We start from the raw sequence: 108,821 nt of genomic DNA, 5'->3' as shown, positions 1-108,821 counted from the left end.
GCAAAACCGGGCAATCGGAACAAAACACTTGTCGATGCGTTACAACTATTGTTAAAGTGTAACGACGAACTGCAAGTGAACAGCAACTTCAAGGTCTCGCTACCGGAAGCCGATGGGCGCCGGGGGAGATTCGTCTGCTGTCGATGGACGCGACGCCGTTGGGCGGCACGGATAAAGGCTCTGTGAATTGCGCCGGGTCGCACCCCTGATCAACCTGACAGACCAACGTAACGGAGAACATACTGTGACAATCAAGAACTCGATCGGGCCTGGTGTCGAAGCCGATCATGGAAACAGGCTGTTTGGCAACACTATTCGATCGCCTGAAGGTGAGGAACTGGTCCAGCGGCTGAATGCCATGTTCGAGCGAGCGAACAGCGCAGGTCAGGTGGTGAATCAACGAGAACTCTCGACCGTGCTTTCTGTGCGGAGATCCGAGGGTTCGCCGGTCGACCGGTCGATTCCGGCGCCTGACAGGCTGATGCATGCGATCGAGGGACTCTCGTACGAATCCCTTTCCCTGTTGATTTGTGCGGCCGAGCATTTACTGCGTTCGGAAGGGGTACATGTCGACTCGACGCCCTTCACGTGAGGGGCGACGAGACCCGTCGAGGAAATCGAAGTGATCGGTCCGTCGCCGACGAACGAGTATTTTGTCACGAACGGAATGACGTAGTTACGTCGTCGTTTGTAATTCTGTTGTGCGACCGGCGAATCAGGCCTCCGGCGTTGCTCGGTCGCACGATCCCGATTTCGCTGCTTCGAAGGCTTCTTGGGTGCGCTCACGCGCCTCAGCGTCGAATCCTCTTCAGTCGTCGTGCGGTCCGCTCGTGTCATCGCGGACTCGATCGATCGGTGACGCGGAATCAGTCGGAGTAGGTCCCAGTTCTTCGGCCGATCCGAGTATCGACCGGCAAATCTTGTCGACGGAGTCAGATGCCGATACCGGCACAGAAATACGGATCAACATTCACCTCGGGAAGCCGCATGAAGTGAATTGACTATCGCAGTCTGCTGTTGTGGTGTGAACGTTGCCCAGGCGCTGGCGGAACCCACGAGTTCAGGGACATCGTTCCATCCAGGGCTCTGTAGCCGGGCCAACGCCGCCTCGACCGTCCCGAAAACTTCGAGGTACGCATGTGCGTCGTCGCACGTGAAGGCGAGTTCGTGGGGTTCCGCGTCGCCCACGTCCCCGCCACACGAAGTAAGCATCAGCACGAATGGAGTCGCAATAGCGATCATGATTCGCTTCATCGGCCAATCGAAGCAGACTGACCCCGCCCTGGCGGACTATTCTCGATCCATGCCGATCACCCCGGATACAAAGAACTGGACCTGGGTCCTCGAACGCCCATGCGCCGAGTGCGGGTTTGATTCGTCCGCTGTGGCGTTCGCGGATGTTCCAGATCTTGTGCGTAGCAATGCCGTCTCGTGGGCCGAGGTACTGGAGCGAGAGAATGTGACGGAGCGACCGGACAGCGAAACATGGTCAGCGCTGGAGTATTCCGCCCACGTACGCGACGTGTTCCGGATCTTCAAGGTGCGGTTGGAACAGATGCTCGAATTCGACGATCCGCGATTCGAGAACTGGGATCAGGACGCAACAGCCGAGGCCGAGCGGTACAACGACCAAGATCCGGCAAAGGTGGCATCGGAATTGTCCGACGCCGCGGCGGAGGTCGCGAATGCCTTCGAAACCGTGCCAGAGGGTAGCCGCCAACGACGGGGTCTCCGCAGTGACGGATCGGCGTTCACCGTCGAATCGTTGGCGGCCTACTTCATTCACGATCCGATCCATCACCTGCACGACGTCTCGGTGTAGTCAGAGCCCGCGCACCTCCTCGAGGGTTCTTCTGGCTCCGACGGAGTGCAATGAGTCGAGGGTCTTTCGGAAGCTAGCGACAAATCGGCGATCGTCCACGAGATCGCCGAACACTTGGCGGTACCCGATGAAGGCCAACGGGTCGCTCGACTGTTTCTGGGCGAGCGGCACCAGAGTGTCCGACAGCTGATCGACGACGGTGATGGGATCTCCGTTCTCGTCTGTGCCCTCGGCGTAGCGGGCCCAGCTAGCGACAATTGCGGTGGACAGGTTGATCGACCCACCGGTGTCGAGTTGGTTCCGGATGACGGGCAACAGCCACTTGGGAATTCGATCGGACGACTCGGCACACAGACGTGCAATCGTGTCGCGGATCTGGGGGTTCGAGAATCTTTCGATGAGGGTCTTCTTGTACTGATCGAGGTCGACGCCGGGTACCGGGTCAAGGGTCGGCGTCGCTTCGAGATTCATGTAGTCGAGCAGGAACCCCGACAAGAGTTCGTCCTGGCATGCCTCGTGGACCAGGCGGTATCCGGCAAGGTAGCCGAAGTACGCGATGCCTTGATGGCCGGCATTGAGAAGGCGCAGTTTCATCAGTTCGTACGGGCGAACATCCGGCACGAGATTGACGCCGGCATTCTCCAGAGGTGGCCTGCCTGAGGTGAACTCGTCCTCGAGGAACCACGCGGTGAACGGCTCAGCCGCGACCGGCCACTGATCTTCCACGCCAAACGTCTCGGCGATCTCGGTGGTCACCTCGGCTGTCGTGACGGGTGTGATCCGGTCGACCATGGAGTTGGGGAAGGCGCCGTTCTCGTCGATCCACTCCGCAAGTTCGGGATCCTTCAGGGCGGCGAACGCTCCGACTGCCGTCCTGGCGACCGATCCGTTGCCTTCGATGTTGTCGCAACTCATGATCGTGAACGGGGCGAGGCCCCGGTCGCGACGGAGTGCGAGTGCCGCACAAATCAGACCGAAGGTGGTGTGGGGGAGTGTTCCCGGCTCGAGATCGTGCATTACATCGGGATCGGACGCGTCGAACTCACCCGTAGTGTGCGAGATGTTGTATCCGCCCTCGGTGATGGTGAGAGATACGATTTTCGTCGATTCGGATGCCATCTTTTCGATCACCGCCTCCGGATCCTCCGGAGCGAACAGGTACTCGACGATCGACCCGATGACCCGGGCCTCGAGGGTTCCGTCAGAATGCTTGAGCGCCAGCGTGTAGAGGCAGTCCTGCGCGCGGAGAGCGTCTTTCATCCGCTTGTCCGACGGCATCACTCCCACTCCGCAGATTCCCCAGTCGAAGCCCTCACCGCGTCGCAGGAGATCATCGATGTACATGGCCTGGTGTGCACGGTGAAAGCCTCCGACACCGAAATGCACTATGCCAGTAGTGACTTTGCTCCGGTCGTAGTTCGGCACTTCGAGTGCAGCATCGAAGTCGAACAGGGTCTTCGTATTGAGTTCCATGAAAGTACTAGTCTCCTTCGGCGACGATGACTACGGCTTTGATGCTGCCGAGAATGCGATCGGCCACCAGGGCCTCTTGCGACTGTTCGAGTGAAAAGCGTGCTGTGACCATCGAGTCCAGATCGACGCGCCCGGTAGCGACCAATGCGGCGGCGATCGGCCACGTGTTGGCGTACCGGAACACTCCGGTCAACATCAGTTCGCGATTCTGAATGATCGGGACCGGCAACGGTATCTCGTCGGCACCCATTCCGACCAGAACGACGGTTCCAGCGGGCCGAACTGCGTGAATCCCGTCGATCACTGCGGCCGTGGCACCCGACGCGTCGATGAATGCGTCGACGGCCAGCGAGCGTACGTCGCTCTCACGTGGATCAACGACGGTTGTTGCGCCGAATTTCAGTGCCACATCACGCCGGGCCGCGTCGATGTCCGAGACGATGACTTCCGTCGCGCCGAATGCCTTGGCCACCTGCGTCGTCACGATTCCTACCGGGCCGGCGCCGGCGATCAACACCCGAGAGCCGGCAGTGATCCCCGCCTTCTGGGCTGAGGCGATCCCTACGGAAAGTGGCTCGAACAGCGCAGCTGCCTCGTAGGACACGGAATCTGCGATGGGATGGGCGAAGTCGGCACCGATCGTGACGTAGTCGGTCAGCGCACCGTCGATCGGCGGCGTCGCGAAGAACTCCATATGAGGGCAGAGGTTGTATCTGCCTGCCTTGGATTCGGGACTTGTCGGATCGGGCTTCTGAGGCTCGATGGAGACACGCTGCCCGATGCGTCTTGGGTCGACGCCGTCACCGACCGCAGCGATGCGTCCCGATGCTTCGTGTCCGAGAACGAGCGGTGAGTTGACTACGTAAGGGCCGATGCGACCTTCGTGAAAGTAGTGCGCGTCCGACCCGCACACGCCCACGGCATGGATGCGAACGAGGACTTCACCCGCCTTCGGGGACGGTCGTGGTCTCTCGACCATCTGCATCTTTCCGGTCTCGACGAGGACATTTGCCCGAATTGTCGCAGGTAGATCGACGGATTCTCCGGAAACTGTTGTGTGGGTCACAACGTAGATGTTAGCTTAATGAGCATAAGAACATCTAGTGAGCATTTGCTCACGATCAAGAAACTTTGAACCTGATGCACAAGGAGACCGCGTGAACCAGTCGGCTCAGCCCACAGGACTCAAGACGTCGAAGTTGCCCGCTTCCGAAGATGTGCGGCTCGCCTTGCGGGCAGCGACCATGTATCACCTCGAAGGTGCCACTCAGGCGGAGATTGCAGCGAAGTTGGGCGTCTCGCGGCCGACAGCCGGGCGACTGTTGGCCAGGGCGCGGACGCAAGGTTTGGTCAGGGTCGAGATTTTGGTACCGCCGGAGCTCGAAGGTTCGGTGAACACGGAGTTGGAATCGAAGCTGGAGAAGCACTTCGGGTTGGCCGAAGTGTTGATCGTCCCCGAAGCGATTTCGGATGCGGACGACCCGGACTTCGACGCACTCGGTCGAAGAGCAGCGGAAGTTCTGGTTCGTCGTCTGCAGCCGTCGAGCGTTCTCGGGTTTACCTGGGGTCCGGAAACCGTTGCGGTAGCAGGATCTTTGCCAGACAAGGCCGCGAAGTGCTCGGCTGTGGTACAACTTGACGGCTCCATGACGGTGACCGACTACCAAACCGGTGTCGACTTCACCATCGGCCGATGTGCACAACAGTTGCAGGCCAATCCTATTCGTCTCAACGCTCCGCTGTATGCCGACCCGGCGACTGTGGAGTCGATGCGAAACGACTCGGTGATCTCGAAGGCGCTGCATGCCGGAACTGATTCCGACATCATGGTTTTCGGAGTTGGTGCCGTCTCGACTGCCACGACCTTGTTTGCCGGTAGCTTCGTCGACTCGACCATGCTGGACGAGTTGGAAAGTCGAGGCGCTGTCGGTGAAATCGGCGGCCGTTTCTACACGATCGACGGCAATCCAGTGGAGGGGCCACTGCCTGAGCGAACGGTCTCCGTATCGCTCGACGCAGTGAAATCCTGCGATCAGACGATTCTGATTTCGGGGGGAACACACAAACGCCAGGCCGTTCTGGGCGCATTGCGCGGAGGTTTGGCAAACGTACTCGTCACCGACGTCGAGTGCGCCCAGTGGCTGCTCGAAGGCTAGCGATCTCACGAGTTTCGCGGTCCGAGCGCGCGACTGACACGCAAGTGTGAAGGAAGGTAATCCGTGAAAACAGGAAGACGAGTGTGGGGCGCTGCCGCGGCGGCGCTCTGCCTCCTGGTGTCGGGATGTGCGGGCGCTGGTGCGCTCGGTGGTTCCGGCGAACGAACAGTCACCATCGCGATGGTGTCGAACTCGCAGATGCAGGACGCCATCAAACTGGCGCCGGCTTTCGAAGCCGAGAACCCTGGCATCGACCTCAAATTCGTCAGCCTTTCCGAGAACCAGGCGCGCGCCAAGATCACGGCCTCGACGGCAACCGGCGGCGGTGAGTTCGACGTCGTGATGATCAGCAACTACGAGACACCTCAGTGGGCCGCCAACGGTTGGCTCACGAACCTGTCCGAGTATGCAGACAAGACGCCCGGTTTTGACGAGGACGACTTCGTACCGTCGATCAAGACTTCTCTGTCATACGAGGACAGTATGTACGCGGTTCCGTTCTACGGGGAGTCGTCGTTCCTGATGTACCGCAAGGATCTGTTCGATCAGGCGGGGATAACAGTTCCCGAAGACCCGACGTGGCAAGAAGTCGCAGGTTGGGCAGCGCAGTTCGACAACCCGGATGCCAAGATGGCGGGAATCTGCTTGCGCGGAAAGCCTGGCTGGGGTGAGGTACTCGCACCGCTGAACACAGTGATCAACACCTTCGGTGGACGCTGGTACGACGAGAATTGGAATGCGCAGCTGACCAGTCCGCAGGTCGAGGATGCGGTTCAGTTCTACGTGGACACGGTCAAGGAGCACGGTCAGCCGGGTCCCGCCACAAGCGGATTCGGTGAATGTGCAACACAATTCGCGCAAGGCAACACGGCGATGTGGTACGACGCGACGTCGGCTGTGTCGGTTCTCGAGGACCCTGCGTCGTCGAAGGTAGTCGGCAACATCGGATATGCGAAGGCCCCGAAGGTCGAGAAGTCCGATCCTGGTTGGCTCTACACGTGGGCGCTCGGAATCCCGGAGTCGGCAAAGAACAAAGATGATGCCTGGAAGTTCATTTCCTGGATGACGAACAAGGACTACATCCAGAAGGTCGGAACCGAACTCGGCTGGTCGAGAGTTCCTCCGGGAAGTCGCCTATCGACCTACGAGATTCCGGAATATCAAGAGGCCGCACAGGCATTCGGTCCGATCACCCTCGAATCGATCAACAATGCAGATCCGAAAAACCCTACAGTGCAACCGGTTCCGTACACCGGCGTCCAGTTCCTAACCATCCCTGAGTTTCAGGACCTGGGCACTCGCGTCAGCCAGCAGATCAGTGCGGCCATCGCGGGTCAGAAGAGCGTGAAAGAAGCACTCGAACAATCCCAGCAGTATGCCGAGGTGGTCGGCAAGACCTATCAGGAGAACCGATGACTACGGTTGCCGAGCCCAGAACTACGGTGGACGACGCGCCACCGGTCCGTGTCGAAAAGAAGATCTCCCGCGCCGAGGGTTGGCGTCGTAGAGGTCCCCTGTTGCCGGCGTTGATCTTTTCGATCGTCGTCACCCAGATTCCGTTTCTGTTCACCCTCTACTACTCGACGCAGTCGTGGAACCTTGTCCGGCCGGGATCGCGGCACTTCAACGGGTTCGACAACTACATCGAGGTTTTCAAGGACAGTCAGTTTCGGGAAGTCGCGGTCAACACGGTCATCATGATCGTGGGGACGGTCATCGTTTCGGTGATCCTCGGACTCGCGTTGGCACTGCTACTCGACAGAGCCTTCCTCGGTCGCGGGATCGTGCGGACACTGCTGATCACGCCGTTTCTCATCACCCCCGTCGCTGGCGTATTGCTCTGGAAGACAACAATGTTCGACCCGGTGTTCGGTATCGTGAACTTCGTCCTCCAGCCTTTCGGTGTCGGCCAGGTCGACTGGGTCAGCAAGTTTCCGCTCGCCGCCGTCATGATCAATCTGATCTGGCAGTGGACGCCTTTCATGATGCTGCTCATTCTGGCCGGCTTGCAGTCCATGCCCCGAGACATCCTCGAAGCCGCACGGGTGGACGGAGCCAAGCCGTTTGCGATGTTCCGCGAACTGACACTGCCGCACCTGCGCCGTTTCATCGAACTCGGTGCAGTTCTGGGTGCGATCTACCTCGTGAACACCTTTGACGCGGTGTACATGATGACGTCGGGCGGGCCAGGCGTGGCCAGTTCGAACCTGCCGTTCTACATCTACCAGCGCGCGTTCCTCGGCTTCGACGTAGGTCAAGCTGCGGCGATGGGTGTCGTGACAGTGATCGCGACCATCATCGTGTCGACACTTGCGCTCCGATTGATCTTCAAGAGCTTCACCGGCAGCGAGGAGGCGGCGTGATGACTGCCGTAGAGACGACAAGCGTGACGACCGACAAACCCGTCGTCAAGAAAAAGAAGAGCAGTAAGTTCAGTCCGTGGTCGGTCGTGGCGTGGATCGCCGCTCTGGGATTCTTCTTCCCGGTCTTCTGGATGGTCCTGACCGCATTCAAGACCGAGGCAGACGCCTACACGGATCCGCCGAAGTTGTTCTTCACCCCGACGCTCGAGCAGTTTCGTGCCGTTCTCGATTCCGGTCTCGGCACGACGCTGGCGAACTCGGCATTTGCCACAGGAATGTCGACGATTCTTGTTCTGCTACTGGGTGTTCCGGCGGCTTTTGCGCTCTCGCTTCGCCCGGTGAAGAAGACTCAGGATGTGCTGTTCTTCTTCATCAGTACCAAGATGCTCCCAGTCGTCGCTGCAATCGTGCCGCTGTACGTGATCGTCAACGACATCGGATTGCTCGACAATATCTGGGCGCTGGTCATCTTGTACACATCGATGAATCTGCCGATCGCAGTGTGGATGATGCGTTCGTTCTTTCTCGAAGTCCCCGGCGAACTTCTCGAAGCTGCCAGCATGGACGGCGCGAGTTTGTGGACCTCGGTTCGCGAGGTGATCCTCCCGCTGATCTCGCCCGGAATTGCTGCGACTGCGCTGATCTGCGTGATCTTCTCGTGGAACGAATTCTTCTTCGCAGTCAACCTGACAGCTGTTCAAGCGCAGACGATTCCGGTCTTCCTGGTCGGGTTCATCACCGGCGAGGGACTGTACTGGGCTCGTCTCTCCGCGGCAGCGACCATGGCGGCATTGCCCGTCATCCTGGCCGGTTGGTTCGCCCAGAACAAACTGGTGCGCGGCCTGTCCTTCGGTGCAATCAAATAATTCTCCTCACCCTCTCAGGAGTTCGTCATGGCTGAAATCTCTTACCAGAAAGCGTCTTGCATCTACGAAGGTGCTGGGACTCTCGCTGTAGATTCACTCGATCTTGACATCAAGGACGGGGAGTTCATCGTGCTCGTCGGTCCGTCAGGTTCCGGAAAGTCCACGGCCCTGCGCATGTTGGCAGGGCTCGAGGACATCGATTCCGGTGCGATCACCATCAACGGCAAGGACATGACCGATGTCCCGTCGAAGGATCGCGACATCGCAATGGTCTTCCAGAATTACGCGCTGTACCCCAATAAAACCGTCGGCGAAAATATGGGGTTCGCGTTGAAGATGCGCGGTGTGCCCGTCGAGGAGCGTAAGAAGAAAGTTGCCGAAGCGGCCAAACTGCTTGACCTGACGGAATACCTCGACCGCAAACCGGCCAAGCTTTCCGGTGGTCAACGGCAGCGAGTTGCCATGGGCCGAGCTATCGTTCGTGAACCGCAAGTGTTCTGCATGGACGAGCCGCTCTCCAACCTCGACGCAAAGCTACGCGTCCAGACCCGCACGCAGATCGCGGCGTTGCAGCGTCGTCTCGGAACCACCACCGTCTACGTCACGCACGATCAGGTGGAAGCGATGACGATGGGTGATCGCGTGGCAGTGCTCAAGGGCGGCAAGTTGCAACAATTCGCTTCTCCGACCGAACTTTACGATCGGCCGGCCAATGCGTTTGTTGCCGGCTTCATCGGATCTCCAGGTATGAACTTGGTAACGGCGCCGGTCAGTTCGGGTGGGGTGCGTTTCGGTGACGTCGAGGTTCCGCTGGACCGCGAGCAGATGGCGGCAATCGCCGCGGCCGGTCTGGCTTCGGTCACAGTGGGAATTCGGCCCGAGCAATTCCAGGTGGTTGCTGCCGGAGACGGAATCGCAGCTCAGATCGACCTGGTAGAGGAACTGGGCAACGAGTCGTACATCTACGCACACGTGCCTGGTACCGAAGCCGACCCGATCTCGCTCGTTGCACGCACCGGCGGTCGATCGAAGCTGCAGTACGGCCAGACGCTGGGCTTCGAGCGGGTGGACGGCCTCGTTCACCTCTTCGACCCGACTACGGGTGAGCGCGTGGGTAGCTGAATCCCACCATAATCGTGACCTGCTCGGCACCCGAACTCGTTCGTGCCGAGCAGGTCACATCCATCTTCGACCGGTGAGAAGGTTAGGGTCTACCGATGAGTGATACACGCGAACGATCCGTCGTGGTGTGTGGTGAGGGACTGGTTGATCTGGTTCCGGTGGGGGAGAACTTCTCACCCAAGTTGGGCGGTGGACCGTTCAACGTTGCGGTTGCACTGGGTCGACTCGGATCCGACGTGGGATTCGTCTCTCGCTTGTCCACCGACGCCTTCGGAGATCGGATGATCGACTCGCTGGCCGCGTCCAATGTCGACACAACCGGAGTCGAACGTGGGCCCGAGCCGACAACTCTGGCCGTCGTGAACCTTGCAGCGGACGGAGGTGCGCGGTATTCCTTCTACCTCGAGGGAACGGCAGATCGACAGTTCGCGCTGCCGAAACTTCCCTCTGCCCGGGCATTCTCGTTCGGAACGCTGTCGCTGGTGCTCGAGCCCGGGGCCTCGGCCTACGAAGCTTTGCTGCACGAAGCACACGCCCGCGGTCGACTCACCATGGTCGACCCCAACATTCGTCCGGCGGTGATCTCCGACCCGGACGCGTATCGACGACGGTTTCGTTCGTGGTTGCCCGCCATCGATATTCTCAAAGTGAGCGACGACGACGCGAAGTGGTTGGGTTCGGTCGACGGCGCCGAGTGGCTCCACGAAGGCGTCGGCGCCGTCCTGCTCACCCGTGGTGGTGACGGGTTGCGGTTGATCACCGAGGAACTCGATGTTTCGGTGCCGGCGCCCGCGGTCGACGTCGCGGACACGATCGGTGCGGGCGACACCGTTCACGGAGCCCTGTTGGCCTACCTTGATCGTCACGACGCACTCGACGTCGCTGTTGTGCGTGCGTTCACCGAGGCAGATTGGTCGGCCGCGTTGACCTTTGCCGCACGCGCGGCAGCCGTCACCGTGTCACGTCCCGGGGCGGATCCGCCGTGGTCAAGGGAGTTGGGCCTGCCCGTCTAGCACTGGGGACCACCGCCCTACTGCGAGCGCAGTACGTCGAACTGCCTACCTGTGCACGATGTGCGACGGGGTCGTGTATCGGCACAGTGACACGCATGTCGATATTCCTGTACAAACTCTCGCGACTCGCGTTTCGGCGCCGTTGGGCAATGGTGGGCTTCTGGGTCGTCCTGCTGGTGGCGGGCGGAGTAGGCGCAGCAACGCTGTCCGGTCCGACCGTCAATACGTTGTCGATTCCGGGCACCGAATCACAAGCGGCGCAAGATCTTCTGGCTGAAAGATTTCCGCAATCGTCCACCGACGGAGCCAGTGCTCGCATCGTCTTCGAATCTCCGGCGGGCACGACGCTCACCGATCCGGCGATTCGACAATCCGTCAGTGACTTGGTCTCTGCGCTCGGGAAGGACCCCGAGGTTGCAGCGGTATCGGATCCGTATGCCTCCGGCGGAGTGTCGCCGACTGGGACGATCGGATACATGCAGGTCTCCTATACCGCCGACTCGATGGACTTACCGGACAGTTCGAAAGAACTGCTCGAGTCCGCCGTCCACGACGCCGCGGATTCAGGGCTGGCAGTCGATGTTGCCGGCAACGTGCTGATGGAAAGCAGCGCCGAATCGATGGGAGAGGTGATCGGAGTCGCGATCGCCGCGGTGGTGCTGACCGTCACCTTCGGTTCCTTGGTTGCGGCGGGGCTTCCCTTGATCAGCGCGTTGATCGGCATCGGCATCGCGATCTGCACGATCACAATCGCAACTGGTTTCATCGAATTAGGTTCGAGCACAACCGTCCTGGCAATGATGCTGGGGCTCGCCGTGGCGATCGACTATTCGCTCTTCATCGTCTCGCGCTACCGCTCCGAACTACGTGACGGACATGATCCAGAAATTGCTGCGGGCCGCGCAGCGGGGACTGCGGGTTCGGCCGTAGTGTTCGCGGGGTTGACGGTGCTCATCGCATTGGCAGGACTGTTCGTCGTGAACATCCCGTTCCTGACGAGCATGGGTCTGGCTGCAGCATTCGCAGTTGCTGTTGCAGTGGTGATTTCACTGACGCTGCTGCCCGCCACACTCGGATTTGCAGGGTCGCGCGTCATGAGTCGGTCTGATCGTCGACTGCTGGCGTCCGGCGGTGAACTGACACACCGGAAACAGTCGGAGGGGGCGGGCTCGCGATGGGCCAAGTTCGTGATCCGGCGTCGAGTTCCGGTTTTGCTCGCGTCAGTCCTCGGGCTGGGATTGCTGGCGATCCCCACATTCGGAATCAACCTGAGTTTGGCGAGCCCACCAGTGCCCGACACAACTGCCGCCAGGGCTACCGACCGACTATCCGAGGGGTTCGGTGCCGGGTTCAGCGGTCCGCTCATGGTGGTCGTCGACGTTGCCGACGCCGCAGATCCGGCAGCGGCATTGAGCGGCGCCCAGGAAAAGCTCGGCGCTCTGCCCGACGTAGCGGCAGTGACGCCGCCAGCACTCAATCAGGCCGGCGATACAGCAGTCATCACGGTGGTTCCCTCGAGTGGCCCGGAAACCGAGGCAACAAAGGCGCTCGTCGCAGATATACGTGAGGTCGCCGGATCACTGACCGACGAGACCGGAGCCACGATGTCGGTCACCGGTCAGACAGCGTTGACGATCGACGTTTCGGATCGCCTGGCCGACGCCCTGGTTCCCTACCTCGCATTGGTCGTCGGCCTCGCCTTCATCCTCCTGATGTTGGTGTTCCGCTCGATCTTGGTACCACTCAAGGCAACTCTCGGATTTCTGCTCTCGATCGGTGCGACGTTCGGTGTGCTGGTCGCGATCTTCCAGTGGGGTTGGTTCGCCGGCATTCTCGGAATCGAAGGTCAAACCGGATCAGTTGTGGCGATGTTGCCCATCTTCATGATTGGCATCGTCTTCGGGTTGGCGATGGACTACCAGGTGTTCCTGGTGACCAGAATGCGTGAAGCGTTCGTCCACGGTGACGGACCGGATGAAGCAGTCGTGAAGGGCTTCGACCAGGGCGCGCGAGTGGTCACGGCCGCGGCGCTGATCATGATCGCCGTTTTCGCGGGCTTCATCTTCGGCGGCGACGCCTTCATCATGCAGATCGGACTCGGACTCTCGTTCGCGGTTCTGTTCGACGCCTTCGTGATTCGTATGACCGTCGTACCGGCCGTCATGTCCCTGTTGGGCTCGAGGGCATGGTGGTTCCCCTCATGGCTGGACCGGTTGGTCCCGAACGTCGATGTCGAGGGGGAGCAGTTGACTGCGCTGCTCGCAGATTCGAAGGAATCCAGTGAACCCACGAGCGACAAGTTGTCGGTGTGACCCGGATACGGTAGATCGATGACTTCGACATCGACGTGGGGTCGATGGTGTGCGGAACACCCGCGCACCATCGACCTGGCACTGGCGATTCTCGTGCTCCTTGCCACGTGGACGGCGCACCGCATCGCGCTCGACGGCAATGACACCCGCGAGGTCACGGTTGTGGGAGTGCTTGTAACAGCGATCGCAGCGGCAACCATCGTGTTCCGAAGGCGCTATCCGTTCTCGGCACTGGCGGTGGCAGTACTCCTCGGCGTATTGATGATTGCACTGTCAGCGCCGCCGAATGCCGGCACAGGTTCCGCAGCGATGGTGTGCCTCTACTACGTTGCCAGCACGAGTGACCGCCGGAGGACCTTCTTCGCAGCGGCGAGCACAGTCAGCTCGCTGATGCTCGTCACGATCTTCCTGGGAGTGGGGAACAATCTCCTGCAGGAGGCACTGGGGTTGTTGGCTTGGTTGCTGATGGCAAGTTTTGCCGGCGCCGAGGTCCGTTCTCGCCGAGCCTATCTGGAGTCCGTCGAGGCGCGCGCGGTGCAAGCGGAAAGAATGCGCGAGGACGAGGCCCGACACCGCGTCGTCGAAGAAAGGATGCGGATTGCGCGAGACCTGCACGACGTTGTCGCGCACCACATTGCCTTGGTCAACCTGCAAGTCGGGGTCGCGTCGCACTTGATCGGGAAAGACCCGGAGAAGGCGACGACTGCACTACGCGGAGTGGAGGAAACGTCCAAGGCGGCACTCGATGAAGTTCGGGCCACGGTCGGAGTTCTCCGTGATGCTCAGGACGGTGATCGCTCGATGAAGCCGGCTCCGGGGCTTTCGGATCTACCGGCACTGGTGGATCAATTCGTCAGTGCGGGAATGGAAATCGAAGTGCGCGCTGTGGGTTCGCTGCGCCCTCTCGGGCCAGCAGTAGACCTCACGGCGTACCGAATTATCCAGGAAGCACTCGTGAATGCGAGCAAGCATGCGTTGCCAGGGGCCGTCACCGTGTCGTTGTCGTACGAAGCCGAGGTTCTGGTGCTGTCGGTCGAAAACTCCGGAACGGCAGTGCCTTCGACGTCACCGCCCGGGTACGGACTGCTGGGAATGAAGGAGAGGGCACAGGCAATGGGAGGCGAGGTCTCAGCAGGATTCCGCGCGGACGGGGGATTTCGTGTGGACGCCCAACTGCCGCTTGTCTCGGTGTCCAGGGGTTCGGAGAGTGGGGAGTCGTGAGTATTCGGGTGGTAGTGGCAGACGATCAGGCGCTCTTCCGTCAAACGCTTGCGCTGCTGATCGGTTCGGAAGAGGACATGGAGGTGGTCGCCGAGGCGGCAGACGGAGAGCAGGCATTCCAGGCGGCGATCGAGCACCGACCCGACGTTGTATTGATGGACATTCGAATGCCAGGCACCAGCGGAGTCGAAGCGACCGCCATGATTGCCGATCATCCGGATTTGACCGACGTGCGCGTGTTGATCCTTACCACCTTCGAAGTGGATGAGCATGTGGCACAGGCGATCCGGGCTGGAGCCAGCGGCTTCATCGGCAAAGGAATCCGAGCGGAGGATCTACTCGATGCTGTTCGGACGGTCGCAGGTGGGAACTCTTTGCTGTCGCCGATTGCGACCAGCGCGTTGATTTCTCGGTTCCTTTCCACTCCGTCGCGGGCCGACTCGACTTCTGGGATTTTCGGTCAATTGACACCACGCGAACTCGAAGTGGTAACCCTCGTTGCCCTCGGGATGTCCAACGACGAAATCGCCGCGGAATTGGTGATCAGCGCGGTCACGGCAAAAACCCATGTGAATCGGGCGATGACGAAACTGGATGTCCGCGACCGCGCGCAACTGGTGGTTCTCGCATATCAATGCGGTGTGGTGATTCCGGGACGCTCGGTGGATTGACTCGAAAAACTCTTGACTCGAACGGGTGTTCGAGTATGATATGGGGAGGGGATCGGGGGATTCAATGAGTGTCTTGTTGTCGGATGTGGTGTCTGGTTCTGCGGTGGGGTTACGTGGACGTCTGTGGCGGTTGACTGCTGCGGAGTTGCGCGCTGCTGCTGTCGAGGCGAGTGCGGAGATTCTGCGCCTGGAAGCCGTTCGTGTTGCGGTGGTCGACGAACTCTCGTTGCGCCCGGATGATCAGGTGATTGCGAGCCGCGGTGTGGGGTCCTGGTTGGCGGCGAACACGATGTTGCAGGTTCGGGACGGGAAGAAGATCGCCGCGTTGGGCGCGGCTTTGCGGCCGCTTCCGGGTGTGGCGGCTCGGTTCGGTTGTGGGGATTGCTCCTTCGATCATGCCGTGTTGATCGTGGCGTTCTGTGAATCACCACCGAAGGGGATGCCGGAGGAGGCGCTCCCGAAGTGCATCGATTTGTTGCTCGCTGCTGCGTCGGGTGTGGAGGCGACGACGACGAAGGTGCGGAACGTGATCGCGACGTTGGAGCGGTTGTTCGAGTCGGATGAGATTCCGCCCGCCGAGGATGTCGATCTCAACGAGTTGCGGATCGCGTCGACGCTCAATGGTCGGGTGGTGGTGCGTGGGGATTTCGACGCCCTGACCGGTGAAATGTTGTTGTCGGCGTTGTCGAATCTGACGATGCCGACCCCCGCTCCGGATGGAACCCCGGATTCTCGGTCGGCGGCGAAACGCACTGCGGACGGGTTCACCGAACTGATCCGCCGTTACCTGGACTGCGCCAAAACAGGCACAGACGGTGGTCAACGCCCGCACGTGAACGTGCACATCAACGCTCGGGATCTCGCTGAGCATCGGGACTGCGCCGCGACACCCTCCACTGCTGATGACGGAATGGCTGTGTCGGATCTCGATGTCGGGCACATGCCCTGGCTCGGACCGCTGTCGGTGTCGCAGACCAGGCTTCTCGGGTGTGATTGTTTCCTGTCCACGGTTCTGCTCGACGATCACGGCGCACCGCTCGATGCGAAACCCGGAAAACGATTGGTCACCCCCGAACAGCGAGTGGCGTTGATCGCCCGAGACAGGGGCTGCGCGTTCCCGGGGTGTTCATGTGTGCCTGCCTGGACGGATGCGCACCATATCCGGCACTGGGCCAACGGTGGCCCGACGGTGATGAACAACCTTGTCCTGCTGTGCCGTTCGCACCACCGGTTGATGCACCGGAAATCAGGGTTCGTCGGGAAGTGGGCGATTCGGATCGGTGTCGACAACAAACCCTGGTTCATCCCACCACCCTCGATCGACCCCGGCCAGCAACCGCGGCCGGCGAACACCACCTTCAAAACCTGAGGACGAACCTCAGATGCACCAGAACATGCCCAGGTCTGTTTCAGACCCGCTGCTCTGTGTCCGACCGATTGGTGGGGGGTGGAGTCGAATGGTTGCGTGCTTTCGGGGCGGCTCTACTTTCGGGTGCCCGTGTGGCCTGTCCCACTCAGTGGGTCATTATTCCGTTGTTGCCGCGCCGGTTGTGCCAGGTCATTTGGACGTCTGACCTGCAGTGCAAAATCTTTCGTTAGAACACGTTCCAATTTCGCAGATTTGTGGCTATGGTCACAGAGATAGATGCGGGTGTGCGAATGAAAGGGTGAAGTGACGTGAAGACCAAGGGTGCAATCCTGTGGGGCCTCAATGAAAAGTGGTCCGTCGAGGAGATCGAGATCGGTGAGCCGGTAGCCGGCGAAGTTCAGATTCGCATGGAAGCGGCCGGAATGTGCCACTCCGATCACCACATCGTCACCGGCGCGACCCCGATGCCGTCGTTCCCCGTCATGGGTGGGCACGAGGGTTCGGGCGTCATCACCAAGCTCGGCCCGGAGGTCAAGGGTCTGGAGGTCGGCGACCACGTCGTTCTGTCCTTCATTCCGGCTTGTGGAACCTGTCCGGCGTGTTCGGCCGGTCATCAGAACCTGTGTGACCTCGGGATGGGCCTCCTCAGCGGCCAGGCCATCAGTGACGGCACTTACCGGATCCAGGCTCGCGGCGAAAACGTGATCCCGATGTGCCTGCTAGGGACGTTCTCGCCCTACATGGTCGTGAACCAGTCGTCAGTGGTGAAGATCGACAAGGACATTCCGTTCGAGGTTGCCGCACTCGTCGGTTGCGGCGTTCCGACCGGTTGGGGATCGGCAACCCACATCGCCGATGTGAAGCCCGGCGAAGACGTTGTGATCATGGGTGTCGGCGGCGTCGGTATCAGTGCGCTACAGGGTGCAGTTGCATCGGGCGCCCGGTACATCTTTGCCATCGACCCCGTGCCGTGGAAGCGTGAGCAGGCTCTGAAGTTCGGCGCAACGCACGCTTTCGAAAGCGCTGCCGCTGCCATTCAGCCGATCATCGACGCTACGTATGGCCGCATGGCACAGAAGACGATCATCACCGTCGGCGAAATGAGGGGTGAGTACGTCGAAGAAGCGATGATTCTGACGGCAAAGGCCGGCCGTTGTGTCGTCACCGCAATGGGGCACCTGACGGACATGGATGTGAAGCTGAACCTGTTCCTGATGGCGATGCTTCAGAAGGACCTTCAGGGCAACATTTTCGGCGGTGGCAACGCTCGCCAGGACGTGCCGAACCTCCTCGCGATGTACAAGGCAGGCAAGCTGAACCTCGACGACATGGTGACTCGGACCTACACGCTCGAAGGCGTGAACGACGGCTACCAGGACATGTTGGATGGCAAGAACATCCGCGGCGTCATCCGCTACACCGAAGCTGACTGGTGATCGGAAGCGCAACTCTTGTGCCAGTAGTCTGATCGGGTGCCCAGTACTCACAGTCTCGACGTAATCCAGCAGTGGCCGGTCGACAATGCGGCAGCGGTCGTCCTCTCCGGGAAGAATCCCGGTGAGGGCGACCGCATTCGTGGTTTCAGTGGCGACCAGGCGCATGTTTTCCCCCTGGCTTCGGTGACAAAACTGTTGTGCGCCTACGCGATTCTCGTGGCAGTGGAGGAGGGGGCGGTCGAGTTGGATGGGCCGGCCGGGCCTGAGGGGTCGACCGTTCGTCATCTCCTCGCACATGCTTCGGGATTGGCATTCGCCGAACGTGTTGTTCAGGCGCCGGTGGCGTCGAAGCGGATCTACTCGAGTGCGGGGTTCGAGGTGCTTGCCGAGTTGGTTTCCCGGGAGACCGAGATCGAATTTGCCGACTATCTGGCCGAGGCGGTGTTCGCGCCGTTGGCGATGACCAGCGCGGCTCTTGTCGGTCCGGCCGGTCACGGTGCGCAGGCATCGGCAGACGACTTGGCCAAGTTCGCGGCTGAACTGCTCTCGCCGACTCTGGTCTCGGCGCAGACGTTCGCAGAGGCGACAACTGTGCAGTTCCCGGGGCTCAACGGAATTCTTCCGGGCTACGGCTCTCAGCGCCCCAACGACTGGGGGCTCGGATTCGAAATTCGGGGCGACAAGCGTCCGCATTGGACCGGTCTCGAGAACTCGGCCGCTACCTTCGGTCATTTCGGCCAGTCCGGGACGTTTCTGTGGGTCGATCCCACGATCGATACTGCGTGCGTCGTGCTTACCGATCGCGATTTCGGTGATTGGGCCAAGCCTTTGTGGACCGAATTGTCGGATGGCGTGGTCGGTGAAGTTTCGCGGTAGAGCACAATTTTCTCTCCTTCCACTGGCGCAACACGGGTAACACAAGGCACACTGTTCAATCGAGCGTGCTGCACGAACTCGACAGAGGTCGTTGGGGAAGACGTCCCTCGTCGAAGCAGGAGGCTCGAGTGCGCGAAATGAATCAATTCGCGGACGTGACGACTGGTGTGGTTTACATCCACTCGTCGCCCGCGGCGCTGTGCCCGCACGTGGATTGGGCTTTGTCCGCCACGTTGGACAGCCCTGCCAAGCTCAGATGGACCTCACAGCCTGCCTACGACGGGCTTCTGCGTGCGACGACGGACTGGACGGGTCCCGTCGGAACCTGTGCCCGCCTGGTCGACTCGCTACGCGCGTGGCCGATGTTGCGGTTCGAGGTCACCGAGGACCCGAGCCACGGCGTCGACGGCGAACGGTACAGCCATGTGCCCGGTCTGGGCCTGTGGCGCGGATCCACCAGTGCGAACGGTGATGTCGTCGTAGGGGAGATGAAACTGCGGTCCATCATGAATTCCGGTGGAGACATCGCCGCGGAGATCGATCGGGCGATAGGCGCACCGTGGGACGAGGAACTCGAACCCTTCCGGAGTTCAGGCGAAGGTGCCGAAGTGACATGGCTGCGAAGGCGTGTCAGCTGACCGAGGTCCATCCTGAACCCTGAGCGCTCTCGCGGCTTGAACGACAAAGACTCGAATGACAAACGTGGGCCCGCCGTATCGGCGAGGCCCACCTTGCTGTCCAGGGTTGTCAGAGCGGAATGTTCTTGTGCCGCGCGCGGACAGATGGTGCAGACGCGAGGGCAGCGGTCACGATGCTGCGAGTCTTCGCCGGGTCGATTTCCTCGTCGACGACGCCGATTTCGACAGCGCGGTCGACGCCGCCTGCGATCGCCTCGTGTTCGGCGGCGAGACGGTCGTGCAATGCTTCACGCTCGTCGTCCGGTGCAGCTGCGAGGGCCCGCTTGTGCAGGATGCCGACAGCAGCCTTCGCACCCATCACGGCTACTTCGGAGTTGGGCCAAGCGAATACGGCAGTGGCTCCCAGTGCTCGCGAGTTCATCGCGATGTAGGCGCCGCCGTAGATCTTTCGAGTGACGACGGTGACGCGGGGGACCGTTGCCTCGGCGAAGGCGTGAAGTAACTTCGCTCCGCGTCGGACAACGCCTTCCCACTCCATCGAGACGCCCGGCAAATACCCGGGAACATCGACGACGACCACGAGCGGCACGCCGAATGCGTTGCACAGTCGCACGAATCGAGCGGCCTTCTCTGCACTTTCGGAGTTCAGGCACCCCCCGAGTCGCAGTGGGTTGTTCGCAATGACGCCAACGGTGCGTCCGGCCATCCGGCCGAAACCGGTGACGATGCTCCGTGCGTAATTGCCTTGCAGTTCTTCGAAACTCGACTCGCCTTCGACGTTGTCGAGCATTTCGTGAACGATGGGACGAACGTCGTATGCACGTTTTGCGGACGCAGGCATCATGGCGCGCAGATCGCTGTCGCCGAGTTCCGCTGCCCGCTGATCGAATTCGCCCTGCTCGCACATCATCGAGACCAGGCGTCGTGCGCGGTGCAATGCGTCGGCCTCGTCGTGTGCGGCGATGTGCGCGACACCCGACTTCTTGGTGTGTGTGTCCGGACCGCCGAGTGACACCATGTCGACCTGTTCGCCGGTGACACTACGAACTACGTCTGGGCCGGTGACGAACACTCGGCCTTCCGGCGCCATGATCACGACATCGGTGAGGGCTGGACCGTATGCGGCTCCACCAGCCGCGAAGCCGAGCACGACGGAAATTTGAGGTATGAGACCCGACGCGCGGACCATGGCCTCGAAGACCAGTCCGACGGCGTGGAGCGCCTCGACGCCTTCAGCCAGACGCGCGCCACCGGAGTGCCAGAGGCCCACGACGGGGGACTCTTCCTCGATGGCGGTATCGATGGCTTTGACGAGGTGTTTGCAACCGTCGACGCCCATGGCGCCACCCATGACAGTGGCGTCGGAGCAGTATGCGATGGTGCGGACGCCGTCGATGTTTCCGGACGCAGCGAGCACACCGGACTTGTCACGGGCGTGGAGCGGCACTGTTGTGCCGGGGTCGAACAGATTTTCCAGGCGCGCAAGAGGATCGCGCGGGTCTGTCGATGATTCGGACTTTGTCACGGGGGCCAGGATGGTCATCGCGTCCTCCTTCAGTACGAGCCTTGGGTGGAACGAAAGGTCGGTGTTGTGCGCGGGTGACGTTGTGTTGCAACGACACCCGCGGACAGGTGCAAACCGCGGTTCGGGCTAGGCCCGACCGAAGGCGAGCGCGACATTGTGCCCACCGAAACCGAACGAGTTGTTCAGTGCGAAATCGAAAGAGCCGGTTCGGGGTTCACCCTTGACGACATCGAGATCGATTTCTGGATCCTGGCTGTCAACATTGAGCGTGGGCGGGATGATCCCGTCACGCACTGCCAGAACCGTGAGGACTGATTCGAGGGCGCCGACAGCGCCGATCGAGTGTCCCAGCGCGGATTTCGGGCCGTACACCGCAGCGTGATTGCCGACCGCTGCGTTGATTGCCTTTGCCTCTGCGATGTCACCGATCGGCGTCGCAGTGGCGTGGGCGTTGATGTGCTTGATGTCGGACTTCGTCAGTCCGGCCATCTCGATTGCTCGGGTCATGGCTCGCGCCGCGCCCAGGCCTTCCGGATGCGGTGCCACGATGTGGTACCCGTCCGAAGTGATTCCGGAACCAAGCAGGCGGGCGTGAATCGTTGCCCCGCGTGCCTTTGCGTGCTCCTCGGTTTCGAGGATCATCAAGGCGCCGGCTTCGCCGAAGACAAATCCGTCGCGGTCCTTGTCGAAAGGACGTGAAGCTGCGGCCGGATTGTCGTTGTTGGTGCTCATCGCACGCATCATGGCGAAGCTCGCGATCGGAACGGCGTCGATGAAGCTCTCGACTCCACCAGCCACAACCATGTCCGCGTCACCCATGACAAGCATGCGGTGAGCGTGAGCAATTGCCTCGGAACCTGATGAACATGCCGACACCGGAGTGATGACGCCACCGCGGGCCCCGAGTTCGAGTCCGACCGTTGCGGCCGGTCCGTTGGGCATGACCATCTGCACCGAGAACGGGGACACCTTGCGGTATCCGCCGCCACGGAGCTTGTCGACGGCGTCGATGAGCGTGTCGCCGCCGCCGAGTCCGGTGCCGATGACAACGGCCAGGCGGTCCTGATCGACTTCAGGGCTGCCGGCGTTGCTCCAGACCGTGCGACTCAACGTGAGGGCAAGGCGTTCCACCCAGCTCATCCGTCGAATTTCGACGCGGGACAAGCCCTCGTCCGGTGAAACCTTCAGGTGCCCGCCGATGCGAATGGGAAGGTCGAACTCGTCGATGAACGGGTCATCGAGGATTCCGATGCCGCTTTCGCCGGCGAGTAGCGCCTTCCACGTGCCATCCACATCACCAGCCACCGAGGTCGACGTCGCGAGGCTCGTGACGACGATGTCGGGGAATTTCCCTTTGCGGGTAGAAGCGGAAGTCACGGTCGGCTCACTCTGCGTTCTTGGCTTCGGCGCCTTCGGCTTCGAGCTTCTGGATGTACGCGACGATGTCGCCGACGGTGCGCAGACCTGCAAGATCCTCGTCGGGGACCTTCACGCCGTACTTGTCTTCGGTCTGAACGGCGATCTCGACCATGGACAGGGAGTCGATATCGAGGTCGTCCACGAAGGACTTGTCAACGGTGACCTCGGAAGGCTCGATACCGGTGACCTCCTCCACGATCTGGCCGAGTTCCGCGATGATTTCTTCCTGAGTGTGGGCCACTGGTGTGGCTCCCTTCTTGATCGATTGAGGTGGGGTGAAACGTCCGGCCGCCGTTCGGGCTGATCGGCCGGGTGGGCGTCCGAGCTAGGTCAGCTCGGACAGTGCGGAGATATCCTCCGGGTTCTTGAGGGCCACCGTCGGTGTGCCACGCATTTCACGCTTGGCAATTCCGACGAGGGTTCCGGCCGGCGGGAGTTCCACGATCGCGCTGACTTCTGCTGTCCGCAACGACGCGGAGCAGAGGTCCCAACGAACGGGGCGGGTTACCTGCGCGGCAAGCTTGGTGAGGGCGTCGGCGCCCGAGGAGACGGGTGCGCCATCCGAGTTGGAAAGCAGCGTGCGCGTCGGATCGGAAGGGGTGATCTTGGCGGCAGCAGCTGCGACGGCGTCCTGCGCCGGCGCCATGAAGCGGGTGTGGAAAGCTCCGGCGACGGGTAGTGCGCGGACTCGGGCCTTTTCGGGTGCGTTTGCTGCGAGTTCTTCGAGCGCGGTGAGCAGTCCGGCCGCCACGATCTGGCCGGCCGCATTGCGGTTGGCTGCTTCCAGCCCGAGTTCTTCGATTCGTGCGAGCACTTCGGCTTCGTCTCCACCGAGAACGGCTGACATGCCCGTGGGCTCGAGCGAACAAGCCTTGGCCATCTCGGCGCCACGGAGGGCGGCAAGCGCGACCGCGTCGTCAGCGGAAATAACACCGGCGACCGCAGCAGCGGCAAGCTCACCCACCGAATGGCCGGCAGCGATGACGTCGGCGCCGAGGAGCCCACGTGATTCGATTTCCTCGTATGCCAGCAGAGCAGCGGCAACGACGAGGGGCTGGGTTACCGAGGTGTCGGTGATTTCTTCGGCGGTCGCGGTCGTGCCGAGTCGGACGAGGTCCAGGCCGGCTGCCTTCGACCACACTTCGAGGCGGTCTTGTGCTCCGGGCAGTGCCAGCCAGGGGCTGAGCATGCCGGGTGTCTGAGAGCCCTGTCCCGGGGCGAGCAACGAAATCACTTATTAAGAGAACACCGCCGCGAGCGACCTGCGAGATGTCGGTCGCGATGAACTCTGGCGAAGTGTTTTGTAGGGTTCCCACAAAATCCCACGTCGCGCTCGGCCATCGAAATTGGACGCTCAGGGGTTACAGGTTTGTTTGTCCGGATGTTAAAGATGTGACTGAAGTAACCGAATTGTTCGATTTGAGATCGATTTGTGTCAATCGGCCCACGGTAGCGGCGATCCGTAGTACATACGCGTCGCGTGGATTCGTTGGATCCCGGCCGGTAACTTCGGCGATTCGCTTCAAGCGGTACCGAACGGTATTTGGATGAACAAACAGAAGACGTGCACAAGTCTCAACCGCACCTCCACAGTCGAGATAACTGTCTAAAGTATCGGTCAAGACTGTGCCGGATTCAGCTAAAGGTGCGACGAGGAAATCGCGAAGAGCCTTCACGGCAGCGGCGTCTCCCAGTAGTGCCCGTTCCGGGAGCAGTTCAGTCGCGAAAACGGGACGAGGTGCGCCGCGCCACCCGGCAACAGCCTTGATTCCCGCCAGAGCTTCGGACGCACTGAAGTGCGCTGCGCTCAACGAGGGTGTCGTCGGGCCGATCACCACCGGCTCGTCGGCGAAACTCATGAGCAGGTCTTGAAGGAATTGGCTGCCTTCCGTCTTACTGCTCAGCTCGCCGCTGACGATCATCACCAGTCGCGGACCCTGCACCACGGCGAGAACAGCGCGCCCGTGCGCGGCGGCAGTCGCGTGGACGGTGCCGGCAACCGAGACCCGCTCGTCCGGCGGGGGAGACCCGACGATGACGGTGGCCGGAGCCGTGGCGTCCCAGTTCAACGTGGCTGCGCGGGAGAGCATGTCCGATCCGGTGTCTCCCTGCACGACGGCGTCGACGACGAGCGCTTCCAGCCGCGTGTCCAGGGCGCCTCGCGACTCGGCGGCGCTTGCGTACACCGTCGCTGCTGCGAAACCGAGTTCACGCCCGTAGCGCAGGACGGCTTCTGTCAGCGCGATCAGCTGCTGATCGTTGCGGGCGAGAGCCGGCAGCCATTTCTCGAAGAACTCCATCGCCACCCGGACCATGTCGACGGTCTGGCGCAGCGTGAGCTGTCGAGCAAGATCCTGAGGGATGACCGGAAACGACTCGTATCCGAAGCTGATCTCCGAGTCGAGTTGCCGCAGCCATTCCAGGAAGTTCACCACCGAGGTCTGCACCAAGAGTTGAACGTCGGCACGTTGCGACGCGTCGAGACTGTCGAAGAACGGAAGCTGCTCCTCCATCACGGTCACGGCCTCGGTGGAGAGCCGACCGGAGAACTGTTTGACGCGGCGGAGCAAGGCTTCTGGAAGTGGATCGCGAACCTGACGACGGCGGGCGAGTACAGCCTGCAACCCGGACGACTGTGGTCGAGTGCGGCGTACGCCCTCTTCGGGTTTCTCGGGATCAGGTTCGGGCATGAGAAAAACCTACGCCCATCGCCGCAGCGGATGTCGAGATGACACCCGCGGCGATGGGCGTAGGTCTGTTTTCGATCGCTGGGACTGTTGCCCTACGACTTAGGCGCTACCGGTGTCCCCGGTCTGCTCGGGAGCAGCATTCACGTCGTCGATGCGGTATCGGCTCGCTGCTTCGACGGCCTTCGACCGCTCGATCGATCCTTCCTTCGCCAAACCGATCAGCACGGCAACGACGATGGACTCGGCATCGACGTTGAAGTAGCGACGCGCTGCAGTGCGGGTGTCGGAGAACCCGAACCCGTCCGTGCCGAGCGTGGTGTAGTCGCCGGGAACCCACTGACGGATTTGATCCGAGACCGCCCGCATCCAGTCCGAAGCCGCGACGACGGGGCCTTGGGCCGAGGACAACGCCGTGGTGACGAAGGGAACCGGAGCATCCTCGGACGGATTGAGCAGCGCCTGACGTTCGCATTCGACGCCTTCGCGGCGCAGCTCACCCCAGGACGTGACCGACCAGACGTCGGCCGAGACGCCCCATTCGTCGGCGAGCAGCTTCTGCGCACGCAGACCCTCGGGCATCGCGACACCGGAGACGAGGATCTGTGCCTTCGGGCCGGCTGCTTCGGACGTCTTGTAGAGGTAGATGCCCTTGAGCAAGCCCTCGACGTCGAGACCTTCGGGCTCGGCCGGCTGAACGTACGGCTCGTTGTAGATGGTCAGGTAGTAGAAGATGTTCTCGCCACCGAAACCGTCGACGCCCTCGGTGCCGCCGTACATGCGCCGCAAGCCGTCCTTGACGATGTGCGCCAACTCGTACGAGAACGCGGCGTCGTACGTGACAGCGGCCGGGTTGGTCGATGCCAGGAGCAGCGAGTGTCCGTCGGCGTGCTGGAGACCTTCACCGGTCAGAGTGGTACGACCGGCGGTCGCGCCGAGAACGAATCCGCGAGCCATCTGGTCGGCGGCCGCCCACAGGCCGTCGCCGGTGCGCTGGAAACCGAACATCGAGTAGAAGATGTACAGCGGAATCATCGGTTCACCGTGGGTGGCGTAGGACGTGCCGACTGCGGTGAACGATGCCGTCGAACCGGCCTCGTTGATGCCCTCGTGCAGGATCTGGCCGATCGGGCTCTCCTTGTAGGCGAGCATGAGTTCGGCGTCGACGGAGGTGTAGAGCTGTCCGTTGCGGTTGTAGATCTTCAGCGACGGGAACCACGAGTCCATACCGAACGTACGGGCCTCGTCCGGAATGATCGGCACGATCCGCTTGCCGATCTCCTTGTCGCGCAACAGTTCCTTGAGGATGCGCACGATCGCCATGGTGGTGGCGACTTCCTGCTTGCCCGAGCCCTTGCGGATGACGTCGTACGTCTTGTCCTCGGGGAGCTTGAGCGGAGCAGCGTCGGTGTTGCGGGAAGGCAGGAACCCGCCGAGTGCTTTGCGACGGTCGAGCATGTACTTGATCTCGGGAGCGTCCGCGCCCGGGTGGTAGTACGGAGGCAGGTACGGATCCTTCTCGAGCTCGGCATCCGAGATCGGGATGTGCTGCATGTCGCGGAACGCCTTGAGATCGTCCAGCGTCAGCTTCTTCATCTGGTGTGTGGCGTTGCGGCCCTCGAAGTGCTTACCGAGGGTGTAGCCCTTGATGGTGTGCGCCAGGATGACTGTCGGCTGGCCCTTGTGTGCCATGGCCGCTGCGTAGGCGGCGTGGACCTTGCGGTAGTCGTGGCCACCGCGCTTGAGGTTCCAGATTTCCTGGTCGGTGAGGTCCTTGACCAGTTCCTTGGTGCGGGGGTCACGTCCGAAGAAGTGATCGCGTACGAACGCGCCGTCGTTGGCCTTGTACGTCTGGTAGTCACCGTCCGGCGTCACGTTCATCAGGTTGACCAGCGCGCCGTCGCGATCGGCGTGCAGCAGCGCATCCCACTCGCGGCCCCAGACGACCTTGATGACGTTCCAGCCGGCACCGCGGAAGAACGATTCCAGTTCCTGGATGATCTTTCCGTTGCCGCGGACCGGGCCGTCGAGGCGTTGGAGGTTGCAGTTCACGACGAACGTGAGGTTGTCGAGGCCTTCGGTTGCCGCGACGTGAGCGAGGCCGCGTGATTCGGGCTCGTCCATTTCGCCGTCGCCGAGGAACGCCCACACGTGCTGATCGGTGGTGTCCTTGATGCCGCGGTCGTTGAGGTAGTGGTTGAACCGGGCCTGGTAGATGGCGTTCATCGGGCCGAGGCCCATCGAGACCGTCGGGAACTCCCAGAAGTCGGGAAGCAGCCGCGGGTGCGGGTAGGACGGCAGTGCGCCGCCGAAGTCCGCGTGCGACTTCTCCTGGCGGAATCCGTCGAGCTGTTCCGCGGGGATGCGGCCCTCGAGGAAGGCGCGGGCGTAGATGCCGGGGGAGGCGTGACCCTGGATGAAGATGTGGTCGCCTCCGCCCGGGTGGTCCTTGCCGCGGAAGAAGTGATTGAAGCCGACCTCGTACAACGCTGCCGAGGATGCGTAGGTGGAGATGTGACCGCCGACGCCGACGCCCGGTCGCTGGGCGCGGTGGACCATGATCGCGGCGTTCCAACGGATCCAGGCGCGATAGCGGCGCTCGACCTCTTCGTCGCCGGGGAACCACGGCTCGTTTTCGGTCGGAATCGTGTTGACGTAGTCGGTCGAGGTGAGCGCGGGGAGTGCGACGTGCTTCTCACCGGCGCGTTCGAGCATGCGGAGCATGAGGTAGCGGGCACGCGTGGGTCCGGATCGATCCAGAAGTCCGTCGAATGATTCGAGCCATTCGGTGGTCTCGTCCGGATCGATGTCCGGCAGGTACGACGCAACACCTTCGCGAATGACGCGAACGCGACCGTCGGTTCCCCCCGGCGTGTTCGACGCGGGCGAACCCGACTCGCCGGCGGCGCCGGAATCGGCGTTCTGCCCGGACGCGGGACCCTGGATCAGGTCAGACAACGTGTGCTCCTCATTGGTTTGGGGACGCGTGGTGGGGCGTCCTTACATAGGTGATCGAGGCCTTGTTAGGTCCGACGCACTTCCATCGTGAATATGGCGCGTACCTCATCTTTCACCATCCCGGTCGGTCCGGCACACCTCGCCTCTGGTTACTCTCGGGTAGCGTTTTTCGGCGTGACGCAGGGGTGTGATGGTTCCCCGTAGTCACAGGCTTGGGGGATCGATCGGAACGTATGAAGGGGTGGGAAAAAATAAACAAAGAAATCAATTACGGCAGGGTCGGGGCGTGGGTCTCGGTCGGATCGATCGCAGTGGGACTGTCGGTGATCGTGGGATGTTCGGCGGCGGTGACCGGATCGGCAGAACCCAATGAAGCGCACGTGGCTGCATACCAATCCGAGGTGAGTATTTCGATGGCCGCCGCGTCCTCGTCGAAAGCGGCGGCAGATGCGGCAGAGGCAGCTTTCGCGATCTGTGAGGAAGCGGTCTCTCGATCGAAAAACGACGTGGTCGCGTTCAATGCCTACGTCGACGCCGGAAATCATGGTGAGACCGACCTGAGAGCCGAAGCAAGCGCTGCTGCTTCCTCGGCAAGGGAGACGGCCTCGTGGTTCGACTCGGTCTCGAGTGAACTTCCGACGCAACTTTCCGGACTGTTCGCCGAATTGGCCGCGAACCTACTTTCATCTGCTGTCGTGATCGAGAGTGATCATTCGGCCGATGAAATCAATTCGATCAGCGATACGAGCAATTCGATTCGCAAGTCGATCTTCGATGAATGTGGATCCCTGTGACCTGCGGTAATCCGCAGGCGTAAGGTTCGCCGTGTGTCAGAAGACGATCTTTGGTGAAAGTTTTCGGCGTGGTCGGCTTGCGCTAACGCCTCAGACCATGTTCGCTTTCCCTAATTGATCGTCAAACGGTAGGTGTGCGGGGTCGCCACACACCATCAACAAAAGGAGGACCCCACCGTGGTCGCCGCGGCGGATGCCCAGAACTACGCTCAGAAACTCGGGATTACCACTGACATGGTGGTGCAGGAACTGGGCTGGGATGAGGATACCGACGACGGCATTCGTGCCGCGGTTGAGGAAACCATCGGCGGGGAAATGCTCGACGAGGATTCCGACGAGGTCATCGACGTCGTGCTGCTGTGGTGGCGCGACGAGGACGGTGACCTGGTGGACGCCCTCATGGATGCCATCGGGCCCCTCGCCGACGAAGGCTTCGTGTGGGTTCTCACTCCCAAGACCGGTCTCGACGGACACGTCGAGCCCAGCGAGATCGCCGAATCGGCGCCGACTGCCGGCCTGACGCAGACATCGGCAGCCAACCTCGGTGACTGGTCGGGAAGTCGACTGGTTCAGCCGAAGGCTCGTCCGGCCAACAAGCGCTGACCCGGTCCTTTCCGCACTTTCCCAAGGAATCGCACATGCCTCTCGAAGTTGGTGCCCAGGCACCGGATTTCACCTTGAAGGACCAGAACAACCAGGAAGTTTCGCTAGCAGATTTCCGCGGTAAGAAGAACGTTCTGCTGGTCTTCTATCCGTTGGCCTTCACCGGGACTTGTCAGGGGGAACTCTGCAAGGTCCGTGACGAGCTTCCGAAGTTCGAGAACGACGACACCGCCATTCTCGCGATTTCTGTCGGTGCTTCGCCGACTCACAAGATCTGGTCAGCTGAGCAGGGATACACATTTCCCTTGCTGTCGGACTTCTGGCCGCACGGTGAGGTCGCTCAGAAGTACGAGGTGTTCAACGACAAGTTGGGCTTCGCGAATCGTGGCACCTTTGTCATCGACAAAGACGGAGTCATTCGTTTTGCCGAGATGAACGGCCCCGGAGAAGCCCGTGACCACGGACTTTGGGCAAACGCGCTTGCCGCGCTAGAGTCTTAGAGCACTCCCGGTGAGGGTCTCACCGGGAGTTCGGGCGTGTAGCTCAGTGGTAGAGCTCTGGTTTTACACACCAGCGGTCGGGGGTTCGAAACCCTCCGCGCCCACAAAAGCCCCTCATCTGCGAGTGCAGGTGAGGGGCTTTTTTGTGCCACAAATCGGCGTGGACTCGGCGGGAGCGGACAGTTTTCGGACAGCCTACGAATTGATGACGGCCAGTCGAGCCCGGTCCAGCGCGCTCGCGACGGTATCCAGATCGTCGTCAAACAGTTCTGCGTACACGTCCAAAGTGAGCGCCGCGGACTCGTGACCGAGCATCCTTTGCACAGCCTTCACGTTTGCGCCCGCTGAGATCGCCAGTGACGCCGCGGTGTGCCGAAGGTCGTGCGGAGTGATCGTCGGGAGCTCTGCAGCCTCTACGGCTCGGATGAACCACCCGCGTGGCGTCTTCGGCCTGCGCATGAAATCGCCGTCCGGTCCCGAGAAGACCAGCGCCTCGCGACCCTTCCCGACGCACTGCTTCGAGAGCTCGTCGACGAGGAATGCGGGGATGGGGATCGAGCGGGGCTTGTTCGACTTCGGCGTCCCCACGACGATCTCCGATCCAACCTCTACGGCGTTCCGGTTGACGCTCACGCGCCGGCGCAGAAGGTCGAGGTCGCCAACTTGCAGTCCGATAGCCTCACCCCATCGGAGGCCGCAGTACGCCAGGAACAGGACGAGGGTCGACCATTCCCCGGCACTATCGGCCAGTGAGGCGACTTGAGCGTGTGTCAGATAGATCTTCCGCTTCGCAACTTTCCGCGGGAGGTTGTCTACATCGCGAGCCTTGTTCGCGAGGATCTTCCGGTCTCGGACCGCCCGGTCGAGCAAACCGGACAGAACAGCGTGCGCACGGATCACCGTCGTCGCGCTCGCGGCCTTCTTGATGATCACTTCCGGATTGGCTGGGTCTCTCTGATCGGTGACTAGGTCCGTGATCCAGTCCTCAACCATCGTGACTTCGATGTCCGCAATTCGCACGGTTCCCCACTCGGGCTTTACGTGAACCCTCCACGCCGATTCGAGCGGCTTGTAGGCCGAGGCCTTCAGCTTCGCCTTCTTGGTGTCGAGCCACGGTTGCGCCAAAGATTCGATTGTCAGCTTCCCGTGCTTCGGGTCCACGAACTCGCCGTCGAGCTTCCTGACCTCGATGCGATTGGCGAAACTCTCGGCCGCAGGCTTGCTAGGAAAGCCTGCTTTGGATCCTTGGGAGCCGTCTGGCTTCATGTACCGAACCTTGTACCGCAGGCCCGACTTCGTGTCGTACGACTTGATGGTTGCCATCGACGACTCCTTTCAAGAAACGGACCAATAGCGGACCGATGTCGCCGTTGTGTGCGAACATATGTTCGAACTGTTCGAGGTTCGAATGGTAGGGAAGATCCAAAGGCGGGGTAAATGACAATTGAGGCGGAGCTGCACCGAGCAGTAGTTGTTGATCGATCCATCAGTCTCGAGCGCGTAGCGGGACTGACAAAGCGATCGGCACAACAGGTGCGGCAGCAGATCCTTGGAGAGCGCGAGTTCTCGGTGTCCGAGATCGTGGTGATCGCTCACGCTCTCCAGTTGGACTGGAAGCTACTGATCCAGTCTTGCAATAGCGCGACCTAGCAACTCAGGTATCTGCTCGCCGAAGACTTCACAGATCGCCCCCATTTGAGCCATGTCCGCGGGACGCTCACCATTCTCAAGGCGCTGGATAGTCTTTGAACTCAGGCCCGTCTTCGTGGCCAATGCTTCCCTGCTGAGGTTCATTCGCGCGCGAGCTGCTCTAATCTCGTCGCCGATCATCCTGTTCAGCTGTTCTATATCCATAGGTCATATTAGACCACATTTAGGACCGAAAAGAAACTTCTTTGTCCCGTATGGACCAAGGCGCGTAATCCCATGCTTGACATTTGGTCCGTATGGGCCTTAATCTGGTCCACATGGTCCCAATCAACGAACTCACCGCAGCGGCCGTGCGAGACGCCAAAAAGGCAGCCGGCGCGACCATTGAATCTCTGTCAGACGCCACCGGAATCCCGACATCGACCCTGAAGCGTCGCCTGAACGGGCAGGTCTCGTTTGGCCTCGATCAGATCGTACTGATCGCGATCGCACTCAATGTTCCTTTCGAACAACTCATCCCGACTTCAGACGCCCTCACTCGGAGCGCGGCATGAGCGCCGAGATTCCGCAGACCCCGAAGCAGATTGCGCACCTGCTCGGCTGGCAGGGGCCGGGCACGTACACAAGTCCGTCATACGACGCAGTCGTGATTGCTTGCCAGCGAGGCGAACTCAAGGCCAGGCAGACCGGCAGTCGCAAGAGTCGGTGGCTGATTCTTCCGTCCGACGCGATCGCTTGGCGATCTGGCGTCAAACCTCAAAGGCTCCGGCGCACCGCATGAAAAAGCCGCCATCTGCGCGAACAGATGACGGCCCGTCGATCACCTCTGGAAAAGGAATCTAATGACTGAGATTACCGCACAATCCCTCGCTTACGATGGCACGCATGTCGTCATGAGCAGGGAACTGGCGAAGTCTGGCGACCTACTCGGTATCGGAAGCTTGAGCTTCCAAAGCAAGGATACGACGCTCGAGCTTCGCAATCGTGTCAACCAATCGCGGAATGACATAGGCGGGCAAGACCTCAGCCCTCGGCTCGCCGCCCTCTCGGATCGACGCAAGCAGGTCGGACTTGATGAAGTGCGTGACGGGAGTGGACTCATCGACGGGCCATGCCTCGATGATCGAAAGCAGCTGGTCAGTCTCTATGTCGCTCACAATTCTTCTCCTTCTGTTGTTGATGCTGGCGCTCACAGCGTAGGAGATGGGCCCGTCGCCGGGGATGCTTCGGCTACCCCGGCGTCCGAGGTCACTGACCCGCACATCTCGGCTCGCTACGACGCACCGCTCAATGCGATTGCCATGAGTGTCGGCGGCACCGATGACCTCTACTTCGACCGAGACGCAACTTTCCTTCTCATCGACGAGCTGCGCGCAGCACTCCACGATCAGGCCAAGAATGGCGGCCTCGCATGAGCATCGAACGCTTCAGCTACGAGTCCACCGAGATCCGGACCGCCGACATCGACGGCAAGCGTTGGGCGGTTGCCCTCGACATCTGTCAGGCGCTCGACATCAAGGATGTGCGAACCGCGGTCGAACGACTCGACGAAGCTGATCGGGTTTTAACCCCAATCAGGTCGGGCGGACAGAACCGCAACATGTGGGTCGTGTCCGAGGATGGCGCAACAGATCTCGTCCTCGACTCCCGCAAGCCCGAAGCTCGCCGCTTCCGTCGCTTCTTGACTCACGAGGTGTGGCCCGCAATTCGGGACACCGGCACCTACTCCGCGGCGCCGGCGCTTACCGATGACGAGCTGATCCATCAGGCGCTCTCGATCTCAGCCACCCGCGTGGCTGCACTCACTGAGCGCGTGGCAGAGCTTGAGCCGAAGGCGGAGTACGTCGACATCTTCGTGGCAGGCAGTGACGTCATGTCGTTCCGCACGGTGGCTTCGACGCTCGATATCAGCGAAGGCTGGCTTCGCCGAGAACTGATCGACCGTAAATGGATCTACGTCGAGGAAACGTCTCGCTGGTCCAACTCGAAGGGCTGCAAGATTCCGGTCCGCCGTTACTCGGAGCGCTCGGACAAGAAGGCGTACTTCCAGCGATGCGAAACTCACGAAGCCCCGCGGTTCCGAGGCGAGGTCATGCACACACTCAAGATCACTGCCGAAGGTGCGCAGGCGATCTCACGGATGGTGCCGCGGTGGATGAAGGAGAGCGCAGCATGATCGCCACCACCGCAATGCAGCGTCAGCTCGCCGAGTCCGCGGTGCGGTCGCTGTTCGACGCCGAGGACGCCCGACTTGCGGCGCAACACAATCTCGATTGCCCGACCGGTCCGCGTACCGACGAGGAGGAGACGGCCGCGATGCTCGCACTGATCGAAGCTGGCAACGATTACATCTCCGCGCTCGGCGCCCTCCGAGCCGCTATCCCGATGTAACCCAATGACTCCGGTGGCGTCACCACTGTAGGACCGTGCCGGTCCAGATGGCCGGCAACCCGACGCCACCGGTCCAAACTTCCCAAACTCCCATTTCTCCTGCGAAGGACATTTTGCGATGACGCATACCCAAAACACCCCACCAGACAACGCAACTGACTCGAAGATCGCCGACTTCTGGGTCGACCACCAGGCAGCGCAGACCGCTGACGATGACCTGATTCTGCAGACTGCCGACGACGCACGCGAGGAACTCGTGAAGGACGTGCGCAGCGGACTCGTCGTCCTCGTCGTCGCATTCCTCCTCGGTGCCGCGTTCGGCATCATCGGCTGGCTGGCACTGGTGACGGCATGAGCAAAACGATCACGATTCACTACCAGAGCCCGGCAAACGATCACCTGAAAGTTCCTCGACCGCACCATATTCAGATCATTGACGGACGGTTCGTCGTCAAGGGTGGCGAGCTTGGGGTTGTGGACGTCCTCGGCATCGGCCGCATCGTCGGATACGACGAGGAATCGTTCGTTGACCCGGACGAACTGTTTGACGACGCTTTCAATCCCTCGGACTTTCGCGGTTGGTTCGCATCGTTCGTGAGTGAAGTCGACGGAATGTTCACCTACGACCTGCCGATCGATCAGATCGAGGTCCGGCCGTGAGCGACCACATCCACACCACCGAATGCACGAAATCCGGGCAGCCCTGCAACGGACGCGGCGCTCCATGCCGCCAGCCGCACGGCACACGAACAGATCTCACCTGCGCCAAGCTCGCCGGCCATGTCGGCAACCACGAGGGCTGGGGCAACGCAATGAAGCGAATCGAATGGACCACGGAGGCAACAGCATGAGCACTACATTTGGAATCGGCCGCGGCGACTTCGCCCGAGCTCTCAACACCGCGCTGAAGTTCGCGGGCAAAGACGACACGATCCCCATGATCTGCGGTCTTGATCTGTCGATCCATGACGGCAAGTTGGCGGTCGTCGGAACGGACAGGTATCGCGTCGGCGCAATCCGAATGGACGTGAAGGAGCTCACCGGAGGAAGCGGTCGACTTGGCTTCCTGGGTCGCGATGCTGTTGCCAAACTGCTCAAAGTAGTTCAGGGCGGCACCGCAGGGCAGAAGCGCGAACCGTTGATGGTTCGAGTCGAACTCGGAATCTTCGAAGTTGTGGACGTCGACAACACTCGAATCGCACTGCATCTACAGGGCAGCGAGTTTCCTCGAATGGACAAGATCCTGTCCACCACATTGGGCGACGAGGCGACCTGTGGAACATTCCACATCAACCCTGATTTCCTGGCGGACTTCAGGTTCGCGAAATGGAATTCCGGCGACTCGATGCGCGTTCATGCGGTCTCGCCTCACAAGCCGCTTCTTGTGACCATCGGCGATTATTTCCTCGGCATCCAGATGCTCATTCGCGGCAATCCGATCGAGTTCGACGAGTTCATCGCACCATGGCTTGACCTGTTGTCGCCCGAGTCACCGACGATCGCACCGCGAAAGAAGGCTCCCGCCAAGGCTGCAGCTAAGTCACCGGCAAAACGTGCTCCCACGAAAAGGGTCGCAGCTAAGAGGGCTCCCGTAAAGCGTGCATCCAAGGCGGCGAAGTGACTGACCCGCTGCAGGATCCGGTCAACAGCCTGAGCTGGTACGAGCAGGAGATCGGCGAGCAGGTCGACCACGCGTACGACCGTCTCGTCGCGGACTGTGTCGAGCACTTCCCTGAGCGTGCGCCGGCGCAACCGGTGAAGCACTACATCACATGGAAATGCGAGACCTGCAGCAAATTGCGGTCCGCTCCTTGCGCTCCCAGTTGTGTGTTTGGCGGCCAGTCAGACGCCGCGACATTCAAGCTCGCCCGCATCGAATCCGAACGTCGCGAGGCGTTCGACTCAGCAAGGGATGGAGAGTCGGAATGAGACTCTCCGAAGCCGTCGAGAACGTCGGCAAGCCGGTGATCTACACGCACCCAGCAACTCTCGAAACCGAGCCCGGAATCATCCGCAGCGTCGACAGGGACGGCCGACAACTGGTCAACGTCCAGTATGGCGCCAACATCTGGGCCACTCACCCTGACAACCTCAGACTTGATCGGAGCAGACGATGAACGTCACCGTCCTCACCAAACCTGATTGCGTCCAATGCGATTTCACCAAGACGCATTTCGACAAGCACGGCATCGAGTACGACGTCGTCGACATCACCGTCGACGCGGGCGCCCGTCAGAAGGCGATCGATCTCGGATACTTCTCGGCGCCCGTCGTAATCGTCGAAGCCGATGGGCAGGTCGCGCACTGGTCCGGTTTCAGGCCGGACCGGATCAAGGCCCTCGGCGCGGAAGCGGGGGTGCCGCAGTGACCTCGCGCATCGTCACCGACAAGGCCGAGCCTGGATCGCCCGAGTGGCTCAAGCTGATCACCGCGTCGAAGATCCCGTCCATCCTCGGTATCTCTCGGTTCAAGTCCCAGTTCTCGCTGTGGCACGAGATGGCCGGCAACCTGCCGTCCGAACCGATCGGCACGGCACAGCAGGACGATTTCGACTATGGACACGCCGTCGAGCTCGCAGCGGGGGAGTACTGGCGATTCAAGAACCCCGGCTGGCGACTCTCTCGTGGCGAGGTTCAGTACACCGACGACGGGTTCGAGTTCGGGAACGCAGCAACGATCGACGGCCGAGCATCACGTGGATCACTGCGCCGTATCGCCGAGATCAAAACAGCGCGCGACCTCGCAGAGTGGGGCGACGACGGATCGGGCGAAGTGCCCGCCGACTATGCCGCACAGGTGATCTGGCAGCAGCGGGTCACCGGCTTCACTACCCCCGCGAACATCGTTCTGTGGCCGCAGTACGGCAAGCCGAAGATCTACGTTATCGAGTACAGCGCACAACTCGCCGCGGCGATCGTCGCAGCGGTGCGGAAGTGGAATGCCAGCCTGGCCGCTGGTGAACCACCCGAACTCGACGACACGATCAGCACCTACGAGACCGTCCGTCGACTGCACCCCGAGATCGACGGACGCGAGGTCCAACTCGATCCCGACCTCGCCGCGGACTACCTGACCGCGGTGGCCGACGACAAAGAGATCACGAAGCGACTGCGGGGGTTGAAGACTCGCGTCCTCGACGTCATGGGCAATGCACAGACCGCTGTCGTCATCGATCTCAAGATCGCCACCCGGACACCAGGTCGTGGCGACTCAATCTCACTCCGCTCCAACACCAAGGCCGATCCGGCCACGATCGAAGGAATCTCAGCATGACCAACGAAATCGCTCCCTACAACGCACCTTCTGCAGTCGAGACCCTCGACCCGTCAGACCGCGCGCTCGAGCGCATCGAGAAGCAGGCCCGCGCGATGGTCGCCGCACACCAGCTCGGCAAGGCGCTGGCAGTAACGGCGATGGTCCCCGAGACCTACCAGCAGTACCCGGACGGCAAAAAGGAGAACCCTGCCGCAGCCGACAACGCTACCGCCGCAATCCTGTACGGCGCCGAACTCGGATTCTCGGCAGTCCAGTCCCTGCAGAACATCTTCATCGTGCGCGGCAAGCCCGCGATTTACAGCCGGGCCATGGTCGCTCAGGTCATCGCGGCCGGACACCGAGCGTGGGAGGTGGAAGCCACACCCGAGTCGGTCACGTGGAAGGGTCGCCGCGCAGACACCGGTGACGAGGTCACGTCGACCTGGACCATCGAGCGCGCAAAGGCCGCAGGATTCTTGACCAACAAGCTGTACACGTCACTGCCCGTTGAGATGCTCCGCGCCAAGTGCCAGGCCGAAGTTGCCCGAACCGGATTCCCTGACGTACTTCTCGGCATGTCCCACTCGGTCGAGGATCTGAATCTGCAGCAGCCGGTGCAAGTGAAGTCCGAGCGCGTCACAGCGCCAAAGGGTGGCACCGCCGGCCTCGCTGCAGCGTTGGGAGTTTCCGAGGATCCCGCGGAGGCGACTGACACACCGGCGACCGAGGCGGAGATCGCGCGGCTCGTCGCCGGACTGGCCGAGGGCGGAATTACCGATCCCGAAGAGGCGATCGCCTTCCTTCGTGGACGCACTCGCCCCGAGGTCCAGAAGTCGAAGGACCTCACCAGTGCCGAGGTGGCCGCGGTCCTGGACTTCATGACCAACGGCGAACCCGCCCAGTAATCCCAAATACCGCAACAGATCCGGGCCGCCGCCGAGGTGGTGGCGGCCCGGCTTATGCACAGGAGCTATTCACATGAGTGACGACATCGATTGGCGCGCACGTGCCAAGTGTCGCGATCACGATCCTGAGCTGTGGTTCCCGAACCAGGTCCACAACAAGAAGGCGCGTCGCGAAGCGAGCTTCCCCGCCCGTGCGATCTGCTTCGAATGCCCTGTCCGCGAGGAGTGCCTCGCGTGGGCCATCAAAACGGACGAGCGGTGGGCTATCGCGGGAGGCCGAGACTTCGGCGCCCACAGCAACAAGCATGCGGCCACGAAAGGCAGCTAGTGGGACTCCCATGGGCGCGGTCGGACACCAACCTTCCGACGCACGACAAGATCCTCGACCTCCTGAGCGAGAGCCCGAAAGGCAAGGGCGCAGCGTTCGTTTACGTCTGTTCCTACCTCTACTCGGCCGGAAACGGCACAGATGGGCTCATCAAAAAAGCGGCCCTTCCGTTCATTCACTGCACGCCAGGCGAAGCGAAACTGCTCGTCATTTGTGGGCTTTGGGAAGTGGTTCCCGGTGGTGGATTTCGGATCAAGAACTACGGCAACCGGAACGTCGTTGGGTTCGCTCAGCAGGCATTACACGACACACGAAGCGCAGCAGGCAAGAAGGGAGCGGAAGCAAAATGGGGAAACTGAAGGCACTTTTGCCATATGGCAAAAGCGATGGCAAAACGATGGCAAAACTCGATTTGCCATTCCGATTTGACATTGGCACTACCCTACGTACGAACGTACGGACTTACGTAGATAAATACTCAAGAGAAATCTCTTCTTCTTACGTAAGAGACGCGTGCGAGAAACGACCGAAATTTGCTCGGGGTGTGGTGGATTCGCCGGCGCTTCGCTTGCCGGCATCTGAGTTATCCACAGGGGTTTGCGTTCTCGGCGGTGCCGCATGACACGTGCCATGACGCCCAAGGAATGGTTCGATCGCGATACCGCCGAGCATGAGATGACGATCCTTCACGATGACGGCGTGTACCGACACGTTCGGTTCGCTCAGCCCGGAACCTCGATGATGCACTGGGATCTCGTCACCTGGCCGGGGCACCTGTTCATCGGCGGCGACCTCGAATCGTTCACGTTCTCCCGCGAGCATGACATGTTCGGATTCTTTGCGATGGACCGCGGACGAATCAACCCGCAGTACTGGGCAGAGAAGATCACCAACCGCAGTGTCCAGACCCGCGTCTACGAGTCCGACAAGGCCAAGGCTCAGATCGTCGAAGCGTTCCTCGAACAGCGCCACTGGATGTCCGACCCGGCCGGCCCCGCCTGGCGATCACTGCGCGAAGAGGTGCTCGACGAGTTCACCCTCGGCGACGAGTCCCTGACCCGCGACGCACTCGCTCGATGGAGTTTCACCGACGTGGGCTCGTCCGAAAGGTGGGAGTTCTCGGACACGTGGGAGTGGGATCTTCGCGAGTGGGACTTCCACTACCTGATGGCCTGCCACGCGATCGCCTGGGGCATCCAGAAGTACCGGGCGGCGAAGGCTCAACCGTGATCGCCCGCATCGATCTGCCGTACTCGAAGCCGCCACTGTCGATGAACGATCGCCAGCATTGGGCCGTCAAGGCTCGAATCACGGCAGGGGTTAGGACGAGTACCGCACGACTCGCAAAAGCCGCCAGCGTCCCGACTGGCCTAGCGCACGCAACCGTCACGCTCTGCTACCGACCGAAGGCAAACCGCAAACGAGACGCCGACAACCTCGTCCCCGTCCTCAAAGCCTGCTGCGACGGACTCGTCGACCACGGACTCACCGCCGACGACACACCAGACCTCATGACCAAAGCGATGCCCGTCATCCACCCGGCCGTCAAAGGCCAACCGCCCGCCCTCTGGCTCGAAATCGAATGGAGCACGAAATGAGCGCCACCAACCCCCTCATTCAAACCAAGGCTGAAATCACGAAATACAGCCACATCACGCTCGCTGAACTGCAGCAGTTCGTCGAAGCGACAGCCGACTGGCCGCGCGACACCAAGGTGAAGATCGTGAGCCACGACGGCCAGCGTGACGGCTACTCGATCACGATCAGCGCCACCCTGGGCGGTTCGAAATGATCGACAACGAGCTAGTCGCCCAGATCGCCAAGGCGATCCAAGTGAAAACCGGCGGAAACGTCGAGGGAAAACTTCCCGAGTGGTGGGCAGAGTTCATCGGCATGGTTCTGGCCGAACTCCAGTCCGCCGGCCGTCTCATCCCTGCCGGCGGTATGGCACTCACCGCCGACCAGGTGGAAGACGTGCGGATTGTGCTCAATGCAATCGCGAGCTTCCGCAAGACAGGCAAAGATGCAGCTGCGTCAGCTCACCGTCTCCGCGTCAAGTTTAGGGCAGTAGAACCTGCCGAACACGTTCACGTGTCTTCCACTAGCTACACCAAGGTTGGGGTGTGGACCGTGTCGACATGCAGGACGTGCGGTGCTGTCATCGAACGTGCGACCGCTGACGGAGCGTGGATCGAGAGCGAGGACGATCCCGCCCCTACCGAACCCGCCGAGGCAACTACCAACTCGACGTTGAATGTTCCCGCCCCTGCCGAACTCGCCGAGGAGGAAACGAAAGCGAGGACTGCTGTAACGCAGGATCCGCGACGGTTCGAGGCCGATGAGGAAACACGGAAGGCGCTGGGGTTCCACTATCCGTTCGAGGGTGCGTGGTCCAAGCCCACCCCTGCCGAATCCGCCGAGGAGGCGACGAAAGCGGAGCGCGACAGCGAAGGCATCATCCGCATCAACGGTGGCCGAATTGTCGCACTCAGTTGCGATACCCGAGAGATGGTGCAGCGGTGGTTCGACATCGCGAAGCCTGGCAGCAAGTGGCAGCGAGACTATGCCGCTGCGCTGGATCTGTTCGACCGTGAAGCCGCCTCCTCGCCGGTTGTCCCTGCCCCTACCGAAACCGGACCGTGGCAGACGCTTGCGGAGATTCCTGCGAGTGTCACATGCATCAAGGATCGCGGGCACTGGATCTGGACACGAATCGATGCAGACGAATGGCGTTGTGGCGCACTCACCCAGCCTTCATGCCTCGCCCCGTTCGTTGCGGCCAAGGAGGGGTGAGCATGAGCTACAACATCCTCGACCTTTTCTCCTGCGCTGGTGGCGCTGCCCGCGGATACCAAAACGCCGGCTTCCACGTCACAGGCGTCGACATCGACCCCCAACCCAACTACGCCGGAGACACATTCATCCAAGGTGACGCACTCGAATACCTCGCCGCGCACGGACACGAGTACGACGCCGTACACGGCTCCCCGCCATGCCAGGCATCATGCACCCTCATCAAAGGCAACCAGAAAGCAACTGCCGGCAACCACATCAACCTGATCCCTGCCACACGTGCGGCGTTCGCGGAACTCGCGGTGCCGACGATCATCGAAAACGTCCAAGGCTCCGACCTCCGACGCGACCTCACCCTGTGCGGGGAAATGTTCGAGCTCGGCGTGATCCGGCACCGCTACTTCGAGGTCACTGGTTTCGAGGTCACACAACCGGCGCATCGGAAGCATCGCGGCCGGGTTAGAGGGTGGAGGCATGGGACCTATTACGACGGACCATATGTCGCCCCCTACGGCAAGGGGGGAGGCAAGGGGACGCTCGACGAGTGGCGTGAGGCAATGGAGGTTCCGTGGATGGAAACTCATCAGGAGATCACTGAATGCATCCCCCCAAAATTCACCGAGCTCATCGGACGTCAGTTGATGGCTCAGCTTGTGGGGGTGGCGGCGTGACTGGGGTGGATGTTGAGCACACGAAAGCGCTGACGGACGCTGAGATTGATGCCGACCTGGTTGGTGACGGCGGCATGTACTTCGAACCCGATGCCGGCTATCCCGAGTATGGGAACGACACAGTCCGGTGGGCGTACCGGCTGGGTGTTGATGCGGGAGGTGCTGCGGTGCCCGCCCTGGTTGCGGCTGTCGAGCGAGTCCAAGCACTGCACAGTCCGTGGCCACCGCCATCCCTCCAAACCTATTGCCGCACCTGCGCGCACCCCATGCCATGCCCCACCCGACAAGCACTGGAGACACCGAAGTGAAGAAACTCATCTGCCGACTGTTCGGCCACCGATTCAACAACCACCCCACTGACGGGATCCTGATACAGGGTGCGCCGAAATCGTTCTGCCTTCGTTGCCTCTCATGGGTGGAGGCAGCATGAGCGCCGAGAAGAACCTCACAAGCAGCCCGTCCGCCAACAAGCCGGTCTATTGCGGTGTCGGATCGTGCGACAACCTGCCCGGTCATGACGGAATCCACAGGTGCCGTTGCGGAAAGCCCGTCGACGAACCCGCACCGCACTGCGCATGGCACCGAGCGCCCGAGGTCAGTGAGAACAAGACCGAGTGGGGTGTGCGATTCCCTGCCGGAACGGTCGAAGCATTCCCGAGCGAGGCCGAAGCGCGTCGATTCGCGATCTGCACAACGAATCTTCGTCCTGACCTTCCGACGCTTGTGGTCCGCAAAGTCGTCACTGACTGGGAGGTGTCGGCGTGACCGCGCCTGATCCGGGGTTGACCGACCTGACACCGCTCGAGATGGCGGAAGACCTGAATAGGCAAGCGTCGGACCTCAGGGTGATAGCCGCTCACCTCGAAGCCACGGCACGCAAGATATGCCCACCGTGCGGGCACTGGCTAGACGGACACAGCTATCGCAAATGTGGACAACCGAAGGGGCATGGAGGGAACTGTGGCTGACAATCTGGCCGACCTGACCGACCTCATCGCAGCGGCGTTGGGCGACAAGATCATGCACACCAACGGTTCAGGTGATCGGAACCGTGCCTACGCCGCGCATGTGGCGTTGGTGGTGGAGCAGCACACCAACGGGCGGATCACGGAACTCGAAGCAGTGGTCGTCAGGGTGAAAGAACTTGCCGCTAGACGGCGCGAAAGTTCCTCGACGTTCTACACATCCGACCATCAAACTGCTCGCGACATCGACGCAGCTTTGGAAGGGGAATCATGAGCGAGGCATGCAAGAACTGCGGATGCACGATCGTGCGCATCAACTACGCACTCGGACCTCGATGGGTGCACACACTCCCTGGCGGTCGATATGACATGGAACCGGGAGCCATGCACGCGCCTTACGAAAGGTGCCGCGCAAGTACAGTTGCCAAGCCTTCTGAGGAGTCGTTGTGAGTGGGATCCGATCACAGGCCACACCCGCGAGGAGAGGTGGGCGGGAAGGGCTCGCCGGGTCGATAAGCGGCTTCGGCAAGTCCTTCCTAGGCGAGTTCGAAGAAGTCGATATGCAGGCACTCACAGGGCCTTTCGACAAAATGGCCGACTATCTCGCCGATCACCTAATTGACGATCTTGGTTGGTCGAAGCCTCGCACGGTGAACAGCGCGGCCGAGTTGGATGCGCTGCCAGTTGGTTCGGTGGTGCACTCCGCTGCCGGCACTATCGCAGCGAAACTCGACCGAACCGAGGGTGTGGTATTCGGCATTCACCGATCATTCCAATGGAGTGGGCTCGCCCTCCCCGCGACCATCCTCTTCACTCCGGGGGATGCGGGATGAGCCGGGCGGAGGTTCGCACAGATGAACATGTCACCTGGTACACAGTCGACGAAAACGGCAAAGACTACGCCCGCGGGGCAACGCGAGAAGAGGCAATCGCCTCGCACATGCAAGCAATGAGCGACATCGCGGAAGCCATCGCCGAGATCGAAGCGCTCAGCAAGAAATCGAGAGTGCAGCAGGTCGCCCCGCCAATCGGGGTCCGCCGAGTGCGAACAACGACCACAACTGTCACCGAGGAATTTGAGACCGAAAGGTTGTGTAAGGGATGAGCGCGTGGACGGATATGGGCGCCGGCGTGCACTGCGCGCCATCAGGAGTTCTCTACATCGACGGGCGGCCGTACGAGATGGTCGGAGTACCGCGATTCACCTCCACGTCGGAGGGTGTCGATCAATTTGAGATGACCGTCGTGCCGAAGGAGTTCTCGGTCTCGTTCACGATCGAACGCCCGAATGGGGCAGCGGAGTGGCCTGGCGGTAAACCGCCGGAATGGCTGCAGGCCGAGGCATACGAGCACGCGCACGCCTTCGCGAGTGAGTTGTCGGAGTCGAGTGGGATTCCACTGGAGGAGTGCGTGCAGGCGGTGCTGAATGCGATGTCGCCGAGGAAGTCGCAGCCGACGAAGGTAAGCCCAGTCCCGAAACCAAATGCGACACCGCCGATGTGGGTTCGAGATCCGGCGAAAACACGAAGGACCGCGTACGGGCCGACAAGGAGGGTCAAGTGAAATAGGTTGTGGCGCAATGTAACTGAGTGTGATATGTGATAGAATCGGTCCAGAGTTGCGGACCGTTGGGAAGGTGTGACCATGAGCGTTGGGACGACCGAAGCGGATCACTTCTACCTACCGAGAGTTGATCAGAAAGCTCTACTGGATCTGCTGAAGAAAATCCCTTCACTCGCGGAGGATCTCGCAGTCACGACGTACCGACAGGATCGGATCGGCAAGGGCGGCATGAAAATCGCATCGGGCACCGATGAGCAGCCCTTGCCGTTCAACCTCGGCGCAAGTAATGCGATCGACCTACTGTTCAACGAGCTGGCAGGTTGGGCTCGGCACGTGTGCGACTCCCGCAGGATCTCGTACATGCCGACCGGGTTCACCCACGACTTCGACTTCGTGGGCCCACTCCGCGAGAGCGAGAACCGCTTGCCGTATGGATATCAGGAATCGGTTCTCGGATTGGCGCGGTGGCTGCGGCGAAACATCATCTCGCTCGCGATGACTGAAGGCGCCGACACGGCATATGTCGAAATCAGCACGGTGATGGACCGATGCTGGGCGACGGTCGATATTCCGGCCGAGGATCCGGTGCCTGTTCACGAGAAGGATGAAGTGCTCGAGCGCGTACGGGCCCGGATGCTGCACCGCGCCGGCATCGTCCAGGTTGCCGAACTGTTGGCGCGTCAGTATCCGGAGTACCGCGGGCTGACGGCCAATCGGGTTGATGCGCTTCGGAAGGGCGGGCATATCGTGGCCAAGTGGTGTGGAGTGCTGTCGAGAGCGGAAGTGTTCTTGATGGGTGAAGTGCTGGACAAACACATGGATGTGCCGGTTCGAGCAAGGAGGGTGGCGGCGTGACGATCGTCGAGTTTCTCGAGGCACGGTTGGATGAGGACGAGGACGTCGCTCGGGATGCGGCAGGGTGGGACTCGTCCGGCTCGGTCCGCGACGAGGGCCTGTGGTGCCGCGATGGGGTCAATAGCGTGATCGACAGCGAACGGCGGATGGTTGTGTACGGGGATGGCTCGGCGCCTGACGACTCGCAAGCAACGCACATCGCCCGTTTCGACCCAGCCCGTACCCTTCGTGATGTAGCCGCCAAGCGGGCAATTCTGGCGCAGGAGGAAGCGGCTCGCTCGCAGTTCGAGCACGTCAAGTCGAGTACCACGTATCCGGCAATCGAGATGTTGATAGGTCAGGTTGCCGCGCTTGCGGCCGTGATTCGACATCTCGCCTCGGCGTACTCCGATCATCCTGACTACCAGGCGGAGTGGGCGATCCCTTAACCGCACCTCCCGTGTTACGCTAGGCGCGTTGGCGCGAGTAGTGGATGAAAGTCCACCTCGCGCTTTTGTCGTCCAGGGGCGCGTCTGGATCTGTCGATGCACTAGCCGAAACATCACCGGTGGGTGCTCCAGGAATCAACGCCACAGACTCGGCACGTAGGTAGCGCCTGTTCACCACGGAGCGCACTCACTGGGATGGTGCCCAGCGATCAGGGTTCGAATCCCTGGGTGTCGACCAATCTTCCATCCAGGTCCAGTCACCGCCCGGCCGCCATCAGATGCCGGGATCACGGAATCCAAGCGGTTCACTATGGCGAACCTAAAGCCGAGCCTCTGCCTGAGTGGAATCAACTTGCTGCACACCGCGCCGGTCCTGAGACGACGGCGCTCCCTTTTGAGGATGGTGCAGCAACCCCCGTCTGCCGTTGTCCCCAAAATTGGGCAGCGTTGGGCGGGGCTCAACTTCAGGAGGCGACATGGCCGTCCTGCTTGGTGTCACGAAGTCAGGCTGGGCTTGCTGTCGACCTCACACCCGAGGACACCGGCGCCGCAACGGATCCGCACGCATGGCCGAGAAGCGTGTAACTCAGAAGTGGTTGGACGAGTACGAGAACCGACCTGAGTCGAGCGCGGATTGCCCAGACTGCGTCGCCGACGTCGACTGCAACTGCTGAGAGGTGAACATGATGATCCTCGACCTGATCGAAGCGATCCGAATTGTGTGGGCGCTGATCGAACAGTGGGTGATCTGAATGGGTGACCCAAGCTGGATAGCTACTTGGATAGCAATTGGTGCGGTCGCAATGCATGGACTCATGCACACGCTTCGCAAACTTGATGACGACGACGATGCCTAGCCTCGCGCTGATCAGGTGGGCGATCGTCAACACGTGGCGGATGTGGAGGTCGTGATGAGCGAGAAGCGATTCAACGTCTTGGCGTCCAACCTAAGGAGTGCGCAATGATGGAAACTATATGGCTGCCTTGGCAGTCCGACTCGATCGCGCAAATCGACAAGGGTGAAGACTTCGCAATCTCGGCGGCCCGGCAGTCTGGCAAGACAGCCATTGCCCTCGATGTCGCCGAACGAGAAGCGCTCTGCGGCAAGGAAGTGCTGTACGTAACCAACGGCCACATGCTTGCGATCGATGCTTGTCGCAAGGTTGCAAGCTCGATCAAGTCGAAATATCCACGGATGCTAACCCAAGTCCGAACGGCGACATATGAATGCGGCATTGCTACTGCGATCGGCGGCTCCATTCGCTTCCTGTCGTATGCATCACGGAGTCTTCCTATGTACGAGTGCGATCGAATGATCTGCGATGACTACACCCTGGGTCGAGGCAGCATCCCGGTGGTCCGCAACCGGGGCCCGGTACTCTACGCCGGCCTAGGCGACATGCCGGAGGGCGTGCCGTCGCTACGGCTCGGCGCATCCGTTGGCGATGACATTGACGACGAAGCGACCTGGTATCGAGCACATCCCGGACTTGGAACGATCATCACGATCGAACAGTTCAGGCGCGCTCATCGGGCCTTGAGTCGTAGTCATTTCGCGAGCGAGATGCTCAACCTGGACACGAAGACGGTCAAGGTTGAGCGCAACGACATGGGCATACCAGCTGCATGCCACTAGCCGATCTGTTGCATTGACTGTTGGGTATCGATCGGTCAGGCCGTGATCGGAGGTGAGTGATGTCGCCAACCCTTGAAGACCGGCTCTACGACACTGAGGTGTATCTCAGTCGGATGCTCGCAGACCCACATCACAACAAGGCGCAGCTCAAAGTCCTGAAAGATGGGCGAGATTCGCTGGAATTGCAGATCCGCCAACTGCAAGACCATGGCAAGCACTAAGACCACGACCCAACGAGGACTTGGTTGGGAACACCAGAAGCAGCGCGAAAAGTTACTGAGGGCTCACGTAGAAGGAACCCCATGTTGGTGGTGTGGGGAGCCGATGTACCTCGCCCAGGGTCTCGCCGCAGACCACTCCCACGCGAGGGCACACGGTGGGACCAAGGCCGACCGGCTGCTCCACGGACTGTGTAACAAACAGCGCGGAGACGGCTCCAAAGATGATCTGCGACCCGCGGTGACAGGAAAGCCCCTGGAGCAGGTTCAAGCCGACCAGGCGGCCCTAGGTGTCCGCGTAATGCCCTGGCCATGACCCCCGCCCCGAAATTATCGAGGGAGGGGGGTGCCTGACTGGCCATGTGGTAGTCAGGACGTTTTTTTACAGGGCTCTGAAACGCTGCGTGCAATAGGGGGTGAGCTGCGTGGACGGAATCGACGAGATCGATGTTCAATTCGAGGAAACCGACACCCTGTGCCGCGCCGGCCTCCGGTTGTACGACTCTCTTCACGACGACTCCGATCCGTACTGGCTCACGGCCATGATTCTCGAAGCCTCGCGGATCAAGGATCGCCTCGATCTCCTCCATCGCCTCAATTCCGGCGACGAGGATCTGTGGTTCCACCTGGCACCGACTCGCGGAGACGGCGACGTTCTGGAGATCAAGATCGACTCCGGCTTGCAGGAAGCGCGCCAACTCGCTGCAGTGCTCCGGCAGATGCTCACGGAGATTCGCCGGCACAAGGATGTCGAATCGGAGCCAGATAACGATGACGATCTCGCCGGTATTTGACGACTTTCCGACACTGACCGGCCGCCAGATCCCGCACAATCTCTCGGTTTTCGAAGGCTCGACCGAACGAGGCGACGGCGCGATCCTTCTTGCGAGCCGAGTTCGCAAGACTCAGATGCCCTGGCAGCGCGATGCGATGCACGCAATCCTCTCGATGGCTCCAGATGGGCTGTGGACGCATCCCGACTGCTGCATCATCGTGCCGCGCCAGAACGGCAAGTCGCTGATTTTGGTTCTGCGTGCGCTCTATGGACTGTTCAAGCTCGGGGAGCGGATTATCTACACGTCACAGCTGTGGCCGACCGCCGAAGATGCGTACAAGCGGTTGTGGGCGATCATCAAATCGCGCCCGTCGTTGAAAAGTCGGGTAGTCAAGAACACCTGCTCGCAAGGCAAGGGCTACATCGAGCTCGACAGCGGCGCGAAGATCGTCTTTTGTACCCGATCGAACGACTCGGGCCGCGGATTCGATGAGGTCGACCTCGTGATCTACGACGAGGCGTACAACCTCACTGAAGGTGAGATCGCGGCACTGTCGTTTACGCAGATGGCTTCGAAGAATGCCCAGACGATCTACGCGTCGTCGGCGGTGAATGCGGAGCAGCATCCGAACGGGTCTGTGCTCGCAGCGATTCGGAAGCGTGGACTCGCCAAGGAAGAGGCTCTCTACTTCGCCGAGTTCATGGCGCCGGATGAGATGCCGCGTGACGAAGAGGCGACTTGGCAGTATGCGAACCCGTCGTACGGCGTGATTCAGAAGGCGCCGATGATCCGCAAGTTGATGCGCGGATTCTCGACGCCGAAGGGCCGAAAGAGTTTCGACGTCGAAGCGCTCGGGCGCGGCGACTGGCCGGCCGAGGAGGAGGTGACGACGTGGTCTGTGATTCCAGAACTGATGTGGACCGGCCTCGTCGACGAACGTCCAGAACTCACCGGGCCGATCGCTCTCGGCATGGACCGAACACTCGACCGCAAGTGGTGGGTGATCGCCGCCGCTCAGCGCACTGTCGAGGGGCGAATTCATGTGGAAATCGGCTACTTCCAATCGGCAGCCCAAGCAGAAGTCGTCGACTACCTGGTCGACATCGTCACAGCTTGGGATCCATGCGCGCTGGCCACTGATGCGAACTCGCCGTCGAAGGTGCTCGAGCCGCTCTTGCTTACCGCGGGCATCGAACTGATCAAGACGACCGGCAATCAAGCGGTGCAGATGTGCGGCGGCCTGTACGACGACGCCGAGTCGAAGGTTCTCAGTCACAGCGATCAGCCGGTCCTCAACGACGCTGTCGAGGGTGCCGTCAAACGCTTCTTGCCGCAGGGCGATTGGGCTCTCGACAAGCGCGGCGACACGATCGTCGCCCCGATGGTCGCCGCGGGCCTGGCGCGATGGGCATTGCTGACATTCGGCAGCCGAGCATCGACGCCGCCCGCCAGCCCCGCGTTCAAGCCACCGTCAGCAAGTCGTTCAGTCGACGAATTCGACGCTCTATCAGCTGCTTTCTAAGGGGGAACGATGGTCGAAACCAAGCGAGCGATGCCCTCTACGGCTGAAGTCGGTTACGTCAACGGCAAGGGCAACGACTGGCATCAGTGGGACGACGACGAGAAGGTCCCAGAACTGCAGTGGCCCGACTCGGTGCACGTCTACTCGCGAATGATGAAGGAAGACGGCCGAGTCGCATCGGTCCTTCAGGCGATCGGCTTGCTGATTCGTCGGACTGCTTGGCGGATCGATCCGAATGGCGCAGATCCCAAGGTGGTCGAGTTCATCGCCCAGAACCTCGGACTGCCGATCGTGGGAACCGAGCCGGATTCGAAGGCCCGATCGCGTGGAAGGTTCTCGTGGCAGGAGCATCTGCAAACAGTGCTCCTCATGCTTCCTTACGGTCACAGTTTCTTCGAGCAGGTCTACCGCGTCGACGAGAATGACGTGACCTGGTTGCACAAGCTCGCGCCGCGTCCGCAGAAGACGATCTCGAAGATCAATGTCGCGCTCGATGGCGGTCTCGAATCGATCAGGCAGAGCCCGCCGGTAGGACCTCTGACTGTGGCATCGATGTTGCCGGACGGTTTTGTCATCGACGTCTCGCGACTTGTCGCATACGTGCGCGACCCGGAGCCGGGCGAATGGATCGGTACCTCATTGCTGCGTCCGGCCTACAAGCATTGGATTCTCAAAGACGAATTCATGCGCATCCAAGCTGCCACAGCCAAGCGCAACGGCATGGGCGTCCCGGTTGGCACTGCATCGTCGAACGATCAGGGCGAGGTCGACAAGATGCAGGAGTTGGCGTCGAGCTTCCGCGGAAGTATGCACGCGGGTGTAGGTCTCGCAGAAGGCCAGACGATGGAGCTGCTCGGCGTGAACGGAAACCTGCCGGACATGGGGCAGGCGATCGAGTATCACGACAAGCAGATTGCGCTGGCCGCGCTCGCCCACTTCCTCAACCTCGACAAGGGTGGCAGTTTCGCTCTCGCGTCCGTCCAGGAAGACATGTTCGTCCAGTCTGTGCAGACGGTCGCAGAGTCCATCGCCAACACGGCGAATGCCCACATCATCGAAGATCTGGTCGACATCAACTTCGGTGAATCCGAAGCGGCGCCGCGAATTGTGTTCGACGAGATCGGCTCTCGTCAGGACGCAACCGCAGCATCTCTGGCGCTGCTGGTGCAGAACGGACTTCTCGAGGCTGACGAGGCGCTGAAGATCGCAGTCCGGCAGAACTTGGGCTTGCCGACGAACTCCAAGGCTGCTGAGGAGTCGACGACATGACCGATCTGGTGACGCCCGACCGCCCAATTCTCGTGACTATCCCCAACGTCGAGCTGATCAAAGCCGGATCCTGGGAAATCTCGACGGGCACATGGAATCCAACGTCGGAAGATCTCTACGCCGCAGTCGCTGCACTGAGTTCGCCAGCCATCCGACGCCCCACTCTCAAGCTCGGCCATACCGATCCGAGGTTCGACGGTGAGCCGACGATCGGCTACATCGACAATCTGCGCGTCGAGGACAACGGGACCACGCTCGTCGGGGACTACTGCGGCCTTCCTGGTTGGCTCGGCGACATCATGGCGTCCGCCTACCCGGATCGCTCGATCGAAGGCCGGTACAACGTCACCGACCAAACCGGCAGAACTCATCCATTCGTTCTCGAAGCGGTTGCGCTACTGGGCGTCACATCGCCCGGCGTCGGGACGCTCGGGAGCATCATCGACGTCGCCAAGCTGTACGGCGTGGCGGCTACTTCCAGCGGAAAGGAGTCATTCACGATGCCAGTATCCAATGACGGATCACCGCACGCTTCCGCTGTTGTGGTCGCTGCGTCAGTGACTGTGGCGGAGCTACAGAGCTCGTTCTACAACGGGCCCGCGGCAAACAGTTGGTGGTGGATCGAAGACATCTTCGTGGACCCACCCGAAGTGGTGGCAATCAACGACGAGGACGGCACCCTGCATCGGGTGCCGTTTGTCGTTGAAGGCGACGAGATTACGTGGGGCGAGCCACAGGAAGTGAAGCGCGAGTACGTCGCCGCTTCCTCCGGGCTCCGCGAACCCCTGGCCCACTGGGCCGACAAGGAATCCTCTCGGGCCGGCGTGCCAGAGAAGACCGTGGCCGCAACCTCGGGCACGAACACATCCGATACAGAAGGAGGCTCGACTGTGGCATTCACGGATGAGCAGATCAAGGAACTCCGCGAGGCCCTCGACCTCCCGGACACCGCAACCGAGCAGACGCTCTTCGACGCGCTGCTCGACAAGGCGACGGCCCCCGACAAGTCCGAGGACGAGTCGGAATCCAACACTCCAGTCGCAGCGTCGATCTCGAAGCTGAGCGAGGTCGCCAAGGCGAACGGACTCGTGCTGGTCGAGGCCAGTGGATACGAGGAGACCCGGGCAATGGCCGAGCGAGGCGCCAAGGCGCTCGATCGCCAGGAGAACGCCGACCGCGAGAAGTTGGTTTCCGAAGCCATCCACGCCGGCAAGATCCCGACCGCTCGAAAGGATCACTGGCTCAAGGCTCTCGAAGCCGATCCCGAAGGCGTAGCTGCATCACTCGCAGCGCTCGCGCCGGGACTGATCCCGGTGTCCGAGGTTGGCCACAGCGTTGCCGCCTCGACCGAGACCGCCGAACTCGGCTGGTTCGGTGCATCTACCCCGAAGGAGGCCTGATCATGGCGAACGAAAACATCGGCGTGTATGAACCCGGAGCTGATATCTCCGGCCGCGCCAAGACTGCAGTCACCGGAAAGCGATTCCTCGCCATCGTCGGCAATCGTGACGGCGGGAACATCTCGGTCGGTCACGCAACGGCGGCCGGTCGCACCTGCGGCGTCTCGGACCGCGACACCGCGGCAGGCGATCTCGTGGGAATCAAGCGAGGCAAGGACCGCGTCACCTTCGTGACCGCCTCCGGACCCATCGCCGCCTTCGCCGAGGTGGAGGTCGGCGCCGCCGGCGTCGCAGTCACCAAGACATCGGGTGTAGCCGTGGGCTACGCCGTCACCGCTGCAGCGTCGGGTGCCGACGCTGAGATCAGCCTCTACTGAAAGGGGACGCATCATGCCTTCTCCCTCTCCCGTGGCGTACCCGCTCGGTGCGCCCACCCTCGTCGGCGGCGTCCTCACCGTCGACACCGCCCTGAAGCAGCCGCAGCGCATCACCAAGCGGCTCGCTGACATCACGCTTCAGAAGTTCATCGTGGACAAGATTTTCTCGTCCTCGGGTGTCTCTGTCGCGTCCGGAGCCGTGATCTACGACCAGGTCGTGGCGAACGAGCTCTACACCGCTCGTGACATCGAGCAGCGTGCGGCCGGCAACGAGTACCCGGTCGTCGGCGGCGAGCGCCAGGACCCCAAGACCGCATCGGCCGAAGACTGGGGTGGCAAGTTCTTCATCACCGACCAGGCGAAGAATCGAAACGATGTCGTGTACTTCGACAATCAGGTGACTCAGCTCGCCAACACGGTTGTGCGGAAGGTCAACGCGCGCGCAGTCGCAACTCTCGAGTCCGCCATCGCCGGTCTCAACGGCGCGGGCGTGGTCCCTGGCCACGACTGGTCGAACGTCACTCTCTCGGGCAACGCACCGACCCCCAACGCGGAGCGTCCCGGCGCTGACTTCGCCAAGGTCCAGCTTGCCGCCGACCGCGAGGAACTCGGCGTGGTCTACGACCTCTGGATCGTGAACCCGCAGGAGAAGGCGAACCTGGTCATCGCTTACGGCGAGGACTACGAAGCCATCCTCCGGGCATCCGGGATCGAGATCTTCGATTCCAATCGCGTGACCGCCGGAACCGCTTACGCCGTCGCGCGCGGCCAGGTCGGCTTCCTCGATTACGAGGAAGGTCTGACGACCGAGACGTGGCGAGAAGAGAAGACGCGCAAGAACTGGGTCCAGTCTTACGTCCAGCCGATCTTCGGAGTTACGAACCCGTACTCCATCAAGAAGGTCACCGGATTGGCGGGCTGACATGACCGAGAAGACGATACGAGTTGCGGTATGGGAGTACCTCAACCACGAAGGTAAGCGCCGGTTCGCCTACTTCGGTGACGTTGTCGATCTGCCCGATTCGGAGATCGAGCGCGGTGAGCAGGTCGAGGCGTTCGGCGCAGATCTGACACTCTCGGATCTCGCTGATCAGCCTGATCCGTCGACCAAAGCGGAAGTGCCTGCAGAGCAGCCTGCCACTCCGGCGGAGCCTGGCGCGACAACCTCGGACACTCCACCGGCTGCCGATGTCAAGCTCGAGCGCCCGAAGAATGCGGCGCCGAAGCCTGAATGGGTCGAGTACGCAGCCTGGCGCGGTATCGACGGTGTCGAGGACATGAGCAAGGACGAGCTCGTCGCCGCAGTCAACGCGCTCGACGCACAGTGAGATGAGGGGGCTTCATGGCATTCGCAACACCTGATGAGCTTGCGGCGCAATGGGGCCCCCTCGATTCGATCCAACGGGCGCGGGCGACCGCTCTGTTGGACATGGCCGAGCGCATGCTGCGAAAGCATGTCGACTTCAGTGGAGCACAAGCGGGCGACGACCTGCTGGAGATCGCCAAGCAAGTGTCAATCGACATGGTGATCGATGCGCTGATTCCCGGGCAGCACCGAGGGAAGTCGTCGTACTCGCTGGCTGCCGGAAGTTTTCAGGAATCGGCTACCTTGCTGAACCCCTCGGCGACGCTCGTATTCACCAAGGATCAGCGTGCTCTGTTCGACCTTCCGGGAGGCGCTTCGCCGCGGTGGTACTTCGGGGATGATCCCCAGTGACATTCTCTCTGACTCGTTCTGTGGAGCATGCCGCGTACGTCGCAGCTGGCGAAGACGAGTTGGGCAACGAAATCGCCAGCTACGCCTTGCCGGTCACGGTTCGCGTATTCGGCTGGGAGCCGCCGCGATCGGATGAGCCGGCCTTGGCCGGCCACGATCGCGTTGTCGTCGACTTGAAGCTGTATGCGCCACAGTCCATGGGCGCCAAGCCTGCTGACCGCGTGATCGTCAATGGGAAACGCTTCGAAGTGATTGGCTGGCCCGAGGATCCGAACGACAACGGCATCTGGAGCCCCGGTCTCGTGTCGGTCAATCTACGAAGAATCGAGGGTTGATGGCCAAACGACTACTGGTCACACACGCCGATGGTGTCGACTCGCACGACACCGATGCGTTCGGTGTCGAAGAGGGCGTCCTCCTCGTCTATACCGATCGTCAAATGCAGGTCCTGATCAAGGCGTACAACCGCGATGTGTGGGCCTTCGCCGAGTTCGTGGAGGTGGACGGTGAAGTTCGAACCGAATGAACAAGCCTTCTTTCACATCCGCAGCGTGCTCGCGCGACCATTGGTCGAATCAACCGCGGCGCGCATCGCCGGATCGTTCGGCGCCGGATACGGCTGGTCGTCCAGGCAAGGTCAGAAGCGCTGGCGCGCAAGCGTCTACCCGAAGACGTGGGCGGCTCGCATGGACAACGCCACGAACAACACGATGGTCCGACGATTCGGGAGCGGATGATGGCCGACAACTGGGGCGAAGCCCCTCCGTCACAGGCGGTCATGGTCGCAGCACTCAAAGCCGGACTGGCCGCCGAGGGCGACACCACGCACGTTGGAACGAAGGCGCCGCGAGATACCGAAAACCCGAGCGCTCGCCGGATCCGCGTCTCTCGCATCGCCGGTGGAAGTGAAACCTTCGCCACTGATTCGGCGCGGTTTCTGATCGAGTGTTGGGACCCTAGTGAATTGGCTGCCGAGCAGTTGGTGAACAAGGTGCGTCGGCTCCTGAAACAGTGCCGAGGGCAGCGGTTCGCCGGGGCGTTCATTCACGGATCCAAAGCGACCTCACTTCCCGTCAATTTTCCCGATCCCGGCACGTCGTCGGCCCGTTTCCAATTCACCGGCGAGCTGACCATCGGCTTGCTGTAACAGATTTCGCTCGACCCTCTGGCCCGGTGCAACGATGCCTGAGAGGGGCAAATCATGACTGTCAATGTCAACAACGCGTTCGTCGGCACTCCTCCCATCGATGGAGGCGTGTTCTTCCGCGCTCCGGTGGGAACCGAACTTCCCACCGATGCACTGTCCGCGCTCGATCCGCTGTTTCTCGATCACGGTGCCGTGGGTGAGGACGGCCTGACTGTCGCTCAGACTCGCGACAACACCGACATCAAGATGTTCGGTGGCAAGACGTTCATCAACGTCCAGACCAACTATGACGAGACGATCACCATCACACTGCTCGAGGACGATCTCGTGGCGGTGCTCAAGACCTCGTTCGGTGATGCCAATGTCATCACGACTCCTGCGACCGCGCTGCATGGTGTGCAGAAGACGATCTACCACACTGCCGATCCACTGCCGATCAGTTCCTTTGTCGTCGAGGCGATCTCCGGGAAGAAGACGAAGCGCTACGTCGTCGAGAACGGCCAGGTTGTCACGGTCGGTGAAGTGAAGGACGTTCACAACAACGTCACGAGCCGCACGCTGACTATCAAGACCTACGCGCCCACTTCGGTCGAGCTCAAGGGCGGAAACGTGGTCGAGTACCGCGACGACGGAGTCCTGACCCCTTAGTCGCCGTGCCGGGCCCAGCCACCTTGCCGAGCACGGCGCTACTCCCAGGAGGTAACTGATGACGTACGCCGAACAGACCTGGACCGACAACGATCCGTCCACCCCACTGTCCGCTTCGCGACTCCGTCACATCGAAGAGGGCGTGAAGGGTGCCCACGATTCGATCGACGAGCTGCCTGCGCCATTCTCTGGCGCGTACAGCGACCTTTCCGGCAAGCCGACCATTCTCACCTTGCCAGCGCTGGCGACAGCTGCCGAATTGCAGGCAGGAACAGTCACAACGTCGCGTCTGGTGAGTCCCAAGTTGATTCACGACGAGATTGCACGGCAGATCGCTGCCATCGCGCCGTAACGGCGCTGAACCCACCCGGCAGGGGTTGATTGACACCCCACTGCACCGGGCCGCCCTTGCCGGGTGGCCTCAAAGGCCCGGTCGCATATCTCCCATAAAGAAACACAACGAAAGGCCTGGTGCAACATGGCAACCCATCGCATTACCTCCGCACACGCTGAAAAGTCCAAGCTCAAGATCGAATTCGAGACCGTCGATCCGGCCGACGAAAACGCCGAACCGATTCTTCACACTCTGAACGTGCCGAAGTGGCACTACCGGCCGAAAGCTGTTGTCCTCGAGTCCAAGAAGTGGCTCGAAAAGGAGAACGCTGATCGCAAGAAGTCCAAGGACGATGAAGTCACGGCGCTCGAGCTGATGATCTTCACGGTCGGACTCGTGCAGCCCGAATTGAAGCCGCTCGTCGACGGACTATCGATGGGGGAGCAGCACGAGATCTGGCAGGTCTGGTCGGGGGAGGTGCCGATCTCCGAGGGGGAATCGGAAGCCTCCTCAGAATCCTAGAAGACAGGAAAGCTGAGGGGGCCATACAGGCCGACCTACTGGACAGAGGGCGGTCGCTCGAAGACTTGGGCGACACCCTCTCCTGGTGGGACCTGGCGTGCATCATCGAGAACTTACCTGCGTCGTCGGCGTACTCGCGCTACCTGGATCCGGACGCTATCTACCGGACGCCGGAGAACATGATCGCCATTCTCGCCGCCGATGGCGCGCGCGGCACGAACGCGCTCTTCAAGCTCCTGGTCTCCGATCCGGCAAGTAGGCCCGAGCTGCCCAAGAAGTCCGGCGTCGTCATCGATGCACGCGCAGAAATCAAGAAACGTCAGGCCCAGTTCGCCGCACAGAAGGCGGCAGAGGCCATGTGACAACTCAATAGTGGAGGTGCTCCGTGGCAACCGAACTCGGCGTTGGATACCTGTCGATCGTCCCGGAGACCTCCAAAGTCATCCCTGGTATCGACAAGGCGCTCACCGGTGCCCAGGCCAACGCCGACCGGGCCGGCCAGGGGATGGGCAGCAAGATCGCCGGTGGCATCGGCACCACACTGAAGTTCGGTGCCGCCACCGCAGGAGCTGCAGCCGCCGGCGTCATCGGTACGGCACTGACCCAAGGCATGGCCCGAGTCGTCGCGATCGACGATGCCAAGGGCAAACTCGCCGGACTCGGCCACACGGCCGAAGGTGTCACCACCATCATGGATTCCGCTTTGGCCTCCGTGAAGGGGACCGCCTTCGGCCTGGGCGATGCTGCCGGCATCGCAGCGTCGGCAGTCGCCGCAGGGATCAAGCCCGGCGAAGAACTGACGAAGTACCTCACCCTCACCGGTGACGCAGCAACCATTGCCGGATCCTCACTCGAGGAAATGGGCTCGATCTTCAACAAGGTCCAGACCTCTGGCAAGGCGTACACCGACAACCTGAATCAGCTTGCCGACCGCGGCATCCCGATCTTCCAGTGGCTCCAGGACGAGTACGGCGTCACCGCCGAAGAGCTGTCCAAGATGGTCAAGGAAGGCAAGGTCGACGCGGAGACCTTCAACAAGGTCATCCAGGAGAACATCGGCGGCGCCGCGCTCGAATCCGGCAAAACCCTTCGCGGTTCGTTCGCGAACATGAAGGCCGCGCTCGGCCGCGCCGGTGCTGCAGTGATCGAGCCGTTCCTGCCGATGATGAAGGCAGGCCTCGGAAAGGTCATGGAGTTCACCGACAAGGTGACACCCCACCTAAAGGCCGGCGCCGAGAAGGCTGCCGCAGGACTGACTGACATGGGTCGCGCATTCATGTCGTCGGGAGACTCCATCGAGGGCCCGGCGACTAAGATGGAACGCTTCGGCGTCAAGGCCCGCGAGGTAGTAGACGGCATCAAGGGCGTCTGGTCCATCCTGTCGAAGGGCGAGTTCGCAGGGTCCAAGATGACCTTCGGCCTCGAAGAGGACTCGAAGACTGTCGACATCCTGTTCAAGATTCGCGAAGGCGCACAGGCACTCTGGGATGTCGTCAAGTCCCCTTCGGGCGAGAAGTTCACAACCTTCCTCGAGACCGTCAAGGGTACCGGCGGCGAGGCCGCGAACTCGATGGGCAAGGTCGAGTCCGGCGCCAACACTCTCACCGAGGCGTTGAAGTCGATCGGCTCCGCTGCCGCCGGTGGTGCAACCGCGCTCGTGAGTTTGGGCGGCGATACGGCGACGGTCGCGGTCACGGGAATCAAAGCTCTCGGCTCGGTGATGGGGTACTTCGCCGATCACACCGGTCTTGCAACCGCAGCCCTGGCAGGCCTCGCAGCAGCGTTTGCGATCTCGCAGACAGCTCAGACCGCCTTCCATCTTTCGCGTGTCGCCAACGCAATCATGATGCCAGCGCAGATGTTGGTTCAGCGCCAACTCACTGCGGCACTAGTGGCGCATACCGCTGCGCTTGGCCGGCATACGGGTGTGGATACCGCCGCGACGGCGACCACGCTCCGCGGTGCTGCAGCTCAGCGAATCCGGGCTGCAGCGACAAGTGTCAGCAATGCAGCCACGGTCTCCGCCACGTCCTCGCTCGCTGCTTATGCAGCTGCTCAGCGTGCGGCAGCGGCATCGTCTGGCGTGTTTGTCGGCGGATTGCGGCAAACCGCAGCGTCGACAGCCATGGCCGGTGCGCGTGTCGGGGCACTGGGCGGCGCGGCAATGTCGGGCTTGAAGTCCGGGGTTTCTGCGGCATCAGCGATGATCGGCGGCCCGTTCGTAGCGGCTGCGGTGGCAGCCGGGGCAGCACTATGGGCGGTCAACTCATCGAGCAACAAGACCGAGGCAGCGCTCGACTCCATACGAACCTCCGCTTCTCGATCGGCGGATTCTTTCAGGGAGTACCGCGCGAGCCTGGACGAGGCTTTCGCATCGTCGGGTGGCAACGTCGACGGTGGCGTGAAGGCTGCTGTGAAGAGCCAGATCGATTCCATACAAGGAGATCTGGACTCGGCCGCCAAGAGTATGCCGAGTGCCTGGGACAATATTGTCGGCCACCTGACGCTCGAAGGCATCGGCGAAGTCAACTCGGTCAGGGAAGTCGCTTCTGCCGCAAAGGAAGCACAGGAGGCGTATGCAGCTCTCGGCGTTGAAACTGCCGACGTAAACAAGGGGATCACAGGTTCCCAGGCCGAGTGGGAGCGGTTGAAGTTCCGGATCGACCAGTCGGGTAAGGCTGGCGCGGAGCTGACTGCGAAATACACGAAGATGCGCGAGGAGTTCGTTGCATCTCAGACATCTGCCAGCAAGGTCAATGACGCACTGAAGGACATTGCTTCCGGTGCGGTCGGTGCCTCCGCTGGAATCGATGGCCTGACAAGTGCCATGTCTACTTGGCGTGGCGACCTCATGACTGCCGAGGAATCTCAGGCGAAGGTCACGCTGGCTTTGAGTCAGTTTGCTCAGGCGGCTGCATCCGCGGGTGGTTCTGCGCGCACGGCGTCGGGTGAACTCGATCTGACGACTGCAGCGGGCGCTGGCCTGCACAGCCAAATGCAGTCGGTTGCTACTGCGTTCGATATGGCGGGCGCGTCTGCTGCTCAGTCTGCTCAGGAGCAGAAGCTGAACTCGTTCGATACGGCTGCCGCAGTAGAGGCCGCCGGGCAGAGGGTGCGTGACGAGTTCATCCGTCAACGCATGGAGGCGGGGGACACGCTTGAGCAGGCGACCGCTCTGGCGAATCAGTATCGACTGTTCCCGAAAGAGCTTCCCACCCACATATCGCTAACAGGCGCGGCTGAAGCTCAGGCCGCGATCGACAACTTCATCAAAAATAACACCGGCAAGTCCGTAGACATCATGCAGAACGTCTACACCCAGCCCGTTGGTCCCGCAATGCCGACAAGCCTGGAGGGGATGTACGGGGTTCCCGCAGGTAGGGCAGAGGGCGGCCCAATCACCGGCGGCATTCCGGGCAAGGATTCTGTGCCCATTCTGGCGATGCCTGGTGAGCATGTTCTCACCACAGCTGATGTTGACCGACTTGGTGGCCAAGCTGGTGCGTACCGTTTCCGGGCCGCGCTCGCGCAGGGCAAGGTCGGCAAATTTGCGGCCGGTGGCGCGGTTGGTGAGGCTGTCGACGCAGCCCGAGGTGTCACTGGGGTCAAGTACAAGTGGGGAGGCGTCGGCCCGGACGGGTTCGACTGTTCCGGATTCGTCGGATGGCTGCAGCAGATCCTCATGGGATTCGGCAAGGCCACCAGTCGTATTTACACGACCTACAGCCTGATCGGCGGCGCGACAGCAGGTCTCGCGAAGGGGCTGAACTCGGCCTCGCCGTTCAACGTGGGCGTCTCGGAAGAGCATATGGCCGCGACTCTCGACGGCCAGCCTGTCGAATCCGGTGGTTCACATGGTGATTCACGAATTGGTGCGCCTGCCGTTGGAGCGAATGACGGACAGTTCCCGTACAAGTTCCACCTGCCGCTCGACAAGATCGCCGGGGGATACTCGCCGGGATCGGGCACATCAGCCAATCAGTATTCGAGCGGCGAATCTACATGGACGGAAAAGGACGATCTGGCGCTTGAATCGGCTCGTGTCTCGATTCAGCAGGCAAAAGAGGCCCGAGACAAGGTCTACGCGAACGAGAAGAAGTCTGATGCCGACCGGCAACAGGCTGACCTCAGGGTGCAGCGCGCAGAGCAACGGGTCATCGACCTGGAAGCAAAGCGCGAGGGTGCCGGTAGTGCCAAGTCCTACGGTCCTGCCCCGGATCTGCCGGGTGAGATGACGGATGAGGCGATGGAGCTCCGCAATGCGGAGATCGCTGTCACCGAAGCTGAACTCGCGCGCGACCGGGCATACGGCGAGTCTGATTCCACGAGCATCGACAAAGAGAAGGCCGACATGGCCGTCTATGCGGCGCGTAACCGCTTGTCGGAGACTCAGAAGAAGTTGCTCGAGGAAGGGGACAAGTCCGGCGACAAGTCGCGGCTGAAGACGTTCGCAGAGATCGGTTCCGACCTCGGCGGCATCTTGGCTAACGGGTTGCTCGAGACGTTCGGACTACAGGATTCACTTCTTGCGGATCCGAACAAGTTCTTCGCGGACAACGCCGGACCCACCGGTGCGCGCACGACGGAACCACTCAAGAAGCCGAAGCCGTTGGGTGAAACTCCCGCGACGGAAATCGTTGCTCCACCGACGATGACCATCAGCTTGTCGGAAGCGATGACTCAGCTCCCGTTCACGCCGGACTGGAATGACCCACTCGGGACGCTCAAGAAGTTGAGTGCGTTCGATCAGGGCGGCGAGGCATCGGGCTTGGGATTCATGCCCAAGGCGATCCTTGAGCCCGAGCGGGTTCTATCGCCGCGGACCACGCAGGACTTCAACCGTCTTGTCGGGGTTCTCGACCGAGGAGACGTTCTGAACGACTTCGAATCCGGCAACCAGCGCGGTGGGGGGAGCACGACATATGCCCCCACGTTCACCGGGCTACTCGACGAGGAGCAGATGTTTTCGATGTTCGAACGCTGGCAGCGCCGGACCCAAACCGGCGGTGGCCAGCGGACTGTCGCTCACCGTTCCCGTCGCCGGTGACAACGATTCGTAGGAGGTGCCACGCATGGCAAAGAATTTCGGCTACATAGATATTCTCGGCCGTCCGTGGCACCTCTACGGGTTCATGGAGGCCGCGGAGAATGTTGCGATTCTCGACAAGGCATCGGGACTGTATTTGCCGCCGGCCGAACTCGTTACGTCGTCGGGCGCATGGCAGATCGGTTCGACGCCCCGTAAAACGATCGAGGACGAGCGCAAGGTCGGACTTCTCATCGGTACACGAGGGGCAACCGAGGACATCCACGACGAAGTCGAAAGTGCTTGGTGGGACGGCTGGTCGACCGAGAGGGCCGGGCGTTTCACGGCGAGCAAAGGCAGCGGCCCGTACCGCTGGCTCGATATCCGCAAGAGCAAGAACCCTCCATCGGAGTGGTCGATCGCGCCCGACGTGAACAACTTCATGGAGCATGACATGGAGTTAGTCGCGTGCAATCCGGCATGGCAAGCGGGGATGCGCGAAGACGAGCAAGTCGTCTCAGGTCAGCGAATCTTCGAGCTCACCAATCCGACGGACCGGCCGTTGTGGCCGATCGTTCTCGGCACGCCCGGATCGACTTGGGAAATCCAAGACGGCACGACATCGCGGATGGTGAAGATGCCGGCGCTCAATCAGAACTGGAAGCTGTACACGGATCCGCAGGTTCGAACGCTCGAAGTCGAAAACGGGCCGGCCGTGTGGCCGGAAGCGATGCGCGGTGTCACGTTCACTGATCCGATTCCGCCGCGAACTATCTATCCGATTCAGTTCAAGATCAAGGGCACTGGCGACATTCGCATCGAATTGATCGACCAGTACTCGAAGCCGTGGGGGTGATCCGGTGAGCGTTCTCAGCGCGGTCTCGGAAAAGATCACCGCTCGGCGCGAGAAGGAAGAACGCGATCACAACGCGCGCGACCGAATCGGGTTGTGTGACAAAGAGTGGCGGTTGATCACCGAGATCGTCGGAGAAGAAGAAGTCGACTTCGGCAAGATGATCAACGACACCGAGGAAGGACGGTTCGTTCTCCCCGGCGACCATCCGTGGAATGACTGGCTCGTCTATCAGAACACGGTCGAGGAAGACATTCACTTCTATGTCGAGCCGATCGACAATCCCGAGAAACGCATCGGGTACAAGGTCATCGATATCGAGGTCGAGTTCAACGCTGACGACGGCTACGAACGCGTCACAGTGATCGGCCTCGAAGACATCGAGCACGTCAAGAACAACTTGGCGTGGGCAAACACGCTCGCACCGTTGGAGTTTCAGTTACCCAAGTCCGACGTCCAGGCCAAACGCGCGAAGACAGCGGTTCGGTCATATCTCTTCCGGAACTTCCTCCGCGAGTATCAATCAAGCTGGCTTCCTCACCCGTTCAATCTGTGGGACAAGTCCTATTGGAAGAACAACATCGACCCCTCAAAGTGGAAGGTACTGATCGCTCCTCAGATCGGTCCGGACACATCCGAGTGGACCGTTCTCGCAGCACGGTTCGATAACCTGTGGGATCTGATCAAGGCCACTCTCGAAGACGCCGGCCTGATGCTCACGACGCAGCGGTGGATGCCCGGCGACTCACAACCGTTCCCCGATTACTGCATTCTCACCGAGGCGACGCTGATCATCGACGTCGTCGAAGCATCATTCGTCAGTGGCGCGACAGGAACGATCCTGGACCCGATCCTCGACCTCGTGCGCATCGTCTTCCCCGACGGCACGTCGGAGACGGTCACGATCGCGGATCCGAACTCCGGCCAGGTGCCTCCGGACGGGGTCAATCCTCCGGTGGTGATCTGGCGAAGATCGCAACACCAAGGCCTCGTGAACTCGAAAATGGGGATACATCACGCGACCGGTCACACCGTGATCATCGGCGGGAAAAGTCCTCAGTGGGTCAATAATTCGGTCAAGCTCTTGCTGAACTCTGCATTGGCGTACATCGGACTACTCATAGGCCTGCCAGCGGCCGGGCTCGGCATATTCGACCGAGCTGTCGAAGACGTCATTCTCGCGTGGCAGCGGTTCACGAACACCAAGCGCAAACAGTCGATGGGCTCGCACTCGTATCGACAGACATACGCGCCGGGTGACGCCTGGTCACTATCCGGTCTACAGGGAGGCCGAGTTGCCCTGCACGAGAAACGCGGGTTCGTCTCGTTCACCGCGGGCGTGATCGACGGCGTGCCATACCGAATCGGCCAAGACGTAGACCTCGGTCATCGCTGCGGATTCGAGATCGGCAAACGAATCTGGCTCTCGTACGTGGTGAAAAAGCGCCGCAAATGGTCGCGAACACAGCCGCCGATATGGGAGATCACGATCGGCGATTCACGCGAGGACGAGCTACCCGGCTCGTCTGCACTCCGACTGATCGAAACCCTGCACGCGGAATCGACCAGATATCAGAACCTCATCTAGGAGCGATCGACTATGGCGGAGCACCACCCTGCATTTCCGTACACCTGGCCCGAGTCGATGCATCCGTACAGCTTCATCTTCTTGCATCCGCCGTTCGACGAAAACGGCTCAGCAGGAGTTTCTTTCGAGACTCCGCAATTGAACTCACTCGGGAAGTTTCTGGAAGACCTCGGAGTGAAACTGCCGAACATCGCTCCGCGATCGATCACGTTGCGGATACGAATCGTCGAGCAGCTCTCGGGCGCAGAGGACGAGTATTTACTCGATCAGCCGCTGACCATTCCAGTGCCGGACGCCGACAAGACCGCCTGGCGCATCGTCACTGGCAGTCGGGTTCCGCCTGGACTTGGACTCGACAAGCATGGGGGACTAATCGTCGGCCGGCCGAGTCAGGCCGGGTCATGGATTGTTCGAATTCACGTCGGCCCGCTTGTTCATTACCAGCCGCCGCTCGTCGGTGAGATCGGCCCGAACAACCTTGGTCAGTGGGTCGACATCGACAAGCCGATCGAACGTCGAGTTCCCATACCGGAACTCGACGATCTTCCCCTCGAAGACCTTCCCGAGAAAGAGATCGAGAAGGTCCGCACGGCGCTGGCGAGATACGACGCCATGCGCGCGAAACATCGACCACCTCACGAGGAGTACGACAATGGCTCAGTACAAAGCTGACGTCGATATCTACACATCGAACGATTCAGGACCGCGCAATACAAGCGCGCTGAAGTGGATCATTTTCCACACCACCGAAAACAGTGGCAACACGACCGCGCAGGATGTTGCCCGATATCAGCAGAACCCGTCCGCCGGCGGCTCGTACAACGTGCTGACCGACAAGTTCGGCACTTCGGTCCGATCCAACGACGACAACTACGTCCCGTGGGCGGCCGGCTCGAATGCCGCAAACATCGGCGGACTGCACATCTCGGTTGTCGGCCAGGCGGCGCAATCCCGTGAGGTGTGGCTTCGCGACTACGACAAAGCGCTGCGTAAGTCCGCGGAGGTTGTCGCGAAGTGGTCGAAGGACTACGGCATCCCACTCGTTCGGCGTTCGTCCGCTGACCTGAAGGCGGGCGTCAAGGGCATTGCGGGGCACAACGAGTGCTCACAAGCCTTCGGCGGCTCTGACCATTGGGACCCCGGAACCGGGTTTCCCTACGACGTAGTCATCGGCTACGCGCAATCAATTCTCAACCCCACCAACCCGTCAACTCCAGGAGGCACCATGTCGTACGAACAGGACACCAACGCGCAGCTCACCGGATCTCCCGAACTGGGTAAGTACCCCGGGTGGCCGCAGCTCGGCAACCGCACGGTCGTCGATGCCCTCGGTGCCGTCGGCGCCAAGCTGGGAATCGCCGGGTTCGTCGACAAGAAGGCGGGCAACTGATGACCAATCCGAATCTCGACATCCTCGGAAACATCCTCCGCGAGAAGGTCGCCGACCAACCGCTCGTGAAGCGTTACGCGAATACCGTCACGTCCGCCGTGGGTCTTCTCGTGGCATTGGTGTGGGCACTCATTTCTGCGGGCGTCGACCTGCCGTCGCAGGTGACTACCGGCGTTCTGCTTCTCGTCAGCGTTTTCACTGTCGTCGGAATCAAGCTCACCCCGAACGGTGTGACAGAAAAGCAGGTCGCCGAGATTGAGGACTATGTCGGCAAGCATCGCGCAGGCAACTGACCCACCGACCCAGTAAAGGGGCCGGTGATGGTCCGCAGAATCGCCCTCGCGGCGCTGGGAGTGTCCTCGGTCTGGCGGGGGTCGTCGTATGTCGGCCCTCGCTCTCCCGACTCGGCCCCCGCTCAATTGGCCTTCGTTGATCAGGTCGTTCCGCTGTCCTGGTATGCCGTCGGCTGGATAACGACAGGTGCAATCGCTCTCGTTGCGGTCTTCTGGAAACGCCTTCAGCCACTTGGAATCTCGACAGCCATATTCTTCAATCTGCTCTGGGGTGGGAGCTTCATGCTGTCGTGGAAGTTCCTGGACGTGCCGCGAGCGGATGTCTCAGCCATCAGCTATTTCACGATCGCAATCCTGGCGATGTGCGTGGCTGCGCTCTACGAGCAGTCGCATGCCCTTCCCGGCGTCGAGCCTCCTGACTTAGAAGGAGGGGATGAATGTCGCCCGCTGCTATAGCGCTCGTCAGTGTCGTCAGCGCCGTGGTCGCAGCCCTTTCGGCGTACATCGGACACTTATTGGCCCGACGCTCGACGCGTGAAGCGAATATCACCGCCGACTGGACTGCCTTCGCGGAAGCCCAGAAGATCGCCACCGCAAATCTCGAAGAGACAGTTCGGCGCCAAGGCACCGAACTCACAAACCAAGGCGAGCGAGTTAACCGTCTTGAGCGGATGTTGCGTGACGAGCAGAAGCGGTTTCGTCTGGCGATCACCTTCATTCGCGAGCTGTTGCGTTGGATCGAACATCACGTGCCCGGCCAGCAGCCGCCCGAAGTTCCCGAGTCACTGAAGGAGGAGGTGTGAAGTGACTTCACCCGATCATTTTGTGCCGCCACCATCAGGCTCGGGCGCGCAAGACACGAAAGACATCGCCGAACTCCTCGGAACCGGAATGCGCGACGGACAAGAGGATTTGAACGAGCGAACAGATCTGCTATCCCCGCTTCTTGACTACGGATCCGCCTATGCGAACACCGTTGCCGGCCTGTTCAACAAAGGGCAAGTGGGATTCACTAACAAAGTTGGACCGATGCAGGGATGTCACCTGGCCGGTGGACGAATTGTCTTTGACGACCAGGGTCTGTGGGACATCAGGTGTCAGCTTTGGATCGACTACATCAAGGCGCTTTCCGGCATGGTCGAGTGGGAGATTCGAGTCCTCGACACGGCCGGGCAAGTTTTCTCACGTCAAAAAACAAGGATGGACGATCAAGAGCCGTTCTCGTCCACCAACATCACATCGGTTGTCGTTCCGACGCCCGGCTATCAGGTGCAGATCTACATCACCGAAATGGCACCTGGGCGAGGTGCGCTCGGCGGACCGGCATTCAATCGCCTTTCCGTGCAACACATCAGCCGAAAGATTAACGAAGGCGATACGGGACAGGGGTAATGACGTGACAATCATCTTCGAGGACTTTCAGGATCTCGCGCTCCGGCCGGACAAGGTAACCGCAACCTTCCACGGCGTCCCGTATCGCATCAAGGCCGACGGCGACGGCATGATCACCCCGACCGATATCCCGGTCTACGCCGACCCATCAGGACGAATCACGTCGCCGGATCTCGACCCTGGGCCTGGACGCGTCACGATCGCAACCCAGAACTGGCAAGCCACCTACGATTTCATGATCCCGGACTCTGGAAGCCATCGGCTTTCCGAGCTTGAGCAGATCATCATCTCCGACCACAAGGTGATCACAAAGGGCGAGAAGGGGGACGTCGGCGCTGGCGTCACCCTCTCCGGTTCTGTGCCGACGTACGCCGATCTCGGCCCCGGCCCATGGGATCTCGGCGCAGCGTTTGTCGTCAATGCCGACGGATTGCTCTACATCTACGGCACGACTGGATGGCCGGCCTATGGCGAAGGTGCAGCGTTCCGTGGTGAGCGCGGACTGTCGATTAATTCCGTCGCGGTAGTCGGAAATCAGTTGCAGTTCGGGCTCGAGGACAGCACCGCGCTACCCAAGGTCACCGTCCCGGCACTGACCCAAGCGTCGGCCGACGCCGCGTCGGCCGCTGCATCTCGCACGGCAGTTGACACAGCCAAGGCGGACACGTTCACAGCACGTGACGCGACACTTGCAGCGAAGGGGCAGGTCGACACTGCGCGGACGGACACGCTCAACGCGAAGTCGTCAGTCGATGCGAGCGTCGACACAGTGGCAGCCGACAAAGCTGCAACGATTGCGGCTCGCGATGTGACGCTGTCTGCGACGACGCAGGCCGAAGGATTTGCGAGCACAGCCAGTGCGCAGGCCGGCGCGGCGAACCTGAGCGCGACATCTTCGGCTACCTCTGCGAACGCATCCTCGATCCACGCCGATCGATCTGCGGCCGAAGCTGACCGCGCCGAGGCTGCGGCGGATGAAATCGCCACTGGTGCAGTTGCCGACAATGCGATCTCGACGATCAAGGTGCAAGACGGCGCGGTCACGAAACCGAAGCTCGGCGCGGCGGTGCAGGCGAGTCTCGACAAGGCCGACAGTGCAGTTCAGGGGACCGATGCACGATTGACTGACGCTCGACCACCGACTGCGCACACTCACGCGATCGGGAATGTCACCGGTCTACAGACTGCGCTCGACGGGAAGTCGGCGACGGCGCACACGCATACAGCTACCGACATCTCGGACGCTACGACCGTGGGCCGAAACGTCATGAAGGCTACCGATGCTGCTGCTGCGCGTACTGCGATCGGTGCGGGCACGGGAAACTCGAACCTGTCGATCGGAACAACGTCGACGACAGCGATGCGAGGTGACGCGAACCAGTTCGTGACCGTACTGCCGACGACTGGACAGATCGCCGGTGTCATCTACCACGTGACGGAGTAGCCGGTGCCTGGATATAGCTGGAATGGCAGTGTGTGGAAGAAGGTTCTCCGTAAGACGATGTGGACCGGCACTGCATGGAAGGACATCAAATCCTCGCATCGCTGGACAGGTTCGGCGTGGGAGACGATTTACTCGTCGTTCACGTCGTCTGGGATGACGAAGAACGCGTCACCGCAGACGGTAACGAGCACTGCCACCCAGATCGCTGGGATGGTAGCCGAGTCCGGGTCCACGCTTTCGGGTAACTCGCTTCTCCCGAATGGATCCAAGACTGGCGCTACGATCACGGCTCAGGTGTCGATTACGGACGTAAACTTCTCTCCGTCCTCCGTCATGGTAGAGCTACGGAAAAACGGCGTACTGATTCCAGGGGCGACTCTCACGGCAAACACTGTCGCTGGCACCGCGAAGCTGTACACCATTCCCACTGTTACCGCCAATGTCACCGGAACCGACCAATACTCACTGTGGGTCACAGTCGCATCCGGGATATCCGGCATCACTGTCACAGCGGGCGTGAACACCTACGTCCGCATCACCTGACCGGACTGAGACAATCAGGGCATGGCTTTCGAACCTGACCCCGACACCGGCCAACCCGGCACTGTGAAACTTGCTGACGGACGCTGGGCGTACCGATGGAAAGATGCACCCGACGCAGAGCTGATTTACATGAAGACGCCGGAAACGCCCGCAGAATCTGCGGAGTGACAAACGACTGACGCCCCATCCTCATTGCGAGGGTGGGGCGTCTTCTGTCGTTTCAGCAGCCTGTCAACGCCTGGACCGACCAGGTTTTGCGCTGCGGCGAGCCATCAAGGCTGTGGCGCGGTGTGCTCAGTCCAGGTGGATCCATCCCAGTATCGCTGGAGCTGGGCACCGTGGGGGTCCGAGTACCACCCTGCTGGAACTGATGGCGGAGGGGGTGAGGGCGGAGTGGATGCTGAAGCAGGGGCGGGTGCGGGGCTAGCTGACCGTGTTGACTGACCTGAGAGTAGATTCACGGCCGCAACGAATTTGCGAACCTTCGACTCATGCTTGGCGGCGGCGTCATGGGTGACGATGGTCCCGTCCGCAAGCTCGACGACGACGAACATCTTGGACATATCCTTCTTCGCCATGCCGCCGATCAACGCGCCGACCGGGCCAAGGAGTACGGCGCCGGTCGCCACTCGGGTTGCTGTCATTCTCGACGCAACTGCCGATCCGGACTCGAAGCTGGCACGAGCGCCTTCGACCGGATAGGACTTGTAGTCGATTTTGATCTGGTCGCCATTCAGTTGGCACTTCGTACTGACGATGACATCATGCTTATGCCGCTCTGCGTAGTCCTTGAATCCCATGCTGGTATCAAACCAGACCGGTCTGTCGTGTGCGATCGAGCCAAGGAATGGTCTATAGGCTGGCGGACGAGCGCGCAGCTATGCGTAAAAGGTTCGAAAGATGGTTCCAACAAGAACAGCGCCAATTGAGCCGATTACAAGGAGCACAACGACTGTGCGAAGCACGAGGTCGGCGACACTGCAAAAAGCGCTGATGCCGCCGTGATCCTCTGCGTACTTTGCGATTCTCTCCTGTCGGGTGGGATGCCCGTAGCAAGCAATCGCCTTGTAGTGAACAAAATCAGTGAATGGCGTTGCTTTTAGTAGCGATGTCAGAAACTTAAAGCCCGGTAGGTCTACCGAATCGCCGGGGTCGCCGTGAGGCTGAACGCCATCCAGTTCCGAGGAGTTTTCGACCTCTCTCGCATTGCGATACAGATCATCTAACTCATTGTTTTCGTCAGTGCTCACCGAAGCTCAAGGCTTCTGAGGCGGTTTCCCATCGCTTCGGGAGAAACCCAGAACTCACGCGCCATTCGAATGCTGTCAAACCCGAGCTTTGACAGTCGTCGAACTTCGGCTTCCGGCATCAGCAGGTTTGCCGCAAACTTGTTTGCATACATTTCCTCGACATCAGTCCCGCAAGAGGAAAGGGCATCACGCTTGTGCGTGTAGACAGTCTTGCGCTCACCCCGCGGGGTGAAGTTGCCGAAGTAGTGCCCAAGTTCATGGGCGCAGGTGAATCGCTGACGGACAGGTGCATGCTCGTCGTTAAGGAAAATGTCAGGATCCTCGTCGGCGTGACGCTTGACGATCATCCCCGAGACCGAGGGGCCTAGCCGGTTGTTGTAGACGTTGATTCCAAGGGAGCGGGCAACGATCACTGGATCGATCGGAAGTTGGAGACGATCTGTTTCGTCGCGCATTCCGTCGAGCACCTGCTCGGCAATCTTCTGGGCAGGCCACCGCGCTGGTTCGTTTGCCATGACTCCTCCTCCGATTGCTTGTCCACAATTCATCCACAGGTATATCCACAGATGAATTTGATTTATTCCAGCTTAGTGTATATACACCCTACGACCTAACCGGCTGGCCTGAAGCGTTTCGCGTGCATCCTTGCACGTCACGTGTCGTTTCATGGCGGAGTTATCCACAGGCCGTTCTCCCAGTCCGATGAACAGGATCGGGGTGTGTATAGCGAAATTGCGAGGCCCGGCTGGTCTTCCCTTACCCTCCGGACCCTGCGGAACCGACGCTACCACTCATCGAACAGGTGTGCGAATCTTAACGTATGCGGTCGACGGAACGAGCCCCACAGCGCTGCCCGAACGGGCATCCACTGGCGGCGAACACGTGCCTCGTCGGCTGGGAGGTCTGCGGCTGCACAACTGCACACAACGGCGGCCATCGGACGCACTACTGCCGGCGCTGTGGCGAGACAATCCGGACGCCCGAGTGCTCCGGCGCGGAGCCGCAGAAGTCTCGATGGAACTAGCCGAACAAGTTCTCCCAGGGTGACGACATTCCAGCCTGCGCACGCGCGGCTCGACGATCCGCACGCCGCTGCTTACGGGCAGCTCGACTCTCCACAGTGTTCGCTCGATACAAGACGTAGAGGCCGATCGCGAGCGCGAAATAGGGCCACGCGCCGTACCCGCCGAAGAAGAGTAGGACGATGCCGATCGCGAGAAGTGTGGTGCCTAGCGGTTTCATTCATGCATCCAATCCGGATTGAAGAAGACTAGATGTAGGTCGGCTTGACGATCCGGCCGCCCAATTGCGCCTTCACGTCTGTGCATATGTTCGTGGCCTTTGTATCGCCACAGTTGATCATCCACTTCGAACCGACCAGCAGTCCGTATTCCATCTTGACCGGCTCGAAGGTCCCCACAAAGCTTGCGATGTTCTCCTCTTGCAGATCGTCGGAGGTGAAGATTGATAGGACCATCTCGTGTCCGTCGATGGTGCAACGACCCGCGTCAGTCGAGTACCTCGTCGATTTGTCCTTTGTGAAGTTCTCGCAGGTGATTCCGCCCGCAGCGAGGTCATCTGCGATGGCCTGTGCGGAGTCGTATTGCTGGGTGCCGGACCGGGCCTTGAAGTCCTCTGCGTCGCCCGACGAACATCCGGTGGCAAGCAGGACTGCTCCAATGGCCGCACCCGCGGCGAAGGTCTTCTTCATGTCAGCATCAAACCAGACGGACTGTTCGGAAACGCGCGTCGACCGAGGTTGTCTCTGCGGTCAATGCTTGAAGGTTGATTTCGCAAAGTCAGCCATCAGGGTTTGACCGACCTGTTCCCAAGTGCGTTCAAGAAAACTCTCTCTGTGGATGGCAAGGCGGTTTGAGTGGACAGAAAACAGACAGTAGGGCCATCGAAAGGGTTCGAATGGCATCGAACCTGATGGCATGAATATGCTGGTGATCGGCATTTATTGACAGGGGAGCAGCGCGTATGCGGCTATCCGAATAGGGTTCTAAACCCTCCGCGCCCACCGAAGAATTCAAGCCCCGATCTGCATGTTGACGCAGATCGGGGTTTTTTCATTTTCGGCAACGAATTGTCCGCAATACGCCATTCTGGACGCATGTCCAGTTCTGTGATCGAAGTAGCCGTCGACCCGACGCGCGTGCATCCCACCCGTCCGCACATACATATCGCCGAGATGCCCAGTCTCAGTGTTGCGTTGTTCCCGGGGCAGACGATCCGGGTTCGTTCCCAAAGCGACGCACTGGCGACCGGGATTGCCCGAGTCTGGGAAATCAACCGAATGCACCGCTTGATCTACCTGACGATCGACTGGGACGGGTAGAGCTCAGCTCGGGCAGACATGTGACGGTTGGCCAGAGAACGAGCGTCGCTGCTACAACTACGCTCGTGCAGATTTCGGTTCGTTCGTCCCAATCTCGATTCAATGCGCGAGCTGCCGGGCTTCTCCTCGGCTTCGTTGCGGATCGGGCATTCGCCGATCCGGGGCGGTTCCATCCGGTTGCCGGCTTCGGAACCGCGGCTATCGCGCTGCAGAAGATGTCCTACCGGGACTCGCGCGCGGCCGGAACACTTCATGTTGCCGTGCTCTTGGCCGGCACCGCAGGACTTGGCCTCACAGCCGAAGCAGCGTCGCGCCGGGCCGGTTGGGTGGCCGTCACGGGTACGACTGCGATAGCTACCTGGGCCGTGCTCGGCGGAACGTCGCTTGCACGCACCGGCATCGACATGGCCGCTCGATTGGAGGCGTCACAGGTCGACGGCGACCTGACGAAAGCGCGTGAGCTACTTCCTTCACTCTGTGGACGCGATCCCTCAGTGCTGGGCGAGGAGGGCCTCACGCGTGCAGCGCTGGAGTCGGTTGCCGAGAACACCTCGGATGCAACCGTCGGCGCAGTGTTCTGGGGTGCGATTGGGGGCGTGCCAGGCCTCTTCGTCTACCGCGCTGCCAACACACTCGACGCGATGATCGGCTACCGCTCCGAGAAGTACCTCAGATTCGGGTGGGCTGCGGCGAGGTTCGACGACCTGGTCAACATCGTCCCGGCTCGGCTGACCGGCGCGCTGACGGCTGCGTGTGCACCGGTGGTGGGCGGCTCGGTTCAGGAATCACTGGCAGCGTGGAAACGCGACGCAGCGGCTCATCCAAGCCCCAATGCGGGCGTCGCGGAAGCGTCGGCGGCAGGGGCGTTGGGCATTTCGTTGGGTGGTCGGACCGAGTACGCGCACGGGGTGGAGATGCGTCCCGTCCTCGGCCGCGGGCCTGTCCCGACGCCGAACGATCTGCGCCGCGCGGCGAGGCTTTCGTCGGCGGTGCAGATCAGTGCAGCTGTGGTGTCAGCGGGTATTTCAGCGGGTATTGCCGTATCGATCGGCAAGTTTGGCTTCCTGCGCCGTGAGCGGCACTGATTCCGGCTCCGGCTTCTTGCGACGGCTGAAGGTACGAGCCGGTTCGGCGGGGGGTGCGGCAGGCCCGGACACTGCCGCTTCCGGGGTCGTCTCGGCAGCGGCGTCGTCGGCTGCGAAACCGTCCACAGCTGCTTGAGCTGCCTTTTCCTTGCGACGTTCGCGCCACTCGGCGCGAATGAAGTAAGCCAGTCCGAGCGGCGCCATGATGCCGAACGCCAGCCATTGGAACCCGTACGAGAGGTAGGGGCCCGCGTCGAGTTGGGGGAGCGGGATCGTGCCGAGACCGCCGGGCTGGTCGGGTTCGAGTTGGATGTACGCGTCGATCAGGTCCGTTCCGATGAACTCGCCGATCGGCTGTGCGTCGATGGAGTAGACCTGCTTCGCGCCGTCCTCGAACATCGGAACTCGGCCGGGAGCAGTGCCTTCCGACAGGCGCACACGGCCGTTGAGAGTGACCGGATCGGTCGGCGGCGCAGCGATGGGCGGTGCCTCGGCGCCGTTGATCGGCCGAACGTATCCGCGATTGACGAGGATCGTGCGGCCGTCGTCCAGGCGGAAAGGCGTCAGGATCTCGTACGACGGCGCGCCCTCGATGGACTGCAGGCGGACGAGGATATCGGCGTCGGGCAGATAGGTACCTGCCGCGGTGATGTTTCGCCATTCGTCGTCCGGTGCGATCGTCGAATCGGCGATGACATCACCGATCGGCACGGTCTCCGCGTTGATCGAGTTCGAGATCAGATCATTGCGGTGCTCGGTCTTCGTGTTCTTGCCGAGCTGCCACGGAGCGAGCACGGTGAAGCACAGGTAGGCGAAGAGCCCGACCACAGCTGCCAGTACCAACCAACCGGGCCGCAACAGGAATTTCAGTCTTCGCACACGTCCACGGTATCCGTTGCCCGAACGGGAGTGAATTTTGCTCCGGGTTCAGGCTCGCTCGCGGATCCAGTCGAGTATGTCGGGAATGGCTGCTTCGATCTGGTCTCGAACCAGTTCGAAGTCCTCCTGATCCCCGTAGTACGGGTCCGGAACCGATTCGCCGTCCGCCTCGGGGTCGAACGATCGCAGTAGGCGCCGACGCTCGGTGGGCACGCCGAGATGAGCAAGCTCACGTTCGTGCCCGGTGTCGAGGGCGACGACAAGATCGGCGGCGAGATGATCTGCATTGACCTGCGCGGCGCTGTGGCCCGTCGGATATCCGGCCGCTCGGAGCACGACGTTGGTCCGCTCGTCGGCCTCGCTACCGGTGTGAAACCCCTCGGTACCTGCACTGCTGACACGGACTCGGTCGGCGAGGCCTTCACGGTCCAGATGCGCGAGCAAGATCTTTTCGGCCATCGGTGACCGGCAGATATTGCCGGTGCACACAAACGTCACATGAAGTGGTTCAGTCACGTGGAGTGGTTCAGTGGCGGCCATCGAGAAGTCCTCCCAGTTCGGATGCCGACGATACGGAGCGAAACGCTTGCCGCGCTTCCTCGGCGGAACCGTAGCCCCATTCGACGACGACGGTGGGGATGCCGTACTTCGCGGCGCCGAGCACGTCGTGATCACGATCGCCGATCATGAGCACGTCGGGGGTTCCGCCGTCGGCGGCGAGGACGGGAGTGATCCCGAGTGAGGTCAGCGAGTGCGCGATCACATCGGGTTTCGCCCGACGAGTTCCGTCGTCACTTGCGCCGCCGATGAACTCGAAGTGCTCGGCCAGGCCGAAATGCTCGAGGATGCGAATGGCGAATCGTTCCGACTTCGAGGTGGCGACGGCCAGTCTGGTGCCGCTCGCGCGAGCCTTACCCAGGACGACGTCCATGCCCTCGTACACCGAGTTCTCCTGCCACCCGGTCGCGTCGTAACGCTCGATGTACGCGGCGATCGCCCGATCCACGTCCGCCGGGGCCATACCGAGTGACCTGAAGGTATCGACCATCGGCGGGCCGATCACCGATGCCAACATCGCTTCCGTCGGGTCCGGATGGCCGACAGTTGCCAACGCATGTCGGAAGCCGCCGTGAATGCCGGGAGCGGAATCGGTGATGGTGCCGTCCAGATCGAACAGAACTACAGGAAAACGGTCGAGGGGTGGTGTCGTCACGGCACTCATTGTCCCGGACGGCAGGGGTGATGTCCGCGCACGGTGCTCGACCGTAGGCTGACCGGGTGAGTACCGGAACGGTTGACCTGGAGAGCTTGCGACATCACGGCGATGTCGAAGTGGAGCCCGGGTTACTCGATTTTGCCGTCAACGTTCAAGGCTCGGGCCCACCGGAGTGGTTGCGGGATCGGCTGGCCGCAGGGCTGTCGACGCTCGGTTCGTACCCGTCGGCCGCAGCGGAACTGAAGGCCCGCGAAACCGTCGCGCAGCGGCACGGGCGCCGGCCCGAAGAGGTGTTGTTGCTCTCGGGCGGTGCCGAGGGATTCGCGATGCTGCCGCGCCTGGGCGCTCGTTCGGCAGCGCTGATCCATCCGTCGTTCACCGAGCCGGAACTGGCACTGCGAGAGGCCGGAGTGCCGGTGACGCAGGTGATTCTGGAGCCGCCATTCGAGCTTCGGACCGCGCAGGTACCCGAATCCGCGGACCTTGTCGTTCTGGGCAATCCGACCAACCCGACGTCCGTGCTTCACCCCAAGGCCGATGTGTTGGCATTGCGTCAGCCGGGCCGGATCCTGGTGGTGGACGAGGCCTTCGGCGACGCGGTCCCCGGCGAAACGGAGAGCATCGCCGGTGTCGAGTCGGCGGATGTACTGGTCCTTCGGAGCCTGACCAAGACGTGGGCGCTCGCCGGATTGCGGTGTGGATACGCGATCGGCTCTCCCGATCTTCTGGCTCGACTCAGTCACGGCCGAGCCCACTGGCCATTGGGCAGTCTGCAGATCGAGGCCATCACGGCGTGCTGCGAACCGTTTGCCGTCGAGCAGTCGAGGATCAAAGCCGACGCGATTGCCGCAGACCGCCAAGACATGTCCCGGCGACTGACCGAGATCGGGATTGCCGTGCACGAACCCGCTGCGGGGCCGTTCGTGCTCATCGACGTCCGTGACGGCGCCTCGATGCGAGAGCACCTGCGTGCCCGCGGTATCGCCGTCCGCCGGTGCGACACCTTTCCCGGACTCGGGCCCGATCAGTTGCGCGTTGCCGTCCGTCCAGCCGAGCAGGTCTCGGTACTGATCGAAGCGATGAAGGAGATCTTGTGAGCGGCCCAATTCTTGCGGACGTCATAGCCGTGCTGGAATCTGCTTATCCGCCCGCCCTGGCGGAATCGTGGGATTCGGTCGGTCTGGTCTGCGGCGATCCTGCGGACGCGGTGACGAGAGTGGTTTTCGCGGTGGATCCGACCGAGGCAGTGGTCGACGACGCCATCGCCTCCGGTGCCGACCTTCTGGTCGTTCACCATCCACTTCTGCTGCGTGGGGTGGACACCGTCGGTGCTCACACACCCAAAGGTGCGTTGGTCCACAAGCTCATCAAGGCGGGGTGCGCACTGTTCTCGGCGCACACCAATGCGGACTCCGCCGACCCCGGAGTTTCCGACGCGTTGGCGCAGGCTCTGGGCCTGACCGTGCTGCGCCCGATCGAACCCAAGCCGACGCAGCCGCTCGACAAGTGGGTCGTCATGGTTCCGGTGGAGAATGCATCGGCCGTGCAGGATGCACTTTTCGAGGCCGGGGCTGGGCGGATCGGCGACTACAGCCAGTGCAGTTGGACGGTCACCGGTACGGGTCAGTTCTTGCCAGCCGACGGTGCGAATCCGACGATCGGGACTGTCGGCGCTGTGGAGCAGGTTCGCGAGGATCGTGTGGAAGTGATTGCCCCACGCGGAAAGCGAAGTGCGGTGCTGGGCGCATTGCGTGCCGCCCACCCGTACGAGGAACCAGCCTTCGATGTCTTCGAACTCGCAGCGTTCCCCAGTTCGCTCGGTCTGGGGCGGGTGGGTGAGCTCGAGCACCCCGAAACATTGCGAGAGTTCACGGCGCGAGTGGCGCGCTCACTGCCCTCGACCGAGTGGGGTGTTCGCGCTGCCGGAGATCCGGACGCGACCGTTCGTACCGTGGCGGTGTGCGGCGGTTCCGGCGACTCGTATCTCGACGTGGTGGCGGCACTGGGCGCCGACGTCTACGTCACTGCGGACCTGCGGCATCATCCCGCGGACGAGCATCTACGCGCCGGTGGCCCGGCTCTGGTCGACGTCGCGCACTGGGCGAGTGAATACCCGTGGTGCGCACAGGCGAAATCGGTGCTCGACGCCGCGTTTGCCCACAATCCGGAGTGGGAAAGCCGGGTTTCGACAATTCGCACCGATCCGTGGTGTTTGAGTGCGCATTAGTGCAGCGCTCTGCAAGGTACGGTTGCACGAACAATTCAAGAGCAGTTCTTCGAGAGCCGTCCTTCGCGAGCACTGCCGACATCGGACTTACAGCAGGAGTTATACAGCGTGAACGTCGAACCACAGGTGCAATCCAAGCTTCTCGACCTCGCCGGGGTGGATGCTGAGCTCACTCGGATCACCCACCGACGCGGAGCGCTTCCCGAGCAGCAGGAAGTCGAACGTCTCGAGGCCGAGCGAATCAGCCGTAAAGACGCGTCCGTAGCCGTCGAAATCCAGATCGACGACATCGATCGCGACATTCGCAAGCTCGAAGGCGAGGTCGACGCGGTTCGTCAGCGCGAGGATCGTGACCGCACACTCTTGCAGAGCGGGTCGGTCGGGGCGAAGCAGCTCACCGAACTCGAACACGAACTCGGCAGCCTGGTCCGGCGTCAGGGGCTCCTCGAAGACGAGTTGCTCGAAGTGATGGAGCAGCGTGAGGCGTTGCAGGCCGATCACGATCACGCCGGTGCCCAGCTGTCCCAGGCCGAAGAAGAGCTGATCGACGCCAAGCGTCGCCGCGACGATGCCGTCGCTGATCTGGACAAGGCGCAGGAGCGTTGCGCCGCCGATCGTGAACGACTCGTCGGTGAATTCCCCGCCGATTTCCTTGCTGTCTACGAGAAGCAGCGCACCCTGGGCGGACCGGGCGCGGCGCTTCTGCAGGCACGCCGATGCGGCGCTTGCCGGATCGAGATCGACCGCGGCGAGATCTCCCGAATCGCCGCGACACCGGCCGACGTCGTAGTTCGTTGCCCAGAGTGCAATGCAATCATGGTGCGTACCAAGGAGTCCGGTCTGTGACTCTCTCGCAGGTCATCGTCGAGGCGGACGGTGGATCGCGCGGCAACCCCGGCCCGGCCGGCTACGGCGCCGTGGTCTTCGACGCCTCGCGCTCGGTGTTGGCCGAACGCAAGGAAAGCATCGGTATCGCGACCAACAACGTCGCCGAGTACCGCGGACTGATCGCCGGGTTGACCGCTGCCGGTGAACTCGGCGCGTCGACGGTCGACGTCCGCATGGATTCCAAGTTGGTCGTCGAGCAGATGTCCGGGCGCTGGAAGGTCAAGCACCCGGACATGATTCCGCTGCAGCGGCGCGCTGCCGAGCTGGCGACGCAGTTCTCGCGAGTGACCTACACGTGGATTCCTCGCGGCGAGAACTCTCATGCCGATCGTCTTGCCAACGAGGCGATGGACGCGGCTGCCGGCATCGAAACCGGCCCAGTCGCACCTTCGGCCCCCGCACCTGCTGCACCTGCCGCGCCGTCCGAAGAGACGTCGGAGCCGCAGATCGCCGGCTCTCCGGGATGGATCGCCACCACCGGCAAGCCGACACGAATGTTGTTGCTACGTCACGGACAGACAGCGATGTCGGTCGATCGCCGGTACTCCGGACGCGGGAATCCGGAGCTCACGGAACTGGGCCGCGCGCAGGCTGCCGGCGCAGCCGGACGCTTCGGGAACCGAGGCGGTATCGACGCCATCGTCTGCTCACCCCTCGGCAGAACCCGTGAGACGGCAGAGGCATCGGCCCGCGTGCTCGGTTTACCCGTCGTCGAGCACAAGGGTTTGATCGAAACCGATTTCGGCGACTGGGACGGACTCACGTTCCGCGAGGCAGCCGAGTGTGACCCGGACCTGCATCGCAAATGGCTCTCGGACACTTCGGTGCGTCCACCGGGCGGCGAGAGTTTCGACGAGGTACGCGAACGAGTCGTCGCCGCGCGTGACGACCTGATCTCGACCTACGGCGGCGCGACGCTGTTGGTCGTCTCTCACGTCACCCCGATCAAGACTTTGGTGCAGCTGGCCCTCGATGCCGGGCCGTCGTTGCTGTACCGGTTGCATCTGGATCTGGCGTCGCTGAGTATCACCGAGTTCTATCCCGACGGGGGAGCCTCGGTCCGGTTGGTCAACGACACGTCACACCTTCGCTGAAAGAGCCCCGACGGCTGATCAGCCTCTGATCAGATCACCAACCACAGGGCACTCACGGCGGCGAGCAATGTCAGTGGCGTCGTGATGACCCCGAGCAGTGTGAATGTCGCCAGCGTGGGCGGTGCGCCCGCGCTGGTGGCGACTCGTCGCCAGAGCATCGTTGCCAGTGAGCCCACGTAGGTGAGGTTGGGGCCGAGGTTGACGCCGATCAACATCGCAAGCACCAGCGCTGGAGGTGCCGCCGTTCCGAGCGCTGCGATCATCAGCAAGGTTGCCGGCAGGTTGTTGACGAGATTGGACGCAACCGCCGCTACCGCGGCGACAAAGAGCAGTGAGCCGTAGCTGGTGTCGCCTGGCAGGATCTGCGCAATCCATTCGCCCACCGGCCCGTTCGCGACTCCGGCGACGATGATTCCGAGAACCAGGACGAACGCGCAGAACCAGAGGTCGGCAGCGTAGAGCATCTTGGCGGCGGTCGTACGGTGCCGAGCCAGAGCGATCGCTCCCAGGACACTCGCACCCACCACCGCGATCCAGGCGGGCTCGATCCCGAAGAAACCCGAAACCGCGAAACCGAGCAGCGTCATTCCGATCACCGTCAGCGGCAGAATCGGCGCAGGCGCAGATCTGGCTGCCACCGGCGGTTCGGCGCTGTCGCCCCGCGCGAGTTCCGAACGGAAGAACAGTCGAAAAATCAGGTACTCGACAGCGATCGTCACGACCCACGGCAACGCCATCAATGCGGTGAAGTGCAAGAACGTCAAACCTGTTGCGGCAAACGCGATGAGGTTGGTCAGATTCGACACCGGCAGGAGCGTCGACGCCGAGTTCGACAGGTGCGCACTGGCATAGGAATGGGGCCGCGTACTTGCTCCGATGGATCGTGCGGCCGCGATCACCGCGGGTGTCAACAGCACGACGGTGGCGTCGAGGCTCAGGACCGCCGTGGTCAGGGCAGCGGCGCCGAAAACGTAAATCAGCAACCGGTGTGGATCCGCGAGGGATCTTTGCTGCAGGATCTGGCTGACCCAGCGAAAGACGCCGAGAGCGTCCGCGGCATGAGCGAGAACCAGCACGGCAACCAGGAAGACGACGGTGGGTGCCATGCTCGTCAGTTCTTCGCGGGCTTCGTCGAGAGTTACGACGCCGGTCAGGAGAACGACGACAGCTGCCGGCCCGGCGATGACGATCTCGGGAAGCCCGCGTGGACGCACTATCGCGAAGACGAGGACGAGGGCGACGAGCAGGATCGGTAGAAGAGTCACGCGATGGTGCTCCGTGTCGGGGCGAGCGTCATTTGAGCAGTTTGTAGAGCGTGTTCAGGTTTCGGGTTGTGGTGAACGCCTTGAACTTCGGTTTTCCGGTGTTCCTGCCGAACGCGCTCTTGACGGTCTGCCCCTTCTCGACCTCCCAGTACAGGACTCCGTCGCCTGCCGCCACACGCTCGACCGAGGCATCGAGTTGCGCTGCCGCAGTGCTCAATTCCTCCAGGATTTCCGGCTCGGAGGCAACCATCGCATAAGCGTGCCAACCCTCGCGTTCGCGCTCGAACGGGTAGTTGTCCACGATCGCCTGCAGTGTCGGAATGTCGAGGACGAACACCCAAGCCTCGTAGCCGAACTCGCGGGCAAGGGCGGATTCGATCTGTTTCTTCAGCGTCGGGATGTCGGTGCTCGGACTGTCGAACAGAACGTTGCCTGAGGCCAACACGGTTTTCACCCCTTGGAATCCGAGGTCACCGAAGACTCTCGCCAGGTCCGCCATCTTGATGTTGATGCCGCCCACGTTGATACCGCGTAGCAGGGCCACGTACCGAGTCATACGGTGACCATAGTGCCGGCCACCGACAGGCGCCCGGTAGCATACGGGGGCGGACGAGTTGGCCGGGCGGCCGCGGCTTCTGGAACCAGCGCGTATCGCGCACAGGCCTGGGGCCGAGGAAAGTCCGGACTCCACAGAGCAGGGCGGTTGTTAACGGCAACCCGAGGCAACTCGCGGGACAGTGCCACAGAAAACAGACCGCCTGCCTTTCGAGGCAGGTAAGGGTGAAACGGTGCGGTAAGAGCGCACCAGCACCTCGGGTGACCGGGGTGGCTAGGTAAACCCCGCCCGGAGCAAGGTTGAAGGTCGCATCGCTCGCGGTGCGGCTGCGCAGGTGTTCGAGGGCTGCTCGCCCGAGCCTGCGGGTGAACCGCTCGAGGCACCCGGCGACGGTGTGCCCAGATGGATGGTCGCCACTCGGCACTTCGGTGCCGCAGGACAGGATCCGGCTTACACGCCGACTCGTCCGCCCGCGATCTGCAAGAGAGCACAAAGAAGACCCCCACCGGATCGGTGGGGGTCTTCTTTATGGTCGAAAGCTGTCAGACAGGCTTGATGACCAGCAGCGTAGCCCAGTACGTTGCCGCGTCATGGCCCATGAGCGGGAGGAGGTAATCGTAAAGAATTGCGGACATGCGCACTCCATTTTCTGTTCGTAGCTTGTGTTGGGCATTCAAGCAGAACTCACCGTTCGAATGTCCGGTTCTCACCTGCCAGGCCAAGTAGAAAGAATATCAGTCTCACAGCGATCTACAAGCTTCTATCTCACTCTGATGTCACACTGTGGATATGACTGATGAAGATCGACTCTGGTACTTCGACGTGTCCGACGGTTCCGTCACGCAGGGAAAGGGTGCGTCCTCGCTGACGAGGATGGGGCCGTACCCTGATCGGGACTCTGCCGAGCATGCGTTGAAGATCGCTGCCGAACGCAACAAAGCCGCCGATCGGGCAGACGAAGACTGGAACAACTGAGACTTGGAATAACTGAGACTTGGAACAGCTGGGACTCGAACAACTGGGACCGGTACTGCTGCTACACCGGCCCGAACCGATCATGGAGGATGCGTGCCCGCAAGTCGAATGATGGTGCAGGGAATCGACTTCGGAGTGGTTCGGGCGGAGTTCGACTTGCCAGGAGCATTCTCGGCTGCGGCGCAGGCCGAGGCCGAGAATGCCGTGGATCGTTTCGGTGCCGGGCGTGTCGACGAAACGGGTATCGCCTTCGTGACCATCGACCCTCCCGGATCGATGGACCTCGACCAGGCAGTGCACATCGAGAAGATCTCGACCGGGTACGTCGTGCACTACGCGATCGCCGACGTCGCGGCGGTGGTGACGCCGGGTGGCGCTCTCGACATCGAAACCCGCAAGCGGGGCCAAACCTTCTATCTCCCGGACGGTTCCGTCCCGCTGCATCCCCGAGCGTTGTCGGAGGGATCGGCGAGTCTGCTGCCGGACGTGGTTCGTCCCGCCGCGCTGTGGCGGATCGAACTCGACGCGCAGGCCGAGCCGACGTCGTGGCAGGTGAGACGCGCTCTGGTGAAATCGGTGGCACGTCTGGACTATTCGACCGTGCAGCGCGATGCCGACGCGGGAACCTTGCATCCGTCCATCGCCGCACTACCGGAGTTCGGACGATTGCGCAGTGTCTCGGCGGTTGCCAGGGGTGCCATCGAGCTGAAACTGCCCGAGCAGTCAGTGGTTCGGGATCAGCCGGAGGACGAGTCCTCGGCTCGCTGGCGGATCGAACTGGAGCCACGTACCGAAGCGGACGACTGGAACGCAGAAGTGTCGCTGCTGACCGGGATGTGTGCCGGCCGCATGATGATCGACGCAGGTATCGGGTTGCTTCGCACGCTGCCGCCGGCCGAGGAGTCCGCGGTTCGGACCTTGCGGAGAACTGCAGTGGCGCTGGGTATCACGTGGCCGGAGGGGCAAAGCGTCGGGCAGATTCTTGCCGGACTCGATTCCAACGAGCCGTCGACTATGGCGCTGATGTCGGTTGCACCGTCGTTGCTGCGCGGCGCAGACTACGCGGCCTTCGACGGCCGACTACCGGAGTTGACGGTGCATGCGGGGATCGGAGCGCCCTACGCTCACGTGACTGCTCCGCTGCGGCGGCTGTCCGACCGCTTCAGCACCGAGGTGTGTCTGGCGATCACAGCTGGTACGCCGGTACCGGAATGGGCGCGCACTGCACTTCCCGAGCTGCCCGACATCATGAGTGGGTCCGACTCACTGGCGAACAAGGTCGACCGTGCGTGCATCGATCTGACCGAGTCCACGCTGCTCGACGGCCGGGTCGGCGAGGTCTTCGACGCAGTGGTGATGCGCGCCAAGGACGGAAAGCGCTCGGCGGAAGTGTTTGTCCCGTCGGTCGCGGTGATTGCGAAATGCGTCGGAACGCCCGACGACGGTGAGCGCGCAAAGGTGCGACTCACCGCCGTCGACACCGTCAAACGGACGGTGGAATTCACGTTCCCGGCGTAGGGAGTTACCGGTAAGAATCGGTGGCTTCCACCAGGTGATGCATGATGCCGGGCTCCATCGCGGAGTGTCCCGCGTCGTCGACGATCACGAGCTTGGATTCGGGCCACGCCTTGTGCAGCGCCCAGGCGCTGGTGGCGGGGCAGACGACGTCGTAGCGGCCCTGGACGATCGTCCCCGGAATGCCGTGCAGTGCGGAGCTTTTGCGTAGGAGCTGACCCTCGTCGAAGAATCCGCCGTTGACGAAGTAGTGGTTCTCGATACGGGCGAAGGCCAAGGCGAATCGGGTCTCGGAGTTCTGTTCGATCTTGTCCGCCTGTGGGTACAGGTAGCTCGTCGATCCTTCCCAGGCCGACCAGGCGATCGCTGCCCGGGCTGCGACGTCGGGGTCTTCGGAATGGAGCAGTTGGTGATAGACCGCGACGAGGTCTTCGCCGCGCTGCGCCTCGGGTACCGGTTCGAGGAATTTGTCCCAGCGCTCCGGGAAGATGTTTCCCGCGCCGCCGTTGTAGTACCAGTCGATCTCGCTACGACGCAGGAGGAAGATCCCGCGCAGGACCAGCTCAGTGACGCGCGTGGGAAACGTTTCGGCGTAGGCGATGGACAGCGTGGAACCCCAGGACCCGCCGAAAACCATCCACTTGTCGATCGAAAGATGTTCACGCAGGGCTTCGATGTCGGCCAGCAGCTTGTCCGTCGTGTTCACCGACAGGTCGGCGCCGTCGGCAACGTGAGGGGTGGACCGCCCGCAGCCGCGCTGGTCGAGTAGAACGATGCGGTATGCGGCCGGATCGAAGAACTGGCGTACCGCCGGTTGCGCACCACCGCCGGGGCCACCGTGCAGGAACACCACCGGCTTGCCGTCCGGATTTCCGCTGACTTCCCAGTACATGCTCTGGCCGTCACCGACATCGAGGAAGCCGGTGACGAAAGGCTCGATCGGGGGATAGAGACTCCGCAGAGTCGACGGCTGCCCTGAAGTGGCTGACGTGTCGGTCATCAGAAGCCCACCAGGCCGGAAGCGAGATCGGGGATCTCGAGTGCGGAAATCGCGCCGCTCCGGACGTCGGGGCACGCGGCTGAGGTTGCCGCGTCGATGCTTTCGCGGTTCTGGGCGAGATCGAGCAGGTTGATGCCGTTCTGCGTCGCCCACGTGATGACGATCGTGTTCAGTCCGCCCTTGCCGAGCGTCGGGGTGACGGTCCGCCAGTTCTGCAGCTGCCCTTCCATATCCGAGCACAACTGCTGGACTTGAGCGTCGGTGAACGTCGAACCGGACGCGGTTGTTGCCGGCGCCGTCGTGGTGGAACTCGCGGGCGTAGTGCTGCTGGGCGCGGGAGAGTTGGTGGACCCTCCCGCGCATCCGCTCAGCACCGTGACGAGAGCTGCCGCGCCGACTACAGCTGCGGCAGTAGAACTTCGACGGTTACCGATCATTGAACGCACCCCTGGCTGGTTGAGAGACAGGCGGCGTTCGCCGGTCTCGGATCAGAAACTGTGTTCTGCGGCCGGGAAAGCGCCAGTGCGAACTTCTGATGCATAGGCTGCGGCTGCGGAACGCAGTTCGTCACCGACGTTACCGAAACGCTTGACGAACTTGGCTGTCTTACCGCTCGTGTAACCCGCCATGTCCTGCCAGACGAGTACCTGAGCGTCGCATTCGGAACCGGCCCCGATGCCGACGGTGGGGATGGTGAGTTTGCGGCTGACCTGGCCCGCAATCTCGGCCGGAACCATTTCCATGACGACGGAGAACGCCCCGGCTTCCTGGACTGCAATGGCGTCCGCCACAAGCTGCTCGGCCGCGTCGCCGCGACCCTGGACGCGGAATCCGCCGAGCGAGTTCACGCTCTGCGGGGTGAATCCGACGTGTGCCATGACGGGGATGCCGGCCGAGGTGATTGCCGCGATCTGCTTGCTCATCCGCTCGCCGCCTTCGAGTTTGACGGCGTGCGCGAGGCCTTCCTTCATGAACCGTGTGGCAGTCGCCAGGGCCTGCTCGGCGGAACCCTCGTAGGTGCCGAAGGGGAGGTCGGCGACGACGAGTGCGTGCGGCGCGCCGCGAACGACGCCACGCACGAGCGGGAGCAGTTCGTCGACGGTGATCGGCACGGTGGTGTCGTAGCCGTAGACGACGTTGGCGGCAGAGTCGCCGACGAGCAGCACCGGGATGCCTGCGTCTTCGAAGATGCGTGCCGTGGAGTAGTCGTAAGCGGTGAGCATCGACCAGCGTTCGCCGTTCTGCTTCATCTCGGCGAGGTGGTGAATGCGCGTCTTACGCTTCGGTGCATCGGTAGAGCTTGCAGTGGGTACAGAACCGTAGAGAGGTGTTTCGGACATCGTTGTCCCTTTCTGGCCTCGAGGCCCTGAGCGTTGATCGCCTTCGGGTCCCCGGGTGTGGGTGATGACGTGTTCAGTCTGCCACCGGACATCGCCGACACGAATAGTTGACGGGGTGCAATGGGTCACATCACCGCGCGCGTATCAGGTAGGTGCCGAGACGAGGCGAACCGCTGGCTATCGCGGTTTCCTGGCACCATCGATGGCATGTCGAAGTTCGTTCGCCTCTCCGGTGCCCTCGCCGGAAGCGCAGCAGTGCTCGTGTTGGTTGTCGGTTGCACCAGTTCGGAAGGCACGCCCGAATCAGTGGAACCTGCTGGTTCTGCCGCGTCCGCGGTGCCGTCCGGCCTCGAGAAATTCTACGAGCAGACGCTCGACTGGGGTTCGTGCGACCAATTTGTCGAAGAAGGAACTGCGCCGCTGGGGCGTGGGGTCGACTGCGCCGAGGTGAGCGTTCCCGTCGACTACGCGAATCCGAACGGCGACACCGCGAAGGTGGTGATCTCGCGTTCGAAGGCTACCGGCGACCGCATCGGCTCACTGTTGCTGAACCCCGGCGGGCCGGGTGGGTCCGGGCTGTCGATGGCGACCTCGGGTTCGGGCACCGAATTGCAGGAACGTTTCGACATGATCGGCTTCGATCCGCGGGGGATCGGGGCGTCGACCCCGCAGGTTCGGTGTTTGACGCCGGAGGAGACCGACGCGGAGCGTGCGGAGGTCAACGTCGACATGACGCCGGAGGGCATCGCTCTCGCCGAGGCGGACAGCAAGGACTACGCCGCCAAGTGCGCTGAGCGGACCGGTACGGAGTTCCTCGCTCATGTCGGTACTTACGAGGTGGTGCGAGATATGGACGTCATTCGGGGCGTTCTCGGCGATCCGAAGATGAACTACCTCGGGTTCTCGTACGGGACCCGGCTCGGATCCACGTACGCGGAAACCTTTCCGCAGAACGTCCGAGCGATGGTCCTCGACGGCGCGCTCGACCCCGAGCAGGATCCGGTCGACGAAGTGGTCTTGCAGGGGCAGGGCTTCCAAGGCGCGTTCGACGCCTTTGTCGCCGACTGTGTCTCGCGAACGGATTGCCCGCTGGGTGATGATCCGGCGCAGGCGCAGGCACGCTTTCAGGCACTCGTCGATCCGTTGATCGAGAAGCCGGCACAGACCACCGATCCGCGCGGGCTGAGTTATTCCGACGCGATCACGGGCGTGCAGCAGGCTCTGTATTCGCCACAGTTGTGGACGCCGCTGCGTGGGGGCCTGTCGAGTCTGGCCGACGGACGCGGCGATTCGCTGCTCAATCTCGCCGACATGTACGAAGGCCGTGAGGATGACGGCAGCTACTCCAACATCAACGACGCGTTCAACGCCATTCGCTGCGTGGACGATCCGGCAACCACCGACCGCGCCGAGGCGGGCGAATCCGACACTCGGTACCGCGAGGCGGCGCCGTTCCTCGACGACGGCCGCGGGACGGGTCAAGCGCCGCTCGACCTGTGCGCGTTCTGGCCCGTTCCGGCTACCGGCAGCCCTCACGCGCTCGACCCCCAGGCGCTCGCTGACGCCGGTCTGCCGCAGCTGGTCGTCGTGTCCACGACGCAGGATCCGGCGACCCCGTATCAGGCCGGAGTGGATCTCGCGAAGCAGTTGGGCGCTGCTCTGATCACGTTCGACGGAACCCAACACACGGTGGTTCTGGACGGAAACTCCTGCGTCGACGATGCCGTCGTCGACTACTTCGTTTACTTGAAGGCTCCGGAAGAGGGTCTGACATGTTAACCGGCGCGACGCCGTACGCTGCGCCTATTCGATGGTGACCAATCACTCTGTTAACCGGGACCACTGATGTAACACAGATTTAACGTGGCTTGCTTAGTCTCGCGTGCATGGATCGCCAAAAAGAATTCGTGCTTCGTACCCTGGAAGAGCGCGACATTCGGTTTGTCCGCTTGTGGTTCACCGATGTTCTCGGGTACCTCAAATCGGTGGCGATCGCCCCCGCCGAACTCGAAGGCGCCTTCGAGGAGGGAATCGGATTCGACGGTTCCGCCATCGAGGGATTCTCTCGAGTCTCCGAAGCCGACACCGTCGCTCGGCCCGACGCCTCGACATTCCAGATCCTGCCGTGGGCCCACAAGGATGGTGCGCAGCATTCCGCTCGCATGTTCTGTGACATCACGATGCCCGACGGTTCGCCGTCGTGGGCCGATCCGCGCCACGTACTGCGTCGCCAGTTGAGCAAGGCCAGCGACTTGGGCTTCAGCTGCTACGTCCACCCGGAAATCGAGTTCTTCCTTCTGGAGAACGGCCCGATCGACGGCACTCCACCGATCCCGGCGGACTCGGGCGGATACTTCGACCAGGCTGTGCACGATTCGGCTCCGAATTTCCGCCGTCACGCCATCGACGCACTCGAGTCGATGGGCATCTCGGTCGAGTTCAGCCACCACGAGGCCGCGCCGGGTCAGCAGGAGATCGATCTGCGCTACGCCGACGCACTCTCGATGGCCGACAACGTGATGACGTTCCGGTACGTCGTCAAGGAGGTCGCGATCGGTGAAGGCGTCCGGGCAAGCTTCATGCCCAAGCCGTTCAGCGATCAGGCCGGCTCCGCGATGCACACCCACATGAGCCTGTTCGAGGGCGACACCAACGCCTTCCACAATCCGGACGATCCGATGCAGCTCTCCGAGACCGGCAAGGCGTTCATCGCCGGCATCCTCGAGCACGCCAACGAGATCAGTGCGGTCACGAACCAGTGGGTCAACTCGTACAAGCGACTCGTCCACGGGGGAGAGGCACCCACTGCCGCGTCGTGGGGCCCGTCCAACCGATCGGCTCTCATTCGCGTCCCGATGTACACGCCCAACAAGGCGTCCTCGCGCCGCGTCGAGATCCGTAGCCCAGACTCGGCTTGCAACCCGTACCTGACTTTCGCGGTCCTGCTTGCTGCCGGTCTTCGCGGCATCGAGAAGGGCTACACCTTGCCGCCCGAGGCAGAAGACGACGTGTGGTCGTTGACCTCCGCCGAGCGTCGCGCCATGGGTTACAAGGAACTGCCGAGCAACTTGGACAGCGCTCTGCGCGAGATGGAGAAGTCGGAGCTCGTGGCCGAAGCACTCGGCGAGCACGTCTTCGATTTCTTCCTGCGCAACAAGCGTCGTGAGTGGGAGGAATACCGCAGCCACGTGACGCCGTTCGAGCTCAAGACCTACCTCGGTCTGTGACGGTGAAACCGCCCGCTGCGAGATCAGCAGTTCCAGGACCGGGTCGACTCGGGCTGGTCGAGCCCACCGCTGCCGACGAGTTGCGTCAGCTCGGTTGGGTCGACGCCGAGAGCATCGAACTCTTGTGGTCGCTGTCGCGTGCCGCGAACGCCGACCTCGCTCTGCGCACCCTTGTGCGGATCAAGGACGGGCTCGGCGACGGGTGGCGCGAACTCGATCAAGCCCTTCGCAAGGACAAGAGCCTGCGCGGCCGTTTGTTCGCACTGGTGGGTGCGTCGTCGGCTTTCGGCGACCACCTGGCCGCGGATCCGATCGGCTGGAAACTGCTCGACGGCACCGCTCTGCCGACCAAGGACGAGGCGACTGCAGCGTTGCTCGAGGTCGTGGGTGCAACTGTCGACGAGGGTGCCACCGAAGGTTCATTGACCTACCGCGCCACGGTAACCGGGCCGGAAGCTGTTGTTGCTCTGCGTAAGAGCTACAAGGACCAGTTGATGCTGCTGGCTGCGGCTGATCTTGCGGCGACCGTCGAGAACGAACCCGTAGTTCCGTATCAGACTGTGGGGCACCAGCTTTCCGATCTGGCCGACGCCGCGCTGACCGCTGCACTTGCGGTGGCCATCGCAACGGTGTGTCCCGAGGGCAGCTGTCCGATCCGGCTCGCCGTGATCGCCATGGGCAAATGTGGTGCGCGCGAGCTGAACTACGTCTCCGACGTCGACGTGGTGTTCGTCGCCGAACCGGCCGATGCGACGGCCAGTCGCGTTGCCGGTGAGATGATGCGTATCGGTACCTCCGCATTCTTCGAGGTCGATGCTGCGCTGCGGCCCGAAGGCAAGCGCGGAGAACTGGTTCGCTCCCTCGAATCCCACATCACGTACTACAAGCGCTGGGCCAAGACCTGGGAGTTCCAGGCACTGCTCAAGGCTCGTCCGATGACCGGCGACATGGAGCTCGGTCGCCAGTACTCCGAGGCGATGAGCCCGATGGTGTGGATCGCCTCCGAGCGCGAGGACTTCGTCCCCGAAGTCCAGGCCATGCGTCGACGCGTCGAGGAAATGGTTCCCCCCGAACTGCGTGAGCGTGAACTCAAACTCGGCCGCGGAAGTTTGCGCGACGTCGAATTCGCCGTCCAACTCCTGCAATTGGTGCACGGGCGCGCCGACAGTTCGTTGCATGTCCAGAGCACCGTCGATGCACTGACTGCATTGGCGGCGGGTGGATACGTCGGCCGCGACGACGCCGCCAACCTGACTGCGTCGTACGAATTCCTGCGTCTGCTCGAGCACCGTCTGCAGTTACAGAAGCTCAAGCGCACACACACCCTGCCGCCGCCGGACGACGAGGAAGCGCTGCGTTGGCTGGCCCGCGCCGCGCACATGCGACCCGACGGTCGTCTGGATTCCCTGGGAGTCCTGCGCGCCGAGATCAAGCGGAATTCGCATCGGATTCGCCGCCTGCACGCCAAGTTGTTCTACCGCCCGCTTCTCGAATCGGTGGCGCGGATGGACAAGGAAGCACTGGTCCTGGGGCCAGAAGCCGCGGTTCGCCAGTTGGCCGCTCTCGGTTACACGGCACCCGAGCATGCTCTCGGGCATCTGACTGCACTGACGAGTGGCGCTTCACGCAAGGGTCGCATTCAAGCGCTCCTGTTGCCGACTCTGCTCGAATCACTCGCGGACACACCGGATCCCGATGCCGGTCTGCTCGCTTACCGCAGGCTCTCGGACGCGCTCGTCGACCAGACGTGGTTCCTGCGCCTGCTCCGCGACGAGGCTGCGGTGGCCGAGCGTCTGATGACGGTGCTGGGCTCGTCGGCGTACCTACCCGACCTGCTCATCAAGGCTCCCGACGTGATTCGCTTGTTCGCGGATTCGCCGAGTGGACCGCGCCTGGTCGAGCCGAAGCCCGAGGACGTCGCTCGCGGAATCCTCACCGCCTCCGGCCGACACAGTGATCCCAATCGTGCTGTTGCTGCGGCCCGCTCGCTGCGGCGACACGAACTTGCGCGAATCGCGTCGGCCGACATCCTCGGCATGCTCGATGTTCCTGCAGTCTGCAAGGCGCTGTCCTCGGTGTGGGCCGCGGTGCTCAATGCATCGCTCTCCGCGGTGATCAAGGCCAGCGTCACCGAACTCGGGACCGAGGCGCCGGCCAGTTTCTCCGTCATCGGCATGGGTCGACTCGGCGGCGGCGAACTGGGCTATGGATCCGATGCGGACGTGCTGTTCGTGTGCGAACCCCGCGAGGGCGTCGACGAGACCGTTGCGGTCAAGTGGGCCAACAGCATTGCCGACAAGGTCCGCAAGCTCCTCGGGGCACCGAGTACCGATCCGCCGCTCGAAGTCGACACCGGATTGCGTCCGGAAGGCCGTAACGGTCCGATGGTGCGCACTCTCGAGTCCTACGACGCGTACTACGCGAAGTGGGCTCAGGCGTGGGAGATTCAAGCGCTGCTTCGTGCGCACCCGGTTGCCGGTGATCCTGAACTGGGACTGCGGTTCCTGCACATGATCGACAAGACCCGCTACCCCGAGGGCGGCGTCAGTGATGCGGCGGTGCGCGAGATCCGGCGCATCAAGGCGCGAGTCGATTCCGAAAGGCTCCCGCGCGGAGCCGATCCGGCGACGCACACGAAACTGGGTCGCGGCGGCTTGGCCGACATCGAGTGGACTGTGCAATTGCTGCAGCTGCGCCACGCCGACAAGATCGAGTCGCTGCACAACACGTCGACCCTCGAGACTCTCGACGCCATCGGCGCCGCGGAACTGCTCAGCGAAGGTGACGTCGAACTGCTGCGTGACGCCTGGATCACCGCGACGAAGGCACGCAACTGCCTCGTTCTGGTGCGGGGGAAGCCGACCGATCAGCTTCCCGGCCCGGGCCGTGTTCTCGCGGCGGTGGCGCAGGTCGCTGGATACGGCGACGACGCAGGGGAATTCCTCGACAATTACCTGCGCATCACGCGTCGGGCAAAAGCAGTGGTGGAGAGGGTCTTCGGCGGGGAGTAGCGTTTTTGCTCAGTCTTGGCGAACCGGCGCATTCGCGGCGAACTTGCGGACTTCGGCGTCCTGCCACACGTGGGCGGGAACTCCGCCGCCGAGTAGCTCGCGCGCGAGCGCGGGTTGCCCGCCGATCGGTACGTCGCTGCCCGCGATGATCATGTTGCCGTAGCGGCGGCCCTTGAGCATCGCGGGATCGGCGATGATCGCCATGTGTTCGAACTGTGCGCCGATGGTTGCGGCCTCGCTGCGCGCGCCCTGGAGATCCGGGGTGTCGCCGCAGTTGACGATGTAGATGCCGCCCGGTGCGAGCACGCGTCGTACGTGGGTGGTGAATTGCGCCGTCGTCAGTGGTGTCGGAGTTGTGCTGCCGGCGAAGACATCTCGAATCACGATGTCCCGGGTGGACTCGGTGAGAGTTTCGGTGACGGCGCGGGCTTCTCCGACGCGGATGCGCAGAAGAGGCGCGCGCGGGAGGTCGAACCAATCGCGTACAAGTTCCGCCAGAGCACCGTCGATTTCGACCACCACTTGACGCGCGTCAGGGTAGGTGGCGGCGAAGTATCTGGCCATGGAGCAGGCGCCACCGCCGAGATGAAGCACCCGCAGGCGCTCGGCCTTGTCACGTTCGGAATCGACCAGATGCGCGATCCACCGCATGTACTCGAAATCGAGCACCGTGGGATCCGCGACGTTCACGTGGGAACTGGGCACTCCGTTGATCTGGATGATCCAACTGTCATCGGAGTACTGATCGCGGACTAGTTCGCACGTCCCGGTATCGATCGGAAAAGTGCCGGCGACGGGACCGGACTCGCCTCGCTCGGGAGTACTGCTGCGAGTTCTGGTCTTGCGAGTTCCCTTGGCCACTGTGTCCATGTTAGCCGTGCGCCTTTCTGGTAGAGGCGGCTACCAAAAAGGCACACGGACCGACGGTATTCTCGGGCTACTTCAGGCACACTCGTACATGGAGTGTGATCGGCGACACAAATGCCGGCGCGTTCTTTCGTCGTCCGTGCATCACGAAGAATTTCGAGGAGTGCAGGTGAAGGTCAAGGCAGCGGTAGTCAAGGCGCCAGGTCAGGCGTGGGAGATCGAAGAGGTCGAGCTGGGGGACCCGGTCTCGGGTGAGGTGCAGGTCCGACTCGCCGCATCGGGGCTGTGCCATTCGGACGAACATTTGCGTACGGGCGCCAGCCCGCTGCCCTTCTACCCGGCCCTGGGCGGGCACGAAGGCGCCGGAGTGGTGACGAAGGTCGGACCGGGTGTCGCGAGCGTCGAAGAAGGCGACCACGTGGTTCTCGCCTTCATCCCGGCGTGCGGACGTTGTCCGTCCTGTGCGAAGGGTCTGCAGAACATCTGCGACGAAGGAGCCGGCCTGTTGACCGGGCAGGCGATCTCCGACAAGACGTACCGCGTCACCCTCGACGACGAGCCGGTCATCCAGATGTGCCTGCTCGGAACATTTTCGCCGTACGTGACCGTCAACGAGGCGTCGGTGATCAAGATCGAGAAGGACATCCCGCTCGACAAGGCGGCCTTGCTCGGCTGCGGTGTTGCCACCGGTTGGGGATCGGCCACCGCAATCGGTGGAGCCAAGGTCGGCGACACGGTGGTGGTCGTCGGCGTCGGCGGTGTCGGAATCAACTCGGTGCAGGGTGCGGCGTCCGCCGGAGCACGATTTGTGATCGCGATCGATCCCGTCGAGTTCAAGCGCGACAAGGCAAAGGAATTCGGCGCCACACACACTTTTGCCTCCCTCGAGGAAGCGCTACCGGTGATCGGCGAGATCACCTGGGGCAAGATGGCCGACGTCACCGTGATCACCGTGGGCGAGATTCACGGCGACATCATTCAGCCCGCGCTCAGCGCGACGGGCAAGGGTGGCCAGGTCGTGGTCGTCGGAATGGGGCATTACGCAGATTCGCAGGTGACGCTCAGCCTCTTCGAGCTGACCCTTCTGCAGAAGCGTTTGCAGGGAGCCATCTTCGGCGGGGTAGGGCCACGGTCCCAGATTCCCAAGTTGCTCGATCACTACCGAAGCGGCGCACTCAAACTCGACGAGTTGGTGACCAAGACTTACAAGCTCGAGGAGATCAACGAGGGGTACGCCGACATGCTCGAAGGAAAGAATCTGCGCGGGATGATCGTCTACACGGAGGACGATTACTGATCGTTTCCCTTTGACTGAGGGCTCCGGCCCGGCACCACGCTTCGTGATGTCGGGCCGGAGTCTTCTGCCCCCACGCACATTTCTGTCGATCGATGAGTCGACTGCCCCCGTAGTGGGCACTCGCAGAGTGAGGAAACCGGGCACCGTGTCCGGATCTCAGTCCACGACTCGACAGAGAAGAGCAGAGCATGCCCTACATCACCACCTCCGACGGAACCGAGATCTACTACACCGAGCACGGCGTCGGTCGGCCGATCGTCCTCAGCCACGGGTGGCCGCTGAGTTCTGACGCGTGGCAGGTCGAGATGAAGTTGTTCGCCGACGCCGGCTACCGGACCATCGCGCACGATCGTCGAGGACACGGTCGCTCGTCGAAGACGTACACCGGCAACGACATGGATACATATGCCAAGGACCTGGCTGAGCTGATCGACACACTCGACCTGAAAGACCTGGTCCTGGTTGGCCATTCGACCGGCGGCGGGGAAGTGGTCCGGTACGCGGCGCAGCACGGCAAAGGGCGCGTGGCCAAGGTGATCACCGCCGGCGCCGTACCGCCGATCATGGTCAAGTCGGACGGCAACCCCGAAGGCGCACCGATCGAGGTCTTCGACGGCATCCGTGAGGGAGTTCTGCGAGACCGATCGCAGTTCTACAAGGATCTCAGCGAGAGCTTTTACGGCGCGAACCGCGAAGGTGCCGACGTCTCGCAAGGGGCGAAGGACGACTTCTGGCGGCAAGGGATGTTGGTCAACCTCGCCGCGGCCTACGACTGCGTCAAGGCATTCTCGGAGACGGACCAGACCTCCGATCTCGAAGCCATCGACGTTCCGTTCCTCATCGCTCAGGGCGACGACGATCAGATCGTGCCGATCGGCGCAGCGGCCGAGAAGGCGATCAAGCTGGTGAAGAAGGGCACGCTGAAGGTGTATCCGGGCGCACCTCACGGCATCTACGGCTCATATCAGAAGACACTGGACCAGGACATTCTCGCGTTCATCGAGGACTGACGTCAGCGAGGCGGAAGGACCGGAGTCGAAAGGACCAGAGTGGGAAGGATAAAATTGCCATGTCTACACACGTTGCCTCACTATGCAATGGCCCCAGTGTCTTCGAGAACGAACTCGGGTCGATCTCGCAACTCGACACGAGTTCGTTGCCGATCCTGTCCGGTCTGTCGATCAAACGAATTGTTCTCGGTCCCGGCGCGATCCGTGAACCACAATGGAACGTCAACGCGAACCAGATCGCCTACGTCACCAGCGGAACCGTGCTCGTCTCGATGCTGGGCAATGCTGACGAGTTCGCCAGCTTCGTGGTGCGAGCGGGGCAGATGTATCACGTCGAATCCGGCGCGATTTACCACATCGAGAATGTCGGAGAGGAGGAGGCGGAGATCATCGCTGCCCTGCGTACTTCACTCCCGCAGCACTTTTCGTTGCAGAGTAGCGTCAGCGCAATGTCGAACGCGGTGCTCGGCAACACGTACGATCTCGCCGCATCGGCCTTCGACGTCTTCGGTGGAGTCGATGCGTCCCAGATAGTTCGGCGGGACGGCGCCGCCGTCGTTCCCGATACCGCCGGCCTTCCCAACGCGCATCTCTTCGATCTCGAAGGCCAGATCGCGCCTCTCGCATATCCGTACGGACAGGCGAAAGTGGCGCGCAAGCAGTATTGGGCGGCGCTGGAGGATCTTTCGATGTACTCGTTGACAATTCGCGAGAGTGGGATGCGTGAGCCACACTGGCATCCCGTCACTGCCGAAATGGGATACGTGCATCGTGGTCACGGGCGGATGACGGTCCTCGATCCGGACGGTTCGCTCGACACCTACCTACTGGAGCCCGGTCAGGTGTATTTCGTTCCGCGTGCCTATCCCCATCACATCGAGGTTCTAGGTGACGAGGACATCAACTTCCTCATCTTCTTCGACCAGCCGACGCCGGGCGACATAGGCTACCGTGCAACGGCTTCCGCGTTCTCACGCGGCGTTCTCTCGGCCTCGTTCGGTGTTCCGGAACGGGATCTGCCGCACTTTCCTTTCACCCCGATCGATCCGCTCATCGTCTCGCGGATCAATCCGATCGACCGCCAGCACTGACCGGCAAGGACGCCCATCATGACCACCACGCTCACCGTGACCGATCACGGGACGACGCTCGACTTCACGTACGAGGACGCCCTCCGCTATCACGGTCCGCAGGCCCCGGGCGGCGTGGCCCATGCCTACAAGGTTCTCGAGCGCGCTCTCGGTGTGCTCGGCGGGGAAGGCTCCGTCGAGCGTCGCGAGCTGGTCGTCACCACCGCACACGGCGGACCAGGAGTGCGCGATTCGTTCGAGTTGGTCACGCGCGCGGTGACCGAAGGGCGGTACACCGTTGACAGTTCCTTGGCCAGGCGTGAACGTGGAAACAAGCTCGCGCTGTACGTATTTCGGATCACCTATCGCGGCGCGAGCGTCACGCTGACTGTTCGGGAGGGGTTCGTCGTCGACGAGTTCATCACTCTGTCCCGTAAGTCCGACCGGACGGCCGAAGACGAGTCACGGCTGACAGAGCTCAAGCAGGAGATGGCGGATCGAGTGATGTCGAGCCCGGCCGAGAGCGTGTACGACGTCGAGACCGGCACGCTCCCCGTCTGAGCGACGGCGGCGCAGGCGTCGGCGTGCAGAAATCTGGGCTGTCTGAAGTCAGCGGCTGGCGAACATCCTTATTCGTTGGTCGCGGCTGCGCTCGAGATGGTTGCGCATGTGACCACGTGCGGACGATTCGTCCCGGGCGCGGATGGCGTTCAGGATCTCTTGATGCTCCGAATTGAGCAGGTCAGGTTCGCCGTAGTTCGACGGCGGGCCGCTGTCGTAGATTCGCAGTTGGGTGGTGAGGCGGATCAGCAATGAGGTGATCGTGGAATTGTGGGCGGCCTGCCAGAGGGCCTCGTGAAACTTGAAGTTTCCGGCACGAACCTCGGTGCCTTCTGTTGCAGTGCAGCAGAACTCGTGCAATCCGTCCAGGCGGGCAAGGTCGAGATCGCTGTGGCGGAGTGCGGCGGCGCCGGCGGCTTCCGATTCGAGGGCAACCCGCGCTGCGTAGATTTCGATGACGTCCTCGGGAGTGCCGGAGCGGACACGAAAACCGCGGGCGGCTCGTTCGAGTAGACCGTCGTGCGCGAGCCAGTTGAGTGCCTCGCGGATCGGGGTACGCGATGCGCCGTACGATTCGCACAATTGAGTCTCGTGCAGCGGAGAGCCCTGGGGGAACTTGCCGGCCAGGATGTCGGCTCGCAGGCGCAGGTACTGCCGCGAGGTCTGATCGGACCGGCCCAGCGCAGCCTCCGGCACCAGCAGATCGGTGGTGCTCGTATCGGCGTCGAGATCCATGTGTCCTCATTCCTGTGCATGCAAGTAGAGCGCGTTCGATTATGCCATCGGCGACGAGTGAGTACTTGCGTATACGCTAGTACTCATTTAGGTTCGTGCTTGTTCGTTTCCGAGGGAGAGGGTCTGAAGTGGCTGGAGAGACCGCGTCGCCGCTGGTGAGTGCTGCTGAACTCGACGCGATGCTGCGCGAGGGAGGCGTCGCTGTGCTCGACGCGACGATTCATTTTCCTCCCGCGCGATTTGACGGCGACTATCGCCCGGAGTCCGGGTACGACGGCTGGGTTTCCTCGCACATCCCGGGTTCCCGACACGTCGACCTCATGGACGTCTTCTCCGAAAGGGAAGCGGCGCTGCATTTCACACGCCCGTCAACGGAGCAGTTGATGTCCGATCTCCAATCCAGTGGTATCGAACCGGGTGCGACAATCGTGATCTACGACCAGGGTTCGACCACTTGGGCATCACGGCTCTGGTGGGTGTTTCGCAACGCCAGCATCGAAGCAAGGGTCCTCGACGGTGGCCTCGCCGAATGGACTCGATGCGGCTTCGCCCTCGCGAGCGGCGACGACGTCACCCACACGTCGGCGTCGAAGCGTTGGAGTGTGACGGACCTTGGCCTGTGGGTCGATCTACCTCGCGTTGCCTCACTGTCCTCAGGAGAAGGAGCCGGAACGCTGGTGTGCGCGCTGGCGCCTGAGCAGTACGAGGGAACGGAGAAGACGCGATATTCGCGACGCGGACATATTCCGTCAAGTGTGAATCTGTCTGCGAAGGGTCTTCTCGACGCCGATGCCCGGATGCTTCCGGCGGACGATGTTCGGTCGAAATCTGCTGACGTTCTACCAGCCGTCGCTGAACCTGTCGTGATCTATTGCGGCGGTGGAGTTTCGGCGTGCCTGACAGCACTCGCACTGATCCGCGGCGGCTATGAGGACGTCAAGGTCTATGACGGCTCGTTGGAGGAATGGACTGCAGATCCGACTTTGCCGATGGTTGTCGGCGGTGAGCCCGGCGGCGCGGTTGCGGATGTTCGATGTCCGCGGTCCTGAATCGCCGCAGTCCTCAATTACCTCCCGTCCTGAAGGAATTCTCATGTCTGACACTGTCTCTGTCGAAACCGTCGCGTCGGCGATCGACGCACTCCGCGATCAGGTACCGCTCGTCCAGTCGCTGACCAACATCGTTTCTGCGAACTTCTTGACCAATGTTCTGCTCGCCGCCGGCGCAAGCAACGCTCACATCGACAACGTCCACGAAGCGGGTGGGTTCGCTGCCATCGCCGGGGGAGTGCTCGTCAACCTCGGAACGCCGGACGACGGGACAGCCGAAGCCTTCCTGATAGCAGCAGAAGCGGCCCGAACTGCCAGTACGCCATGGGTTTTGGATCCCGTCGGTGTCGGCGGACTACCCTGGCGGAGCGGTATCGCTGTGGATCTGCTGCGCTTTCACCCCAGCGCAATCCGGGGGAATGCGTCGGAGATCATCGCGCTTGCGGGACTCGGCGGTGACACCCGCGGCGTCGACAGTGCCTCCGATTCCGCCGACGCAGTGCCCGCCGCTCTGTCACTCTTGAAGCATGCGGATGCCGTGTCGGCATCCGGACCGGTCGACTACATCGTCGGCCGCGATGCGGGCGGTGACACCCGGGGCATCCGAGTCTCCGGTGGCAGCGCACTGTTGCCGCGCGTGACCAGTACCGGTTGCTCTCTGGGCGGTCTTGTCGCCGCCTACCTCGCCGTCACGTCGACCGCGCTGGACGGATTGGTTGCCGCGCACACGCATGTTGCCGTGGCATCGGAGATCGCCGAGGAAAATGCCTCGGGCCCCGGTTCTTTCGCGGTCGCATACCTCGACGCGCTCTACAGCGTGAATGCGGACACCATCCGCTCACGTGCCCGAATCGAATCGTTCGACCTGCCGGCTGGAGTGCAGAACTGATGGGCATCAAGACATTCTGGTATCTCACCCAGGCAGACGGGGACTACCCGTGGAGCCCCGGTGGGCTGTTCCCCGTGGACGGGGCCAGGCAGATCGAGCTCGCGAAGACCATCGACGACGGCGGATTCGAAGGTGCGCTTGTTGCCACCTGGCCGAACGATCCGTTCATCTCGGCGACGTGGGCGGCAGCGCACACCACGCGCATGAAGTTCCTCGTCGCCGTCTACGCGAACATGACGCCGGCGCGACTGCTGGCGGAGAAGGCATTGACTTTCGACGCCTTCAGCGGCGGCCGACTGTTGATCAACTCGGTCAACGGACGCGAGAACATCCTGACCAAGTACGACATGAACGTGCCCCACGACGAGCGTTACGAGTTGGGGGAGCAGTACTGGGCGGACTTCCGCCGCATCTACGCCGAAGGCACGGAGTCGAACTTTCCCAACACACCACTGCGTATCGATGCGCCCGCTGGGCATCAGGTTCCGCTGTGGGGTACCGGTGATTCGCCTGCAGGCCTGGCGAATTCAGGCAAGGTGCTCGACACCTACTTGGCGATGCTGCGCGAGACTGCGTTCATCGAAGACAAATTCTCTGCCGCACGGGCGGCGGCGGAGGCAGCCGGGCGCGAGTTCACCGACTTCGGTGCGCTCACCGGTGTGATCGTTCGCCCCACCAAGGCGCAGGCGCACGACCGGTTCCGTTCGTTGTTCGAGAAGACGGGCGTCGAGCAGATCGCTCATGTCTTGGACAACGCAGTGCGTCGTCGTACTCAGGGGAAGCAAGACCTCAAGACCTTCACCGCCCGCGACGCTCAGCGACAGGGTTGGGCGGACAAGATTGCCTCCGGCCGACTTCCGGAACCGGAGGAGTTGTACGTCGGTGACGGGCTGTACGCGGGTATCACGGCGTGGTCACCCCTCGACATCTTCGGCACCGGGTCATCGGCCGTGTACTACGTCGGCGATCCGGATTCGATCACGGACTCGGTACGCACGCTTCGCAGCCGAACCGGTTTGACTGCACTGATCCTGGCAGGTTGGCCTCTGATCGAGGAAGCGAAGTGGGTTGCGGAGCATCTTGTTCCGCGATTCGACGAACTCAGCTGACGGCGCGCCGCAAGACAGTGGCACCGAGACCTAGAACGTCGCGGAGAAATGCTGTGGCAGTGTCGATTTCAGACGCAGTACATTCGAGAAGGATCTTGACTTCCACGTCCTTCTTGACGATGTCGGCAACAACGGCCACGGCGACAACACCGTTGCCGACGGCCGAGCCTCGGAACAGATCGATCCCGTCGCCGTCCGCGCTGACCGTGCCGTCGAGATAGCCGTAGTCGAGCGGATAGATCGCATCGGGGTACCGCGGGTGTGCCGACCCTCGGGGGCGATCGATCACGACAGCTGACGTGGCAGCCAGGTGATCGAGGGCGGCGAACAGATCTTCGCTCATCGTTACCGGTGCTCGCGCAGTAGCTGAGTCGGTGTCAGACCTGCCAGTGCACGCGTATCGCGTGCGAGGTGGGCTTGGTCGGCGTAGCCGGCGCGACCGGCCAGCGACGACAGCGTGAGTTTTGCGCCGCGGCTGAGAGTCAACACGTCCTGCATTCGTTGCACCTTCTGAATCAGTTTGGGGGACAGCCCGACCGCTGACGTGATCGATCGTCTGAAATGACGTTCGGAAACACCGAGGTCTGCAGCAATCTCTCGTATCGGCGTGGAAGGGGAGGAGATGAGCGCGGAGTAACCACGCTCGATTCCGTGGTCGGGTTCCAGTCCGCGCCACAACTGGCCCAGTAGTTGTGCGTCGACTGCCTCGTGGCGCAGGGCGTCGGCAAGTACCCGCGCTTGTCTGGAAGTGAGGATGTCGTCGATGGCGATCTTCGAATCCTGCACCGCATCGGCAGCTGTGCCGAGCAGGCTCCGCAGAGCCGGTGGATTGATCCGGATGCCCCACATGGTTGTACCGGCGGCGACCGAAACCAGATCGGCACCGGTGGCAGGTCCGACGAGCCACGACTTTCCGGTGCTGTCGACGATGAAGTCTGCGCAGAGATCGGGAAGAATCCGCTTTGCTTCCGTGGGCGCATGGGGGTCGGTAGTGCTTTTCCACGTGCAACTGAAGAGGCCGGCCGAACCGGTGATCCAAGTCTCGACATAGGTGTGGCCGTTTTGTTCAAGACTCGACGCTACCGTCCGACTACCGTCAAGAGCGAGGGTGTCAGTGCCGGTCATCAGATCATCGTCACACACTCGCCGATCACTTCTCGACCCGAAACAGGAGAAATACCGTGTCCGTCTCTCCGAGACTCGATCTCGTCGGAATCGTCACCAACGATCTCGCGCGTTCCCTCGCGTTCTACCGAACCCTCGGGCTCGACATTCCGGAAACACCCGCTGACGCTCCACACGTGGAGTTCACTTTCGACAGTGGGCTTCGGCTGGCCTGGGACGCGCTGTCCACCATCACGAGCTTCGATCCGGACTTCGCTGTCGGGGAAGGTCGACACCCCGTCGCTTTGGCCTTCGATTTCGGGACACCCGCTGCAGTCGACGAGGCGTATCAGCGCATCACAGCCGACTTCCCCGGACACAAGGCGCCGTTCGATGCCGTGTGGGGGCAGCGTTACGCCGTTCTTCTCGATCCCGACGGCAATACCGTGGATCTCTTTGCCGCGCTCTGATTTCGAACGACGCAGGCCCCGACCGAATATCGGTCGAGGCCTGCGGTTGTCGGTGATCGAGTAGTTGTCAGTTCACCAAGCGTTGAGGGTGTCGAGGATCTGGCCTCGGGCCTTCCACAGTTCTGCACCCCAGTACGGCCACGAATGAGTGCCGTTGGCTGGGAAGCTGTACGTTGCCGGAATTCCCAGGGAGTTCATGCGCAGCTGGAATGCCCGTGAGTTCATCAGGGCCAGGGCTTCGAGGCCGATGGCGCTACCGGTATTCACGAAGTCGACGGGACGACGCGGTTGATCGAACTGCCCGGGTAGGCCGCTCGCAGCGGAGATGTACAGCGAGAGCCCAGCCAGTTCGGGTGCAAACACGAAGGGATCGTTGCGGAGCCAAGCGGGGTTCCACGGCGGTCCCCACATTGCATCGACATTGAAGGACCCGGCGCTGACCATGGCCACCCGGATCGCCTCACGCATGCCTGGAGCTGAGATGTTGAGGTATCCCGAGAGCGAACCGGCGAACTTGAACTGATCGCGGTGGTAGGCGGCTAGCGTCAGTGCCGCGCTGCCACCCATGGACAGCCCGAGCACGCCGTTGTTGGTTCGGGAGACGCCGCGCGATTCCAGATAGGCGGGAAGTTCCTGGGTGAGGAAGGTTTCCCATTTGTACGTGACCGGCTGGCGATTCAAATTGCTGTTCGCATACCAGTCCGAGTAAAAGCTGGACTGCCCGCCGACCGGCATGACCAGCGTGACGTTGTCGCCACGATACTGCTCGAGAGCGTTGGTCTCGAAACTCCATGCGTTTCGGTCGTCGCGTGCTCGTAGGCCATCGAGAAGATAGAGCGCCGCGTTGCCGCCGCGCGAAGCCCACTGGATCTGAACCTTGATCGGTCCCATCGACGAGTCTACGAACACTTCCTCGTAGCCACCGGCCGGGGCGGTACGCGCGGGCGCTGCGGTCGCTACCGATCCGCTGATCAGGCCTGCGGTCAGGGGGAGTGCGAGTGCTGTCGCTGCGAGGCCCAGGATCCGACGCTTGATTCGTTTCGAAATACGGTTTCTCGAAAGATCCGGGTTCGAAATATCTGGGTTCTTCGCCAAATCTGTGTGAGCCTCGTGCATGTATCACTCCCGCCCCAAAGGTGCTTGCACACCGAAATCCGACCGAGCCCCCCGAGGCGCGGAATTCCTTATGACACTAAGTGGTCTGTATTGACCTCGACGGCACCGTTACCGGTTCGTTATCAAACTGGTCCGATTTACCGTAATGCCGTCAGGCGTCGTCGACCGGAGGTTGTGCCACGATTTGCCAACCTCCACGAATCAGGTGTTCACGTACCCGAGCGATGTCCGATTCGTGCGGAATTTCGTCGGTGACCTTGGTGATGAGGACGCCGATGTCGATCGGATCGACCGAACCGGGAAAGTCGATCGGATCGACCGGAAGCGGAAAGCCGGCGACGAGATCGTCAGCAAGAACGGCGATCTCGTCGTCGGACAGTTGTCGCCGGAGCAGGGCCATCAAAGGGACGTAGTCCTGCTCCGGCACACCGTTCGGATACCCGGCACGCAGCCAGCCGAGTATCGAAGCCAGAAGTGGTGGAAGACTCAACGAATCGAGCTTCAGTGGTTGTCGAGATCAGCGAGGGGCCACCCGGCGGCAGCAAGGACGGAGGCAACGCGCGCGATGTCCTCGTCCGAGGGAGTCTGGCTCGTCAGATCGGCGATCTGAGCGCTGATCTCGTCGCTCGAGATCACCTGGTCGCTGTTGACGTCGCTCAGTTCTGCGAGTGCAGCGCCGATGGCAATGTCTCGAATTTGCGCGTCCGAGAGTTTGCGTCGTAGCAATGCGACCAGCGGAATGCGGTCCTTGGGCGGTATGCCTTCGGGGTAGCCGGCGCGAAGCCAGTCAAGAATGGATTGAGGAAGGGATGGAGTCGGTGCAGTCACGGTGATGTCTTTCCGCTCGTGAGGGCGCACGAGATCAGAAGATCTCGATGCCGAATGTGTGGCTGAGGAAGCCCTGCATGATGAAGAGGATTCCGGTGACGATCGCGATGAGCACGACCGCGAAGCACACCACTGCGCCTGCCACGGCCAACGGACTGCGAGCCGCGACGGCAGTGCTCCCGCCGCCACTGCCACGTTGTCCGGCGTCGAGCGACTTCAGGCCGATTGCGAAGATCGCCGGTAGTCCGGCGCCCAGCAGGAGGCCGACCAGTACGACCTGCCAGAGCGAGTCGACGGTGTTTTTCAAGATATCCATGTCGATTCCCTCTTTCAGGCTTTGACGTCGGTGGTGACGCGGGCGTCCGGACCGGGGACCTCTGCGGGTACCAGGCCGCCGTCCCACTCGGCGTTGACGTTGCTCGGATCGATGGGCTCCTTGCGGGAGCGCAGGTACATCCAGCCGGCCAACGCGATGAGCACGGCGAAGACGACCAGGACACCGGGCAGGCCGCCGACGATGTCGGCCAGTCCCCAGCACAGAGCGCCGACGATTGCAGCGGACGGAAGAGTGATCAACCAGGCGACCGCCATACGCCCGGCTACGCCCCAACGAACTTCGGCGCCCTTGCGTCCCAGACCGGTTCCCATGATGGAACCCGTCGCCACATGGGTGGTGGAGAGCGGAAGGCCGAGGTGGCTGGAGGTGAGAATGATTGCAGCAGAGGATGCTTCGGCTGCCATGCCTTGTGGTGCGGCAATCTCGACAAGTCCCTTGCCGAGAGTGCGGATGACTCGCCAACCGCCGAGGTAGGTTCCGGCAGCGATCGCGAGCGCACAGGTGAGCTTGACCCAGAACGGCATGTCCGCGTCGGCGGAGATGGTTCCGTGGGCGACCAGGGCGAGGAAGATGACGCCCATGGTCTTCTGAGCGTCGTTGGTGCCGTGTGCGAGGGAAACGAGTGAAGCCGAACCGATCTGGCCGAGTCGGAAACCTTTGTCCTTGGTTTCTTCTCCGACGTTGGAGGTGATGCGGTAGATGAGCCAGGTGCCGGCCGCGGCAACCAAGCCGGCCACGACGGGAGCGAGAACTGCGGGGATGACAACCTTGCTGAGGACGCCGCTCCAGGCGACACCGCTCATGCCGAGGGACGCGATGGCGGCGCCGATCAGGCCGCCGAACAGTGCGTGTGAGGAACTCGAGGGGATGCCGAGCAACCACGTTGCCAGGTTCCAGATGATGCCGCCGACAAGGCCGGCGAAGACGATGGTGAGCAGCGCTTGGCCACCCACATTTCCGAGGTTCACCACGCCCTTGGCCACGGTGGCAGCAACCTCTACCGAGAGGAAAGCTCCGACCAGGTTCAAGGAAGCAGACAGAGCGACTGCCACCTTGGGCTTGAGGGCGCCGGTTGCAATCGACGTGGCCATAGCGTTGCCAGTGTCATGAAAACCGTTGGTGAAGTCGAACCCCAGAGCGGTTACGACGACGACGAGGAGAACGATGAGTTCCGCATTCACGAGAAGTCATGTTCCAACACCTCCGGGCCTCAAATCGACCTCAGACGTGGTCGTTCCGCGACATTTCCACCGCTCGGCACCTGTTGTTCACCTTCGTCCGGATAATTGTCCGTTTTGAAACTCCTGGGGTAGAGAAAATTCATTCGCGTGCATGGTCGTGGAGGTTGTGGAGGCATACGCTCGTTTCATGTCCCTGGGCGAAGAGAAGACGATCTCGGTCACCACATTCCGTAAGAGCGGTGACGGCGTAGCCACGCCGACGTGGGTCGTGCCTCTGCCTGACGGACGTATCGGCTTCTGGACTTCCTCGAAGTCGGGTAAGGCCAAGCGTCTGCGGAACAACCCACGCGTCACCGTGGTGCCGTGCAACAACCGCGGAAAGGTTGCCGACGGTGCGTCGCCGGTCACCGGGACCGCTCAGTTGGTGAGCGGTGGAGCTGAATTCGACGAGATCCGCAGCAAAGTCAAAGCGAAATACGGTGTGATGGTGCCTATTTCGAAATTCTTCAACACCCTCGGTCACATCGGTAATGGTCCGTTCCCGTACGGCGACACCGGCGTGATCATTTCCGTCGATGCGTAGTCGGGATTGCGTAGCGGAGTAGTCTGAAGGTATGGAACCCACGACCGGGCACCTCTGCCTGACGGTTCCACGAATCCTCCGTCAAGGAGCCTCGTCATGGCGCACATCAGCACTCTCGACTATGCAATGGAAGCGCCGCAGCGCCATGTCGGGCAACCTTTCCCGTCGCCGACGCGGACTCCGCGATTCCTGCTTCGTGGGCAAGGTGCCGTCAAGGCATCGGTTGACGGCGCGTGGTTCCCGTGGACCACGAACGTCACGGCGGAGCTTCACGATCTGATATCCGCACTTTCGTTGCGGCTGGGGCCGATCGCGAGGGTTGCGTTCGACTGGAACACGATCAGTAGTGCGCAGCGACGTATCGACGAGGTCGACGGACTGGAAGTGCGGGGTCCGTACCCTGGCCAGCCCCACGATTTGATGTATCTCGACGATATCTATGGTCGTCAACTCGTTTTGATGATGATTCCGCCGTACACGGATCCGGACCGCGCGTACGAGGTCATGCGGCGGTTGGTGGATCCTGTCCGCAGCGAAACCTATCGGGTGCAGTGAGATCTTTCTGACGTGCGGGGGTCGAATCTCGCGATTCCTGAACATGCGTCCAGTTTGTCTGGTTTGATGGTTCTCGTAACCACGATCTCAGGCGCATTCCCTCAGGTCAGCGCTTGGGCGCGGCAGCTTGACTCCCTGCCGTGTCGTCGGTCCGGCATGTCCACCACCCTCCCACTGTGCGTGAGCGCCGGACCAGAGGAAGCCCCGCCCTCCCCACGGGGGTGGGGCTTCTACTCTGTTCGGGCTGAGCGGCGTTCGCATCGCCGAATCCGCCCGCTTGTTCGGCAGTTCGGGACGCCCTGGCCCGTAGCATCGCCACCGTGAACATTTCCCTACTCGGTGCGGCTGGGCTTCAGGACTGCGCCGACAGTGGAATGGACTGCATGGACGGTGTCGACGACGGGTGAAAACTGAACGGATGTCGTCGGACGAAAATTAACCACCTTGCGTGAGTGTTGTGGGGTGATT

General features: G+C 61.8%; 131 protein-coding genes, 1 tRNA gene and 1 other RNA gene. 100 read left to right on the top strand and 33 right to left on the bottom strand.

Annotated features, from left to right (window positions below):
- The first annotated feature begins 187 nt into the window (after nt 1-187).
- Together AC1Q61_RS07930 and AC1Q61_RS07925 are read left to right on the top strand one after the other, a co-directional pair.
- A complete protein-coding gene (locus tag AC1Q61_RS07930) occupies nt 188-592 on the top strand; it encodes a hypothetical protein (protein ID WP_231783477.1) in 405 nt (134 codons plus the stop codon).
- Between the two features lie 711 nt (nt 593-1,303).
- A complete protein-coding gene (locus AC1Q61_RS07925; RefSeq protein ID WP_030536585.1) occupies nt 1,304-1,822 on the top strand; it encodes a DinB family protein in 519 nt (172 codons plus the stop codon).
- Here AC1Q61_RS07925 and AC1Q61_RS07920 read toward each other — a convergent pair whose 3' ends face one another.
- Complete coding sequence (locus tag AC1Q61_RS07920; protein WP_042450149.1) at nt 1,823-3,295, bottom strand: mannitol dehydrogenase family protein; 1,473 nt, start codon at nt 3,293-3,295, stop codon at nt 1,823-1,825.
- 7 nt (nt 3,296-3,302) lie between these two features.
- A complete protein-coding gene (locus tag AC1Q61_RS07915) occupies nt 3,303-4,313 on the bottom strand; it encodes an NAD(P)-dependent alcohol dehydrogenase (RefSeq protein WP_492650887.1) in 1,011 nt (336 codons plus the stop codon).
- Nucleotides 4,314-4,452: 139 nt separating this feature from the next.
- Between AC1Q61_RS07915 and AC1Q61_RS07910 the strand changes: the two genes are divergently transcribed.
- The 13 genes from AC1Q61_RS07910 to AC1Q61_RS07850 all read left to right on the top strand — a co-directional run bounded on the left by AC1Q61_RS07910 (nt 4,453) and on the right by AC1Q61_RS07850 (nt 19,338).
- Nucleotides 4,453-5,451: a sugar-binding transcriptional regulator gene (locus tag AC1Q61_RS07910; protein WP_042921924.1), complete on the top strand. Its 999-nt coding sequence runs from the start codon at nt 4,453-4,455 to the stop codon at nt 5,449-5,451.
- A gap of 63 nt (nt 5,452-5,514) precedes the next feature.
- Nucleotides 5,515-6,867: an ABC transporter substrate-binding protein gene (locus AC1Q61_RS07905; protein ID WP_054187646.1), complete on the top strand. Its 1,353-nt coding sequence runs from the start codon at nt 5,515-5,517 to the stop codon at nt 6,865-6,867.
- Complete coding sequence (locus AC1Q61_RS07900) at nt 6,864-7,814, top strand: carbohydrate ABC transporter permease (RefSeq protein ID WP_492650867.1); 951 nt, start codon at nt 6,864-6,866, stop codon at nt 7,812-7,814. Before AC1Q61_RS07905 ends, AC1Q61_RS07900 begins: the two co-directional genes overlap by 4 nt.
- On the top strand, nt 7,814-8,680 hold the full coding sequence (locus AC1Q61_RS07895; RefSeq protein WP_007731137.1) for a carbohydrate ABC transporter permease: 867 nt from the start codon (nt 7,814-7,816) through the stop codon (nt 8,678-8,680). The genes AC1Q61_RS07900 and AC1Q61_RS07895 overlap by 1 nt, the downstream gene beginning before the upstream one ends.
- A 27-nt stretch (nt 8,681-8,707) precedes the next feature.
- The gene (locus AC1Q61_RS07890; RefSeq protein WP_042921923.1) at nt 8,708-9,802 is read left to right on the top strand and encodes an ABC transporter ATP-binding protein; all 1,095 of its coding nucleotides are present in this window, start codon (nt 8,708-8,710) and stop codon (nt 9,800-9,802) included.
- Between the two features lie 95 nt (nt 9,803-9,897).
- Nucleotides 9,898-10,815 (top strand): carbohydrate kinase family protein, encoded by a 918-nt coding sequence (locus AC1Q61_RS07885; RefSeq protein ID WP_042921922.1) that lies wholly within the window; start codon nt 9,898-9,900, stop codon nt 10,813-10,815.
- Between the two features lie 95 nt (nt 10,816-10,910).
- A complete protein-coding gene (locus AC1Q61_RS07880; protein WP_116056550.1) occupies nt 10,911-13,127 on the top strand; it encodes an MMPL family transporter in 2,217 nt (738 codons plus the stop codon).
- Between the two features lie 18 nt (nt 13,128-13,145).
- Nucleotides 13,146-14,348 (top strand): sensor histidine kinase, encoded by a 1,203-nt coding sequence (locus AC1Q61_RS07875; protein WP_215515970.1) that lies wholly within the window; start codon nt 13,146-13,148, stop codon nt 14,346-14,348.
- Nucleotides 14,345-15,019 carry a response regulator gene (locus AC1Q61_RS07870; protein WP_042921920.1) on the top strand — a complete coding sequence of 225 codons (675 nt, stop codon included), beginning with the start codon at nt 14,345-14,347 and terminating at the stop codon, nt 15,017-15,019. Before AC1Q61_RS07875 ends, AC1Q61_RS07870 begins: the two co-directional genes overlap by 4 nt.
- Nucleotides 15,020-15,083: 64 nt before the next feature.
- A complete protein-coding gene (locus tag AC1Q61_RS07865) occupies nt 15,084-16,388 on the top strand; it encodes an HNH endonuclease signature motif containing protein (RefSeq protein WP_081558015.1) in 1,305 nt (434 codons plus the stop codon).
- A 308-nt stretch (nt 16,389-16,696) separates the two neighbouring features.
- Nucleotides 16,697-17,824: an NDMA-dependent alcohol dehydrogenase gene (locus AC1Q61_RS07860; RefSeq protein WP_007735481.1), complete on the top strand. Its 1,128-nt coding sequence runs from the start codon at nt 16,697-16,699 to the stop codon at nt 17,822-17,824.
- A 36-nt stretch (nt 17,825-17,860) separates the two neighbouring features.
- Nucleotides 17,861-18,700 carry a serine hydrolase domain-containing protein gene (locus tag AC1Q61_RS07855; protein WP_007735479.1) on the top strand — a complete coding sequence of 280 codons (840 nt, stop codon included), beginning with the start codon at nt 17,861-17,863 and terminating at the stop codon, nt 18,698-18,700.
- A 128-nt stretch (nt 18,701-18,828) separates the two neighbouring features.
- On the top strand, nt 18,829-19,338 hold the full coding sequence (locus AC1Q61_RS07850) for a DUF3145 domain-containing protein (RefSeq protein WP_003941617.1): 510 nt from the start codon (nt 18,829-18,831) through the stop codon (nt 19,336-19,338).
- A gap of 109 nt (nt 19,339-19,447) precedes the next feature.
- On the opposite strand, the gene AC1Q61_RS07845 is transcribed toward AC1Q61_RS07850, so the two are convergent.
- The 6 genes from AC1Q61_RS07845 to aceE form a co-directional block, all read right to left on the bottom strand.
- Entirely contained in the window at nt 19,448-20,881 is a 1,434-nt protein-coding gene (locus AC1Q61_RS07845) for an acyl-CoA carboxylase subunit beta (protein ID WP_042921917.1), read from the bottom strand.
- Between the two features lie 108 nt (nt 20,882-20,989).
- Nucleotides 20,990-22,240 carry a KasA/KasB family beta-ketoacyl-ACP synthase gene (locus tag AC1Q61_RS07840; RefSeq protein WP_003941591.1) on the bottom strand — a complete coding sequence of 417 codons (1,251 nt, stop codon included), beginning with the start codon at nt 22,238-22,240 and terminating at the stop codon, nt 20,990-20,992.
- 7 nt (nt 22,241-22,247) lie between these two features.
- Entirely contained in the window at nt 22,248-22,523 is a 276-nt protein-coding gene (gene acpM, locus AC1Q61_RS07835) for a meromycolate extension acyl carrier protein AcpM (protein WP_003941649.1), read from the bottom strand.
- 84 nt (nt 22,524-22,607) lie between these two features.
- Nucleotides 22,608-23,516: an ACP S-malonyltransferase gene (locus tag AC1Q61_RS07830; RefSeq protein ID WP_003941630.1), complete on the bottom strand. Its 909-nt coding sequence runs from the start codon at nt 23,514-23,516 to the stop codon at nt 22,608-22,610.
- Between the two features lie 127 nt (nt 23,517-23,643).
- Nucleotides 23,644-24,972 carry a PucR family transcriptional regulator gene (locus AC1Q61_RS07825; protein WP_003941635.1) on the bottom strand — a complete coding sequence of 443 codons (1,329 nt, stop codon included), beginning with the start codon at nt 24,970-24,972 and terminating at the stop codon, nt 23,644-23,646.
- A 99-nt stretch (nt 24,973-25,071) separates the two neighbouring features.
- On the bottom strand, nt 25,072-27,927 hold the full coding sequence (aceE, locus tag AC1Q61_RS07820; protein ID WP_007735476.1) for a pyruvate dehydrogenase (acetyl-transferring), homodimeric type: 2,856 nt from the start codon (nt 27,925-27,927) through the stop codon (nt 25,072-25,074).
- A gap of 380 nt (nt 27,928-28,307) precedes the next feature.
- Between aceE and AC1Q61_RS07815 the strand changes: the two genes are divergently transcribed.
- The 4 genes from AC1Q61_RS07815 to AC1Q61_RS07800 all read left to right on the top strand — a co-directional run bounded on the left by AC1Q61_RS07815 (nt 28,308) and on the right by AC1Q61_RS07800 (nt 29,928).
- A complete protein-coding gene (locus AC1Q61_RS07815; RefSeq protein ID WP_492650866.1) occupies nt 28,308-28,721 on the top strand; it encodes an Rv2240c family protein in 414 nt (137 codons plus the stop codon).
- Between the two features lie 177 nt (nt 28,722-28,898).
- Nucleotides 28,899-29,324, top strand: a complete 426-nt coding sequence (locus AC1Q61_RS07810; RefSeq protein ID WP_003941575.1) for a DUF3052 domain-containing protein — start codon at nt 28,899-28,901, stop codon at nt 29,322-29,324.
- Nucleotides 29,325-29,359: 35 nt separating this feature from the next.
- Nucleotides 29,360-29,824 (top strand): peroxiredoxin, encoded by a 465-nt coding sequence (locus tag AC1Q61_RS07805; protein WP_019748962.1) that lies wholly within the window; start codon nt 29,360-29,362, stop codon nt 29,822-29,824.
- 32 nt (nt 29,825-29,856) lie between these two features.
- A tRNA-Val gene (locus tag AC1Q61_RS07800) sits at nt 29,857-29,928 on the top strand.
- Between the two features lie 91 nt (nt 29,929-30,019).
- Here the strand turns inward: AC1Q61_RS07800 and AC1Q61_RS07795 are convergent.
- A complete protein-coding gene (locus AC1Q61_RS07795; protein ID WP_351644541.1) occupies nt 30,020-31,147 on the bottom strand; it encodes a tyrosine-type recombinase/integrase in 1,128 nt (375 codons plus the stop codon).
- A 114-nt stretch (nt 31,148-31,261) separates the two neighbouring features.
- Here AC1Q61_RS07795 and AC1Q61_RS07790 point away from each other — a divergent pair, with 114 nt between their 5' ends.
- Nucleotides 31,262-31,474 carry a hypothetical protein gene (locus tag AC1Q61_RS07790; protein WP_256082737.1) on the top strand — a complete coding sequence of 71 codons (213 nt, stop codon included), beginning with the start codon at nt 31,262-31,264 and terminating at the stop codon, nt 31,472-31,474.
- Here AC1Q61_RS07790 and AC1Q61_RS07785 read toward each other — a convergent pair.
- Complete coding sequence (locus AC1Q61_RS07785; protein WP_353802425.1) at nt 31,442-31,654, bottom strand: helix-turn-helix domain-containing protein; 213 nt, start codon at nt 31,652-31,654, stop codon at nt 31,442-31,444. The genes AC1Q61_RS07790 and AC1Q61_RS07785 overlap by 33 nt on opposite strands.
- Nucleotides 31,655-31,791: 137 nt before the next feature.
- Between AC1Q61_RS07785 and AC1Q61_RS07780 the strand changes: the two genes are divergently transcribed.
- From AC1Q61_RS07780 to AC1Q61_RS07680, 21 genes are all read left to right on the top strand, one after another.
- A complete protein-coding gene (locus AC1Q61_RS07780; protein WP_492650865.1) occupies nt 31,792-32,028 on the top strand; it encodes a helix-turn-helix domain-containing protein in 237 nt (78 codons plus the stop codon).
- A complete protein-coding gene (locus tag AC1Q61_RS07775) occupies nt 32,025-32,255 on the top strand; it encodes a hypothetical protein (protein ID WP_256082736.1) in 231 nt (76 codons plus the stop codon). Before AC1Q61_RS07780 ends, AC1Q61_RS07775 begins: the two co-directional genes overlap by 4 nt.
- Before the next feature lie 61 nt (nt 32,256-32,316).
- Nucleotides 32,317-32,889, top strand: a complete 573-nt coding sequence (locus tag AC1Q61_RS07770; protein ID WP_492650864.1) for a hypothetical protein — start codon at nt 32,317-32,319, stop codon at nt 32,887-32,889.
- Nucleotides 32,886-33,650: a BRO family protein gene (locus tag AC1Q61_RS07765; protein WP_492650863.1), complete on the top strand. Its 765-nt coding sequence runs from the start codon at nt 32,886-32,888 to the stop codon at nt 33,648-33,650. Before AC1Q61_RS07770 ends, AC1Q61_RS07765 begins: the two co-directional genes overlap by 4 nt.
- Entirely contained in the window at nt 33,647-33,865 is a 219-nt protein-coding gene (locus tag AC1Q61_RS07760) for a hypothetical protein (RefSeq protein ID WP_228232175.1), read from the top strand. The genes AC1Q61_RS07765 and AC1Q61_RS07760 overlap by 4 nt, the downstream gene beginning before the upstream one ends.
- 118 nt (nt 33,866-33,983) lie before the next feature.
- On the top strand, nt 33,984-34,220 hold the full coding sequence (locus AC1Q61_RS07755; protein WP_492650862.1) for a hypothetical protein: 237 nt from the start codon (nt 33,984-33,986) through the stop codon (nt 34,218-34,220).
- The gene (locus AC1Q61_RS07750; RefSeq protein WP_492650861.1) at nt 34,217-34,525 is read left to right on the top strand and encodes a hypothetical protein; all 309 of its coding nucleotides are present in this window, start codon (nt 34,217-34,219) and stop codon (nt 34,523-34,525) included. The genes AC1Q61_RS07755 and AC1Q61_RS07750 overlap by 4 nt, the downstream gene beginning before the upstream one ends.
- Entirely contained in the window at nt 34,522-34,716 is a 195-nt protein-coding gene (locus tag AC1Q61_RS07745) for a hypothetical protein (protein WP_492650860.1), read from the top strand. Before AC1Q61_RS07750 ends, AC1Q61_RS07745 begins: the two co-directional genes overlap by 4 nt.
- A complete protein-coding gene (locus tag AC1Q61_RS07740; RefSeq protein ID WP_492650859.1) occupies nt 34,713-35,486 on the top strand; it encodes a hypothetical protein in 774 nt (257 codons plus the stop codon). The genes AC1Q61_RS07745 and AC1Q61_RS07740 overlap by 4 nt, the downstream gene beginning before the upstream one ends.
- Nucleotides 35,483-35,794, top strand: a complete 312-nt coding sequence (locus AC1Q61_RS07735) for a hypothetical protein (protein ID WP_492650858.1) — start codon at nt 35,483-35,485, stop codon at nt 35,792-35,794. Before AC1Q61_RS07740 ends, AC1Q61_RS07735 begins: the two co-directional genes overlap by 4 nt.
- Entirely contained in the window at nt 35,791-35,982 is a 192-nt protein-coding gene (locus AC1Q61_RS07730) for a hypothetical protein (protein WP_492650857.1), read from the top strand. The genes AC1Q61_RS07735 and AC1Q61_RS07730 overlap by 4 nt, the downstream gene beginning before the upstream one ends.
- Nucleotides 35,979-36,233: a glutaredoxin domain-containing protein gene (locus AC1Q61_RS07725; RefSeq protein ID WP_492650856.1), complete on the top strand. Its 255-nt coding sequence runs from the start codon at nt 35,979-35,981 to the stop codon at nt 36,231-36,233. The genes AC1Q61_RS07730 and AC1Q61_RS07725 overlap by 4 nt, the downstream gene beginning before the upstream one ends.
- Nucleotides 36,230-37,138 (top strand): YqaJ viral recombinase family protein, encoded by a 909-nt coding sequence (locus AC1Q61_RS07720; protein ID WP_492650855.1) that lies wholly within the window; start codon nt 36,230-36,232, stop codon nt 37,136-37,138. Before AC1Q61_RS07725 ends, AC1Q61_RS07720 begins: the two co-directional genes overlap by 4 nt.
- Complete coding sequence (locus tag AC1Q61_RS07715; RefSeq protein WP_492650854.1) at nt 37,135-38,025, top strand: hypothetical protein; 891 nt, start codon at nt 37,135-37,137, stop codon at nt 38,023-38,025. Before AC1Q61_RS07720 ends, AC1Q61_RS07715 begins: the two co-directional genes overlap by 4 nt.
- Before the next feature lie 73 nt (nt 38,026-38,098).
- A complete protein-coding gene (locus tag AC1Q61_RS07710; protein ID WP_095971184.1) occupies nt 38,099-38,353 on the top strand; it encodes a WhiB family transcriptional regulator in 255 nt (84 codons plus the stop codon).
- Nucleotides 38,353-38,712 carry a hypothetical protein gene (locus AC1Q61_RS07705; RefSeq protein ID WP_317826254.1) on the top strand — a complete coding sequence of 120 codons (360 nt, stop codon included), beginning with the start codon at nt 38,353-38,355 and terminating at the stop codon, nt 38,710-38,712. Before AC1Q61_RS07710 ends, AC1Q61_RS07705 begins: the two co-directional genes overlap by 1 nt.
- A 259-nt stretch (nt 38,713-38,971) precedes the next feature.
- Entirely contained in the window at nt 38,972-39,583 is a 612-nt protein-coding gene (locus AC1Q61_RS07700; RefSeq protein ID WP_492650853.1) for a hypothetical protein, read from the top strand.
- The gene (locus tag AC1Q61_RS07695) at nt 39,580-39,951 is read left to right on the top strand and encodes a RusA family crossover junction endodeoxyribonuclease (protein WP_492650852.1); all 372 of its coding nucleotides are present in this window, start codon (nt 39,580-39,582) and stop codon (nt 39,949-39,951) included. Before AC1Q61_RS07700 ends, AC1Q61_RS07695 begins: the two co-directional genes overlap by 4 nt.
- Entirely contained in the window at nt 39,948-40,145 is a 198-nt protein-coding gene (locus tag AC1Q61_RS07690) for a hypothetical protein (RefSeq protein ID WP_492650851.1), read from the top strand. The genes AC1Q61_RS07695 and AC1Q61_RS07690 overlap by 4 nt, the downstream gene beginning before the upstream one ends.
- Nucleotides 40,142-41,146, top strand: a complete 1,005-nt coding sequence (locus AC1Q61_RS07685) for a hypothetical protein (protein ID WP_492650850.1) — start codon at nt 40,142-40,144, stop codon at nt 41,144-41,146. The genes AC1Q61_RS07690 and AC1Q61_RS07685 overlap by 4 nt, the downstream gene beginning before the upstream one ends.
- Nucleotides 41,147-41,148: 2 nt before the next feature.
- Nucleotides 41,149-41,817: a DNA cytosine methyltransferase gene (locus AC1Q61_RS07680; RefSeq protein ID WP_492650849.1), complete on the top strand. Its 669-nt coding sequence runs from the start codon at nt 41,149-41,151 to the stop codon at nt 41,815-41,817.
- Here AC1Q61_RS07680 and AC1Q61_RS07675 read toward each other — a convergent pair.
- On the bottom strand, nt 41,793-42,020 hold the full coding sequence (locus tag AC1Q61_RS07675; protein WP_492650848.1) for a hypothetical protein: 228 nt from the start codon (nt 42,018-42,020) through the stop codon (nt 41,793-41,795). The genes AC1Q61_RS07680 and AC1Q61_RS07675 overlap by 25 nt on opposite strands.
- Nucleotides 42,021-42,243: 223 nt before the next feature.
- On the opposite strand from AC1Q61_RS07675, the gene AC1Q61_RS07670 reads away from it, so the two are divergent.
- The 37 genes from AC1Q61_RS07670 (at nt 42,244) to AC1Q61_RS07490 (ending at nt 69,891) form a co-directional block, all read left to right on the top strand.
- A complete protein-coding gene (locus AC1Q61_RS07670) occupies nt 42,244-42,582 on the top strand; it encodes a hypothetical protein (RefSeq protein ID WP_492650847.1) in 339 nt (112 codons plus the stop codon).
- A gap of 195 nt (nt 42,583-42,777) precedes the next feature.
- Nucleotides 42,778-43,056, top strand: a complete 279-nt coding sequence (locus AC1Q61_RS07665) for a hypothetical protein (protein WP_492654882.1) — start codon at nt 42,778-42,780, stop codon at nt 43,054-43,056.
- A gap of 286 nt (nt 43,057-43,342) precedes the next feature.
- Complete coding sequence (locus AC1Q61_RS07660; RefSeq protein WP_492651416.1) at nt 43,343-43,615, top strand: hypothetical protein; 273 nt, start codon at nt 43,343-43,345, stop codon at nt 43,613-43,615.
- Complete coding sequence (locus AC1Q61_RS07655; RefSeq protein ID WP_492651417.1) at nt 43,612-43,887, top strand: hypothetical protein; 276 nt, start codon at nt 43,612-43,614, stop codon at nt 43,885-43,887. Before AC1Q61_RS07660 ends, AC1Q61_RS07655 begins: the two co-directional genes overlap by 4 nt.
- Complete coding sequence (locus tag AC1Q61_RS07650; RefSeq protein ID WP_492651418.1) at nt 43,884-44,345, top strand: hypothetical protein; 462 nt, start codon at nt 43,884-43,886, stop codon at nt 44,343-44,345. The genes AC1Q61_RS07655 and AC1Q61_RS07650 overlap by 4 nt, the downstream gene beginning before the upstream one ends.
- An 81-nt stretch (nt 44,346-44,426) precedes the next feature.
- Nucleotides 44,427-45,200, top strand: coding sequence for a hypothetical protein (locus tag AC1Q61_RS07645; RefSeq protein WP_492651419.1), 774 nt, complete (start codon nt 44,427-44,429; stop codon nt 45,198-45,200).
- Nucleotides 45,197-45,628 (top strand): DUF6221 family protein, encoded by a 432-nt coding sequence (locus AC1Q61_RS07640; protein ID WP_492651420.1) that lies wholly within the window; start codon nt 45,197-45,199, stop codon nt 45,626-45,628. The genes AC1Q61_RS07645 and AC1Q61_RS07640 overlap by 4 nt, the downstream gene beginning before the upstream one ends.
- Before the next feature lie 961 nt (nt 45,629-46,589).
- Nucleotides 46,590-47,264, top strand: a complete 675-nt coding sequence (locus AC1Q61_RS07635; RefSeq protein WP_492651421.1) for a hypothetical protein — start codon at nt 46,590-46,592, stop codon at nt 47,262-47,264.
- A 59-nt stretch (nt 47,265-47,323) separates the two neighbouring features.
- Nucleotides 47,324-47,485, top strand: coding sequence for a hypothetical protein (locus AC1Q61_RS07630; RefSeq protein WP_219466080.1), 162 nt, complete (start codon nt 47,324-47,326; stop codon nt 47,483-47,485).
- 422 nt (nt 47,486-47,907) lie between these two features.
- The gene (locus AC1Q61_RS07625; protein WP_256082712.1) at nt 47,908-48,276 is read left to right on the top strand and encodes a hypothetical protein; all 369 of its coding nucleotides are present in this window, start codon (nt 47,908-47,910) and stop codon (nt 48,274-48,276) included.
- The gene (locus AC1Q61_RS07620; RefSeq protein WP_492651422.1) at nt 48,254-49,780 is read left to right on the top strand and encodes a terminase large subunit domain-containing protein; all 1,527 of its coding nucleotides are present in this window, start codon (nt 48,254-48,256) and stop codon (nt 49,778-49,780) included. Before AC1Q61_RS07625 ends, AC1Q61_RS07620 begins: the two co-directional genes overlap by 23 nt.
- A 9-nt stretch (nt 49,781-49,789) precedes the next feature.
- Entirely contained in the window at nt 49,790-51,049 is a 1,260-nt protein-coding gene (locus AC1Q61_RS07615) for a phage portal protein family protein (protein ID WP_492651423.1), read from the top strand.
- The gene (locus AC1Q61_RS07610; RefSeq protein ID WP_492651424.1) at nt 51,046-52,449 is read left to right on the top strand and encodes a hypothetical protein; all 1,404 of its coding nucleotides are present in this window, start codon (nt 51,046-51,048) and stop codon (nt 52,447-52,449) included. Before AC1Q61_RS07615 ends, AC1Q61_RS07610 begins: the two co-directional genes overlap by 4 nt.
- A 2-nt stretch (nt 52,450-52,451) precedes the next feature.
- A complete protein-coding gene (locus AC1Q61_RS07605; protein WP_256082706.1) occupies nt 52,452-52,826 on the top strand; it encodes a capsid cement protein in 375 nt (124 codons plus the stop codon).
- A gap of 13 nt (nt 52,827-52,839) precedes the next feature.
- Complete coding sequence (locus tag AC1Q61_RS07600) at nt 52,840-53,748, top strand: major capsid protein (RefSeq protein WP_492651425.1); 909 nt, start codon at nt 52,840-52,842, stop codon at nt 53,746-53,748.
- 1 nt (nt 53,749) lies between these two features.
- Nucleotides 53,750-54,154, top strand: coding sequence for a hypothetical protein (locus tag AC1Q61_RS07595; RefSeq protein WP_387482565.1), 405 nt, complete (start codon nt 53,750-53,752; stop codon nt 54,152-54,154).
- Nucleotides 54,155-54,168: 14 nt separating this feature from the next.
- Entirely contained in the window at nt 54,169-54,543 is a 375-nt protein-coding gene (locus AC1Q61_RS07590) for a hypothetical protein (protein WP_095971163.1), read from the top strand.
- Nucleotides 54,540-54,878, top strand: coding sequence for a hypothetical protein (locus AC1Q61_RS07585; protein ID WP_492651426.1), 339 nt, complete (start codon nt 54,540-54,542; stop codon nt 54,876-54,878). The genes AC1Q61_RS07590 and AC1Q61_RS07585 overlap by 4 nt, the downstream gene beginning before the upstream one ends.
- Entirely contained in the window at nt 54,878-55,069 is a 192-nt protein-coding gene (locus AC1Q61_RS07580; protein ID WP_256082701.1) for a hypothetical protein, read from the top strand. The genes AC1Q61_RS07585 and AC1Q61_RS07580 overlap by 1 nt, the downstream gene beginning before the upstream one ends.
- Complete coding sequence (locus tag AC1Q61_RS07575; protein ID WP_143538653.1) at nt 55,050-55,280, top strand: hypothetical protein; 231 nt, start codon at nt 55,050-55,052, stop codon at nt 55,278-55,280. The genes AC1Q61_RS07580 and AC1Q61_RS07575 overlap by 20 nt, the downstream gene beginning before the upstream one ends.
- Entirely contained in the window at nt 55,280-55,690 is a 411-nt protein-coding gene (locus AC1Q61_RS07570; RefSeq protein WP_477684657.1) for a hypothetical protein, read from the top strand. Before AC1Q61_RS07575 ends, AC1Q61_RS07570 begins: the two co-directional genes overlap by 1 nt.
- Nucleotides 55,691-55,744: 54 nt before the next feature.
- Nucleotides 55,745-56,338 (top strand): hypothetical protein, encoded by a 594-nt coding sequence (locus tag AC1Q61_RS07565; RefSeq protein ID WP_219466110.1) that lies wholly within the window; start codon nt 55,745-55,747, stop codon nt 56,336-56,338.
- A 58-nt stretch (nt 56,339-56,396) separates the two neighbouring features.
- The gene (locus tag AC1Q61_RS07560) at nt 56,397-56,690 is read left to right on the top strand and encodes a hypothetical protein (RefSeq protein ID WP_492651427.1); all 294 of its coding nucleotides are present in this window, start codon (nt 56,397-56,399) and stop codon (nt 56,688-56,690) included.
- Nucleotides 56,691-56,816: 126 nt separating this feature from the next.
- Nucleotides 56,817-57,194, top strand: a complete 378-nt coding sequence (locus tag AC1Q61_RS07555) for a hypothetical protein (RefSeq protein WP_350491290.1) — start codon at nt 56,817-56,819, stop codon at nt 57,192-57,194.
- 65 nt (nt 57,195-57,259) lie between these two features.
- Entirely contained in the window at nt 57,260-57,556 is a 297-nt protein-coding gene (locus AC1Q61_RS07550) for a hypothetical protein (protein WP_219466118.1), read from the top strand.
- Between the two features lie 23 nt (nt 57,557-57,579).
- Entirely contained in the window at nt 57,580-62,241 is a 4,662-nt protein-coding gene (locus tag AC1Q61_RS07545) for a tape measure protein (RefSeq protein ID WP_492651428.1), read from the top strand.
- A 25-nt stretch (nt 62,242-62,266) separates the two neighbouring features.
- Entirely contained in the window at nt 62,267-63,076 is an 810-nt protein-coding gene (locus AC1Q61_RS07540; protein ID WP_492651429.1) for a hypothetical protein, read from the top strand.
- Nucleotides 63,077-63,080: 4 nt separating this feature from the next.
- Nucleotides 63,081-64,661, top strand: coding sequence for a Gp37-like protein (locus AC1Q61_RS07535; RefSeq protein ID WP_492651430.1), 1,581 nt, complete (start codon nt 63,081-63,083; stop codon nt 64,659-64,661).
- Nucleotides 64,662-64,673: 12 nt separating this feature from the next.
- Nucleotides 64,674-65,333 carry a hypothetical protein gene (locus tag AC1Q61_RS07530; RefSeq protein ID WP_492651431.1) on the top strand — a complete coding sequence of 220 codons (660 nt, stop codon included), beginning with the start codon at nt 64,674-64,676 and terminating at the stop codon, nt 65,331-65,333.
- Entirely contained in the window at nt 65,314-66,051 is a 738-nt protein-coding gene (locus AC1Q61_RS07525; protein WP_492651432.1) for a peptidoglycan recognition protein family protein, read from the top strand. Before AC1Q61_RS07530 ends, AC1Q61_RS07525 begins: the two co-directional genes overlap by 20 nt.
- Nucleotides 66,051-66,344 (top strand): hypothetical protein, encoded by a 294-nt coding sequence (locus AC1Q61_RS07520; protein WP_095971150.1) that lies wholly within the window; start codon nt 66,051-66,053, stop codon nt 66,342-66,344. Before AC1Q61_RS07525 ends, AC1Q61_RS07520 begins: the two co-directional genes overlap by 1 nt.
- Before the next feature lie 27 nt (nt 66,345-66,371).
- Nucleotides 66,372-66,800, top strand: a complete 429-nt coding sequence (locus AC1Q61_RS07515; protein ID WP_387482587.1) for a hypothetical protein — start codon at nt 66,372-66,374, stop codon at nt 66,798-66,800.
- Nucleotides 66,782-67,147, top strand: a complete 366-nt coding sequence (locus AC1Q61_RS07510; RefSeq protein ID WP_256082687.1) for a hypothetical protein — start codon at nt 66,782-66,784, stop codon at nt 67,145-67,147. Before AC1Q61_RS07515 ends, AC1Q61_RS07510 begins: the two co-directional genes overlap by 19 nt.
- A 1-nt stretch (nt 67,148) precedes the next feature.
- On the top strand, nt 67,149-67,736 hold the full coding sequence (locus AC1Q61_RS07505) for a hypothetical protein (RefSeq protein WP_492651433.1): 588 nt from the start codon (nt 67,149-67,151) through the stop codon (nt 67,734-67,736).
- A gap of 4 nt (nt 67,737-67,740) precedes the next feature.
- The gene (locus AC1Q61_RS07500) at nt 67,741-69,180 is read left to right on the top strand and encodes a phage tail fiber repeat family protein (protein WP_492651434.1); all 1,440 of its coding nucleotides are present in this window, start codon (nt 67,741-67,743) and stop codon (nt 69,178-69,180) included.
- Between the two features lie 3 nt (nt 69,181-69,183).
- A complete protein-coding gene (locus AC1Q61_RS07495; protein WP_492651435.1) occupies nt 69,184-69,723 on the top strand; it encodes a hypothetical protein in 540 nt (179 codons plus the stop codon).
- A 21-nt stretch (nt 69,724-69,744) separates the two neighbouring features.
- The gene (locus AC1Q61_RS07490) at nt 69,745-69,891 is read left to right on the top strand and encodes a hypothetical protein (protein ID WP_492651436.1); all 147 of its coding nucleotides are present in this window, start codon (nt 69,745-69,747) and stop codon (nt 69,889-69,891) included.
- 104 nt (nt 69,892-69,995) lie between these two features.
- On the opposite strand, the gene AC1Q61_RS07485 is transcribed toward AC1Q61_RS07490, so the two are convergent.
- The 5 genes from AC1Q61_RS07485 to AC1Q61_RS07465 form a co-directional block, all read right to left on the bottom strand.
- Nucleotides 69,996-70,523: a DUF2510 domain-containing protein gene (locus tag AC1Q61_RS07485; RefSeq protein WP_492654881.1), complete on the bottom strand. Its 528-nt coding sequence runs from the start codon at nt 70,521-70,523 to the stop codon at nt 69,996-69,998.
- A gap of 78 nt (nt 70,524-70,601) precedes the next feature.
- Nucleotides 70,602-70,973 (bottom strand): hypothetical protein, encoded by a 372-nt coding sequence (locus tag AC1Q61_RS07480; protein ID WP_492651393.1) that lies wholly within the window; start codon nt 70,971-70,973, stop codon nt 70,602-70,604.
- A complete protein-coding gene (locus AC1Q61_RS07475) occupies nt 70,970-71,488 on the bottom strand; it encodes an ImmA/IrrE family metallo-endopeptidase (RefSeq protein ID WP_492651392.1) in 519 nt (172 codons plus the stop codon). The genes AC1Q61_RS07480 and AC1Q61_RS07475 overlap by 4 nt, the downstream gene beginning before the upstream one ends.
- Nucleotides 71,489-71,993: 505 nt before the next feature.
- Complete coding sequence (locus AC1Q61_RS07470) at nt 71,994-72,215, bottom strand: hypothetical protein (RefSeq protein ID WP_219466160.1); 222 nt, start codon at nt 72,213-72,215, stop codon at nt 71,994-71,996.
- A gap of 28 nt (nt 72,216-72,243) precedes the next feature.
- Entirely contained in the window at nt 72,244-72,684 is a 441-nt protein-coding gene (locus tag AC1Q61_RS07465; RefSeq protein ID WP_492651391.1) for a hypothetical protein, read from the bottom strand.
- Between the two features lie 405 nt (nt 72,685-73,089).
- On the opposite strand from AC1Q61_RS07465, the gene AC1Q61_RS07460 reads away from it, so the two are divergent.
- Nucleotides 73,090-73,314 carry a hypothetical protein gene (locus AC1Q61_RS07460; RefSeq protein ID WP_003941648.1) on the top strand — a complete coding sequence of 75 codons (225 nt, stop codon included), beginning with the start codon at nt 73,090-73,092 and terminating at the stop codon, nt 73,312-73,314.
- A gap of 65 nt (nt 73,315-73,379) precedes the next feature.
- The gene (locus AC1Q61_RS07455) at nt 73,380-74,399 is read left to right on the top strand and encodes a cobalamin biosynthesis protein (RefSeq protein WP_141488791.1); all 1,020 of its coding nucleotides are present in this window, start codon (nt 73,380-73,382) and stop codon (nt 74,397-74,399) included.
- On the opposite strand, the gene AC1Q61_RS07450 is transcribed toward AC1Q61_RS07455, so the two are convergent.
- Genes AC1Q61_RS07450 through AC1Q61_RS07440 form a run of 3 tightly spaced genes read right to left on the bottom strand, consistent with a single transcriptional unit; the run spans nt 74,340 to nt 76,500 of the window.
- The gene (locus AC1Q61_RS07450) at nt 74,340-75,278 is read right to left on the bottom strand and encodes an SURF1 family cytochrome oxidase biogenesis protein (RefSeq protein ID WP_492651390.1); all 939 of its coding nucleotides are present in this window, start codon (nt 75,276-75,278) and stop codon (nt 74,340-74,342) included. The two genes, AC1Q61_RS07455 and AC1Q61_RS07450, sit on opposite strands and share 60 nt — an antisense overlap.
- Nucleotides 75,279-75,326: 48 nt before the next feature.
- On the bottom strand, nt 75,327-75,818 hold the full coding sequence (locus AC1Q61_RS07445; RefSeq protein WP_007735468.1) for a low molecular weight protein-tyrosine-phosphatase: 492 nt from the start codon (nt 75,816-75,818) through the stop codon (nt 75,327-75,329).
- Nucleotides 75,805-76,500 (bottom strand): HAD hydrolase-like protein, encoded by a 696-nt coding sequence (locus AC1Q61_RS07440; RefSeq protein WP_051649557.1) that lies wholly within the window; start codon nt 76,498-76,500, stop codon nt 75,805-75,807. The genes AC1Q61_RS07445 and AC1Q61_RS07440 overlap by 14 nt, the downstream gene beginning before the upstream one ends.
- A 56-nt stretch (nt 76,501-76,556) precedes the next feature.
- Here AC1Q61_RS07440 and cobC point away from each other — a divergent pair, with 56 nt between their 5' ends.
- The 4 genes from cobC (at nt 76,557) to AC1Q61_RS07420 (ending at nt 80,703) form a co-directional block, all read left to right on the top strand.
- On the top strand, nt 76,557-77,591 hold the full coding sequence (gene cobC / locus AC1Q61_RS07435) for an Rv2231c family histidinol phosphate aminotransferase CobC (protein WP_042921900.1): 1,035 nt from the start codon (nt 76,557-76,559) through the stop codon (nt 77,589-77,591).
- Entirely contained in the window at nt 77,588-78,721 is a 1,134-nt protein-coding gene (locus AC1Q61_RS07430) for a Nif3-like dinuclear metal center hexameric protein (protein ID WP_042921898.1), read from the top strand. Before cobC ends, AC1Q61_RS07430 begins: the two co-directional genes overlap by 4 nt.
- Before the next feature lie 108 nt (nt 78,722-78,829).
- Entirely contained in the window at nt 78,830-79,567 is a 738-nt protein-coding gene (locus AC1Q61_RS07425; protein ID WP_019748955.1) for a zinc ribbon domain-containing protein, read from the top strand.
- Complete coding sequence (locus tag AC1Q61_RS07420) at nt 79,564-80,703, top strand: bifunctional RNase H/acid phosphatase (RefSeq protein WP_042921895.1); 1,140 nt, start codon at nt 79,564-79,566, stop codon at nt 80,701-80,703. The genes AC1Q61_RS07425 and AC1Q61_RS07420 overlap by 4 nt, the downstream gene beginning before the upstream one ends.
- 29 nt (nt 80,704-80,732) lie before the next feature.
- Here AC1Q61_RS07420 and AC1Q61_RS07415 read toward each other — a convergent pair whose 3' ends face one another.
- Nucleotides 80,733-81,968 (bottom strand): SLC13 family permease, encoded by a 1,236-nt coding sequence (locus AC1Q61_RS07415; RefSeq protein ID WP_042921893.1) that lies wholly within the window; start codon nt 81,966-81,968, stop codon nt 80,733-80,735.
- Between the two features lie 28 nt (nt 81,969-81,996).
- Nucleotides 81,997-82,524 carry a DUF1697 domain-containing protein gene (locus AC1Q61_RS07410; protein ID WP_058227211.1) on the bottom strand — a complete coding sequence of 176 codons (528 nt, stop codon included), beginning with the start codon at nt 82,522-82,524 and terminating at the stop codon, nt 81,997-81,999.
- Between the two features lie 54 nt (nt 82,525-82,578).
- On the opposite strand from AC1Q61_RS07410, the gene rnpB reads away from it, so the two are divergent.
- The 3 genes from rnpB (at nt 82,579) to AC1Q61_RS07395 (ending at nt 85,017) form a co-directional block, all read left to right on the top strand.
- Nucleotides 82,579-82,993: RNase P RNA component class A (gene rnpB, locus AC1Q61_RS07405), an RNA gene on the top strand.
- Between the two features lie 320 nt (nt 82,994-83,313).
- The gene (locus tag AC1Q61_RS07400) at nt 83,314-83,499 is read left to right on the top strand and encodes a hypothetical protein (RefSeq protein WP_007735457.1); all 186 of its coding nucleotides are present in this window, start codon (nt 83,314-83,316) and stop codon (nt 83,497-83,499) included.
- A 108-nt stretch (nt 83,500-83,607) separates the two neighbouring features.
- On the top strand, nt 83,608-85,017 hold the full coding sequence (locus AC1Q61_RS07395; protein WP_007735456.1) for an RNB domain-containing ribonuclease: 1,410 nt from the start codon (nt 83,608-83,610) through the stop codon (nt 85,015-85,017).
- A gap of 4 nt (nt 85,018-85,021) precedes the next feature.
- Here the strand turns inward: AC1Q61_RS07395 and pip are convergent, their stop codons facing one another.
- Genes pip through panB form a run of 3 tightly spaced genes read right to left on the bottom strand, consistent with a single transcriptional unit; the run spans nt 85,022 to nt 87,354 of the window.
- Nucleotides 85,022-86,014, bottom strand: a complete 993-nt coding sequence (gene pip, locus AC1Q61_RS07390) for a prolyl aminopeptidase (protein WP_128637910.1) — start codon at nt 86,012-86,014, stop codon at nt 85,022-85,024.
- The gene (locus AC1Q61_RS07385) at nt 86,014-86,451 is read right to left on the bottom strand and encodes a hypothetical protein (protein ID WP_007735455.1); all 438 of its coding nucleotides are present in this window, start codon (nt 86,449-86,451) and stop codon (nt 86,014-86,016) included. The genes pip and AC1Q61_RS07385 overlap by 1 nt, the downstream gene beginning before the upstream one ends.
- Nucleotides 86,452-86,502: 51 nt before the next feature.
- Nucleotides 86,503-87,354, bottom strand: a complete 852-nt coding sequence (gene panB, locus AC1Q61_RS07380) for a 3-methyl-2-oxobutanoate hydroxymethyltransferase (protein WP_003941624.1) — start codon at nt 87,352-87,354, stop codon at nt 86,503-86,505.
- A 207-nt stretch (nt 87,355-87,561) separates the two neighbouring features.
- Here panB and AC1Q61_RS07375 point away from each other — a divergent pair, with 207 nt between their 5' ends.
- From AC1Q61_RS07375 to AC1Q61_RS07365, 3 genes are all read left to right on the top strand, one after another.
- Complete coding sequence (locus tag AC1Q61_RS07375) at nt 87,562-89,133, top strand: alpha/beta hydrolase (RefSeq protein WP_030537557.1); 1,572 nt, start codon at nt 87,562-87,564, stop codon at nt 89,131-89,133.
- Between the two features lie 107 nt (nt 89,134-89,240).
- Nucleotides 89,241-90,581, top strand: coding sequence for a glutamine synthetase family protein (locus AC1Q61_RS07370; protein WP_003941637.1), 1,341 nt, complete (start codon nt 89,241-89,243; stop codon nt 90,579-90,581).
- A complete protein-coding gene (locus AC1Q61_RS07365) occupies nt 90,578-93,592 on the top strand; it encodes a bifunctional [glutamine synthetase] adenylyltransferase/[glutamine synthetase]-adenylyl-L-tyrosine phosphorylase (protein WP_042921890.1) in 3,015 nt (1,004 codons plus the stop codon). Before AC1Q61_RS07370 ends, AC1Q61_RS07365 begins: the two co-directional genes overlap by 4 nt.
- A 9-nt stretch (nt 93,593-93,601) precedes the next feature.
- Here the strand turns inward: AC1Q61_RS07365 and AC1Q61_RS07360 are convergent, their stop codons facing one another.
- Nucleotides 93,602-94,462: a spermidine synthase gene (locus AC1Q61_RS07360; protein WP_007735449.1), complete on the bottom strand. Its 861-nt coding sequence runs from the start codon at nt 94,460-94,462 to the stop codon at nt 93,602-93,604.
- Nucleotides 94,463-94,628: 166 nt separating this feature from the next.
- Here AC1Q61_RS07360 and AC1Q61_RS07355 point away from each other — a divergent pair, with 166 nt between their 5' ends.
- From AC1Q61_RS07355 to AC1Q61_RS07340, 4 genes are all read left to right on the top strand, one after another.
- Nucleotides 94,629-95,756 (top strand): NDMA-dependent alcohol dehydrogenase, encoded by a 1,128-nt coding sequence (locus AC1Q61_RS07355; RefSeq protein ID WP_003941634.1) that lies wholly within the window; start codon nt 94,629-94,631, stop codon nt 95,754-95,756.
- Between the two features lie 188 nt (nt 95,757-95,944).
- Entirely contained in the window at nt 95,945-96,766 is an 822-nt protein-coding gene (locus AC1Q61_RS07350) for an alpha/beta fold hydrolase (protein ID WP_215515968.1), read from the top strand.
- Between the two features lie 59 nt (nt 96,767-96,825).
- Nucleotides 96,826-97,857, top strand: a complete 1,032-nt coding sequence (locus tag AC1Q61_RS07345) for a cupin domain-containing protein (protein WP_042921887.1) — start codon at nt 96,826-96,828, stop codon at nt 97,855-97,857.
- 18 nt (nt 97,858-97,875) lie between these two features.
- The gene (locus AC1Q61_RS07340) at nt 97,876-98,397 is read left to right on the top strand and encodes a hypothetical protein (protein ID WP_042921885.1); all 522 of its coding nucleotides are present in this window, start codon (nt 97,876-97,878) and stop codon (nt 98,395-98,397) included.
- Between the two features lie 48 nt (nt 98,398-98,445).
- Here AC1Q61_RS07340 and AC1Q61_RS07335 read toward each other — a convergent pair whose 3' ends face one another.
- Nucleotides 98,446-99,132, bottom strand: coding sequence for a GntR family transcriptional regulator (locus AC1Q61_RS07335; protein ID WP_003941581.1), 687 nt, complete (start codon nt 99,130-99,132; stop codon nt 98,446-98,448).
- A 128-nt stretch (nt 99,133-99,260) separates the two neighbouring features.
- Between AC1Q61_RS07335 and AC1Q61_RS07330 the strand changes: the two genes are divergently transcribed.
- Genes AC1Q61_RS07330 through AC1Q61_RS07320 form a run of 3 tightly spaced genes read left to right on the top strand, consistent with a single transcriptional unit; the run spans nt 99,261 to nt 102,179 of the window.
- Entirely contained in the window at nt 99,261-100,181 is a 921-nt protein-coding gene (locus AC1Q61_RS07330; protein WP_042921883.1) for a sulfurtransferase, read from the top strand.
- Nucleotides 100,182-100,224: 43 nt separating this feature from the next.
- A complete protein-coding gene (gene thiM, locus AC1Q61_RS07325) occupies nt 100,225-101,070 on the top strand; it encodes a hydroxyethylthiazole kinase (protein ID WP_042921939.1) in 846 nt (281 codons plus the stop codon).
- Nucleotides 101,070-102,179, top strand: coding sequence for an LLM class flavin-dependent oxidoreductase (locus AC1Q61_RS07320; RefSeq protein WP_042921881.1), 1,110 nt, complete (start codon nt 101,070-101,072; stop codon nt 102,177-102,179). Before thiM ends, AC1Q61_RS07320 begins: the two co-directional genes overlap by 1 nt.
- Here AC1Q61_RS07320 and AC1Q61_RS07315 read toward each other — a convergent pair.
- Both AC1Q61_RS07315 and AC1Q61_RS07310 read right to left on the bottom strand, forming a co-directional pair.
- Entirely contained in the window at nt 102,172-102,522 is a 351-nt protein-coding gene (locus tag AC1Q61_RS07315; RefSeq protein WP_042921879.1) for an inorganic pyrophosphatase, read from the bottom strand. The genes AC1Q61_RS07320 and AC1Q61_RS07315 overlap by 8 nt on opposite strands.
- A gap of 2 nt (nt 102,523-102,524) precedes the next feature.
- Nucleotides 102,525-103,304: a helix-turn-helix domain-containing protein gene (locus AC1Q61_RS07310; RefSeq protein WP_252194467.1), complete on the bottom strand. Its 780-nt coding sequence runs from the start codon at nt 103,302-103,304 to the stop codon at nt 102,525-102,527.
- 56 nt (nt 103,305-103,360) lie between these two features.
- Here AC1Q61_RS07310 and AC1Q61_RS07305 point away from each other — a divergent pair, with 56 nt between their 5' ends.
- Complete coding sequence (locus tag AC1Q61_RS07305; protein WP_042921874.1) at nt 103,361-103,753, top strand: VOC family protein; 393 nt, start codon at nt 103,361-103,363, stop codon at nt 103,751-103,753.
- A 72-nt stretch (nt 103,754-103,825) separates the two neighbouring features.
- On the opposite strand, the gene AC1Q61_RS07300 is transcribed toward AC1Q61_RS07305, so the two are convergent.
- The 5 genes from AC1Q61_RS07300 to AC1Q61_RS07280 all read right to left on the bottom strand — a co-directional run bounded on the left by AC1Q61_RS07300 (nt 103,826) and on the right by AC1Q61_RS07280 (nt 107,215).
- Nucleotides 103,826-104,869, bottom strand: a complete 1,044-nt coding sequence (locus AC1Q61_RS07300; RefSeq protein ID WP_172827113.1) for an alpha/beta hydrolase — start codon at nt 104,867-104,869, stop codon at nt 103,826-103,828.
- 151 nt (nt 104,870-105,020) lie between these two features.
- Nucleotides 105,021-105,359 carry a DUF3349 domain-containing protein gene (locus AC1Q61_RS07295; RefSeq protein WP_492651389.1) on the bottom strand — a complete coding sequence of 113 codons (339 nt, stop codon included), beginning with the start codon at nt 105,357-105,359 and terminating at the stop codon, nt 105,021-105,023.
- An 11-nt stretch (nt 105,360-105,370) separates the two neighbouring features.
- Nucleotides 105,371-105,697: a DUF3349 domain-containing protein gene (locus AC1Q61_RS07290; protein WP_003941653.1), complete on the bottom strand. Its 327-nt coding sequence runs from the start codon at nt 105,695-105,697 to the stop codon at nt 105,371-105,373.
- A gap of 34 nt (nt 105,698-105,731) precedes the next feature.
- Nucleotides 105,732-106,013: a hypothetical protein gene (locus AC1Q61_RS07285; protein ID WP_003941641.1), complete on the bottom strand. Its 282-nt coding sequence runs from the start codon at nt 106,011-106,013 to the stop codon at nt 105,732-105,734.
- Between the two features lie 14 nt (nt 106,014-106,027).
- A complete protein-coding gene (locus AC1Q61_RS07280; protein WP_047270833.1) occupies nt 106,028-107,215 on the bottom strand; it encodes an inorganic phosphate transporter in 1,188 nt (395 codons plus the stop codon).
- 187 nt (nt 107,216-107,402) lie between these two features.
- On the opposite strand from AC1Q61_RS07280, the gene AC1Q61_RS07275 reads away from it, so the two are divergent.
- Both AC1Q61_RS07275 and AC1Q61_RS07270 read left to right on the top strand, forming a co-directional pair.
- Nucleotides 107,403-107,798 carry a PPOX class F420-dependent oxidoreductase gene (locus AC1Q61_RS07275; protein WP_042445944.1) on the top strand — a complete coding sequence of 132 codons (396 nt, stop codon included), beginning with the start codon at nt 107,403-107,405 and terminating at the stop codon, nt 107,796-107,798.
- 96 nt (nt 107,799-107,894) lie between these two features.
- Complete coding sequence (locus AC1Q61_RS07270; RefSeq protein ID WP_042921868.1) at nt 107,895-108,353, top strand: DUF5994 family protein; 459 nt, start codon at nt 107,895-107,897, stop codon at nt 108,351-108,353.
- Nucleotides 108,354-108,821 lie beyond the last annotated feature (468 nt).

The organism is Rhodococcus sp. MPR-R1B (assembly GCF_058793255.1).
The sequence above is the reverse complement of the archived record's forward strand: the minus strand, read 5'-3'. Positions and strand labels throughout refer to the sequence as shown.

What these genes read in the sequence shown, in the direction of transcription:
- AC1Q61_RS07315 (WP_042921879.1), bottom strand. Translation starts at nt 102,522, where the DNA reads ATGAGCGAAGATCTGTTCGCCGCCCTCGATCACCTGGCTGCCACGTCA.
- AC1Q61_RS07300 (WP_172827113.1), bottom strand. Translation starts at nt 104,869, where the DNA reads ATGCACGAGGCTCACACAGATTTGGCGAAGAACCCAGATATTTCGAAC.
- AC1Q61_RS07590 (WP_095971163.1), top strand. Translation starts at nt 54,169, where the DNA reads ATGGCATTCGCAACACCTGATGAGCTTGCGGCGCAATGGGGCCCCCTC.
- AC1Q61_RS07490 (WP_492651436.1), top strand. Translation starts at nt 69,745, where the DNA reads ATGGCTTTCGAACCTGACCCCGACACCGGCCAACCCGGCACTGTGAAA.
- AC1Q61_RS07285 (WP_003941641.1), bottom strand. Translation starts at nt 106,013, where the DNA reads ATGGATATCTTGAAAAACACCGTCGACTCGCTCTGGCAGGTCGTACTG.
- AC1Q61_RS07335 (WP_003941581.1), bottom strand. Translation starts at nt 99,132, where the DNA reads ATGGATCTCGACGCCGATACGAGCACCACCGATCTGCTGGTGCCGGAG.
- AC1Q61_RS07670 (WP_492650847.1), top strand. Translation starts at nt 42,244, where the DNA reads ATGAGCGCCGAGAAGAACCTCACAAGCAGCCCGTCCGCCAACAAGCCG.
- AC1Q61_RS07350 (WP_215515968.1), top strand. Translation starts at nt 95,945, where the DNA reads ATGCCCTACATCACCACCTCCGACGGAACCGAGATCTACTACACCGAG.
- AC1Q61_RS07370 (WP_003941637.1), top strand. Translation starts at nt 89,241, where the DNA reads ATGGATCGCCAAAAAGAATTCGTGCTTCGTACCCTGGAAGAGCGCGAC.
- AC1Q61_RS07920 (WP_042450149.1), bottom strand. Translation starts at nt 3,295, where the DNA reads ATGGAACTCAATACGAAGACCCTGTTCGACTTCGATGCTGCACTCGAA.
- AC1Q61_RS07805 (WP_019748962.1), top strand. Translation starts at nt 29,360, where the DNA reads ATGCCTCTCGAAGTTGGTGCCCAGGCACCGGATTTCACCTTGAAGGAC.
- AC1Q61_RS07520 (WP_095971150.1), top strand. Translation starts at nt 66,051, where the DNA reads ATGACCAATCCGAATCTCGACATCCTCGGAAACATCCTCCGCGAGAAG.
- AC1Q61_RS07605 (WP_256082706.1), top strand. Translation starts at nt 52,452, where the DNA reads ATGGCGAACGAAAACATCGGCGTGTATGAACCCGGAGCTGATATCTCC.
- AC1Q61_RS07320 (WP_042921881.1), top strand. Translation starts at nt 101,070, where the DNA reads ATGGGCATCAAGACATTCTGGTATCTCACCCAGGCAGACGGGGACTAC.
- AC1Q61_RS07680 (WP_492650849.1), top strand. Translation starts at nt 41,149, where the DNA reads ATGAGCTACAACATCCTCGACCTTTTCTCCTGCGCTGGTGGCGCTGCC.
- AC1Q61_RS07925 (WP_030536585.1), top strand. Translation starts at nt 1,304, where the DNA reads ATGCCGATCACCCCGGATACAAAGAACTGGACCTGGGTCCTCGAACGC.
- AC1Q61_RS07440 (WP_051649557.1), bottom strand. Translation starts at nt 76,500, where the DNA reads ATGAGTGCCGTGACGACACCACCCCTCGACCGTTTTCCTGTAGTTCTG.
- AC1Q61_RS07725 (WP_492650856.1), top strand. Translation starts at nt 35,979, where the DNA reads ATGAACGTCACCGTCCTCACCAAACCTGATTGCGTCCAATGCGATTTC.
- AC1Q61_RS07465 (WP_492651391.1), bottom strand. Translation starts at nt 72,684, where the DNA reads ATGAAGAAGACCTTCGCCGCGGGTGCGGCCATTGGAGCAGTCCTGCTT.
- AC1Q61_RS07410 (WP_058227211.1), bottom strand. Translation starts at nt 82,524, where the DNA reads ATGACTCGGTACGTGGCCCTGCTACGCGGTATCAACGTGGGCGGCATC.
- AC1Q61_RS07765 (WP_492650863.1), top strand. Translation starts at nt 32,886, where the DNA reads ATGAGCATCGAACGCTTCAGCTACGAGTCCACCGAGATCCGGACCGCC.
- AC1Q61_RS07400 (WP_007735457.1), top strand. Translation starts at nt 83,314, where the DNA reads ATGACTGATGAAGATCGACTCTGGTACTTCGACGTGTCCGACGGTTCC.
- AC1Q61_RS07485 (WP_492654881.1), bottom strand. Translation starts at nt 70,523, where the DNA reads ATGGGATTCAAGGACTACGCAGAGCGGCATAAGCATGATGTCATCGTC.
- AC1Q61_RS07275 (WP_042445944.1), top strand. Translation starts at nt 107,403, where the DNA reads ATGTCCCTGGGCGAAGAGAAGACGATCTCGGTCACCACATTCCGTAAG.
- AC1Q61_RS07610 (WP_492651424.1), top strand. Translation starts at nt 51,046, where the DNA reads ATGACCGATCTGGTGACGCCCGACCGCCCAATTCTCGTGACTATCCCC.
- AC1Q61_RS07750 (WP_492650861.1), top strand. Translation starts at nt 34,217, where the DNA reads ATGAGCAAAACGATCACGATTCACTACCAGAGCCCGGCAAACGATCAC.
- AC1Q61_RS07580 (WP_256082701.1), top strand. Translation starts at nt 54,878, where the DNA reads ATGGCCAAACGACTACTGGTCACACACGCCGATGGTGTCGACTCGCAC.
- AC1Q61_RS07375 (WP_030537557.1), top strand. Translation starts at nt 87,562, where the DNA reads ATGTCGAAGTTCGTTCGCCTCTCCGGTGCCCTCGCCGGAAGCGCAGCA.
- AC1Q61_RS07845 (WP_042921917.1), bottom strand. Translation starts at nt 20,881, where the DNA reads ATGACCATCCTGGCCCCCGTGACAAAGTCCGAATCATCGACAGACCCG.
- AC1Q61_RS07900 (WP_492650867.1), top strand. Translation starts at nt 6,864, where the DNA reads ATGACTACGGTTGCCGAGCCCAGAACTACGGTGGACGACGCGCCACCG.
- AC1Q61_RS07540 (WP_492651429.1), top strand. Translation starts at nt 62,267, where the DNA reads ATGGCAAAGAATTTCGGCTACATAGATATTCTCGGCCGTCCGTGGCAC.
- AC1Q61_RS07385 (WP_007735455.1), bottom strand. Translation starts at nt 86,451, where the DNA reads ATGATCGGTAACCGTCGAAGTTCTACTGCCGCAGCTGTAGTCGGCGCG.
- AC1Q61_RS07445 (WP_007735468.1), bottom strand. Translation starts at nt 75,818, where the DNA reads ATGGCCGCCACTGAACCACTCCACGTGACTGAACCACTTCATGTGACG.
- AC1Q61_RS07760 (WP_228232175.1), top strand. Translation starts at nt 33,647, where the DNA reads ATGATCGCCACCACCGCAATGCAGCGTCAGCTCGCCGAGTCCGCGGTG.
- AC1Q61_RS07655 (WP_492651417.1), top strand. Translation starts at nt 43,612, where the DNA reads ATGAGCCGGGCGGAGGTTCGCACAGATGAACATGTCACCTGGTACACA.
- AC1Q61_RS07360 (WP_007735449.1), bottom strand. Translation starts at nt 94,462, where the DNA reads ATGGACACAGTGGCCAAGGGAACTCGCAAGACCAGAACTCGCAGCAGT.
- AC1Q61_RS07600 (WP_492651425.1), top strand. Translation starts at nt 52,840, where the DNA reads ATGCCTTCTCCCTCTCCCGTGGCGTACCCGCTCGGTGCGCCCACCCTC.
- AC1Q61_RS07345 (WP_042921887.1), top strand. Translation starts at nt 96,826, where the DNA reads ATGTCTACACACGTTGCCTCACTATGCAATGGCCCCAGTGTCTTCGAG.
- AC1Q61_RS07685 (WP_492650850.1), top strand. Translation starts at nt 40,142, where the DNA reads ATGATCGACAACGAGCTAGTCGCCCAGATCGCCAAGGCGATCCAAGTG.
- AC1Q61_RS07730 (WP_492650857.1), top strand. Translation starts at nt 35,791, where the DNA reads ATGAGACTCTCCGAAGCCGTCGAGAACGTCGGCAAGCCGGTGATCTAC.
- AC1Q61_RS07895 (WP_007731137.1), top strand. Translation starts at nt 7,814, where the DNA reads ATGACTGCCGTAGAGACGACAAGCGTGACGACCGACAAACCCGTCGTC.
- AC1Q61_RS07530 (WP_492651431.1), top strand. Translation starts at nt 64,674, where the DNA reads ATGGCGGAGCACCACCCTGCATTTCCGTACACCTGGCCCGAGTCGATG.
- AC1Q61_RS07660 (WP_492651416.1), top strand. Translation starts at nt 43,343, where the DNA reads ATGCAGGCACTCACAGGGCCTTTCGACAAAATGGCCGACTATCTCGCC.
- AC1Q61_RS07395 (WP_007735456.1), top strand. Translation starts at nt 83,608, where the DNA reads ATGATGGTGCAGGGAATCGACTTCGGAGTGGTTCGGGCGGAGTTCGAC.
- AC1Q61_RS07755 (WP_492650862.1), top strand. Translation starts at nt 33,984, where the DNA reads ATGACGCATACCCAAAACACCCCACCAGACAACGCAACTGACTCGAAG.
- AC1Q61_RS07650 (WP_492651418.1), top strand. Translation starts at nt 43,884, where the DNA reads ATGAGCGCGTGGACGGATATGGGCGCCGGCGTGCACTGCGCGCCATCA.
- pip (WP_128637910.1), bottom strand. Translation starts at nt 86,014, where the DNA reads ATGACCGACACGTCAGCCACTTCAGGGCAGCCGTCGACTCTGCGGAGT.
- AC1Q61_RS07775 (WP_256082736.1), top strand. Translation starts at nt 32,025, where the DNA reads ATGAGCGCCGAGATTCCGCAGACCCCGAAGCAGATTGCGCACCTGCTC.
- AC1Q61_RS07475 (WP_492651392.1), bottom strand. Translation starts at nt 71,488, where the DNA reads ATGGCAAACGAACCAGCGCGGTGGCCTGCCCAGAAGATTGCCGAGCAG.
- AC1Q61_RS07700 (WP_492650853.1), top strand. Translation starts at nt 38,972, where the DNA reads ATGACACGTGCCATGACGCCCAAGGAATGGTTCGATCGCGATACCGCC.
- AC1Q61_RS07565 (WP_219466110.1), top strand. Translation starts at nt 55,745, where the DNA reads ATGACTGTCAATGTCAACAACGCGTTCGTCGGCACTCCTCCCATCGAT.
- AC1Q61_RS07710 (WP_095971184.1), top strand. Translation starts at nt 38,099, where the DNA reads ATGAGTGACGACATCGATTGGCGCGCACGTGCCAAGTGTCGCGATCAC.
- AC1Q61_RS07340 (WP_042921885.1), top strand. Translation starts at nt 97,876, where the DNA reads ATGACCACCACGCTCACCGTGACCGATCACGGGACGACGCTCGACTTC.
- AC1Q61_RS07470 (WP_219466160.1), bottom strand. Translation starts at nt 72,215, where the DNA reads ATGAAACCGCTAGGCACCACACTTCTCGCGATCGGCATCGTCCTACTC.
- AC1Q61_RS07630 (WP_219466080.1), top strand. Translation starts at nt 47,324, where the DNA reads ATGTCGCCAACCCTTGAAGACCGGCTCTACGACACTGAGGTGTATCTC.
- AC1Q61_RS07310 (WP_252194467.1), bottom strand. Translation starts at nt 103,304, where the DNA reads ATGACCGGCACTGACACCCTCGCTCTTGACGGTAGTCGGACGGTAGCG.
- AC1Q61_RS07690 (WP_492650851.1), top strand. Translation starts at nt 39,948, where the DNA reads ATGAGCGCCACCAACCCCCTCATTCAAACCAAGGCTGAAATCACGAAA.
- AC1Q61_RS07740 (WP_492650859.1), top strand. Translation starts at nt 34,713, where the DNA reads ATGAGCACTACATTTGGAATCGGCCGCGGCGACTTCGCCCGAGCTCTC.
- AC1Q61_RS07790 (WP_256082737.1), top strand. Translation starts at nt 31,262, where the DNA reads ATGACAATTGAGGCGGAGCTGCACCGAGCAGTAGTTGTTGATCGATCC.
- AC1Q61_RS07560 (WP_492651427.1), top strand. Translation starts at nt 56,397, where the DNA reads ATGACGTACGCCGAACAGACCTGGACCGACAACGATCCGTCCACCCCA.
- AC1Q61_RS07555 (WP_350491290.1), top strand. Translation starts at nt 56,817, where the DNA reads ATGGCAACCCATCGCATTACCTCCGCACACGCTGAAAAGTCCAAGCTC.
- panB (WP_003941624.1), bottom strand. Translation starts at nt 87,354, where the DNA reads ATGTCCGAAACACCTCTCTACGGTTCTGTACCCACTGCAAGCTCTACC.
- AC1Q61_RS07885 (WP_042921922.1), top strand. Translation starts at nt 9,898, where the DNA reads ATGAGTGATACACGCGAACGATCCGTCGTGGTGTGTGGTGAGGGACTG.
- AC1Q61_RS07615 (WP_492651423.1), top strand. Translation starts at nt 49,790, where the DNA reads ATGGTCGAAACCAAGCGAGCGATGCCCTCTACGGCTGAAGTCGGTTAC.
- AC1Q61_RS07795 (WP_351644541.1), bottom strand. Translation starts at nt 31,147, where the DNA reads ATGGCAACCATCAAGTCGTACGACACGAAGTCGGGCCTGCGGTACAAG.
- AC1Q61_RS07635 (WP_492651421.1), top strand. Translation starts at nt 46,590, where the DNA reads ATGATGGAAACTATATGGCTGCCTTGGCAGTCCGACTCGATCGCGCAA.
- AC1Q61_RS07770 (WP_492650864.1), top strand. Translation starts at nt 32,317, where the DNA reads ATGACTGAGATTACCGCACAATCCCTCGCTTACGATGGCACGCATGTC.
- AC1Q61_RS07825 (WP_003941635.1), bottom strand. Translation starts at nt 24,972, where the DNA reads ATGCCCGAACCTGATCCCGAGAAACCCGAAGAGGGCGTACGCCGCACT.
- AC1Q61_RS07595 (WP_387482565.1), top strand. Translation starts at nt 53,750, where the DNA reads ATGACCGAGAAGACGATACGAGTTGCGGTATGGGAGTACCTCAACCAC.
- AC1Q61_RS07785 (WP_353802425.1), bottom strand. Translation starts at nt 31,654, where the DNA reads ATGATCGGCGACGAGATTAGAGCAGCTCGCGCGCGAATGAACCTCAGC.
- AC1Q61_RS07460 (WP_003941648.1), top strand. Translation starts at nt 73,090, where the DNA reads ATGTCCAGTTCTGTGATCGAAGTAGCCGTCGACCCGACGCGCGTGCAT.
- AC1Q61_RS07570 (WP_477684657.1), top strand. Translation starts at nt 55,280, where the DNA reads ATGGCCGACAACTGGGGCGAAGCCCCTCCGTCACAGGCGGTCATGGTC.
- AC1Q61_RS07270 (WP_042921868.1), top strand. Translation starts at nt 107,895, where the DNA reads ATGGCGCACATCAGCACTCTCGACTATGCAATGGAAGCGCCGCAGCGC.
- thiM (WP_042921939.1), top strand. Translation starts at nt 100,225, where the DNA reads ATGTCTGACACTGTCTCTGTCGAAACCGTCGCGTCGGCGATCGACGCA.
- AC1Q61_RS07890 (WP_042921923.1), top strand. Translation starts at nt 8,708, where the DNA reads ATGGCTGAAATCTCTTACCAGAAAGCGTCTTGCATCTACGAAGGTGCT.
- AC1Q61_RS07780 (WP_492650865.1), top strand. Translation starts at nt 31,792, where the DNA reads ATGGTCCCAATCAACGAACTCACCGCAGCGGCCGTGCGAGACGCCAAA.
- AC1Q61_RS07875 (WP_215515970.1), top strand. Translation starts at nt 13,146, where the DNA reads ATGACTTCGACATCGACGTGGGGTCGATGGTGTGCGGAACACCCGCGC.
- AC1Q61_RS07525 (WP_492651432.1), top strand. Translation starts at nt 65,314, where the DNA reads ATGGCTCAGTACAAAGCTGACGTCGATATCTACACATCGAACGATTCA.
- AC1Q61_RS07880 (WP_116056550.1), top strand. Translation starts at nt 10,911, where the DNA reads ATGTCGATATTCCTGTACAAACTCTCGCGACTCGCGTTTCGGCGCCGT.
- AC1Q61_RS07515 (WP_387482587.1), top strand. Translation starts at nt 66,372, where the DNA reads ATGGTCCGCAGAATCGCCCTCGCGGCGCTGGGAGTGTCCTCGGTCTGG.
- AC1Q61_RS07510 (WP_256082687.1), top strand. Translation starts at nt 66,782, where the DNA reads ATGTCGCCCGCTGCTATAGCGCTCGTCAGTGTCGTCAGCGCCGTGGTC.
- AC1Q61_RS07865 (WP_081558015.1), top strand. Translation starts at nt 15,084, where the DNA reads ATGAGTGTCTTGTTGTCGGATGTGGTGTCTGGTTCTGCGGTGGGGTTA.
- AC1Q61_RS07715 (WP_492650854.1), top strand. Translation starts at nt 37,135, where the DNA reads ATGACCAACGAAATCGCTCCCTACAACGCACCTTCTGCAGTCGAGACC.
- AC1Q61_RS07645 (WP_492651419.1), top strand. Translation starts at nt 44,427, where the DNA reads ATGAGCGTTGGGACGACCGAAGCGGATCACTTCTACCTACCGAGAGTT.
- AC1Q61_RS07620 (WP_492651422.1), top strand. Translation starts at nt 48,254, where the DNA reads ATGACGATCTCGCCGGTATTTGACGACTTTCCGACACTGACCGGCCGC.